Raw genomic sequence first — 113,737 nt, 5'->3', positions numbered from 1 at the left:
TCGCGTCCTTCACCCCGATGATGCGCTCGTGCTCGGCGAGCGTGATCATCGTGGCCGGCTCGATCGGGATGCCCGACCGCCCCGGGATGTCGTAGAGCAGCACGGGAAGGTCGGTGCTGTCGGCGACGGCCCGGAAGTGCGCGAGCAGCCCGGACTGTTGCGGTCGCGAGTAGTACGGCGTGACGACCAGCAGCCCGTGGGCGCCGGCCTTGGCCGCCTGCTCGGCCAGGTGGATGGTGTGGACCGTGTCGAAGGTGCCGACCCCGGCCACGATGTGGGCGCGATCGCCGACCGCATCGGCCACTGCGGCGATGAGCTCGGCCTTCTCGCCGTCGGTGGTCGTCGGCGACTCGCCACCGGTGCCGTTGATGACGAGGCCGTCGTTGGCCTGCTCGTCGACGAGATACGTCGCCAGCTCGACGGCCTTCTTCAGGTCGAGCGCCCCGGACACGTCGAACGGGCTGACCATGGCCGTGAGCACGCGCCCGAACGGGCGGCGCGACGTGTCTGTTTCCACGGGGCGAGAATACCCGCCCCGTCCGCCGATTACGGGAGTCAGCCTTCGCTGACCATCGGGCTGGAGGCGACCTCGGTGCCGTCGGGCAGCGCGGTGATCTCGAAGTCGGCGAAGGCGTTGGGCGCGATGCGCTTCAGCTCGCGCAGGCACGAGATCGCCAGGGCGCGGATCTCGACGTCGGCGTGCTCGGAGGCCCGCATGGCCACGAAGTGGCGCCAGGCCCGGTAGTTGCCGGTGACCACGATGCGGGTCTCGGTGGCGTTGGGCAGCAGGGCCCGCGCGGCCTGACGGGCCTGCTTGCGCCGCAGCGTCGCGTGCTCGACGTCGGCGAACTTCTTCTCGAGCCCTTCGAGCAGTTCGGTGTAGGCCGCGACCGCCGCCTCGGAGGCCGCCACGAACTTGGCGTGCAGCTCCGGGTCGTCGGCGATGACGTCGGGCTCGACCATCGCGGCGTCCTTCTCCGGGACGTAGCGCTGCGAGAGCTGGGAGTAGCTGAAGTGCCGGTGCCGGATCAGCTCGTGGGTGAGCGAGCGCGAGATGCCCGACAGGTAGAACGTGACCGAGCCGTGCTCGAGCACCGACAGGTGGCCGACCTCGAGGATGTGGTGCAGGTAGCCGGCATTCGTGGCGGTGGCCGGGTTCGGCTTCTTCCACGACTGGTAGCAGGCCCGGCCGGCGAACTCGGCGAGGGCCTCGCCGCCATCGGTGTCGGTCTCCCACGGCACGTCGGCCGGGGGCTCGAAGTGGGTCCAGGCGATGGCCTGCACCTTCAACGGGACGATGTCGGGCACGCGGGCTCCTGCAACGGTGACGAGCGGTTCGGTGGGTCAGAGCCTAACCGCCGGGGCCGGCACCCGAGGCCGCGGCGCGCTGCGACGGCACACCGTTGCGATGACGTCAAGGTGATGTCATAGTGATGTCATGCATCTCGACCAGCATCTCGTCCAGGTCCAGGACCAGCTCACCGCCGCCGCCGCGCTCGGTGACGACCGCACCAAGGACATCGCCGCCGCGCTGGCCACCGCGGCCACCCCGGCCGTCCGGCTCGCCGTGCTCGACGCGGTGTCCGCCGCCGCCGACGAGATCACCGCCGCCCTGCTGGACTACCCCGGCTCCCCCGCCGTCACCGTCCGTCTCGACGGCGACGAGATCCACATCGGGGTGCAGCCGATGGCTGCGACGGCCGAGGCACCGGGCGGCGAGGCGCGCCGAGACGACGACGCGAGCGCCAGAATCTCCCTGCGGCTCTCCGAAGCGCTCAAGACCGAGGTCGACGAGGCCGCCGCCCGCGACGGCGTCTCGGTCAACACCTGGTTGGTCCGGGCCGCGACGAACGCCCTGCACCCGGGTCCGTTCGGGGGGCTCGGGGCCGGCCTGTTCGGCAGTGGTGGCCCGTTCGGTCCCGGCGGCTTCGGCGGGCACAGCGGCCCCGGCAGCGGCCACAAGCGTGGCGAGCACGGCGGCCGGGTCACCGGCTGGATCAACGGCTGACCATCCCACGACCTCAGGAGAACTCATGAACGCCGGCGCCACCCACGCCTTCCCGCTCAGCGGGCCGATCAATCTCTCCGTCCGGCTCGGGCACGGCTCGGCCGTCGTCGTCGCCATGGACGATCTCGCCGAGGCCACCGTCGAGATAACGCCCCGCGAGGGCACGGCCGACCTCGCCGAGCGGATGACCGTCGAGATGTCCGGCCCCACGCTCACCGTGCACGCGCCGCGCCAGGGCGGCCTGGCCGACCTCATCGCGCCGTGGCGTCCGCAGGGCAAGGCCGGCGTCGACGTCGTCATCACCGTGCCGAGCGGCACCGCACTGAAGGCGGCGACCTTCACTGCGTCGGTGACGACCAAGGGACGGCTCGCGGGTGCCGACGTCGCCACCGGATCCGGGACCATCACGCTCGACGAGATCGACGGCGACCTGACCCTGCGCTACGGCAGCGCCGACAGCTCCACCGAGCGGGTCACCGGTTCGGTCGTCGTCCGCTCCGGCTCGGGCAACGCCCGCTTCGGCGAGGTGCTCGGCGATCTGGTGTCGGGCTGCGGCAACGGCCGCCTCGAGGTGGGCGAGGTGCGTGGCAACGTCAAGGCGCGGTCCGGGGCCGGCGAGGCCCACCTGGACGCCGTGCACGGCGACGTCGATCTCGCCAGCGGGTCGGGGCCGATGAGCATCGGCCTGCCGGCCGGCGTGCCGGTGAAGGTCGATGTCACGACCGGCTCGGGCACGGTGCGCTCGGAGCTGCCGATCGAGGAGCGGCCGTCGAGCAAGGCAGGGGCGATTACCGTCCGCGCGCGCACCGGCAGCGGCGACGTGCGCCTGTTCCGCGCCGCGACCGCCGCCTGATCACCCGACCGCCGCGGCGAGCGCCGGGGACAGGTCGCCGCGCGGCATGACCTCGATGCCCGACAACCCCTGCCACGCCGCGACGAGTTCGAGTTCCTCGGCCAGCTCGGCCGCGACACGGCCGGGATCGGCGCCCGGCTCGAGCCAGGCGCTCTGCACCCGCAGCACGCGCGCCTGCCGGTCGGACTTGAGGTCGACCCGCCCGACCAGCGATTCGTCGAGCAGGAACGGCAGCACGTAGTAGCCGAAGCGACGCTGCGCGGCCGGGGTGTAGATCTCGATGCGGTAGTGGAAGTCCCAGAGCCGCTCGGTGCGCTCGCGGAACCAGACCAGCGAGTCGAACGGCGAGAGCAGCGCGCGGGCGTGGACCCGGCGCGGGCGGCGCGCCTCGTGCCAGATGTAGGCCGGCGCGCGCCAGCCGTCGACCTCGACCGGCACGAGTTCGGCGGACTCGACGAGGTCGACGATCGCCGCCTTGGTCGCCGCGCTGGAGATGCGGAAGTAGTCGCGCAGGTCGGCCTCGGTGGCCACCCCCAATGCGCGCGCCGAGATGCGCACCAGATCGCGCTTCGCGTCGTCCTCGGACGGGGTGGGCACGGCCAGCACGCCGGTCGGTAGCACCCGCTCGGTGAGGTCGTAGTAGCGCTCGAAGTTCACCCGCTTCGAGGTCGTGACGACGCCCTTGTAGAACAGGTACTCGAGCGCGGTCTTTCCCTCGTGCCAGTTCCACATGTGGCCCGGTCGCGGCGCGGGCCGTGGGATGCCGGTGTCGCCAGCGACGATCGGGCCCTGCTGCTCGACGAGTTGCAGGACGTCGTCGAGCAGCGCCGGGTTGTCACGGGCGATGCGGCGGATGCCGTCCCAGGACTCGACGTGCACCCGATCCATCCGCCAGCGCAGCAGGGGCTGGAACTCGAGCGGCACGAGCGACGCGGCGTGGGCCCAGTACTCGAACATGATCGGACGCGTCGGGGCAGCGGTGTAGGCGGTGAGCCGGTCGAGCACCTTGTGCGGGTACGGACCGAGCCGGGCGAACACCGGTAGGTAGTGGCTGCGGGAGAAGACGTTCACCGAGTCGATCTGCAGCAGGGCCACGCGGTCGAGCACCCGCTTGATGTGCCTGGCGTCGATCCGGCCGGTAGGACGCGGCTCGGCGAAGCCCTGGGCCGCGAGCGCGATGCGGCGCGCGTGATCGGGGGTGAGCCGGGCTGGGGGCGGTCCGGGGTGCGCCATGCGCCGGACCCTAGTGAGCCGGTCCGACACCGGACCCATCACGGCATGTCATCATCGGGCGATGTTCGAGTCCATCATGCGGTCCATCGGCGAGACCGTCGGGCTCTGGCTCTACGTGATCGCGGGCGGCCTGGCCTTCGCCGAGGCGGCGATCCTGGTCGGCATGGTGCTGCCGGGCGAGACGGCCCTGCTCGTCGCCGGCGTGTTCTGCAACGCGAAGTACGGCAACCTCAACCTCGGCCTGATGATTGTGATTGCCGTGGTGTGCGCCATCGGCGGCGACTCGGTCGGCTACGAGTTCGGCAAGAAGTTCGGCCCGTCGCTGCGCCGCTCCCGGCTCGGGAACTGGGTCGGCGAGCACCGGTGGTCGGCCGTCGACGGGTTCATCCACCGCCACGGCGGCAAGGCGGTGCTGCTGGGCCGGATGACCGCTCTGATGCGCGCGTTGATGCCGTCCATGGCGGGGATGAGCGGCATGCGGTACCGCACCTTCCTGCTCTGGAACGCCGTCGGCGGCGTCGTGTGGGCGCCGGGCTGCGTGCTGCTGGGCTACGGGTTCGCCTCCGCGCTGGGCGTCGTCGGCGAGACGCTCACCTGGGCGCCGTTGGCGATCCTGGGCGTGATCATCGTCGTCGCCGTGGGGCTGCACGTGCGCAAGCGCCGGCGCGAGACGGCCGAGGGCGAGGCGTTCGCGGCCGAGGCGAACGTCGAGCCGACCATCGGCTGAACCGGGGAGTTGTCCCCGGCACGGCCGCGTCGCCGAGCGCGACAACGATCATTCTCCTAGGCTGCGCCGCATGACCGAACCCCCGCCGAACACCCCGCCGTCCGGCCCGCCCGTCGACCCGGACGAGCCGTTCCGGCCGCCGCGCCACGGCGCGGTCGAGAATCCGGAGCCTGCGGGCGAGGCGGCGCCGGGCGGGACCCCACCCGCGAGCGGTGGATTCTGGTCGCAGACCTTGCAGCCGGGTCCGCAGGGTGGGTACAGCGGGCCGCCCCAGTACGGGCAGCAACCCCAGTACGGGCAGCAGCCCGGCTACAGCCAGCAACCCCAGTACGGCCAGCAACCCCAGTACGGCCAGCAGTCGCCGTACGGCGCGGTCGCACCCGAGGGGTATCCGAACTTCTACGGCGCTCCCGGCGGCGGACGCCCGGCGCCGGCCGGATCGCTCGCCGAACGGCTCGGCTCGCGCACGCGGCGGCGTCCCGAGGCGCGCTTCGGCGTCTCGCTGGCCGGGGCCGGGGCGGTGCTCATCGTCTTCGGCGTGCTGCTGTGGTCGATCAGCTACCTCGGCGAGGGTCTGCACCTGGACCTCAACGGCCGCGGGCCGTCGACCCAGGGCGAGGGGCGGCGCTTCCTCGGCGCAGGGCTCTCGCTGGTGATGGCCGTCGGCGGCTATGCGCTCGCTGTGGCGCGGAAGCACGGCCCGCTGGCCACCGCCGGAGCCGTGCTCGGCGCGGTCGGCGTACCGCTGACGCTGGGCTTCCTCACCCTCGACATCGGCGGCACGTTCACCGGCAGCTTCCCGATCAACCTCGACGCCGTCTACCTCGTGTCGATCCTGCTCTGGCTGGCCGGCTACGTCGTCGTCCCGGGTATGCGCGGACGCGCGTTCCTGCTCGCCCTGGCCGCGGTCAACCTCTACACCTACGTCGCCTACAAGGCGGCCGGCGACTCGCTCGTGGCATCGGCGTCGGCGGCGTTCGACAACGGGACGCTGAGCCCGCGGGGCCCCAGCCCGGCGACCATCGGCGCGATCGGTCTGGTCTTCGGTCTCGTGTACTACCTGATCGCGTTCGCGCTCGACCGCAACGGCCGGGCCGGCGCCGCGATCGCGTTCGTCGTCGCCGGGTTCTTCCCGACCGTGGGAGGCATCGTCGCGCTGGCCGACAGCTTCGGCCAGGCCGGCACCGGGGTCGAACTCATCGTCCTCGGCACCCTGCTCGCGCTCTACGGCGGCGTGTACGGGCGGCGCTTCACCGCCTGGGCCTGGAGCCTGGGGTTCATCGTCGGCATCGTGCTCGTCGTCGCCAAGATCAGTCCGAACAACTTCGTCGCCGCCGGCATCGTGCTGATCGTGCTCGGCACGGTGGTGGCTGTCGCCGCCCAGCTGGTGTCGGGGTCGCTGAACGAGCGCCCGGAGATCGAGGAGACAGCAGCGGAGGCGCCTGCGCCGGCCCCGGCCGGGCGTCACTAGCCTGGCGCCATGGCCGATGTGAGTGTGCGCCCCGCCCGTCCCGACGACGCGGGCGAGATCGCCCGCATCCAGGTCGAGACCTGGCGCACGGCCTACGCCGACCTGCTGCCGCCGGTCGTCCTCGACGGCCTGTCGGCCGCCGCGGCCGAGCCGGTGTGGGCCTCGGCGATCACCGACGCGCCCTCCCCCCGTCATCACCTGCTGGTGGCGATGGAGGGCGAGTGGCTCGTCGGGTTCGTCGCCTTCGGCCCGACCGACGACCTCGAGGCCGACGATCCCGAGCCGGCCTCGACGGTCGCGGTCGCGCCGATGCTCGTCGAGCCCCGCTGGGGCCGGCGCGGGCACGGGTCCCGGCTCGCCGCCGCCACCGTCGACCACGCGCGGCAGGACGGCATGACCCGGGCGATCGCGTGGATCCCCGAGGGCGACGAGGTCACCCGCGAGTTCCTGCTCTCGACCGGCTGGGCCCCGGACGGCCTCGTCCGCGCCCTCGACACCGGCGCCGGCGAGCTGCGCGAGATCCGGCTGCACACCGAACTCGGCTGACCGGCCTTCGCTAGCGTGGGGGCGTGACGTTCGCCGGTATCCCCATCGCTGCCCTGGACTTCTACGAAGACCTCGAGGTCGACAACTCCAAGGCGTTCTGGACGGCGCACAAGGCGGTCTACGACGAGTCGGTCAAGGCGCCCCTCGAGGCGCTCGCGCTGGAGCTGGAGAAGCAGTTCGGCGCGTACAAGTTCTTCCGTCCCTACCGCGATGTGCGCTTCGCGAAGGACAAGACGCCGTACAAGACGCACCAGGGCATCTGGTTCGGCGAGTCGTCGGTGTACCTGCAGGTCTCGGCGGCCGGGCTGTTCCTCGCCGCCGGGTACTGGCACATGAGCTCGGAGCAGGTCGCGCGCTACCGCCGATCGGTCGCCGACGACGTCGCCGGGCCGCTGCTGGAGCGCGCCGTCGCCGCCCTGGCCCGCAAGAAGCTGCCGATCGGCGGCGAGCAGCTCTCCCGGGTGCCGGCCGGCTATGAGAAGGACCATCCGCGGGCCGACCTGCTGCGCCACAAGACGCTGACCACCTCGCGCGATCTCGGTGCGCCCGACTGGCTGACGACGCCCGGGGCGAAGCCGGAGATCGTCAAGGTGTGGAAGGGCATGCTCCCGCTGGCCACCTGGCTCGACGCGCACGTCGGCCGCGACTGAGATCGGCCGCGGGTGCCGCGGCTGGTCGACGAACCAGAGTGTGAAGCGTTGGACGCTGATGCAGCGTCTACCGCTCCCCGATCCGAAGGGCGCCCGCTGCGAGGAAGTCGCCGAGGTCGCGCCACAGGGCGATGCGCAGCGGCAGGGGCATGCCGTTGTTGGCGCCGGACGGGCCGGGCAGCACGAAGGCCGGAGTGCCGTCGACCGTCCAGGGCAGCTCGCCGTAGTCACGCGGGAGGCGTTGCCGCGTCGCCCGGGCGTAGGACGCCGCCGCGGTCTTGCTGACGAAGGCGACGGCCGGTGGCGCGGCGGCACGCAGGGTGCGGTGGAGGCCGGCGACGTCGAAGCGCGGTGGCTCCCCCGGCTCGGAGCGTTCGGTGCGCACGAGGTCGGTGAGGCCGATGCCGAAGTCGCGCAGCCGGTGTTCCTCGGCGGGCGTCAGACGCTCCGGGGTCAGACCGCTCTCGTGCAGCAGCAGCCAGAAGTTGTTGCCGGAGCCGGCGTAGTAGTGCTCGTGCTCGGCGCGGTGCCACGCCGCGATCGTGCCGACGATCACCACCCGCAGATCGGGGCCGAGAATGTCCTGCAGGCTCACAGGCCCAGGAGCGGTTCCAGCCCGACCGTGAGCCCGGGACGCTCGGCCACGCCCCGCACGGCGAGCAGCACACCGGGCATGAACGAGACGCGGTCGAGCGAGTCGTGCCGGATCGTCAGTGTCTCGCCCTCGGCGCCGAAGATGACCTCCTGGTGGGCGACCATCCCGGCGATCCGCAGCGCGTGCACGTGCACGCCACCGACGTCGGCGCCGCGGGCGCCGGCGCGCTCCTGGGTCGTGGCGTCGGGGCTCGCGCCGAGCCCGGCCTCGGCCCGCGCGGCCGAGATGAGCTCGGCCGTGCGCACTGCGGTGCCGCTCGGCGCATCGACCTTGTTCGGGTGGTGCAGCTCGATGACCTCGGCCGAGTCGTAGTACTTCGCGGCGAGTTGCGCGAACGTCATGGACAGCACGGCGCCGATGCCGAAGTTGGGCGCGATCAGCACGCCGACCGACGGGGCGTCGGCGAGCCAGCCGCGGATCGTGTCGAGCCGCTCGGCCGTGAAGCCGGTGGTGCCGACGACGGCGTGGATGCCCTGGTCGATGGCGAAGCGGAGGTTGTCCATGACGACGTCGGGGTGGGTGAAGTCGACGAGCACCTGCGAACCCGCGTCGGCCACGCTGAACAGCCAGTCACCGGCGTCGACCATCGCCACGAGCTCGAGGTCGTCGGCGGCGTCGACCGCCTTGCACACCTGCTCGCCCATGCGGCCGCGGGCGCCCAGCACCCCGACGCGGAGTGAGTCGGTCATCTTCAGCTCCTCACTACAGATGCGGGGTCAGACCGCGCCGTCGAAATCGTGGGCGCCGAACGGACCGACAACGGTGAGGCAGCGCGAGCGGCTCAACACGTCGGCCGCGACCGCGGCGACGTCGGCATCGGTGACGGCGTCGATGTTGGCCAGCACCTCGTCCAGGCCGATGACGTCGCCGTAGGCGATCTCGCTCTTGCCGATACGGGTCATCCGCGAGCCGGCGTCCTCGAGGCCGAGCACGATGCCGCCGCGCATCTGTCCCTTGCCCCGCTCGATCTCGGCCGGGGTCAGCGTGCCGGCGGCGACCGAGTCGAGTTCCTCGACCATCAAGGACAGCACCTCGTCGGCCTTGCCCGGCTGGCAGCCGGCGTAGACGCCGAACTGGCCCGCGTCGGCGAAGCCGCTGCTGAACGAGTAGACCGAGTAGGCCAGGCCGCGTTCCTCGCGCACCCGCTGGAACAGTCGCGAGCTCATGCCGCCACCGAGCGCCGACGACAGCACGCCCAACGCGTAACGGCGCGGGTCGTGGCGCGACATCCCGTGGCATCCCAGCACGAGGTTGGCCTGCTCGGTGTCGTCCTCGACGACGTGGACAGGCCGGTCGGGTGAGCCCGTCGTCGCTGCGCCGGTGGCCCCGGCCCGCGGCGGCAGCGTGGGCACTGCGGGGTCGAGCCGCGCCTCGAACGCGCGGCGCACCGTGCGGACGACCTCGGCGTGCTCGATGTTCCCGGCGACCGACACCACCATGGCGTCGGGGGTGTAGCGCCGCTTGTAGTAGCCGTGGATCTGACGGCGGGTCAGCGTGCGGATCGAGTCCTCGGTGCCGAGGATGGGACGACCCAGCGGCACCGAGCCGAACAGCGCGGTGGAGAACTCGTCGTGGACGAGGTCGCCCGGGTCGTCGTCGCGCATCGAGATCTCCTCGAGCACGACGCCGCGTTCGATGTCGACGTCCTGCGCGGTGATCGTGGCGTTGAGTACGACGTCGCTGATCATGTCGATGGCGAGGTCGAGATCGCGGTCGAGCACCGTGGCGTAGAAGCAGGTGTGCTCCTTCTCGGTGAAGGCGTTGAACTCGCCGCCCACGGTGTCCATGGCGCTCGCGATGTCGAGCGCCGAGCGCGTGGTCGTGCCCTTGAACAGCAGGTGCTCGAGGAAGTGGCTCGTGCCGGCGAGCGACACCGACTCGTCGCGCGAACCGACGGGCACCCAGACGCCGACACTCGCGCTACGCACGCCGGGCATCGCCTCGGTGATGATGCGCAGGCCGCCGGGCAGCACGGTACGGGTGATCACTCCCCCACCGCTCGCGCGGTCGAGGCGTCGCGTCGTGGCCCGCGAGACGGGACGGGCAGAACGCGAAGAGGTCATTCCGCGATCCTACGGACCCGCACGGGCACCCGGCGCCACCCGCAGCGGTTCAGCCGCCCACGCCGCAGAACGACCGCTCGCGCGGCGCGCGAACCACCGGGAAGTAGTGCGGCCGCAGCGTCAACAGGTAGCCGCCGGCGGCTACGACGAGGCCGCGCAGGAGGGGCAGCCGCAGCAACCACCCGGACAGCCCGAACAGCGGCGCGACCAACCAGGCCAGGAGCCCGCCGACGACGAACGCGGCGGCCAGATGACCCGCCCCGTGCGCACCGACGACGAGCCACGCGGTGACCGCGGCGACCACGGCGGTGACGACGATCCACAGATCCCAGAGCGGGTCGGTGCCGCGCAACTGCTCGACCGGTACGAGGCCGAGCGCGAGGAGCAGGACGAAGGCCAGGACGGCGACGATCCGGGACGACGGCCGCACCCGGCGCGGCCGGTCGTAGCAGCTGAGTTCGGACAACGGGTGCTCGCCGAGCATCGCGTCGGCGTCGGCGTAGAACCGCGCCGACGGGTAGCGCCCGGCGATGCGACGGCGCAACCCGGACGGCGCTCCGGGGTGCAGCCAGATCGCGTCGATGCGGGCATGCTCGGCCCGGACTCCTTGCGTGCCGGCCACGACGTCACCCCAGCACGACACGACCGCCCGGACGTAGCGCATGTGCCGGTTGCGGGCGGCGGCCTCGCGGGTGCCGTAGGCGTAGAAGCCGCACTCGCACGCGGCTTCGGGCACGCGGTGCGGGCCGCGCCGATGGTCGCCGGTCGGCGGCGAGCAGGTGGCGGTGTTCGTGCCGTCGTACCAGACGCCGCCGGAGTACAGCGGCAGCAGCAGCCCCGAGTCGTCGACCCGGAAGGTGCGCAGCCCGACGATCTCGCCGACGAGCGGCTCGGAGCCGGAGAACTCGCCCACGGCTCAACCGGCGGAGGGCGGCTGCGGGGTCGGCTCGGGCGCGGGCACGGGGCTCGGCTCGGGCACCGGTTCGGGTTGCGGAACGGGCATGGGCTCCGGCGACGGAACGGTAGCGCTCACCCCAGGCAGGACCTCGTAGCGCTGTTGGATCGGACCGATGTCACCCATGCGCGGACCCTTCCCTCGCCCTCGGGTCACCGTACGCCGAGGTACGCCGCTCCGCACACGATCACGGTGCGTCGACGGTCAGCGGGGCAGCCAGGCGTCGGGAGCCTCGTTCAGGCGCCGGACGTGGGCGGGCAACGAGCCGGACAGCACCTGAGCGAGGGTTGTCTCGTCGAGCACGCGCCGCAGGCTGGCCCGCACGGCGACCCACACGGACGGCAGGTGCTGCGCCACGCCGGCGTATTCGGTCTCGTGGGGCCGCAGCCCACGCACCTCGGCGAGCGGGCCGTCGACCGCGCGCAGCACCGAACCCAGCGTGATCTCGCGGGCCGGGCGGGCGAGCCCGTAGCCACCGTCGGCGCCGCGCTGCGAGCGCACCAGGCCGGCCCGGCGCAGCTCGCCGAGGATCGCCTCGACGAACTTGCGGGGCAGGTTCTGCTCGGTGACGATCGTGTCGATCTTGACGAGGTCGGGTTCGCGGGCGGCCAGACTCAGCAGCGCGCGCACCGCGTAGTCGGTCTTGGCCGAGATCTGCACGCCTCATCCTTGCAAACGCGGGCCCGGGCTGTTCGTCCGGCGCGCCGGTCAGACGGGAACGGCCAGGCTGGTGCTGTCGTGCACCGGCCGCAACCACACGGTGGCGCCCTCGCGCAGCGCCAGGGACTCGCTCTGCCCACGGGTGAGCTGCACCCACGTCTCACCGCCGGACAGTTCGACGCGCACCTCGAAACCGACCCGCTGCAGGCGGGTGACCTGCGCCGGCACCGCATCCGGCTCGGCCGTCCGGAGCACCTCGATGTCGTGCGGGCGCACCAGCCGGCCGCCGAGCCGGGTGACCGGGCCGAGGAACGACATCACGAAGTCGTTCGCCGGCTTGTCGTAGAGATCGTCCGGGCTGCCGACCTGCTCGATGCGCCCGTGGTTGATCACCACGATCTCGTCCGAGACCTCGAGCGCCTCTTCCTGGTCGTGGGTGACGAAGACCGTGGTCACGTGCACCTCGTCGTGCAGGCGGCGCAGCCAGTCGCGCAGCTCCTTGCGCACCTGGGCGTCGAGGGCGCCGAACGGCTCGTCGAGCAGCAGCACCTTGGGTTCGACCGCCAGCGCGCGGGCCAGCGCCATGCGCTGCCGCTGGCCGCCGGAGAGCTGGGCCGGCAGCCGGTCGGCGAACTGTTCGAGGTGGACGAGTTCGAGCAGTTCGTGCACGCGGCGCCGGATCTCCTCCTTCGGCCGCTTGCGGATCTCGAGCCCGAAGGCGACGTTGCGGAACACCGAGAGGTGCGAGAACGCGGCGTAGTGCTGGAACACGAACCCGACGTCGCGGTGCCGTGGCGGGAGGGTGGTCGCGTCCTCACCGTCGATCTCGACCGTGCCGGTGTCGGCCCTCTCCAGCCCGGCGATGATGCGCAGCAGGGTCGACTTGCCGCCGCCGCTCGGACCGAGCAGGGCGGTGAGGGCGCCGGTGCGCACGGACAGGTCGACGTCGTCGAGGGCGACGAAGTCGCCGAACCGCTTGCCGACGCCGCGGACTTCGATACTCACGAGATCTCCAGACTCACGCCGGTCGTCGCCGGCGGATGTAGGCGGACACGACGATGGCGGCCAGGGCGGCGAGCACGAGCACGAACGCGATCGCGTAGGCGGACTGCGTGTCCTGCTCCTGGTCGATGAGGTTGCCGATGCGCAGGGTGGCCGTCTCGGTCTCCCCCGCGACGTTGCCCGACACGACGAGCACGGCGCCGAACTCGCCGAGGCAGCGGGCGATGCTGAGCACGGTGCCGTAGGCGAGCGCCACCCGGATCGTGGGCAGCGTGATGCGCAAGAAGCGCTGCACCGAGTTGGCCCCGAGCGAGGACGCTGCCTGTTCCTGTTCGACCCCGGCCTGGTCGAGCACCGGGACGACCGCCCGGACGACCAGCGGCAGCGAGACGAAGACGGTCGCGAGCACCATGCCGGGCTTGGCGTTGATCACCTGCAGCGGGCTGCCGGCGAGCGAGCCACCGAACCAGCCGTTCGGGCCGTAGACGAGCACGAGTGCGAGCCCGACGACGATTGGCGACACGGCCACCGGCAGGTCGATGAAGGCGCTGAGCAGGCGCCGCCCGGGAAACCGGTAGCGGGCCAGCAGGATCGCCACGGCGACACCGAACACGACGTCGATCACCACCGCCGAGCCGGCGACCGCGGCCGTCACCTGGAACGCATGCACGGCGTCGGGTCGGGACAGCGCGCTGAGGAACTCGCCGAGCCCGGGTTGGAAGGTGCGGTAGGCGATCAGGGCCAGCGGCACCAGGACGAGGATGCCGACGTAGAGCACGGCGACGGTGCGCAGCACCGGTGCCGCCCGGGTCGAGTCCGGTCGACGGGCCGGACGCACGGCGGGCGCGGGGGCGATCGCGACGTCAGCCACGGCGGGCCACCCGGCGCTGGATGAGATCGAGCAGCCCGAGCACGAGCGCGCTCGCGAGCAGCAGCACCGTCGAGATCGCTGCGGCCTGCTGGGTCGCGATCCCGGGGTGGTCGGCGTCCTGCAGCTTGCCGTAGATCAGCACCGACGCCACCTCGGTACGGAACGGCAGGTTGCTCGAGATGAAGACCAACGAGCCGTACTCACCGAGCGCGCGGGCGAACGCAAGGGCCGCTCCGGAGGCCACGGCGGGCAGGATCTGGGGCAGCACGATACGGCGGAACACGACCGACGGCGCGGCTCCGAGCGAGGCGGCCGCCTGCTCGGCATCGCGGTCGAGATCGAGCAGCACCGGCTGCACCGTGCGCACCGTGAACGGCAGCGTGACGAACAGCAGCGTGACGAACAGCCCGACCCGGGTGCCGACCAGGTTCGGGGCCAGGGCGGTCTGGCCGCCGTAGACGGCGAGCATGACGACGCCGGCCACCACGGTCGGCAGCGCGAACGGGATGTCGATGACGAGTTCGAGCGCGCGGGATCCGGGGAACGGCTCGCGGACCAGCACCCAGGCGACGATCGTCCCCATGACCGCACCGACGATCGCGACGCCGACGGCGAGTGCGAGCGTCAGCTTCAGCGCCGCGGCGGTCTCGGGATCGGTGACGGCCGACCAGAACCCCGACCCGCCCCGTCCGAACGCCCGACCGACCACGGCGGCGAGCGGCAGCAGCACCAGCAGGCTGAGCCACAGCACGACCACGCCGAGCGCGGCGCCCGAGGCGGGGCGCAGCGGCTGGCCGGCGCGGGCGACGCCACGGCGGGCGCGGCGCGCAGATCTCGCCCCCGGCGCCGGCCCGTCATGGGTGTCGAGCGACAACGTCACCCGGACTTGCCGATCCTGGTGACGATGCCGTTGTCACCGAAGAACTTCTCGTTGACGACCTTCCACCCGCCGAGATCGGCGATGGTCACCAGCTCGGCCGGCTTCGGGAACGGGTTGCCCGGGTCGTTGGCGCCGGCGACGCTCGGGATCCTGGTGCCGCTCAGCACCGGGCGGTAGCCCTTCGCCGCGAAGATCTCCTGACCGGCCTCGCTCTCGACGAAGGACAGGAACTTCTTGGCCGCCGAGGACGCTGATTTCGTGACCGCGGCCGGATTCTCGATCAGGATCGTCTGCGCCGGGACGATGTAGTCAAGCGCCTTGCCCTTCTGGCGAGCGGCGATGGCCTCGTTCTCGTACGAGATCAGGACGTCGCCGGTACCCGACAGGAACTGGGTGGTGGCCGTGGCGCCGCTGGAGGCCCGGCTGGTGATGTTGGCGTAGAACTTCTTCAGGTACGCCGCGGCGTCGGCCTCGGAGCCGCCCTGGGCGAGCACGTGCGAGTACGCGGCCAGGATGTTCCACTTCGCCGAGCCGGACGACGCCGGATCGGGCGTCACGATCTTGATGCCGGGCTTGACCAGGTCGTCCCAACCGGTGATGTGCTTCGGATTGCCCTTGCGCACGGCGATGACGACGACCGAGTCGGACACCAGCCCCTTGGTCGGGCCGGTGTTCCAGTTCGCATCGACGATCTTGGGCACCAGCTTGGTCAGGTCGGGCTGCACCGAGAAACCGACGTAGTCGGCCTTCTGGCCGGCGAGGACGGCCTTGCTCTGCGCGCCGCTCGGTCCGTACGACCCCTTGATCGTGACGCCCTTGCCGTCCTTGGTCTCCGCGAACGCCTGGGCGAGGGCGTCGTAGGCCGGTTTGGGCACCGAGTAGGCGACGAGGCGGACCGTCTCGCTGCTCGAGTCGCCGGAGCACGCGGTGAGCCCCGCGACGGCGACTGCGGCGGTGGCCAGCAGGGCGGCGGCACGGCGAGGGCGCATGACAGACGGGGACATCGATTACCAGCTTTCCGGGGAGTGGGCTTTGCAACCCGAGTTCTCTACAGATCCGAGTATTCCTATGGAACGCATAGAGAATAGCAATCAGGCCGGCCGGGAGTCGCCCCCGCGACGACTACGTCACGTCTGAGGCGACGGGTTGCGGCAGATCGTCGGATTTGCGACGCAGGGTCTCGGGTGCGGCGGCCACGACGAGCACCGGCAGCGCGCAGACGACAGCGCAGACGGCGAAGCTGACGCCGTAGCCGGCTCCGTCGGCGATCCAGCCGGCGACGACCGGACCCAGCACCGCGCCGAGGTCACCCGACATCTGGAAGACCGCGACGACCGTGCCGCCCCGTCCCGCCACGACGTCGCCCATCACCGCGCCGGGCGCGACCGAGTCGGCCGCTCCGGCCGCGCCCAGCAGCACGGCCCCCAGCACGAGACCCGTCGCCACCGGAACGGCGGGCAGCACGACGAACCCGACCGCGCCGACCAGCAGCCCGACCACGATCACCGGCCGCCGTCCACGGGTGTCGGCGATCCTGCCCACCGGGAGCAGCAGCGCACCGCTGACGAGGCTCACGATCAGGAAGGCCGCGTACGCCCAGCCGGCACTGAGCTGCAGGCGGTCGGTGACGAATTGCGGGACGATCGACGCCCGGGCCCCGACGAGCGCGAAGTCGCCGGCGAACGAGGCCGCCAGCGCGGCGAGGTAGGCCCGGTTCCGCAGGGCGGTGGCAAGCCGGGTCGGTGCCGCTCGCACCGAACTGCGCGCGGCGAGTTCGCTGTGCCGCAGCGACCCGAGCCCGAGCGCGCCCGCCACCACGAGCGTGCCGGCGTAGAGGAAGAACGGGGCCCGCAGCGAGAACGTCGCCACCGTGCCCACCGCCGGTCCGGCGATCATGCCGATGAGGAACGCTCCGGCCCACACGCCCTGGGCCCGGCCGCGCAGGTGGTCGGGGGTCACCCGCACGAGCAGGCTGGCCGCGCTGACGCTGAACATGATCGACCCGACGCCACCGGCGCCGCGCAGCACCAGCAACTGCCAATAGCTCTGGGCCAGCCCGGCCAGCGCGCTCGAGACCGCGACGACCCCGATGCCGGTGGCGAGCAGCAGGCGCTCGCCGAAGCGGTTCACCAGACGCCCGACGAACGGGGCCATGAGCAGCCGCATCAGGGCGAAGGCGCTGACCACGGCGCCGGCCAGCGTCTTGTCGACGCCGAACTGGCGGGCGAACAGCGGCAGCGCCGGAGCCACCAGGCCGAAGCCGAGCGCGACCATGAAGGCCACCCCGACCAGTGCCCGCACCTCGGACGGCAGCCCGCGCAACATGCGCACGCGGACCTCCCTCTCGTCGTCGGCGGGCGCCGACCCGTCCAGCGTAAGCGCCGCCCCTCTGCGTGCCCTTCGGGGCATTGGCACGGCGGCCGGTTACCGATACACAACGCTCAGCACCGCTTCCTCAACCAGCCAGGAGCAACCATGCCCGCATATCTGGTCCCGTCCGGCACGCCGTGGATCGACCCGGCCGAGGTCACCACCTCGACGACCTTTGCGCTGTCGATCCCCGTCCGCAACGACGGCGACGAGGCGGCCGGCATGCACGACGTGGTGGTTCTCGACCTCACGGTGGACTACGCGCCGGACCACAAGAGCTATCACGTGACGGCCGTCGGCGCGGAACCGGGCCAGGAGTACTCGGGCACGGTGCACGTGGCCGGAGGCGAACTCGACGCGGGCACGTGGCACGTCTCGGCTCGCAACCAGCACGACTCGGGCTACAGCGAGCACCGCCTGACCTTCGAGGTCACCGAGTAGCCCTTCCGTCGTACAGGATCTCGGTGGGAGGAGCGGTTGGATGCCGAGGAGCAGCGGATGCTGGCTCGGCTCGAGGAATTACCGGGGCCCTCGTTCCTGGAGACCCACGACGAGGAGTACGTCGTGGATGAGATCGCGGCGGTGTTGCGATGGTCGCCACGCAGTGCCGGGACTCGGGTGACGACCATGGTCGATCTGGTGAAGCCGCGATCCGGCGACTCTCGACGCGATGAGCCGCGGTGAGTTGACGCTCGATCATGCGCGGGCGCTGTCCGACGCGGCGCTCCGGGGTCGACGATGCGATCGCAGCGGAGGTCGAGGCACGAGTGCTGCCCCGAGCGGGGCACGAAACGCCGGCGCAGTTCCGAGCCTGTGCCCACCGTGCCGTGGTCTCGTTGGACCGGTGGCCATCCGAACAGAAGCCCGACCGGCGCGGTGAGCGTCGTGCCTGCCCGCGCTACCGCATGGAGGGCATGGGTGAGCTCTGGACGCTGATGCCGGCCGCGGACGTCGCCCGGCTGATCAACACGGTCGGCCCGGTCCCGGCCGAGGTTGCCCGACGCTTGGCCGACGATCCGGCCAACACCTGGCGACGGCTGTTGACCGATCCGTCCGGGCAGGTGCTCGAGACCAGCCCGAACCACGAACTGCCCACCGCGATGGCCCGGTTCGTGAAGGACCGCGACACCACGTGCCGCTTCCCGGGCTGCCGGGCCGGCTGGTCGGCCCACCGCACCCCCGACGGCGTGACCCATTGGACCAGCCCGACCGGCCGACGGTTCGACAAGCCGCCTGACGAATTGCCGATCGACACCACCCTCATCGACCGCGACGTACCCGCCCCGTTCTGATTCGACCTCGGCGTCGGCCCGCATACCAGGGCGCGCCGACCCGTCAGCACCGCGGCGAACGCATCTGCCACCGACGTGATCGCACCGGCCGCGAAGGCGCTATGTCCGCTCGTTTGCGGCGAGAACGCGGGCCGCCAGATCGTGGAGCTCAAGGCGCCATGAGCGTCCAACTCTCCACGATCTGATTCGTCCACCAATTGGCCACCGGCCTAGTGCATCGTTCGAGGTCGCCATCCAGATCGGCAGCCGTATCGCTTGTTGATCAACGCGCCCGCAACAGGTCTGTGGACCTGCTCCCAGCGAGATGATCAAGGATGCACGGCATCCGCTCATCGGAGCCACTGACGTGGATGGGTCGCGCACCTAGCGCCAGTCCGTCCGGTCCGGGATGGCGGTCGCCGGTCGCCGTACGAATGTGGTTCCACCCCGCCCGCCCATCGGCATCTCCGGTTGCTGCGCGCTGTCGATCGGTGGCGCGCAGAACTTCGCGGCGTCGTCGTCGGCGGATCGGACGGGAGGGTGCTGGTCGATAGGGCGGTCGTGCGGAGCGACGACGCTTGATGATCAGCGCGGTAGGTGCGGAGGCGATGAGCACCACGGCAATGATCGCCGCCGGCTTGACGGAGAGTCCACGTGCGGACGCACGGACGTGCCGTCCGGGAGCGTCTCAGCCGGGTAGCTGCATCGGGTTCCTGCGGCCACGACTGCCACGCCGCCTCACCGTAGTTGGACGAGCCGGCTGGGTATTCGCAGCCCAGGTCGCCCGATGAGTGACCGACCAGCAGCATGACGACGTACATGCCTGCGATAACGAAGTACGAGACGGCCCCGGCGACGGTCAGCGAACGCCCGACGTCCCGGGTGGAAACCAAGTGAGCATCGGGACGACTCACCGCGCGAGTGGCGCACGACGCAGCATGCATGTGATCAGGTCGGGCAGGACGCGGGTGGCGTCCTGCCCGACCTGAGCTGTGTGGTGTGGATCAGCGGACGACGAGGCCGTCGGTGTTGCCGGCGGGGTCGAGGTAGAAGCCGACGAGCGTGCCGCGGTCGTTGAGGCCGTTGATCACGGTCATCATGGTGCTGTTCGGGGCATCGATCGTGGTCGCTTGGTGGTGTTCGCGCTTCGCGAAGCCGTGGGTGTTGCCGGCGGGATCGACGTAGGAGCCGACGATCTCGTCGTGGTCGTTGATGCCGAGGACCTGGGTGTTGGACGACTGGCGGATGACGATCGGGTAGGCGTGGTGGTGGCTGACGACGAACCCGTCGGTGGCGCCGTTGATGGTGGCGAAGCCGGTGATGTGGTTCTCGTCGTTGATGCCGGTCGCGGTCACGCTGGTCGCGCCGGGTACGCGGACGTTGTGGAACCGCCCGGTGTGGGTGTCGTAGGTGTAGCCGTGGGAGTTGCCCGCGGCGTCGACGTAGAAGCCGACGGCGATGCCGTGGGCGTTGATACCGAGCAGTTGGTTGACGGTCGGCGTCGCGCTGGTCGCCGGCGGCGTGTGCGGGTTCTGGACCGCCTGGAACTGGCCGTGGCGTTCGACGAAGCCGAAGTTGTTGCCGACGGCGTCGACCCAGAACCCGACGGTGGTGCCGTCGTCGTTGATGCCGACGACCTGCGTCTGGGTGGAGCCGGGGAAGTTCTCGGTGCGGTACTGGCCCTGTCCGTACGGGCGGCCGAGGCGGTAGCCCTTGTTCGGGTGGCCGGGCGCGCCGCTGCCGAAGTAGCCGACGATCACGCCGTGGTCGTTGATGCCGAGCAGCTGGTTGAAGGTGGGGTCGGCGGCGTCGTCGAGGGTGCGAAATGAGTGGCCGTGGGCGGTGATGGTCGCGGCGGACGGTGCGCTGCCGGTGCGGGCGGGCGCGGCGCCCGCCGGGGCGGCAAGGGCGCCGAAGGCCATTGCGGTTGTCGCGACGGCCGCGGTGAGACTGCTCAGCGCGAGGCGGCGGCGGCCCGGCCGGCCGCTTCCGGCCTCGCTGGGGCGGGTGGTCGTGGTGGTGGTGACGTCAGTCATCGGGAACTCCATCGGTGTGAGGCCGATCCGGTACCGGCCTGGACGGAGGATTAGAGAAGCAAGGATACTGGTGTGGTACCGATAACTTGCGCTTATGATGGCCGAATGTTGGACACGCTCGATCCCACCCGGCTGAGGGTCTTCCGCGAGGTCGCGAACCGCGGGTCGTTCACGGCCGCAGCGACACATCTGCGCATCAGCCAACCCGCGGTGTCGCAGCACATCGCGAAACTCGAACACGACACCGGGGTGAGCCTGATCGAGCGTTCGCCACGACGCATGCGACTCACCCCACCCGGGCGGGTCCTGCTCAGGCACGCCGACACCCTGCTGCAGCATCTGGACAGCGCGCGCCGTGAGCTGTCGGACCTCGGCGGCATCGACAGTGGTGAACTGCGGATCGCGACCTTCCCGAGTGCGGCCGCCACCATGGTGCCGCGGTTGGTCGGGCAGTTCCGGGCCGAGCTGCCGAACGTCACCGTGCAGCTGTGCGAGGCCGATCCACCGGTGTCGCTACCCCGCCTGAACAGCGGCGACTTCGACGCTGTGATCGCCTACGACTACCCGATGCTGTCCGTTGCCCGCGACCCTGGGCTGCACTGGCAGGTACTGGCCGAAGACCACATGGCCGTCGCGCTGCCCGCCGATGATCCCCTGGCTCGGGCCAGGTCCGTGTCGCTCGCCGACCTGGCCGAGCGCGACTTCGTCGCCCCGTACCAGTGCATCTGCCGCGACGCCATGACCGATGCCGCCCGGCGCGCACGCTTCTCGTTGCGGGTCGCCTCGGAGACGAACGACTATCTCGCCATGCTCGGGCTGGTCGGGTCGGGTGTGGGTGTCGCGGTCGTCCCGCGCCTGATCGCCCCCCTGACCCTGCCCGGCGTCGTGCTTCGCCCGCTGGCCGACCTGCACCTTCGGCGCACCATCGCGATCGTCACCCGGGTCGGCGCGTACGCCCCGCCGAGCCGGTCCGTGTTCCTGGACCTGGCGCCAGAGCTGATACCCGCGCTCGGCACCTCCGAACTCCCGCTGCAGACCGTCACGTGAATCGCTGAGCCGCCGAAAGCCGGCACCCTCCGAGCACCTGACAGGCGCCCGGCCACCTTGACAGGTGACTATTTAGTCACCTATCTTCAGGCCGTGGAGGACGACGACGCGATCTTCCGGGCGCTGGCCGACCCGACGCGACGCCACCTCCTCGACCAGCTCTTCCGGCGCGACGGCCGCACGCTCACCGAGCTGGAGCAGGACCTGGAGATGACCCGCTTCGGCGTCATGAAGCACCTCAAGGTGCTCGAGGACGCCGGGCTCGTCACCACACGCAAGGCCGGGCGGGAGAAGTTGCACTTCCTCAACCCGGTGCCGATCCGGCTCGTCCACGACCGCTGGATCGACAAGTTCACCGAGCGGCGGGTCTCCGCACTCGCCGATCTCAAACACAGCCTGGAAGACGAGTCCGAGGAGACGACATGAGTGCTGCACCGACGCAGGTGTACCGCGTCTGGATCAAGGCGACGCCCGAGCAGGTGTGGGTCGCGGTGACCGCTCCGGAGTGGACCGACCGCTACGGCTACGGCGGCCTGCCCGAGTACGGCGACCTGACGCCGGGCACCGAGTACGTGATCAATCCGAGCGAGTCGATGGTGGCGATGGGCGTCGAGGGCCCGATCATCGACGGCGAGATCCTCGAGGCCGATCCGCCGAAGCGCCTCGTGCAGACCTGGCGGATGCTGATGGACGACGGGCTCAGGGCCGAGGGCTTCACCCGGCTCAGCTACGACATCGAGCCGCAGGAGGGCGGGGTCACCCGCCTGACCGTCACCCACGACTGCACCCACGCGCCCGGGAACGCCGCGATGATCGCGGGCGAGGGCGAGGAGTCGGGCGCCGGCGGCGGCTGGGCCTGGGTCCTGTCCGACCTGAAGTCACTGCTCGAGACGGGGACGGCGCTCCGCGGGACCGCGTAGCGAACGTACGAGGGGGCCGGGACGCACATCGCGTCCCGGCCCCCTCGTCGTAGCTGTGGTGTTACTCGGCGGCGGCGTCCGCGGCCGGCGCGGCGTCGGCCGTCGCCGGCTCATCGACCAGCACCAGGCTGATCTTGCCGCGCGGGTCGATCTCGGCGATCTCGACCTGGATCTTGTCGCCGACGTTCACGACGTCCTCGACCTTGCCGACCCGCTTGCCGCGGCCCAGCTTCGAGATGTGCACGAGGCCGTCCTTGCCCGGGAGCAACGAGACGAACGCGCCGAAGGCGGCGGTCTTGACGACCGTGCCGAGGAAGCGCTCCCCCACCTTGGGCATCTGCGGGTTGGCGATCGCGTTGATCTGGTCGACCGCGGCCTGGGCGGACGGGCCGTCGGCGGCACCGACGTAGATCGTGCCGTCGTCCTCGATCGTGATCTGCGCGCCGGTCTCGTCCTGGATCGCGTTGATCATCGCGCCCTTGGGGCCGATGACCGCGCCGATCTTGTCGACCGGGATCTTCACGACGGTGACGCGCGGCGCGAACGGGCTCATCTCGTCGGGCTCGTCGATGGCCTCGGCCATGACGTCGAGGATGTGCAGGCGCGCGTCGCGGGCCTGCTTGAGCGCCGCGGCCAGCACCTCGGACGGGATGCCGTCGAGCTTCGTGTCGAGCTGCAGGGCCGTCACGAACTCCTTGGTGCCGGCGACCTTGAAGTCCATGTCGCCGAAGGCGTCCTCGGCCCCGAGGATGTCGGTCAGCGCCACGTACTCGGTCTTGCCGTCGACGGTGTCGGATACGAGACCCATCGCGATGCCGGCGACCGGCGCGCGCAGCGGCACACCGGCGTTGAGCAGGGCGAGGGTGGACGCGCAGACCGAACCCATCGAGGTCGAGCCGTTCGAGCTGAGCGCCTCGGACACCTGGCGGATCGCGTAGGGGAACTCGTCGCGGCCCGGGAGGACCGGGATGAGCGCCCGCTCGGCGAGCGCGCCGTGGCCGATCTCGCGGCGCTTCGGCGAGCCGACGCGACCGGTCTCACCGGTCGAGTACGGCGGGAAGTTGTAGTTGTGCATGTAGCGCTTGGTGCGGTTCGGGCTCAGCGTGTCGAGCTTCTGCTCGAGACCCAGCATGTTCAGCGTGGTGACGCCCAGGATCTGGGTCTCGCCGCGCTGGAACAGCGCCGAACCGTGCACCCGCGGGAGCACCTCGACCTCGGCCGAGAGCGTGCGGATGTCGGCCAGCCCGCGGCCGTCGATGCGCACCTTGTCGCGCAGGATGCGCTGGCGGATGAGCTTCTTGGTGACCGAGCGGTAGGCCGGGCTGATCTCGTTCTCGCGACCGCTGAAGGCATCGAGTTGGGACAGCTCTGCCTTCGCCTGCTCCTTGAGCTCGTCGAGCTTCGTCTCGCGCTCCTGCTTGTCGGCGATGGTGAGCGCCTCGGCCAGGGGGGCGGAGATGGCGGCCTCGACGGCGGCGTAGACGTCGTCCTGGTAGTCAAGGAAGACCGGGAACTCGACGGTCGGCTTGGCGGCCGACTTGGCGAGCTCGGACTGCGCGCGGCACAGCTCGGCGATGAACGGCTTCGCGGCCTCGAGGCCCTCGGCGACGACCTCCTCGGTCGGACGCGTCGCACCGCCCTCGATGAGCGCGATGACGCCCTCGGTGGCCTCGGCCTCGACCATCATGATCGCGACGTCGCCCGACTCGAGCGCACGGCCCGCGACCACCATGTCGAACGTCGCACGCTCGAGCTCGGTGTGTGTCGGGAAACCGACCCACTGGCCGTCGACGAGGGCGACGCGGGTGGCGCCGACCGGGCCGTTGAACGGCAGGCCGGAGATCTGCGTCGACGCGGACGCGGCGTTGATGGCCACGACGTCGTAGGCGTGGTCGGGGTTGAGCGCCATGACCGTGATGACGACCTGGACCTCGTTGCGCAGACCCTTGATGAAGGTCGGGCGCAGCGGGCGGTCGATCAGCCGGCAGGTGAGGATCGCGTCCTCGGACGGGCGGCCCTCGCGGCGGAAGAAGGAGCCGGGGATGCGACCCGCGGCGTACATGCGCTCCTCGACGTCGACCGTCAGCGGGAAGAAGTCGAAGCCCTCGCGGGGCTTCTTGCCGGCCGTGGTGGCCGACAGGAGCATGGTGTCCTCGTCCAGGTAGGCGGCGACGGAGCCGGCGGCCTGCTTGGCGAGACGGCCGGTCTCGAACCGGATGGTGCGCGTGCCGAAGCTGCCGTTGTCGATGACTGCTTCGGACTCGTAGACGCCACTCTCGGCGTCGGTGGTGGTCTCCGTCACGGAGTACCCCTCTCGTACATGCCGGCTATGCGCACATGCGACGTACGAGCTGTCCACCTCTTGACGGGTTGCCGGTCTTCGATCGAAGCGGACGGGTTGTCGCGATTGCGCTCCGGCCGCCACTACCGAGGACCGGCCTCTCGGCCAGGTCAGTAGTCGCAAGGACGCGCGTGTGTGCGTCCGGCTATGGATATTCGGTTGTGGCGGCGGTGTGCCGCCGAAAACAGGTCGGGGAGTGACTCGAGCGAGTCACTCCCCACGGTCGAGCTATCGGCGCAGGCCGAGACGCTCGATGATCGAGCGGTAACGGTTGATGTCCGTCTTGGCCAGGTAGTTCAGCAGGCGACGGCGCTGGCCGACCAGCAGCAGCAGCCCGCGGCGGCTGTGGTGGTCGTGCTTGTGCGCCTTCAGGTGCTCGGTGAGATCGCTGATGCGACGCGTCAGGAGCGCCACCTGCACCTCGGCCGACCCGGTGTCGCCCTCGGCGGAGCCGTACTCGGCGATGATCTGCTGCTTGACGTCCTGAGCGAGTGGCACAGACGACTCCTTCGTGTCGGTGCAGGCGCGCTCCACCGGTCTGGGTCACGGTGAAAGTTGGACGCGCGCTGCGCGTGGTGGTGCATGTGGACGCGCTCGTGAGCACGTACCTAGCTCCCAGGTTACCAGGGCCACACCGCAACCCCGACCGCACGGGCCCCGGCCTACCTAGACTTCGGCTCATGGCCCCCTTCGTCGTCACCCACGACACGTTGCTGTCACCCGAGCAGGCCTGGGCCCGCATCACCGACTGGCCCACCCACGCCCGCTTCGTCCCGCTCACCCGCATCGAGGTCACGACTCCCCCGCCGAACGGCGTCGGCACCCGCTTCACGGCCCGAACCGCCGTCGGGAAGTACGGTTTCGACGACATCATGGAGATCGTCGAGTGGACCGCCCCCGCCGACGGGCAGCCGGGGCGGTGCCGGCTGGAGAAGCGCGGCCGGGCCATCCGGGGGTGGGCCGAGCTGTCGGTCCAGGCGCACGGCGCCGGGTCGCGCGCGACCTGGCGGGAGGAGGCGAGCCCGGCCAAGCTGCCGAAGTTCGCCGAGCGCGCGTCGGCCGCCTCGGGCCGGCTGCTGTTCGGCCGGGTGCTGCGCAAACTGCTCGACGGCTAGGCCGGCACGACCGCTCGCGTCTGCTCCACGTCGAGGTCCATCTGGCGCACCAGAGCCTCGACGCTGTCGAACTTCTCCATGCCGCGCAGGCGCTGCACGAACTCGATGCCGATGTTCGCGCCGTACAGGTCGCCCGACCAGTCGAGAACGAACGCCTCGACCCGGCGCTGGCGCACCTCGAACGTCGGGTTCGTGCCGACGGAGATCGCCGCGACGCCGAGCGGCGGCCCGGCGGCGGTGCGGCCCCACTCGTCGAGCCGCACGACGCGCCCGGCGTAGACGCCGTCGGCCGGGACGGCCACCCAGTCGTCGGTGCGCAGGTTGGCCGTCGGGTAGCCGAGCTCGCGCCCGCGCTGGTCGCCGCGCTCGACGACGCCGTCGATGCGGTGGGGGCGGCCCAGCACGGCCGCCGCGGTGGTCATGTCGCCGGCCGTGACGCACGAACGGATGTAGGTGGCGCTCAGCGGGGTCTCGCCCTCGTGCACCAGCGGCACCCCGTGGGCGCTGAACCCGAACGTGCGCCCGAGGCGGCCCAGCAGAGCGACGTCGCCGGCCGCCTTGTGCCCGAAGCGGAAGTTATCGCCCACCACCACGGCCGAGGCGTGCAGGCGGTCGACGAGCGCGTGGTGGACGAACTCGTCCGGGGCCATGCGGGAGAACTCGAGCGTGAACGGCAGCGCGAGGAAGACGTCGATCCCGAGTTCTTCGGCCAGCTCGGCCCGCCGGACGATGCTGGTGAGCACGGGCGGGTGGGAGCCGGGCCGCACGACCTCGGACGGATGAGGTACGAACGTGATCAGGGCGCTCGGCACGCCCCGTTCGGACGCCATCTGCACGGCGTCGCCGATGATCGCGGCGTGACCGCGGTGGATGCCGTCGAACACGCCGATCGTGACGACGCAGTGGCCCCACCCGGTGGGGATCGCCTCGAGACCATGCCAGCGTTGCACGATCGCCGAGCCTAGTCGCGACCCTCGCCGCGCGCGGATGCGGTCAGCCGGCGGGGGTGAACACGAGCACCGGGCGGGACCGCCCGTCGCTCTCCTGCAGCAGGGCGACGGCGGTCCCGTCGGCGCCCACCGCGCCGTGCACGCCGGCGATGCCCAGCGGGGTCAGCGCGCGTCCGAAGGAGAGTTCGCGGGCCTCGTCCGGGTCGAGTTCGCGCACCGGCATCGCGGCCCGGATCGCGTCGGCGAGGGGCAGCCCGACCGGATCGTCCAGGGCGGCGAGCGCGTCGAGGGAACGGGCCTGCTCGAGCGTGAACGGACCGACCCGGCTGCGGCGCAGCGCGGTCAGGTGGCCGCCCACGCCGAGGGCGCGGCCGAGGTCGCGGGCCAGGGCGCGCACGTACGTGCCGGACGTGCACTCGACGACGACGTCGACGTCGAGCAGCTCGGGGGTCGGCCGGCGCAGCGCCAGCACCTCGAACCGGCTCACCGTGACCGGCCGGGCGGCCAGCTCTACCACCTCGCCGTCGCGGACCCGGTTGTACGAGCGCTGCCCGTCGACCTTGATCGCCGACACCGCACTCGGCACCTGCGCGATGTCACCGGTGAGCGGCACGACCGCCGCCCGGACCGCGGCCTCCACCACGTCGGCCGCCGAGGTCGTGCTGATGATCTCGCCCTCGGCGTCGTCGCTGACCGTCGCCTGCCCGAGCCGGATCGTGGCGGTGTAGGCCTTGTCGGCCAGGACGAGGTGGTGCAGCAGCCGGGTCGCGGCGCCGACGCCGAGGACGAGGACGCCGGTGGCCATCGGGTCGAGCGTGCCGGCGTGGCCGACCTTGCGGGTGCGGGCGAGACGGCGCATGCGGCCGACGACGTCGTGCGACGTCCACCCCTGCGGTTTGTCGACGATCACCAGACCGTCGCGAGCCGGGGGGCGGGGGTCGCGGACGCGCTCGGGTTTCGGCACGCGGGCCACCTTAGGTGGTGCCGGTGACGGCCCACGCGGTGCCGCGGGCGCGCAGCACCATGCCGACGAGACGCACGCCGATGAACGCGGTGAGCCCGGCCCACACTCCCCCGAGGCCCCAGTGCCAGTGCAGCGCGGCCAGGTTCAGCGGGGCGAAGGCGAACACCGCGGCGATCACGGTGATGGTGCGCAGGAAGCCGACGTCACCGGCACCGATCAGCACGCCGTCCAGCGCGAACACGACCCCGGCCGCCGGCATCATCGCGATGAACCAGGGCCACAGCACGTGGGCCTGCGCGACGACCGCGGGCGACGACGTGAACAGGCGCGGCACCGCGAACCAGCCGGCCGCGAGCAGCAGCGCGAACCCGAGGCCGGCGTAAAGGCCCCAGCGCGACACCTGCCAGGCCATCGAGCGGGCGCTGTCGGCGTCCGACGCCCCGAGCGCGGCGCCCACGAGGGACTGTGCGGCGATGGCGAACGAGTCGAGCAGCAACGCGGTGAACTCCCACAGCTGCAACCCGATCTGGTGGGCGCCGATCTGCGCCGTGCCCATCCGGGAGGCGACGCCCGCCGCGGTGATGAACGCGACCTGGAACGCGGCCGAGCGGACGATCAGATCGCGGGCCACGAGCGCCTGGGCCCGCATGATCGCGCGCTCCGGGCGCAGACCGACGCCGGTGCCGTGCAGGGCACGGACGAACAGCACGGCGCCGACTGCCTGGGCGGCGACGTTGGCGATCGCCGAGCCGTCCAGGCCGAGCCCGACGGGATAGACGAGCAGGGGCGACGCGACCGCCGAGAGCGCGTTGGCCGCCACCACGATCCGGACCGGCTCGCGGGTGCGCTGCACGCCGCGCATCCAGCCGTTGCCGGCCAGCACGAGCAGGACCCCGGGCATGCCGATGACGGCGATGCGGAACCAGCCCTCGGCTGCCCGCTGGGTGGGGCCGGCGCCGCCGGCGAGCAGGCTGGTCAGCGGGTGCGCGAACACCTCGCCCAACACCACCACCGCGAGCCCGATGCCGGCCGCCAGCCACGACGCCTGCACCCCCTCGTTGAGCGCGGCATCGGTGCGTCCGGCCCCGAACCAGCGGGCTGCCCGCGAGGTCGTGCCGTACTCGACGAAGGTGCCGACGATGGTGAGCAGTCCCATCAGCGCCGCGCCGATGCCGAGGCCGGCGAGCGGGCGCGGACCGAGGTGGCCGACGACGGCGGTGTCGACGAGCAGGTAGAGCGGCTCCGCCGCCAGCACCACGAACGCCGACGCCGCGAGGGCGAGCAGCCGCCGGGTCGGCGGTGCCGCGGTCAAGCCGAACCGACCGGGGCCACGTCGGTCGCGGTCCAGCGACCATTCGTCCGAACCACGGTGACCTCGTAGCGCCCGTCGATCACCACCAAAGGCTTCCCGCTCGAGTCGGGCTTGGATCCGGTGCCGGCGACGAGCAGCACGACGGTGTCCCCGCCGGCCCGCTCGACGGCGATGGCCGAGACCGAGGCCTGCACCCCGGGTTCGGCGGCGAGCTGGGCGAGGACCCGCTCGCGGCCGGCCTCGGCGGCGGTGAGCATCGCCTGGGTACCGGGCGGGAGGCCCGGGTTCGTGCCGACCTCGAGCTTGCTGATCAGGAACGTGCTGCCCTGCCGCTCGAGGGTGGCGGTGAGGGTGAGCGGAGACGTCGTCGTGCGGTCGTCCTCGATCACGGTCTCGGTGCCGAAGGCGAGCACCACGCCGCTGGACCCGTCGGCGGCCAGGTACCCGATGCCGGCCCTCAGCAGGTCGAAGTTCTGCACGGTGTGGTTGCGCCGGGCGGTGGCGGCGAGATCGCCGGTGAGCGCGGCCTGGTACGCGCGGCGGTAGTCGCCGGTCGTGACGCCGAGCCCGGCGCTCAGTGCGTCGTCGAGGTGGCGGTAGTCGTAGGACGTCACCGCGGTGAGGTCGGAGGTCGCCGCGGCGATGTAGGCGTTGGCCAGATCGGCGTCGCCGAGTTCGGCGTCGGTCGTGCTGCCGGCGGGTTGGGCGGTGCCCCCGGCCGGCGCGGCGCCCGTGCCGGTGCCGTCGACCAACAGCAGCACCAGGGCCGTCACCAGTCCGACGACGGTGACGCCGAACAGCGCGACCCGCACGAATCGGCGCCGGGCACGGCGTTCGGCCCGGCGCTCCGCCCGGCGGCGGGCGAGCCGGCTGTCACTCGGCTGCGGGTCGGTCACGACTCCGGGTCGTCGTCGTCCTCGACGACGCGGGGCTTGCGGTAGGGATCGGCCTCGCCGGCCGGCTTCGCCCCGCGTCGCACCGCTTCGACCTTGGCGTCCTCGGCGGCGGCCCGGGCCAGGAGGTCCTCGAGCGCCCGCGCGTTGTCGGGCAGCGCGTCGGGCACGAAGGTGAGCGACGGCGTGAACCGCACGCCGGTCTGGCGGCCGACCTCGCTGCGCAGCACGCCGCGCGCCGACTCGAGCGCGGCGGCCGAGGCGGCACGCTCCTCGTCGTCGCCGAGCACGGTGTAGAAGACCGTCGCGTCGTGCAGGTCGCCGGTGACGCGCACGTCGGTGATGGTGACCATGCCGAGTCGCGGATCCTTGATCTGCATCTCGATGGTGGTGGCCACGATCTGCTTGATGCGACCGGAGAGCCGTCGGGCCCGGGCGGCGTCAGCCATCACTGCTCCTCAGTTCGTCTAACTCAGATCCTCGTCGTCGAGCACGCGGGTGCGCGTCGACAGCACCTCGATCTCGGGTCGCCCCGCGATCAGTCGTTCACAGGCGTCGAGCCGCTCGACGACATGGGCGTGGTCGCCGGCCACGACCGACACCGCCAGCTCGGACCGCCGGTACACATCCTGGTCGCCGGTTTCGGCGGCCGACACCTCGAAGCGCCGCCGCAGCTCGGCCACGATCGGCCGGACGACGGCGCGCTTCTCCTTCAGCGAATGGACATCGCCGAGAAGCAGATCCGCGACAAGCACCCCGACAACCAACGCGGGAACCCCGTCTCATCCACGGCAGCGACGGCGGAGGCGGAGCCGTGGGGAGGTCGATTCGAGACCGTAGAAGGGCGAAGCCCAACGATGAATCGACCTCCCCGCGGCGCAGCCGGACTCAGCCGCGCGGCTTCTCCCGCATCTCGAAGGTCTCGATGACATCGTCGATCTTGATGTCGTTGAACGAGCCGAGCCCGATACCGCACTCGTACCCGTCACGGACCTCGGTCGCGTCGTCCTTGAAGCGACGCAGCGACTCGACCGTGAGGTTGTCCGCCACGACCGTGCCGTCGCGCACGAGACGCGCCTTGGTGTTGCGGCGGATGATCCCGGTGCGGACCAGCGAACCGGCGATGTTGCCGATGCGCGGCACGCGGAAGACCTCGCGAACCTCGGCGGTACCGAGCTGCACCTCTTCGTACTCGGGCTTGAGCATGCCCTTGAGTGCAGCCTCGATCTCCTCGATGGCCTGGTAGATCACCGAGTAGTACCGGACGTCGACGCCCTCGCGGTCGGCGGCCTCGCGGGCCTTGCCTTCCGGTCGGACGTTGAACCCGATGACCACGGCGTCGGACGCGACGGCCAGGTTGATGTCGTTCTCGGTGATCGCACCGACGCCGCGGCCGATGACGCGCAGCGAGACCTCGTCCTTGTCGTCGCCCATGTCGATGTTGAGCAGCGCGTCCTCGAGCGCCTCGACCGAGCCGGACACGTCGCCCTTGATGATGAGGTTGAGCTGGTCGACCTCACCGGCCGCGAGCGCCTTGTCGAGGTCGTCGAGCGAGACCCGACGCCGCGACGACGCCAGCTGCGCGTTGCGCTCGCGCGCCTCGCGCCGCTCGGCGATCTGGCGGGCGATGCGGTCCTCCTCGACGACGAGGAAGGAGTCACCGGCGCTGGGCACGGACTGCAGACCCAGCACCTGGACCGGGCGCGACGGGCCGGCGATGTCGACGGTGTCGCCGTTCTCGTCGAGCATGGCGCGGACGCGCCCGTAGGCGTCGCTGGCCACGACCGAGTCACCGACCCGCAGCGTGCCGCGCTGCACGAGCAGCGTGGCGACCGGACCGCGACCGCGGTCGAGCCGGGCCTCGATGACGATGCCCTGCGCGTCCTGCTCGGCGTTGGCCCGCAGGTCCAGCGCCGCGTCGGCGGTGAGCAGGATGCCCTCGAGCAGGTCGTCGATGTGCAGGTTCGACCGGGCCGAGACGTCGACGAAGAGCGTGTCGCCGCCGTACTCCTCGGCGACCAGCCCGTATTCGGTGAGCTGCTGGCGCACCTTGGACGGGTTGGCGTCCTCCTTGTCGATCTTGTTCACCGCGACCACGATCGGTGCACCGGCCGCCTGGGCATGGTTGAGCGCCTCGATCGTCTGCGGCATGACACCGTCGTCGGCCGCGACCACCAGCACCACGATGTCCGTGGTGGCGGCACCGCGCGCACGCATGGCGGTGAACGCCTCGTGACCCGGGGTGTCGATGAAGGTGATCGGACGGTCCTGGCCCTCGTGCTCGACGTGGACCTGGTAGGCACCGATGTGCTGGGTGATGCCGCCGGCCTCGTCCTTCATGACGTTGGTCTTGCGGATGGCGTCGAGCAGGCGCGTCTTTCCGTGGTCGACGTGACCCATGACGGTGACGACCGGCGGGCGAGCGGTCAGCTCCTCGTCCTCGCCCTCGTCCTCACCGAAGGTCAGGTCGAACGAGTCGAGCAGCTCGCGGTCCTCGTCCTCCGGGCTGACGACCTGGATCTGGTAGTTCAGCTCGGCGCCGAGGAGCTGCAGTGTCTCCTCGTTGACCGACTGCGTGGCGGTGACCATCTCGCCCAGGTGGAACAGGACGGTGACGAGCGCCGCCGGGTTGGCGTCGATCTTCTCGGCGAAGTCGGCGAGCGACGCGCCGCGGGGCAGGCGCAGCACGGAGCCGTTGCCCCGGGGAACCTGCACGCCGCCGAGCGAGGGAGCCGACATGTTGTCGAACTCTTGACGCCGCTGCTTCTTGCTCTTGCGCCCACGGGCCGGACCGCCGCCCTTGCGACCGAACGCACCCGCGGTGCTGGCACCACGACCACCACGGCCACCGCCACCCGGACGACCACCGGGGCCGCCGCGGTAGGGGCCGCCGCCGCCCGGACCACCGGGACCGCCACCGGGACCGCCGGGGCCGCCACCGGGACCGCCGCGGAAACCGCCGCCGCCACCGGGACGTCCGCCCGGACCACCGGGACGCGCACCGGGACCGCCGGGACGCGCACCCGGACCACCGGCGCCCGGACCACCACGCATGCCGCCGGGGCGCGCGGGCATCATGCCCGGGTTCGGCCGTGGCGGCATCATGCCGGGGTTGGGACGCGGGCCGCCGGGACGAGGCGGCATGCTGCCGGGCTGGCCCCGATCGGCCGGACGCGGCGCGGCCGGCCGGGCGGGCGGCGTGCCGCCGCCGACACCGAAGGGGTTGTTGCCGACGCGCGGACCCGGGCGCGGGCCGGCCGAACCGGCCGGACCGGCCGGGCGCGGAGCCGCGGGGACACCCGGCGCGGCCGGAGGTGCCGCCGAGGCGGCGGCCGCAGCCGGACGCTCGGGAGCGGCCGCAGCCGGCTCGGGAAGTGCCGCCGGAGCCGCCGGAGCGGGAGCCGCAGGCGGCTCGGTCGGCTGGGTGGGCTGGGCCGACGGCGCCGGGGTGGGCGTCTCGACGACCGGCGCCGCGGGGGCAGCCGCAGCGGGCGCCGCGGCAGCCTTCTTGGCCGGAGCCTTCTTCGCCGGGGTCGCCGGCGCGGCGTTGGGGTAGGCCTCGCGCAGCTTGCGCGCGGCCGGGGCCTCGACGGTCGAGGAGGCGGTCTTCACATACTCGCCGAGCTCGTTGAGCTTCTCGACGGCTTCCTTGCTGGGGATTCCGAGCTCTTTCGCGAGCGCGGATACGCGGATCTTGCCTGGCACGTGACTCCTTCTGAGGGGGCCGTGCGGGCAAACCGCTCGACCCGTTTAGGGGGTGGACCTACTCATCGCTGGCGCTTCATCGAGTGCCCATAGCTCTTCATCTCCTGCGGGGTTCCGCTGGTGCTGTCTTTCGGTGGAACTGCATTCTTCTCGATCTTGCCGTGATCAGCCTGTGCCCCGTGCTGCGACGTACTCGAGCACCCCGCTCGGATCGACGGGACCGGGCACCCTGAGTGCCCGCCCGAAGGCCCGACGACGCTGCGCGAGTTCGACGCACCCGGGATCGGCGTGCACCCAGGCACCCCGACCCGGGATCCGGCGACGCGGGTCGGGCACGACAGGCAAGGCAACGGGCCCGCCGCCGAGCGGTTCGCTCGAACTCCGGGCCCCAGAGGTACTGCGCGCGGGGGCTTGATGCGCTGCCTTGCCGATCGCGTCCGGCGCCACGACGACGCGGAGCAGATCGACAGCCGAAGCCCGCTGGCGACACCCGACGCACGTGCGAATCGGGCTTTGGGGCCCGGATCGTGATGTTTCGGATGCCGTCGACGCGCCGACGGCCACAGTGGACTCTACTCCCCGGGGGCCGGTGGAGCCGACTCGCCCACGGCCGGCGCGGGCGGGGCCGTCGTGGCGGAGGCGTCGCCGTCGGTCTCGGCGACGGTCTCGGCGTCGGTCTCGGCGTCACTGTGGATGTCGATGCGGTGGCCGGTCAGCCGGGCGGCGAGCCGGGCGTTCTGGCCCTCGCGCCCGATCGCGAGCGACAGCTGGAAGTCGGGGACGACCACGCGGACGGCCATGGTGGCGGGGTCGACCATCACGCTGGAGATCGCGTGGGCCGGCGACAGGGCGTTGCCGACAAAGGTCGCGGGATCCTCGGCCCAGTCGATGATGTCGATCTTCTCGCCGTGCAGCTCGGACACGACGTTGCGCACGCGCTGGCCCATCGGGCCGATGCAGGCGCCCTTGGCGTTGAGGCCGTCGACGGCGGTGCGCACCGCGATCTTGCTGCGGTGTCCGGCCTCGCGGGCGACCGCGACGATCTCGACGCTGCCGTCGGCGATCTCGGGCACCTCGAGCGCGAAGAGCTTCTTGACCAGGCTCGGGTGGGTGCGGCTGAGGGTGACCTGCGGGCCGCGCTGGCCACGGGCCACGCCGACGACGTAGGCCTTGATGCGGGTGCCGTGGGTGTACTGCTCGCCCGGGACCTGCTCGGACTGCGGCAGGATCGCCTCGATCTTGCCGATGTCGACGAGGACGAGGCCGCGCTGCGAGGCCTGGGCGTCGGCCTGGATGACGCCGGTGACGATGTCGCCCTCACGGCCGGAGTACTCACCGAAGGTCTGGTCGTGCTCGGCGTCGCGCAGGCGCTGCAGGATGACCTGCCGGGCGGTCATGGCCGCGACCCGGCCGAAGTCGGTGGGGGTGTCGTCGTACTCCTCGACGACGTCACCGTCGGGCCCGAGATCCTGGGCCCACACGACGATCTCGCCGCTCTTGCGGTCGACGACCACGCGGGCGTGCGGCATCGAATGCGGCGTGTGCTTGTAGGCGGTGAGCAGAGCCGTCTCGAGCGCCCCGATCAGGGTCTCGAAGGAGATCTCCTTCTCCCGCTCGATGCTGCGCAGCGCGGCGAGGTCGACCTGGAACATCGTCACTCCTCCCCTGAACGGTTGAACTCGATCTGCACCTTGCCGCGGCCGAGGTCGGACCAGGCCACGTGCTCCGGGCGTCCCTTGATCTCCAGGGTCACGCCCGCGTCGTCGGTTGTCACGACCCGTCCGGTTATCGTCCTGCCCTTCGACTGGACGGTGACGAGTCGACCGGCGGCCCGGCGCCAGTGGCGCGGCTCGCTCAGCGGGCGGTCGACCCCGGGTGAGGTGACCTCGAGGACGAACGATCCGGCCAGCAGGCCGGTGGCCTTCTCGTCGGTGTCGAGCGTCTCGGACACCAGGTGGCTGACGACGGCGACGGCGTCGAGATCGATGCCACCGTCGGCGTCGACGATCACGCGCACCAGACTGCGCCGGCCCGCCGCGGACACGGTGACGTCCTCGAGGTCGAGACCCGCCTCGGTGACGAGCGGGGCGAGGAGGTCGTGGAGGTAGTCACGGGCCTGCGCCGCTGACGCTCCGGCTGTCGCGGGCGGCATGGCTGCTCCTGTCTGGTTCCTTGCGTGCAGTTGTGACGGCGAGCGTATCGGCTCTGCCAAACTGGCAGCGACATGGCCGCCGACGAGGGAGACCCCGATGACAGGCCGGACCCTGCCGCGGCCGGGCCGGACACCCCGGGTGATAACGCCGAGGCGGCCGACGCCGCCGGCCCGGCGCATGCCGCTCCGGGCGGGCGGCACGCGGCCCCCGAGCCGGCGGACGAACCCGTCCCGGAACCGGCGGTCGAGCCGGCCCCGGAGCTCCCCGCGGCGGCTGCAGGCGGGACGTCGCGCCGCGGCGTGCTGCTCGGCGCCGCGGCGGTCGTGCTCGCCGGCGGCGGCGGGGTGGGGGCCGGCTTCCTGGAAAAGCGGCGGCGGGCCCCGATCCGTCCGCTGCCCCCGGCCGCGCTCACCGCCGCCGCTGACGACGAGCGGCAGTTGATCGCCGACCTGGACGCCACCACCGGCGGCTCGGCCGGGGTGCGGGTCGTCATCGCGCAGGCCCGGGCCGATCACGCCGCTCACCTGCGGGCGCTCGAGGCGCTGCTCGGTTCCTATCGGCAGCCGGTCACGCCGACGTCGTCGCCGTCCGGGCTCGGCACCGCCCGCACCGCGGCCCAGCTGCGGTCGGCCGAGACCCAGGCTGCGGTCGCGTCCGGTCGCCGGGCCGCGGCCGCCACCGGCTCGCTCGCGACCCTGTTCGCCAGCATCGCGGCCTGCGAATCGACCCACGCGGCGTTGCTGACGTGACCGGGCCGAGCGCCGCGGTCGTCGCGGCCTGGCAGGCGGCCCTGTCCGCCGAGCAGCAGGCCGTCTTCGGCTACGCCCTGCTCGGCCCGATCCTCGCCGCGAAGGACCGTGGCCGGGCGGAGACCGCGACCGGCGACCACGAGGCCACCCGCGACGCCACCTCGGCCGCCCTGCTCGCCGCCGGCCACTCCCCCGTGCCGCCCGCCGCCGACTACCCGGCGCTCTACCCGGTGCCCGACGCGGCGGCGGCCCGGCGCCTGGCCGTGCGTCTCGAGGACTCCTGCGCCGCGGCCTGGCGCTACCTGTACGAGCGGGCGGCGGCCGCGCCGGCTGGGAACGCGCTGCGCGGCGTCGCCCAGGACGCGCTGACCGCCAGCGCGGTGCGGGCCGCGCAGTGGCGCGCGCTCATCGACCCGTCGCGCGCGACGACGCCGTTTCCCGGCATCTGACCCGTGCGGACCCGCGGCGGCTAACGGGTCGGCAGGCCCCACTGGGTGAATTCGGTCCTGAGCCGGGAGGCGGCCCGGTTCCCGAGGGTCATCCGCACGAGGAACACGAAGTTGGCCCGCCACGCGTGGTGATGACCGCGGCTGGTGCCCGGACCGCTCACCACCTCTCGATCGGCACCGTCGACGTCGACGTCCGCGGTCACGATGTGGGCCAGCTCATGCAGGCACGACGTCTCGCACCGGCGGGCGTCGCGGCGGTCGTTCACGCCGATCTTCACCCGCCGCCGGTCCGAGTCGGCGGCACTGCCACCCGCCCCTCCGATCACCGCGACCGGTACGGCGTGCACCGCGAACGCGGCGGCGAACCAGTCCGCCTGCTGGACGGCGTGCAGGTAGGCCGCGCACTGCCGGATCGGGATCACGGCCTGATCGGTGCCGAGCAGGGCCCGACCGGTATCGCTCTGCGGCAGCGCGGCGGCGAACTCGGCGCCGTAGGCGGCCTCCTGGAGATTCAGGCCGGCCCCCCGTCAGCGTCCGGCCGGCACGGCCGACTCGTCGGCCGCCTGCTCGAACTGGGCCCGGTACAGGCGGGCGTAGGCGCCGTCGGCCGCGAGCAGCTCGGCGTGGTTGCCCTGCTCGACGATCCGGCCGGCCTCCATGACGAGGATCAGATCTGCGTCCCGGATCGTCGAGAGCCGGTGCGCGATGACGAAGCTCGTGCGGTTGGCCCGCAGCGCCGCCATGGCGTGCTGCACCAGCAGCTCGGTGCGGGTGTCCACGGCGCTCGTGGCCTCGTCCAGGATCAGCAACGACGGCTGGGCGATGAAGGCCCGGGCGATGGTGATGAGCTGCTTCTGGCCGGCGCTGAGGTTGCTGCTCTCCTCGTCGATGACGGTGTCGTAGCCGTGCGGCAGGCTCGGCACGAACCGGTCGACGTAGCTGGCCCGGGCGGCGTCGAGGATCTCCTCCTCCGACGCCCCGGGACGTCCGTAGGCGATGTTGTCGCGGATGGTCCCCCCGAACAGCCAGGTGTCCTGCAGCACCATGCCGATCTCCCCCCGGAGCTCGGCGCGGGCCATCGTCGCGATGTCGACGCCGTCGAGCGTGATGCGCCCGCCGTCGAGCTCGTAGAAGCGCATGATCAGGTTCACGAGGGTCGTCTTGCCCGCGCCGGTGGGCCCGACGATGGCGATCGTGTGGCCCGGGTCGGCGATCAGGGAGAGGTCCTCGATCAGCGGGGTGTCGGGCGCGTAGCGGAAGGAGATGTGTTCGAACTCGACCCGCCCGCGCAGGTGCGCCGGGCGTTGCGCGCCGACCGGGTCGGCCGACTGTTCCGGGGTGTCGAGCAGGTCGAACACCCGCTCGGCCGAGGCTACGCCCGACTGCAGCAGGTTGGCCATCGACGCCACCTGGGTCAGCGGCTGGGTGAACTGGCGCGAGTACTGGATGAACGCCTGGACGTCGCCCAGGCTCATCGTGCCCGACGCGACCCGCAGGCCGCCGACGACCGCCACCAGCACGTAGTTGATGTTGCCGAGGAACATCATCATCGGCATGATCAGGCCGGAGACGAACTGCGCCCGGAAGCTGGCCTGGAACAGCTTGTCGTTGTGCTCGGCGAACGCCGCCTCGACCTCGTGCTGCCGGCCGAAGACCTTCACCAGCTCGTGCCCGGTGAACGACTCCTCGATGTGCCCGTTGAGCGCGCCGGTGTGCCTCCACTGCGCGACGAACTGACCCTGCGAGCGCTTCGCGATCGCGCGCGTGACGAGGAAGGTCAGTGGGACGGTCACCAGCGCGATGATCGCGAGCACGGGCGAGATCAGCAGCATCATGGCGAGGACGGCGACCACGGTGAGCAGCGACGACAGCAGCTGGCTCATCGTCTGCTGCATCGTCTGCGCGATGTTGTCGATGTCGTTGGTGACGCGGCTCAGCACTTCGCCGCGCGGTTGGGCGTCGAAGTAGGGCAGCGGCAGCCGGTTCAGCTTGTCCTCGACCTCGGTGCGCATGCGCAGGATCGTCCGCTGCACGACGCCGTTGAGGACGTAGCCCTGCAGCCAGCCGAACACGCTGCCGATCACGTACACGACCACGGCGAACATCAGCACGGAGCCGAGCCGGGTGAAGTCGACGCCGTGGCCGGGCACCACGTGCATGCTCTGCAGCAGCCCGGCGTAGGTGTCCTCGCCGCGCGCCCGGGCCGCGTCGATCGCCTGCTGCCGGGTGATCCCCACAGGGATGCGGCGGCCGATGACCCCGGAGAAGATGATGTCGGTGGCCCGGCCGATGATGCGGGGGCCGAGCACGAACAGCGTCACGCTCGCGACGGCGAGCAGCCCGACGAGCGCGGTCGCCCAGCGCTCCGGCGCCAGCCGGTGCAGCAGGCGCTTCGCCGACGGGGCGAAGTTCAGCGACTTCTCCGCCGGCATGCCGGCCGTCATCCAGGGTGGTCCGCCACCCCGGCGCGCGGCTGTGCCGGCCGGGGGCAGCCGCTGCGGCACCGGCCCCTTGGTGAGATTCGGCTTCGACCCGTTCACCTCGCTCACGCCACCGACTCCTCGGCGCGGAGCTGGCTCTGCACGATCTCGGCGTAGGCCGGGCAGGTGTCGACGAGCTGGTCGTGGGTGCCCTCGCCGACGATCTCGCCGGCCTCCAGCACCACGATGCGGTCGGCGTCGATGATCGTCGAGACGCGCTGGGCCACGACGATCACCGCGGCGTCGCGGGTGATCGGCCGCAGCGCCGCGCGCAACCGGTAGTCGGTGCCGGAGTCGAGGGCGGAGAAGGCGTCGTCGAACAGGTAGATCTCGGGGCGGCGGACGAGCGCCCGGGCGATCGCGATGCGCTGGCGCTGGCCGCCGGAGAGGTTGGTGCCGCCCTGGGCCACCGGCGCAGCGAGCCCCTCGGGCATCGCCTCGACGAAGTCCCGGGCCTGCGCGACCTCGAGGGCGGTCCAGAGCTGTTCGTCGGTGGCGTCCGGGTCGCCGTGGCGCAGCGTGCTCGCGATGGTGCCGGAGAAGAGGTAGGCCCGCTGCGGGACGTAGCCGATTCGGCTCCACAGCAGGTCGGGGTCGAGCCGCCGCACGTCGACGCCGTCGACCAGCACGGACCCGGCGGTGACGTCGACCAGGCGCGGGATCAGGGTGAGCAGGGTCGTCTTGCCCGCGCCCGTGCTGCCGATGATCGCGGTCGTCTCGCCCCGGCGGGCGTGCAGCGTGATGCCCGACAGCACCGGCGCCGCCGCGCCCGGATACGTGAACCCGACCCCGCGCAGCTCGACGTCGCCGCGCAGACCGACCTCGGTGACCGGATCGAGCGGCGGCACCACCGACGACTCGGTGTCGAGCACCTCCTCGATCCGCTCGGCACAGACCGCCGCACGCGGGATCATCATGATCATGAAGGTGGCCATCATGACCGCCATCAGGATCTGGGCCAGGTAGTTGATGAACGCGGTCAGCGATCCGATCTGGGTCTGCCCGCCGTCGACCCGGGCCGCACCGAACCAGAGCACCGCGACGGTGGACAGGCTGAGCACCAGCTGGACCGTCGGGAACATGAGCGCCATCAGCCGCCCGGCCCGCAGCGAGGTGTCGGTGAGCGAGCGGTTCGCGGTGTCGAACCGCGCGCGCTCGACCGGCTCGCGGACGAACGCGCGCACCACCCGCACGCCGGTGATCTGCTCGCGCAGCACCCGGTTCACCTGGTCGATGCGGGTCTGCATCAGCCGGAACTGCGGCACCATGCGGCGCACGATGAGGGTGATGAGCACGGCCAGCAGCGGCACGCTGACGGCGAGCAGCCAGGACAGCCCGGCGTCCTCACGCAGGGCCATGATCACGCCGCCGACGGCCATGATGGGCGCGGCGACCATCATCGTGCTGGTCATGACGACGAGCATCTGCACCTGCTGCACGTCGTTCGTCGTGCGGGTGATCAGCGAAGGCGCGCCGAACTGATTGACCTCGCGGGCCGAGAAGCGCCCCACCCGACCGAAGAGCTCGGCCCGCAGGTCGCGACCGAAGCTCATGGCCGTGCGCGCCCCGAAGTACACGGCGACGACCGAGCAGAAGATCTGGACGAGGCTCACCGCCAGCATCCAGCCGCCGATGCGCAGGATGTAGCCGGAATCGCCCTGTGCCACACCGTTGTCGATGATGTCGGCGTTCAGGCTGGGCAGGTACAGCGACGCCATGGTGCCGACCAGCTGCAGCCCGACGACGGCGGACAGCCACCGCCGGTACGGGCGCAGATGATCACGCAGCAGACGCACGAGCATGCTGACACCGTAGCCATCCGGTGCGACGATTTTGGCGGCTCGTTGCTCGGCGATTCCTCAGCGCCAGGCGTCGACCACCGCGAGCAGATCGGCCAGCCGGTGGATGACCGCGTCGGGATCGCCCTGCACCGGCCCGCGCTGCTCGGCCGGGATGTCGCTGTGCGGGATGAGCACCGCCCGCATGCCGACCGACTTGGCCCCGTGGATGTCGTCGAACGGCCGATCGCCCACGAACACCGCCTCGGCCGGGTCGTCGACCTCGACGGCGGCGAGCGCGGCCCGGAACGCCTCGGGATGCGGCTTGGTCCACGGGATCTCGGAGCTGTACACCGCGCCGTCGATGTGGCCCAGCACGCCGTCCCGCTCGAAGATTCGCTCGTGCTGCTCGCGCGACCACAGCGTGTTCGACAGGACGCCGATGCGGATCTCGCGCTCGCGCAATGCCTCGAACAGCCCCGGCGCGTCGGGGTCGAGGTAGGTGTGCGGCTCCCACCAGTCGTGGAACGCGTCGAGCATCTGCGGGGTGTGCTGCACCCCGACCGTCGCGAACACCTCGGCGAGCGAGCCGCTGCGATGGCCGTCGTGCGTCCGCTTCCAGATCTCGTTCTCGGCGGCGGCCAGCCGGGCCGCGAGCTCGGCGTCGGCGACGGCGTGGATCCAGGCCTGCCGGGGTTCGATGGTGTGCCAGGGGGTGAGCGTGCCACCCCAGTCGAAGATGACGGTGCGGACGGGCATCAGAGCACGGTAGCCGAGCTCAGCCCGAGTGTCCGGTGATTTCCTGCAGCGGCTCGAGGCGATCGGCTCTGGGTGACATCCAGGGACGCGCCGGCCCGGCGATCGTCCGGCCCTCGCATCAGGTGATCGAGACCGTCGGCTCGCCCGAGGCCACGCCGGCGTCGCCCATCTTCTCGGCGAGACGCATGGCCTCCTCGATGAGGGTCTCGACGATCTGCGACTCGGGCACGGTCTTGATGACCTCGCCCTTGACGAAGATCTGGCCCTTGCCGTTGCCCGAGGCGACCCCGAGATCGGCCTCGCGGGCCTCCCCCGGGACGTTGACGACGCAGCCCATGACCGCGACGCGCAGTGGCACCTCGATGCCCTCGAGGCCGGCGGTCACCTTGTCGGCGAGGGTGTAGACGTCGACCTGGGCCCGCCCGCACGACGGGCAGGACACGATCTCGAGGCGGCGCTGGCGCAGGTTGAGCGACTCGAGGATCGACAGCCCGACCTTGACCTCCTCGACCGGCGGCGCCGAGAGCGAGACGCGGATGGTGTCGCCGATGCCGCGGCTGAGCAGCGCCCCGAACGCGACTGAGGACTTGATGGTGCCCTGGAAGGTCGGACCGGCCTCGGTGACGCCGAGGTGCAGGGGGTAGTCGCACTGCTCGGCGAGCTGCTCGTAGGCGCGCACCATGATCACCGGATCGTTGTGCTTGACCGAGATCTTGAAGTCGCGGAAGTCGTGCTCCTCGAACAGCGCCGCCTCGTTCAGCGCCGATTCGACGAGCGCCTCGGGGGTGGCCTTGCCGTACTTCGCGAGCAGCCGCTTGTCGAGCGAGCCGGCGTTGACGCCGATGCGCAGCGAGACGCCGGCGTCCTTCGCCGCCCGGGCGATCTCGCCGACCTTGTCGTCGAACGCCTTGATGTTGCCGGGGTTGACCCGCACCGCCGCGCACCCGGCGTCGATGGCGGCGAAGACGTACTTCGGCTGGAAGTGGATGTCGGCGATGACCGGGATCTGCGACTTGGCCGCGATGGCCGGCAGCGCGTCGGCGTCGTCCTGCGACGGCACGGCCACGCGCACGATGTCGCAGCCGGTGGCGGTCAGCTCGGCGATCTGCTGCAGCGTGGCGTTCACGTCGGAGGTCAGCGTCGTCGTCATCGACTGCACCGACACCGGCGCGTCGCCGCCGACGGCCACCGAGCCGACGTTGATGCGGCGCGACTTGCGGCGGGGGGCGAGAACGGGGGGCGGCGGGGCGGGCATGCCGAGGGAGACGCTCATACCTCGATTATCCGCCCAGGGGGTTAATCGGGTTCACGACGTCGGCGTAGAGGGTGAGCAACGTCAACACGATCAGCACCGAGGCCACCGCGTACATGACCGGCAGCATCTGCGCGGTGTCCACGAAGATCTGCTTGGTGGCGGGCGGCGCGGGCCTGCCGTCGGGGCCGACCCGGGCCGGTCCGCGCCGGACCCGCAGCCGGACGCGTCCCCGCTTGACCGCCTCGACGATCGCACCGGCGACGTGCCCGCCGTCGAGCGGCAGCAGGGGCAGCAGGTTGAACAGGAACAGCAGCAGGTTCACGCTCGCGAGCAACCCGACCAGAGTGGCCAGCTTGTCCTGCGCGGTGAGGCGCGGGCTGCGGGCGTAGTCGCCGGAGATGCGACCGATGCCGACGATGCCGACGGCGCCGTTGACGTCGCGCTTCTCGCTGCCGAACACCGTGCCGAACAGGTTCGAGATCTTGGCCGGGTAGCTGGCGAGCGCGTGCAGGCCCAGGCTGAGTTGATGGCCGATCTGGCCCGGCACGGCCGTGATCGGGAGCGGCTGCCAGTAGTGGTGGTTCACCGGCGACAGGCCGAGGAAGCCGGCGACCTTCGTCCTGGTGCCGTCACCGGTGTACTTGACGTTCTTCACCGGCGTGATCAGCACGGTCTTCTGCACGCCGCTGCGGTCGATCACCAGGGTGAGCTGCTTGCCGGCGGACGGCTCGATGACGGCGACCAGCTGCTGCCACGAGGTGACGGCGTTGCCGTTGACCGACAGGATGCGATCGCCCGGCAGCAGCTTGTTGTGCGCCGGCGCCTCGATCGGGTTGGCCGGGCAGAGGTCGGTGCTCGAGCGAGTCGGGTCGGCGCAGACGACCTTGGTCTCGACCGCGCTGATGCGGGTCGTCGGGTCGTCATGGACGGCACCGATGGTGGTGAGCAGCAGCACGGTGAGGACGAGGTAGATGAGCAGGTTCATCGACGGGCCGCCGAGCATGACGATCATCTTCTTGCCCGGGGTGAGCCGGTAGAACTCGCGCTCGCTGTCGGCCGGGTCGACCTCGGCGCGGCTGACGTTGCGGAAGTCCTCGACGGCGGTGGCGACGCGGCGGGGCCAGCGGGAGCGCTTGCCGTCGGCGCGCGGCGGCACCATGCCGATCATGCGGATGTAGCCGCCGAGCGGGATCGCCTTGAGGCCGTACTCGGTATCGCCGCGCTTGCGGGACCACACGGTCGGGCCGAAGCCGACCATGTACTGGGTGACCTTCACCCCGAACTTCTTGGCCGGCACCATGTGCCCGATCTCGTGCAGGGCGATCGAGAGCAGCAGGCCGAGGGCGAAGATGGCGACGCCGAGGGTGTACAGCAACCAGGGCGGCACGGAGGTCTCCTACTCGTCAGTGCGGCCGGCGGCCGCCACTCGCGCCCGGGCCCGCTCGCGGGCCCAGCCGTCCGCTTGTTCGACGTCTTCGACGGTACCCGGGTTCCCGACCCGGCCGTGGCGATCGCTCAGCCATTCGGAGAGCACATCGGCCACGGTGTCGACGATCTGAAGGAAATCGACCGTTCCGGCATGGAACGCCGCCACCAGCTCCTCGTTCGCGGCGTTGTAGACCGCGGGGGCGCAGCCGCCGGCGACACCAGCGGTCCGGGCCAGCGCGACGGCCCGGAACGCCTCGTCGTCGAGGGGTTCGAACGTCCAGGACCGGGCCGTCGTCCAGTCGATCGGGGCCGCGGCCGCGGGGACGCGATCGGGCCAGCCCAGCGCCAGCCCGATGGTGAGCCGCATGTCCGGCGGCGACGCCTGGGCGATGGTCGAGCCGTCGGTGAACTCGACCATCGAGTGGATCATCGACTGCGGGTGGACGACCACCCCGATCCGGTCGTAGGGCACGTCGAAGAGCAGGTGCGCCTCGATGACCTCGAGACCCTTGTTCACCAGGGTGGCCGAGTTGGTCGTGATGAGCTTGCCCATGTCCCAGGTGGGGTGGGCGAGCGCCTCGCGCGGTGTGACGTCGCGCAGCTCGTCGCGGGTGCGGCCGCGGAACGGGCCGCCGCTGGCGGTGAGCAGCAGCCGGCCGACCTCGGCCCGGGTGCCCGAGCGCAGGCACTGGGCGATGGCCGAGTGCTCGGAGTCGACGGGGTGCAGCTGGTCCGGCGCGGCGAGCTTCGTGACGAGCGGGCCGCCGGCGACGAGGGACTCCTTGTTGGCCAGCGCGACCACCCGGCCGGCCCCGAGCGCGGCGAGCGTGGCTCGCAATCCCTGGGCCCCGGCGACGGCGTTGAGCACCGTGTCGCAGCCCAGCGCGGCGAGCTCGCCGGCGGCGCCGGGTCCGACGTGCAGCGCGGGCGATGCGACGTCGGCGGGCCAGCGCTTCGCGAGCTCGGCCCGCAGCTCGTCGGCGGAGTCCTCGCGGCTGACGCCGACCGCCCGCACCCGCAGCCGGGCCGCCTGCTCGGCCAGCGCGGCGACATCGCTGCCACCCGCCGCCACCGCGACGATCCGGAAGCGGTCGGGCGCCTGCTCGGCGACGTCGATGGCCTGGGTGCCGATGGATCCGGTCGAGCCGAGCAGTACGACGTCCTTGCGCTCGGTCATACCCCGATCCTCCCAGCTCCGGTTGAGTGGCGAGTTACGCAGGTGAGTGGCGAGCAGGTATTCGCCACTCAGGCCGAGATATCGCCACTCAACCGGGGAGGGGGCGGCGGCGGCGGAGGGCGACGACCACCACGAACGGCCAGAACGCCTGGTCGAAGGTGAGCAGGCGCTCCGCGAGGCCGAGCGGTCCGCCGCTCTGGGTCAGCCCGACCCAGGCGAGCAGGGCCAGGGACACCCCGGCCGCGGCGAACGCCACGGCGGGGCGGCGCGGGCCGCCGGCGCCCCGCCGTGCCGCCGTGGCCGGCCAGATCGCGAGGACGACGAAGCCGAGCGTGGCGAACCCGATGTGCACCGCCGACGAGCCGGTGTGCGGCTGGGCGAAGGCCGCCACGGCCAGCGTGGCCAGCCCGCCGGTCGCGAGCACGGCCCGGCTCGCCGACGGCAGCGCCGCGAGCCCGGCCGCCGTGACGACGTGCGCGGCGCCGAGGCCGGCCAGGCCGGTGGTCATGATCCAGCGGTGCGCGAGTCCGGACCGGGCCAGCGCGCTGATGGTCTGCCGGATCGGGTCGTAGCCGGGCGGCTGGACCGCCTGCGCGACGACCCAGCCGCCGACGAGGAACACCATCGCCGAGGCGGATGAGATCAGGGCCCAGACCGGCGGGCGCCTCACCGCAGCCGCAGCGAGTCGCGGGTGAGGTCGGCCAGGGAGCGGTGCCCGGACAGTGCCAGGTTGAGATCGAGGTCGGCCAGCAGCGAGCGCAGCACGTGGGTGACGCCGTCCTGGCCGCCGAGGGCCAGGCCGTAGACCCAGGGCCGCCCGACGAGCACCGACTTCGCGCCGAGCGCGATCGCCTTGAGCACGTCGGCGCCGGTACGGATGCCCGAGTCGAACAGCACCTCGACCTGGTCGCCGACGGCGTCGACGATGCCGGGCAGCGCGTCGAGCGAGGCGATCGCACCGTCGACCTGGCGCCCGCCGTGGTTCGACACCACGATGCCGTCCATGCCGGCGTCGACGGCGTGCCGGGCGTCGTCGGGGTGCTGGATGCCCTTGAGCACGATCGGGCCGTCCCAGTGCGCGCGGAGGAACGCGAGGTTCTCCCAGGTGTGGTCGCCGCCGGTGAACTTCGGCAGCCACGCGCCGACGGCGGCCATCAGGTCCTCCTCCGGCGGCTTCGCGAGCTGCGCGCGGAACACCGGGTCGGTGAAGTAGGTGGCGAGTCCCTGGCCGCTGAGGAAGGGCAGGTAGGCGGCGTCGAGGTCGTGCGGGCGCCAGCCGAGCAGCCAGGTGTCGAGCGTGACGACGAGCGCGGAGAAGCCCGCGTTCTTCGCGCGCTCGAGGAAGCTGGCGCAGATCTCGTCGTCGTTCGGCCAATAGAGCTGGAACCAGCGGGTGCCGTCGCCGTTGGCCGCGGCGACGTCCTCCAGCGGGTGGCTGGAGACGGTGGACAGGATCATCGGCAGCCCGAGCGCGGCGGTGGCGCGGGCGACCGCCAGTTCGCCGTCCGGATGCATGATCCCCTGCACCCCGACCGGAGCGGTGAGCACCGGGGCGGGCAGCGCTGCGCCGAACAGCGAGGTCGACGCGTCCCGGTGGGTCGCGCCGGTGAGCATGCGCGGCACGATGCGCCACCGGTCGAACGCGTCCCGGTTGGCGCGGGCGGTGGCCCCGGAGCCGGCCGCCCCTGCGGTGTACCAGAACGGGCCGGGCTCGATCGATTCCTTCGCCAGCGCCTCGAGCGCAGTGGCGTCGGTGGTGAATGCGGGACGGCCGCCGCCCAGGCCCTGCAGGTAGATCTCGCTGGCGTATCCGGAGAGCGGCGTCGTCATGCCTGCATCCTGCCGCGTGCCGGTCCGGATATGGGGCCGGGCTGCAGGTCAGCCGAGGGTTCGGCGCACGATCAGGTGGTGGGCGAGCAGGACGGCGAGCCCGGGGATGAAGAAATACACGAGAAGGTCGTTCTGGACGATCGTGCCGATGATGCCGAGGACGACGACCACGGCCCCGATCACGGCGATGGCCGCCAGCCACGGGCGCCCCGTCCAGGCGGTGCGGTAGTCGTACCAGGTCTCGTGCACGCCGTCACGGTAGCCGGATCGGTCAGCCGAACAGGTCCCGCCCCCACCAGTCGCCCGGACCGGACAGCCCGGGCGGCACGGCGAACAGCGCGCTGCCGGTGTGCCGGATGTACTCGTTGAGCGCGTCGTGTCGAGCGAGCCGCCGCTGGATGGCGACGAACTGGCTCACCGGGTCGTTCTGGTAGGCGAGGAAGAACAGGCCGGCGTCGAGCAGCCCGGTCGAGGCGTCGATGCCGTCGGTGTAGGAGTAGCCGCGGCGCAACAGCTTGCGCCCGGCGTTCGTCGCCGGTGCGGCGAGCCGGATGTGCGCGGTCCGGTCGATCAGGGGCATGCCTGCCTTCGTCGCGGTGAGGTCGAGGGGGTCGAACTCGCGCCGTTCGCCGAGGGGGGCGCCGGTGCCCTTGGCCCGGCCGAGGACCCGCTCCTGCTCGGCGAGGGCGGCGGTGTCCCACGACTCGATCAGCATGCGGATGCGGCGGGCCACGAGGTAACTGCCGCCCCTGAGCCACGCTTGGTCGGTCTCGTCGCCGACCCACACGTGGCGGGCGAGGTCGTGCGGTTCCTCCGCCTTGATGTTGTTGGTGCCGTCCTTGAAGCCCATCAGGTTGCGTGGGGTGTCCTGCGCGGTGGACGTCGACGCGGTGCGGCCGAAACCGAGCTGCGACCAGCGCAGCACGGCGGTCCCGCGGGCGAGCCGGGCGAAGTTGCGCATCGTGTGGAACGCGACCTGCGGATCGTCGGCACAGGCCTGGACGCAGAGGTCGCCACCGCTGCGGGCCGGGTCGAGGGTGTCCCCGGGCAGGGCCGGGATCTCGGCGAGCGCGGCCGGGCGCCGAGACGCCAGACCGAAGCGGTCGTCGAACAGGGTGGGCCCGAAGCCGACGGTGATGGTCAGTTGGGCCGCGCCGAGCCCCTCGACCTCGCCGGTGTCGATCGGCGGCGCATCCGGCGCGGTCTCGACCGCGCCGACCGGACGCCCCTTGGTGAGTTGGGCCGCCGCGGCGGCCCAGGTGCCGAGCAGCCGGGCCAGCTCGTCGGCGCTGCCGGTCGTCACGTCGAACGCGGCGAAGGCGAGGTGCTCCTGCGCCGACGTCGCGATGCCGGCCTGGTGCGCGCCGTAGAACCCGACGACCGCGCCGGCCGGGGCCGGCCCTGGTTCGGTCGCCCGCGCCACCCCGAACCCGGCCCCGCCGGTCGCGACCGCGCCGGCCGTGCCGAGCGCCGCGGTGAGGAAGGTGCGTCGGCTGCTGCCGCTAGGCATCGGCGACCTTGCTCGCGACCCGGGAGAGGGGCTCCTGGACCGCCTTCACCGCGGCGGCGAGGGCCCGCTTGACGCCGGCATCGAGCTGGCCGTAGAGCAGGTAGCCCGAAGGGTTCGCGTCGGTGCGCAGCCGGGCGATCTCGCGGTCGAGCGCGTCGAACCCGGTGGTGATGGTCGTGGCGAGCGCCGGGTCGATGCGCTGCAGGGCCGGCCGAAGCCGGCTGAAGGCCTGCTGCGCGCCCTGCACGTTGTCGGCGACGTCCAGCATGTCGATGCGCGAGTAGCGCTCCTCCTCGCCGGTGATCTTGCTGGCCGCGACCTCGTCGAGCAGTTCCTGCGCGCCGTTGGCCAGCTCGGTCGGGGCGTAGGTCAGCGTCGCGGTCAACGCAGCGAGTCGCTGCGCGTCGGCGACCAGCCGGGTGCCGTACGCCCTCGTCCCGGCCAGGGTCTGCCGGGCGAACAGCGCCTTCTCGATGCGGTGGAAACCGCGCCACGACGCGGGCGGGACGTCGCCGTCGCGGGCGTCCAGATCGACGTCGATGCTGTCGGTGCCCACGACGAACGACTCGGCCACCGGCTCGATCCGCTCGTAGTACGGGCGAGCGGCGATGTAGGCGCGCTGGGCCGCGGCGAGGTCGGTGCCGCGCAGCGTCGCCGCGAGCCGCTCGGCGGCGGTGACGAGCGCCGCGGTCTGGGTGCGGACGTAGTCGGCGTAGCCGGTACCGGCCTGCGCGAGCAGCGCCGCGACGCCCGCGTCGGCCACCACGGTCGTCGTGCCGGTGACGCTCAGCGCGCGCCGCTCCGGGGTCGCTCCCGGGCAGTAGAGCGTGTAGGTGCCGGCGTCGAGCCGCATCGCGAACCGGCCGCTGAAGCCGGGCGGCAGGTTCTCCTTCTCGCCCAGGATCCGCTCGCCGTCCATCACCTCGACCTCGGTGACGGCGGTGGCATCGACGTTGCGGATCTTCACGGTGACCCCGCCGGCCCGCAGGCTCGTGGTGTCGGGCACGCACCCGTGGGCCGCGGTGACGGTCACGGTGACGACCCGACCGGCGATCGTCGTGCCGGTGACGGGAGCGGCGGCAGCGTCCGGCTCCGTGCGCCGGGTGATGCCGAGGGTGAGCAGTCCGGCGGCCAGGGCGATCGCGACACCGGCGGCGAGGGCGGCCCGGAGCTGCACCCGCGGCGACGTGCGCGCCGCCGGCGGCCAGGCCACGAAGAGCCCGACCGGCACGAGGTAGACCAGCCAGCCGACGAGCTCGACGAGCACCGGCCGCGGCTGCAGTCCGAGCATCCCGGTGAGCAGCGAGGACTGGACGCTGCCGGGCCGGACCAGCCAGGTGAGGTCGAAGGTGCCGGCCTGCCCCGCGTCGAGCCAGCCGGCCTCGTGCGCGGTGTGCAGGCAGTTGACGACCAGCCCGGACGCCACGACGACGAGCACCAGACCGGTCGCCCGGAAGAATTTGGACAGGTTCAGCCGCACGCCGCCGCGGTAGACGCCGTAGCCGAGACCGACCGCCACGGCGAGCCCGGCCACCGCACCGAGGCCGGCGGCCGAGCCGCTGCCCGGCTTCTGGAACGCGGCGAGCAGGAACACGACCGTCTCGAAGCCCTCCCGGATCACGGCGAGGAAGGCCATGAGCACGAGCGCGGCACCCGCCCGCGATCCCGCACCGGCGGCGAGCGCGCCGGCCGCCTGCCCCTCGAGCGATCCCTTGAGCTCGCGCGAATGGCGCCGCATCCAGATCACCATGTAGGTGACCATCACGACCGCGAGCGCCCCGACGACCGTCTCGAGCCCCTCCTGCTGCTTCTGCGGCAGCGAGCGTGAGTAGGCCTGCAGCGCGAGGCCGAGGCCGAGGCAGAGCAGCACCGCGGCGCCCACCCCGGCGAGCACCGCGCGGAGGAGGTCGCGGCGGCCCTGCTCGCGCAGGAACGCGGCGATAATGCCGACGATGAGCGCGGCCTCCAGGCCTTCGCGGAGGCCGATCACCAACGTGGGCACCATGCGGCGAGCTCCTGTCCCGGGGACGTCAGACAAGTTAGGTTAGGCAACCCTAACCCATGCTCTCAGCCGACTCAGCCCTCTCCCGCGGCGGCGCTACGGTGGCGGCGTGCAGATCGACCTGAACGCCGATCTCGGCGAGGGCTTCGGTGTCTGGCGCCTCGGCGACGACGAGGCCCTGCTCGACGTCGTCACCAGCGCCAACGTGGCCTGCGGATTCCACGCCGGCGACCCGCTCACCATGCGGCGGGTCTGCGCCGCCGCGGCCGAGCGGGGTGTCGCTGTCGGCGCCCAGGTGGGCTACCGCGACCTCGCCGGGTTCGGCCGGCGGCGCATCGACATCGCGCCGGACGAGCTGGCCGCGGAGGTCGTGTACCAGCTCGGCGCGCTGGAGGCGTGCGCCCGCGCCGCCGGGACGGCCGTCCGCTACGTCAAGCCGCACGGCGCTCTCTACAACACCGCGGCCGAAGACCCGGGCCAGGCCGAGGCGGTGGCCACGGCGGTCGCGGCGGTCGACCGGTCGCTACCGCTGCTCGGCCTACCCGAGTCGGCCCTGGCCGGGGCCGCCCACGCCGCCGGGCTGCCCTTCGTGCCCGAGGCCTTCGCCGACCGCGCCTACCTGCCCGACGGCCGCCTCGTCCCCCGCAGCGAGCCGGGCGCGGTGATCGAGGACCCGTACGAGGTCGTGGCCCGGGCCGCCGCGTTCGCGCTGCACCATCGGGTCACGGCGATCGACGGGTCGGTCATCACCGTCGGCGCGCGATCGCTGTGCGTGCACGGTGACACGACGGGGGCGGTGTACCTGGCGACCGAGATCCGGCGCACCCTGATCGACGCCGGCGCCACGCTCGCACCGTTCGCGAGATGAGCGGCGCTTGCGGGGCGAGCCGTCGGGGCGAGGATCGATGAGGGTGCTGCGCTACGGCGAGCGGGCGTGGCTGCTCGAGCCGGACGACCCGGCGACGGTGCTGTCGCTGGCCGCCGCTGCCGCCGAGCTCGGTTCGGTGGCCGAGGTCGTGCCGGCCGCGCGCACGGTACTCGCGGTGCTGGTCGACGAAGCCCGGCCCGACACGGTGGCGGCCGAGCTGCGGTCGTTGACACCGACGGCCTCGGCGAGGCGCAGCGGCGGCGATGTCGTCCTCGACGTGCACTACGACGGCGCCGACCTAACCGACACGGCGGCCGAGCTCGGCGTCGGCGTCGACGAACTCGTGCGGCTCCACTCGACGGCCGACTACGTCGTGGCCTTCTGCGGCTTCGCCCCCGGGTTCGCCTACCTGCGCGGCCTGGACGAACGCCTGCACGCGCCCCGCCTTCCCAGCCCGCGCACCCGCGTGCCGGCCGGCTCGGTCGGCATCGCCGGCGAATTCACCGGCGTCTACCCGCGCGAGTCTCCCGGCGGCTGGCGGCTGCTCGGCCGCACCGACGCCGCACTGTGGGACCTCGACCGCACGCCGCCGGCCCTGCTCACGCCCGGCACCCGGGTGCGGTTCCGGCCGGCGTGATCGAGGTCGTCGCCCCCGGACCGCTGGCCACGGTCCAGGATCTCGGCCGCCCCGGCCGGCTCGCGCTCGGCGTTCCCCGGTCGGGCGCCTTCGACCGGGCCGCGCTGCGCCTGGCCAACCGGCTCGTGGGCAACGACGACGGCGCCGCGGCCGTCGAGACGACGCTCGGCGGGCTCGCCGTCCGCTTCGTCGACGCCGCCACGATCGCACTCACCGGCGCGTTGTGTCCCGGCGCCCCGGGCTGGGGCACCGCGATCACGGTCGGGGCCGGGACGACGCTGCGGCTTGGCGCTCCCCGCCACGGACTGCGGAGCTACCTGGCCGTGCGCGGCGGCATCGCGCTCGACCCGGTGCTCGGCTCCCGCAGCACCGACACGCTGAGCGGTCTCGGGCCGGCCGCCCTGCGAGCCGGCGACATGGTGCCCGTCGGTTCGTCGGCCCCGGGCGAGGTCAGCGGGGCCCACGTCGGGGCCGCGCCGCCCGACCGGCGGCCGCTGGCGATCCGGTTCGGGCCGCGGGAGGACTGGTTCAGCGCCGCGGCGCGGCGGCACCTGCTCACGACGGTCTGGGCGGTGCGCAGCGACTGCGACCGCGTGGGCGTGCGTCTCGACGGGCCACCGCTGGTGCGGGACCGCGGCGGCGAGTTGCCGAGCGAGCCGGTGCTGCCCGGGGCCGTGCAGGTGCCGGCCGACGGGCGTCCGATCGTCTTCGGCCCGGACGCACCGGTGACCGGCGGCTATCCGGTGATCGCGGTGGTGCTCGACCTCGACCGGGTGGCGCAGCTGCGCCCCGGCGAGGCCGTCCGGTTCAGACCAGGATCGGGTTGAGGATCGCCCACATCAGGGCGGCCACCGCGGCGGCGGCCGGAATGGTCAGCACCCAGGCGAAGACGATGTTGCCGGCGACCCCCCAGCGGACCGCGGACAGCCGGCGGGTGGCGCCGACGCCCATGACCGAGGACGAGATGACGTGGGTCGTCGACACCGGCAGGCCGTACTGGGCGGTCGCGAGCATGACGCCGCTGGCGACGGTCTGCGCCGCGAACCCGCTCGCCGGGGTGAGCTGGAAGATGCGCCGGCCGAGGGTGCGCATGATGCGCCAACCACCGGAGTACGTGCCGGCCGCGATGGCACCGGCGGCGGCGAGGATGACCCACAGCGGGATGCCGTCCTTCGCGCCGAGGTGGCCCGACACGACGAGCGTGAGGGCGATGACGCCCATCGTCTTCTGGGCGTCCTGCGTGCCGTGGCCGAAGGACATCGTCGCGGCCGAGGCGATCTGGGCCCAGCGGAAACCGCGGTTGGCCCGGACGGCGTTGACCTTCCGGAAGATCCACAGCACGAGGAGCATGAAGAGGTAGCTCAGGGCGAAGCCGATGAGCGGCGACACGACCATCGGGATGACGACCTTGTCGACCACCCCGCTCCACTGCACGGCCTCGGACGGCGCGACGATCGCGGCCCCGACCAGCCCGCCGATGAGCGCGTGCGACGAGGACGACGGCAACCCGAAGTACCAGGTGCCGAGGTTCCAGACGATGGCGCCGACGAGCGCGGCGAGCACGACGACGAGCCCGGCCGGACCCCCCTCGGGCTTGTTGATGATGCCGCCGCCGATGGTCTTCGCGACCTTGGTCGAGATGAGCGCGCCGACGACGTTGAACACCGCCGCCATCGCCAGGGCGACGCGCGGGGTCAGGGCCTTGGTCGAGATCGACGTGGCGATGGCGTTGGCCGAGTCGTGGAAACCGTTGGTGAAATCGAAGCCGAGGGCGACGACGATGATCACCACCACGAGGGCAGTGGTACTCACGCCCTAGGACTCCTTGACCGCGATGGTCTCGACGGCGTGCGCGACGTGCTCGAGCGCGTCGGCGGCCTCCTCGAAGCCGTCGGCGACCTCGCGCAGCTTCACCATGGTCAGCGCGTCGTAGTCGCCGCTGAACAGCTTCGAGAGCAGCTTGCGATAGACGCGGTCGGCCTCGTTCTCGAGCCGGTTCACCTCGATCCAGTACGGCTCGAGGTCGCGCAGCGTCTTCAACCGCGACATCGCCTCGGCCGTCTCGTTGGCCGAGCGCTGCAGCAGCTGGATCTGCTCGATCATCAGCGCCGGGATCTTGCCGATGTCGGCCAGGACGATGAAGTCGGCCGCGGCCTCGACCGCGTCGATCACGTCGTCGAGGGCCGAGGCCAGCCGGTAGATGTCCTCGCGGTCGAACGGCGTCACGAAGCTCGTGTTGAGCTGGCGCATGATGCGGTGCGTCACCGCGTCACCCGCGTGTTCCCGCTCCCGGAGCTCCTTGGCGATCGCCTCCCGGTTCGCGTTGGGGTCGATCAGGCCCTCGAGTACGTCGACGGCGTCGGCGACATTTCGCCCCGCCTCGGTGAACATCGCGTAGAAGGCGTTGTCACGGGGGGTCAGTCGGAAAGCCACGGTGCTCCTCGCTGAGGTTTCTGCGGTCGCCCGAGCCTAGCCACACCCCGTTCGCCTTCCGGCAACGGACCGTTCACCCGAACACAATCGTCTTGTTGCCGAAGACCAGGGTGCGGTGCTCGACGTGTGCCCGCACGGCTCGCGCGAGCACGACCTTCTCCAGGTCGCGACCCTTGCGCACCAGGTCGTCGACCGAGTCGCGGTGGCTGACCGGGGTGACGTCCTGGGCGATGATCGGCCCCTCGTCGAGCTCGGCCGTGGCGTAGTGCGCCGTTGCGCCGACCAGCTTCACGCCCCGCTTCTGGGCCTGGTGATACGGCCGCGCGCCGACGAATGCGGGCAGGAACGAGTGGTGGATGTTGATGATGCGTGACGGGTAGGCGGCGAGGATGGCCGGCCCCAGGATCTGCATGTACCGGGCCATGACCACCAGCTCCGTGTCGTATCCGGCGAGCACCCGCATCACCTCGGCCTCCTGCGCGTCGCGCGCCCCCGGCGTCACGGGCAGGTGGTGGTAGGGCACCCGGTGGAAGGCGGCGAGGTCGGCGTGGTCGGCGTGATTGCTCAGCACGGCGACGATCTCGGCCGGCAGCTCCCCGGAGCGCCAGCGCGCGAGCAGGTCGGCCAGGCAGTGCGGCTGGGTCGAGGCCAGCACCGCCACCCGCGGCCGGTCGTCGGAGAGCCGGGCCGAGAACGTCATGCCGAAGCGGTCCGCCGTCGGGGCGAATGCCGAGGTCAGGCGCGCGACGTCCGGCTCGCCCACGACCTGGAACTCGACCCGCTGGAAGAAGATGCCCGACTCGGGGTCGATGTGCTGCTCGGCGTGCACGATGTTGCCCGACTGCGACAGGACGAAGTCGGCGACGGCGTGCACCAGACCGGGTTGGTCGGCGCACGAGATCAGCAGGACGGCGGTCGGCACGCAGGGCCCGCCCGCGGTCAGTGCTTGCGGATGCGGCGGATGATCAGCAACACGACCAGCCCGCCGGCGACGCCGAGGACGGCCTTGCCCTGGGGCGACCGGGCCTTCTCCTTCAGCGACTGCTTGCCCTGCTCGACGAGCCGCTTCGGGTTGCCGCGATACGCGAGCTGGTCGACCGCGCTCGCCAGCGCCGCACGCGACTTCTCGATGTCGCGCTGGATGTCGTCCGCACTGCGCTCGCCCGCCAACGCCGTCCCCTTCACCGCTCACCGAAGTCCGTTCGCCCGAGCCTAGGGCATCGTCGGTAGCCTCGGTCCTCGTGACCCGACTCTCGCCCGGCGACGCCGCACCCGACTTCACCCTCCCCGATGCCGACGGCAGGGACGTCGCGCTCGCCGACCTGCGCGGCAAGAAGGTGATCGTCTACTTCTACCCCGCCGCGATGACCCCCGGCTGCACCAAGCAGGCCTGCGACTTCCGCGACAGCCTCGACTCGCTGGCCGCCGCCGGCTACGCCGTGCTCGGCATCTCTCCCGACAAGCCGGAGAAGCTGGCCAAGTTCCGCGAGCGCGACGCGGTGACCTTCCCCCTGCTGTCCGACACCTCGCGCGAGACGCTGCAGGCCTACGGCGCGTTCGGCGAGAAGACGATGTACGGCAAGACCGTCACCGGCGTGATCCGCTCCACGTTCGTGATCGACGAGGAGGGCAGGATCGAGCTGGCGCAGTACAACGTCAAGGCCACCGGCCACGTCGCCAAGCTGCGCCGGGATCTCGGTCTCGATGCCTGACCCCGCCGACCGGCTCACCGCCCTGCGCGACGAGGAGCAGCAGCGCGCGGCCGCCCTGCGTGCCGAACTGGCCGACGTGCTCGAGTCGGCATCGTCGACGACCGGCGACGACGAGCACGACCCCGAGGGCGCGACGATCGGGCTCGAGCGGGCCCAGGCCCAAGCGCTGCTCGACTCGGCGACAGCCCAGCTCGAGGAGATCGACGGCGCGCTGGCCCGCGTCGCGGACGGCACCTACGGCACCTGCATCCGGTGCGGCCGCCCGATCGGGGCCGAGCGCCTCGACGCCCGCCCGGCCGCTCCGCTCTGCATCACCTGCGCCGCCACCCCACCCCGTTGAGTGGCGAGTCCGCTCGTTGAGTGGCGAGTAGGGCCGCGCCACTCAGCGCGCGAACTCGCCACTCAACGGAGGGGGGCGACGGGTCGTTAGGCTGGCGACTTCTGGGGCCGTAGCCCAACTGGCAGGAGGCACACGGTTTAGGTCCGTGACAGTGGGGGTTCGAATCCCCCCGGCCCTACATGATCGATCCGAACGGCGACGCCGACCTCGTCGTGCACGGCGACTGCGCGCGCGTGCTGCCGACGCTGCCCGACGCGTCGTTCCAGCTGATCTACATCGACCCGCCGTTCAACACCGGCCGGGTGCAGCAGCGCCGCACGATCCGCACCTTCCGCGACGCCGAGGGCGACCGCACCGGCTTCCAGGGGCAGCGGTACACGACGACCGAGGTGTCGCGGCACGGCTATCTCGACGTGCACGACGACTACCTCGGCATGCTCGAGCCGCTGCTGCTCGAGACCCGCCGCCTGCTGACGCCGAGCGGCACGTTCTACCTGCACATCGACTACCGGCAGGCCCACTCGGTGAAGCTGCTGCTCGACGACGTCTTCGGGCCGGACGCGTTTCTCAACGAGCTGATCTGGGCCTACGACTTCGGCGGGCGCGCCCGCGATCGGTGGCCGGCCAAGCACGACACGATCTTCGTCTACGTCCGGACGCCGGGCGCGCACTTCTTCGACCAGGACGCCGTCGAGCGGATCCCCTACCTCGCCCCCGGCCTCGTCGGCCCGGAGAAGGCGGCGCGGGGCAAGCTGCCGACCGACGTCTGGTGGCACACCATCGTCCCGACCAACGGCGCCGAGAAGACCGGCTATCCGAACCAGAAGCCCGAGGGCATCCTGCGCCGCGTGGTGCAGGCGTCGTCACGGCCCGGCGACCGGGTGCTCGACTTCTTCGCCGGCAGCGGCACCACCGGCGCGGTGGCGCGCGCCCTCGACCGTCGCTTCGTGCTGATCGACCGAAACCCCGACGCCGTCGAGGTCATGCGCCGGCGACTGCCCGGCGCGCAGTTCTCAGTTGCCGACTGATTCCTCGTCGTGGTGGTCCGAGTGCGGATCGTGCGCGACCGGCCCCATGCCCGGCACCGGCTGACCCTGCGGCGCGCAGCGCAGGTCGTGCCCGACCGACGACAGGCACTTGCCGTCGGACAGCCGCCACTTCCAGCCGTGCATCTGGCACGTCATCACGCCGTCGTCGATCGTGCCGAAGCGCGACAGGTCGGCCTTGAGGTGTGGGCAACGGCGCTGCATGTCCCAACCGTCGAGCGTGATCGTCTCCGACGCCTCGGCCGCGTTCTGCTCGGCGAACCAGCCCTCGGCGTAGTTCAGCCGCTCCTCGGACAGGCACTTGAAGAACACGTAGACGAACTCGTTGTACGGGCCGATGCGCTGCGCCGAGAACCGGCAGGACAGGAACAGCGAGTTGACCCAGTCGATCTCGTGCTCGGCGATCAGCTGCTCGAGGTAGGCCCGCCGGGTACGGAAGCGGTAGCGCACCTTCTCGTCGGCGTAGGCCCGCACCTCGCGGGCGACGAAGTCGATGAGGATGTCGACGTCGCCGCGCTCGGCGTCCTCGCAGGTGAAGCGCACGCCGCCGTCGATGCCGCCGGCGATGTGGTCGGCCTCGGCCAGCAGCGGCGCGAACCACTCGGTGATCTCGGCCAGGATGTCGATCTCGGGATGGGCCCACCCGGCCTTCGCCGCCTCGACCTCGGGCATCCGCCGCGTCTGCATCTCCCGCAGGTAGGCGGTCTTGGCCTCGTTCGAGGCGTAGATCGTCGCCGGGTCGTAAGGGTGCTCGACCGGGCAGCCCTCGGCGTCCAGGGTCGCCACCGAGCCGGGCAGCAGCAACCGGCCCTCGTCGTGCCCCTTCGATTCCAGGTAGTCGAGGTAGACGAGCTGGTCGGGGAAGATGTTCGACTCGTCGCCGAAGATGTCGTTGAAGCCCCACAGCTCCTCGTCGAGGAAGCAGGGCGGCCCGGCGGTCGGGAACACGAACTTGGCGCCCAGCTCGTCGATGTAGCGCAGCGTGCGGTCGAACTGGCGCTCGCGCTTCGTCAGCCCCAGCGCCTGCTTCGCCCGCGCCGGCAGCTCGTAGACCATCGGGAACCAGATCGCGCCGGAGAATTGGATGAGGTAACCGTCGACCGGGCCGAGCTCGCGGAACGCGTCGAGCTCGGACGGGCGCGCGTCGTTCTGGTTGAGCACCCGGTAGCGGCCGTCGGACAGCCACAGCGCCGAGTCGCCGATCGGGCCGTCCGTCGGCGAGGTGAGCGCCTGGATCATGATGTCGAGCCCGTCGAGTGACACGACGTCGCCCGAGCGGGGCGTGACGAACGAGGTGAACCCGCAGTCGCGCAGCGCGTCCTCGAGCTCGGACGTCGGGAACTCGGGCAGCAGCACGGTGGCCTTCTTCGACACGTGCTTCTTCAGGTGCTCGGGGTCGAAGTGGTCGCGGTGCAGGTGCGACACGAACAGGTAGTCGGCCTTGCCGAAGGTGTCCCAGTCGAGCTGGGAGTTGTCGGGGAACGGGAACCAGGATCCGAAGTACGCGGGGTTGACCCACGGGTCCGTCAGGACGGATCCGGCCGCCGTTTCGAGGTACACACTGGCGTGGCCGAGACCGGTGATGCGCATGCCCTCACGGTATCGGGAGGACGGGATGCCAGAATGAGGCAACCCCATCGCCGGTGACGACGGTGATCGCCAGACAGGAGCAAGTGGTGGCCCTCAACCGCAACAGCGAGCAGCCCGACCTCAGCCTGCCCGACGACTACAAGCACGACCACCCGGAGGAGCACCCGACCGACTGGGGCTGGCACGGCGAGTGGGGCCGCGCCGCGCGCGTGGCCGGCTGGGTCGTCGCGATCATCCTGGTGCTCATGATGCTGCCGTCGCACTACAACGGGCAGGGCACGCTCTTCCTCGGCCTCGTCGCCGGCGGCCTCGTCGTCGCGCTGCTGTGGGACCGCACCCGGCGCAAGAACGCCTGGCGGCAGTAGGTCAGCCGGCCGCCCTCGCGGCGGCCCGTTCCCGCTGCTTCTCGCGCTTCTCGACGAAGCGCGTCGCCTGCTCGTCCAGATCGGACAGGAAAGCGGAGAGCTCCTCGCGGGCCTGCTCCCCCACCGGACCGAAGTCCTCGCGGCTGAAGATCTTCCAGAAGCGCAACACCGGCGCGATGACGTCGTCGTGGTGCAGCCGCAGGTCGTAGATGCCGGCCTTGGCGATGGTCGCCGAGTTGCGCAGGAAGTTGGGCATGCCCTGGCCCGGCATCTGGAAGCCGACGACCTCGTCGCGGATCGCCTTCATAGTCGCGTCCGGCTCGATCTCGAGCGCCGCGGCCACGATGTTGCGGTAGAAGACCATGTGCAGGTTCTCGTCGGCGGCGACGCGGGTGAGCAGCTGCTCGGCCAGCGGGCAGCCGGTGGCGGCGCCGGTGTTGCGGTGCGAGACCCGGGTCGCGAGCTCCTGGAACGAGACGTAGGTGACGGCCTCGAGCGCGGTCTTGTCGCCGGAGTCGTAGCCGGCCGACATGTGCAGCATGCGCAGGTTCTCCAGCTCCACCGGGTCGACGCCGCGGGTGACCACGAGGTAGTCACGCAGGGCGATGCCGTGGCGGCCCTCCTCGGCGGTCCAGCGTCCGACCCACTCGCCCCAGGCGCCGTCGCGACCGAACCGGGTCGCGATCTCGCGGTGGTACGAGGGCAGGTTGTCCTCGGTGAGCAGGTTGGTGGTCATCGCCACCTGCGCCGCCGGGTCCAGCGGTGAATCCTCCGGCCGCCAGTCCTCGCCGCCGAGGAACGCGAAGTCGCGGCCCCGGCTCCACGGCACGTAGTCGTGCGGGTGCCACGTCTTGGCCACCTTCAGGTGACGTTCGAGGTTCTCGGCGACCACCGGTTCGAGCTCGTGCAGCAGTCGGGCGTTGACGCCCTCGGCGGTGTCGCGTGCTTCCAGTGCGGTCATGTCGTCCTCGCTTCCGGCCCCGGCGAACCTACGCCTACGTTAGCGTAGGTTCGCGCCCTGCGGTCGTCCCGTGGTCAAGCCTGCCCGGCGCGAGCCGGATCCTGACGTTCATCTCCCGTTCCCCGGCCAACCTGCAGAATTGGCGCATTCGACACCGGTCGTTCGCCGGGGCCGGCCTCTTGTGGTCCTAGCGTCGATCGCTGTGACGACACTACGTACTCGCTCTCGCGGCGCGAAGATCCTGGCCGGCCTCGCCGGCATTGCGACGGCGGCCTCGCTCGCCTCGACCCTGCCGGCCTCGGCCTCCCCCTCGGACCACCCGAGCCGGCCCGGCCACATCACCCTCACCGCCAGCGGCACGCCGGTCGGGGCGGTGAAACACGTCTGGTTGATCATTCTCGAGAACAAGTCCTACGACGCGACCTTCACCGGTCTCAACCAGAACAGCTACCTCTGGAAGACGCTGCCCTCGCAGGGCGCCCTGCTGACGAAGTACTACGGCACCGGCCACTTCTCGCTGGACAACTACACGTCGATGGTCAGCGGCCAGGGACCGGCGCCGGCCGACCAGAACGACTGCCCGGTGTACGCCGACCAGCAGGGTTCGGTCATCTCCGACACGGCCCGCCAGGACGGCCCCACCACCGACCGCGGCCAGTTCGCCGAGACCGGCGCCCCGTACGCCAACCCGGTGCCCGGCGGCGCCAACGAGGGGGCGCACGGCGGCACCGGCTGCGTCTACCCGGCGGCCGTGCCGACCCTGTTCAACCAGTTCGACGCCGCCGGCGTGAGCTGGAAGGGCTACGCGCAGGACCTCGGCAACCCGGACGCCACCGGCCCCGCGCACGCGGTGAACAAGTGCGGCGGCCCGGGCGACCCGAGCGGTGCCGGCGTGACTAATCCCGGCGGCGCCAACGCCACCGACCAGTACGTGCCCAAGCACTTCCCGTTCCCCTGGTTCGAGTCGCTGCTGAGCAACCCGGCCGACTGCTCCTCGTCCCAGATCGCCAACCTGGACAGCAACACGGGCGGGCTGGTGCACGACCTGCAGAGCGAGGCCACCACGCCGGCCTTCAGCTGGATCACCCCGAACAACTGCTCCGACGCCCACGACGCGGTCTGCGCCGGCAACAACCTCTCCGGCGCCTTCGACAACACGGGCAAGCCGGTCTACGCGCCGACCGGCAAGGCGGCCTACCAGCCCGAGGCCACCACGCCGACCAACTACACCGGCGGCCTGTACGCCTCGGATCTGTTCCTGAAGTACTACATCCCGCTGATCGAGCAGTCGGCCGCGTTCCGCGACGGCGGCCTGATCGACGTCACCTTCGACGAGGCCAACCCGCCCTTCGCGAACTCGAGTTTCAACGACGCGAACAACCCCGGCAGCACCGCCGGCGTGTCGACCCCGGCGACCGCCGCCGGCTACGCGCGGTCCGACGCCGCGGGCGAGAGCTTCGACACCCGCCACGGCCCGGTCAGCCGGGCGTTCGAGCCGACCGGCCCGAACACGCCGCTGCTGCAGGACGCGAACGGCAACCAGGTGTACCCCGGCCCCGGTGACAGTGCCTTCATCGATCGACCGGCCGCGCTGACGGGCGACCCGGTCAACGACCCGATGTATCTCCGGGGCGGCGGGAACCTGACGCCGGGTGCGCGCACCGACTCGGTCGGAGTCGGCGGCATCACCGGCACCAACACGATCATCGACCCGAACGTCACCGCCCCCGACGCCGGCCGATCGATCACCGGCACCGGCATCCCGGCCAACGCCTGCGTCGGCCCGGTGACCGACGCCGGCCCCCGCTTCGACACGGGGAGCACCTCCGCCCCGGTCAAGCCCGCGAGCAACCCGGCCGACAAGGCGTACGTCGGGTCCTTCCAGGTCGTCGACTGCACCACGAACAGCGCCGCCGCGTTGACCGGTGACGTGCCGAGCGTGACGCTCGCGGCCGAGACGTCCGCGACCGACCCGCTGTTCTCCTCGACGATCGAGACCCCGGGCGGCGGTGACACCGGCAGCGTCCTGATCAGCCCGCTGATCAAGCCCGGCACGGTGTCGTCGGTCAGCTACAACCACTACAGCTGGCTGCGCACGATGGAGGACCTGTTCCAGGTCGCGAAGGGCGACCAGCACGACGAGATCCCGGCCGGTGCCGGGTCGGTCTCCCGGGGCCTGGACGGGCGCGGGCACCTGGGCTTCGCCGCCCAGCCCGATCTGCGGACCTTCGGTCTGGACGTGTTCACCAACGTGCGCGGGCGCGGCCGCGGCGGGTTCGACGACGGCCGGTAGGCCGGAACAGCTCTGTGACATCTCGTTGTCGCGCTGGACAGCGCCCCGGCATCAGCTGCCTGGGCGCCGTCCTGCTCGCCTGCTTGCTGACCGCCTGCGGCACGTCACGCGGGGCGTCCCGCCCGTCCGAGCCGCCGCTGGGTTTCCGCAGCCCGCCGGCGTTCCTGCCCGGTTCCGCCGCGCCGGTCGACCGGGTCGTCACCGCCTCGGCCGCACATCCGCAGCTGGCCGTGCAGGGCGTCGGCGTCCGGGTCGCGCTGCCCGCCGGCGGCGTCCTGGCCACCGTCACGGGCCCGCACGTGCCCCCGTTCGTCGCACCGCCGCCGCCACAGGTGACCGCGACCTTCGACATCTCGCTCGCCCGGGCGACGGGTGACGTCCCCGTCCGCCTGGCCGACTTCACGATCCGCGACCAACTCGGCCGCCGCTTCCACCCGGGCCCGGTCGCGCACGAGCCGGCACCGCCCGGGGCGGTGCCGTCCGGCCGGACCGTCACGTTCCAGCTCACCGCCGCGATGCCCACCGGCGAGGGACGGCTCTACTGGTCGCCGAGCGGAGGCGCACCGATCGTCAGCTGGGACTTCGTCGTCGAGAACGACTGAGGGCCGCCACCCCTACGCGTCGAGCTCCTGCTGACCCCACGGCGACGCGTACTCGCCGGCCAGCAGATCGAGGAACGGCACCGCATCGAGCGCTTCCGGGCCGAGCACGCCGGCGCCGGTCCAGACGCCGGTGGCGATGAGCTCGAGGGCGACGACCGGGTTCACCGCGGTCTGCCAGACGACGGCCTGGGCGCCGTACTCGCGCATGGACCACTCGTTGTCCACCACGTGATAGAGGTAGGTCGAGCGCGGCCGGCCGTCCTTGCCGAGGCCGCGCACCCACAGCCCGGCACAGGTCTTCCCGGTCATCTTGTCGCCCAGCGTCGCGGGGTCGGGCAGGCAGGCCGCGACCACGTCGCGAGGGGCGACCTCGACGCCCCCGACCTTCACCTTCTCGGTCGAGTCGAGCCCGAGCAGGTGCAGCGTCATGAGCACGCCGATGAACTCGTCGCCGAGGCCGTACTTGAAGGTGACCCGCTTGGCGTCGACCCAGCGCGGCATCAGCAGCACTTCCTCGTGCTCGACGTTCACGCACTCGACCGGGCCGATGCCCTCGGGGAAGTCGAAGACCTCGGGCTCGCTGAACGGCGGGGTGGTGTACCAGCCGCGGTCCTTCTCGAAGATCACCGGCGGGTTCAGGCACTCCTCGATGGTCGTCCAGATGGAGAACGACGGCGCGAAGTCGTAGCCCGCGACCTCCAGGTTCGCCCCGTCACGAACGCCCAGCTCGTCGATCTCGCTGAACAGATGATCGGCCGCGTAGCGCGCGAACACGTCCGAGAGCCCGGGCTCGACCCCGATGCCGACGAGGGCCAGCTTGCCGCTCGCCTCCCACTCGGCCGCGAGTTCGAACTGCTCGTCCCCGAGTTTGAGCCCGGTCAACGCATGCGGCTCGGACGGATGCGGCTTGGACAGCGACATCGCCATGTCGAGGTAGTGGATGTTCGCCGCTAGCGCGGCCCGGAAGATCGGCATCGTGAAGCGCGGGTCGGTGGCCCCGAGCACGGCGTCGATCTGCTCGGCCTTGAGCAGCGCCTCGATGGCGGCCTGGTCCGATGCGTCGAGGCCGGCCGCGACGAAGCGCGGGTCGTCGACCGCGGCCACCGCGGCCTCGGCCCGCGCCGGGTCGTAGTCGGCCATCACGACATGGCTGGGGAAAGGGCGGCGGGCGAGGATGCGGGCAGCGGCGGAACCGACCCCGCCGGCTCCGAGAACGAGGATTCGCATCCGACGACTATACGAACTTGCGGAACGAATTCCATGGCCAACATCTGTTCACGCTGCGGAAACACTTGCATTGGCAGGGTGATGCTGCGATAAACGCACCAGACCCCACGGTTTCCCAGAGTCAGGGAGAGTTGATGACCGCCACGATCGACCCACCGCAGTCCCGCTCGGCCGATGACGGAGGGAAGGGCCTGAAGACCGGTGCACTCGGACTCGCGTCCAGCGTCGTCATCGGCGTGGCCTCCACGGCACCGGCCTACAGCCTCGCCGCCACGCTCGGCTACATCGTGGCCCTCGTCGGGCTGCAATCACCATCGATCGTGATCCTCGCGTTCGTCCCGATCCTGTTCGTCTCGATCGGCTACCAGCAGCTGAACAAGCGCGAACCCGACTGCGGGACGACCTTCACCTGGGCGACCAAGGCCTTCGGCCCCAAGTCGGGCTGGATGGGTGGCTGGGGCATCATCGCCGCCGACATCCTGGTCATGGCCTCGCTCGCTCAGGTGGCCGGCCAGTACGTCTTCCTGCTGTTCGGCAACCACACCATCGGTGACAACGCGGCGAGCGGCTGGGTGCTGCTCGTCGGGTTGATCTGGATGGCCCTGATGACCTACATCTGCTACCGCGGCATCGAGATCTCGGCCAACATCCAGAAGGCTCTGCTCTCACTCGAGGTGATCGTCCTGGTCATCTTCGCCGTCACCGCCCTGGTCAAGGTCTACGGCTCGAACGCACCGAGTACGGCGATCAAGCCGGCGCTCTCGTGGTTCAACCCGTTCCACATCGTCGACCTCAACACCTTCGCGCAGGGCATCATCCTGATGCTGTTCATCTACTGGGGGTGGGACAGCGCGGTGTCGGTGAACGAGGAGACCAAGGAGCGGGAGAAGACCCCCGGCCACGCGGCTGTCATCTCCACCGTCCTGCTGCTGGTCACGTACGTCATCGTCACCCTCGCCGCCCAGTCCTTCGCGGGTGTCGGCGTCAAGGGCATCGGACTCGGCAACCCCGACAACGCCACCGACATCCTCAGCGTCGTCGGCAACTCCGTCTTCGGCACGACCGGCTTCGGTGCGGTCATGGCCAAGCTGCTCATCCTTCTCGTACTCACCTCGGCAGCCGCGTCGACGCAGACCACGATCCTGCCGACGGCCCGCACCACCCTGTCGATGGCCGTCTACAAGTCGATCCCGAACACCTTCTCCAAGATCCACCCCAGGTACCTCACGCCGACCAGTTCGACAATCTGGATGGGCGCCATTTCGGCCCTGCTCTACCTGGCCATGAATTTCTACTCCGGCGGCGGCCTCATCGCCGACGCCGTGACCGCGATCGGCATGCTCATCGCGTTCTACTACGGGCTCACGGGCTTCGCCTGCGCCTGGTACTACCGGCGGGAACTGCAGGGCTTCAAGAACTTCATGCTGCGGGGCCTGATCCCGTTCCTGGGCGGCGTGATGCTCTTCGGCGGCCTGATCCTGACGATCGTGCAGGACTGGAAGCCGGTGAACAGCAACGTCATCTGGCGCTTCCCGTTCCCGCCGCACTGGACGATCGGCTGGGCCTTCATCCTCGGCATCGGATCGACGCTGCTCGGCGTGATCCTTATGTACGCCACGAAGCACCGGTACCGCGACTTCTTCGAGGGCCGCACGCTCAATCGCGACACCCCGGTGCTCGTCGTCGAGGACGAGGCGCTGCGCGTCGGGCTCAGCCTGCCCGATTCCGAGGAGGACCTCGTCGTCCCGGACGAGGAGACCCGACAGCGGCTCATCCGGGTCGAGGAGGAGCGCGGCAAGTTCATCAAGTAGCGTTTTCTGCGTGATATCAAGTTGATCGCGACGGATATCGTCGGTATCTTCGCCATCAACAACGAAATCAGTCAGTCGGTCGAGCGGAGGTTCCACTGTGCGCAGTCCCGGACCTCACCCGCTCGACGACGTCTCGCGCGCCATCATCGAGCAGCTGCAGGAGGACGGTCGCCGTCCGTACGCCACGATCGGCAAGGCCGTCGGGCTGTCGGAGGCGGCCGTCCGCCAGCGGGTGCAGAAGCTGGTCGACGGCGGCGTCATGCAGATCGTCGCCGTCACCGATCCCATGCAGATCGGCTTCGCCCGCCAGGCCATGATCTCGATCCAGGCCACGGGCGACGTCGAGGCGATCGCCGACAAGCTGGCCCAGATCGACGAGGTCGACTACATCGTCGTCACGGCCGGCTCGTTCGACCTGCTGGCCGAGGTCGTCGTCCGGGACGACGCCCACCTGCTGCGGCTCGTCAACGAGCGCATCCGCTCCATCGACGGCGTCGTGCGCACCGAGTCGTTCCTCTACCTCAAGCTCGTCAAGCAGACCTACAACTGGGGCGCCCGCTGAGGGCTCCCTGCCTGGAGAAGACACGATGACCACCACGCCAGTCCAGCCGTTCACGCACCGCCACGACACCGAGCAGCTGTCCGCCGACGCGCGCGAGCACCTGTGGATGCACTTCACCCGGATGTCGAGCTACAACGAGGCGCCGGTGCCGACCATCGTGCGCGGCGAGGGCGCCCGCATCTGGGATTCCAACGGGCGCGACTACATCGACGGCCTGGCCGGGCTGTTCGTGGTGCAGGCCGGGCACGGCCGCAAGGACCTCGCCGAGGCCGCCTACACGCAGGCCAGCGAGCTCGCGTTCTTCCCGCTGTGGTCCTACGCCCACCCGCCGGCGATCGCGCTGGCCGACCGCCTCGCCTCGCTCGCCCCCGGCGACCTCAACAAGGTCTTCTTCACCACCGGTGGCGGTGAGGCCGTCGAGACCGCGTGGAAGCTGGCCAAGCAGTACTACAAGCTCGTCGGCAAGCCGATGAAGCACAAGGTCATCAGCCGCTACGTCGCCTACCACGGCACCCCGCAGGGCGCGCTGTCGATCACCGGCATCCCGGACGCGAAGAAGTGGTTCGAGCCGCTCGTGCCCGGCGCGCACAAGGCGCCCAACACGAACTTCTATCGCGCCCCGGAGCACGGCGACGACCTCGAGGCGTTCGGCCGCTGGGCCGCCGACGAGATCGAGCGCGCGATCGAGATGGAGGGCCCGGACACCGTGGCCGCCGTCTTCGTCGAGCCGGTGCAGAACTCCGGCGGCTGCTTCCCGCCGCCGCCCGGTTACTTCCAGCGGCTGCGCGAGATCTGCGACAGGCACGACGTGCTCATGGTGTCCGACGAGGTCATCTGCGCGTTCGGTCGGCTCGGCACGATGTTCGGCTGCGAGAAGTACGGCTACGTCCCCGACATCATCACCTGCGCCAAGGGCCTGACCAGCGGCTACTCCCCCATCGGCGCCGCCATCATCAGCGACCGCATCGCCGAGCCGTTCTACCGCGGCGACGACTACTTCCCGCACGGCTACACCTTCGGCGGCCACCCGGTCTCGGCCGCGGTCGCGATGAAGAATCTCGACGTCTTCGAGGACGAGGGCATCCTGCAGAACGTCCTGGCCAACGAGGGTCTGTTCCGCTCGACGCTGGAGAAGCTGACCGACCTGCCGATCGTCGGTGACGTGCGCGGCGACGGGTACTTCTACGGGATCGAGCTGGTCAAGGACAAGGCCACCAAGGAGACGTTCGACGAGCACGAGTCCGAGCGGCTGCTGCGCGGCTTCCTGTCCCGCGCACTCTTCGACGCCGGCCTGTACTGCCGGGCCGACGACCGCGGCGACCCGGTGGTGCAGCTCGCGCCGCCGCTCATCATCGGGCCGTCGGAGTTCATCGAGATCGAGCAGATCCTGCGCGAGGTCCTGACCGAGGCCTGGACCCGCCTGTAGGCCGATCCGGGCGCCACTACGGTGGCGCCATGGGATCTGCGCGAGTGGCGGTGATCGGCGCCGGGATGTCCGGCGCGGCGTGCGCGGGCGTGTTGCGCGCGGCCGGTGTCGGCGTCGACCTCTACGAGCGCGGTCGCGCGCCCGGAGGTCGCCTCGCCGCGCCCACCCTGCACGGCCGCCGGGTCGACCTCGGGGCCGCCTACTTCACCGTGTCCGACGACGGCTTCGCCGACGTCGTGTCGCAGTGGTCGGCCGCCGGGCTCGCCCGCGAATGGACCGACACGCTCGGCGTGCTCAACGATGCCGCGCGCAGCTCGAGCAGCGGACCGATGCGCTGGGCCGCACCCGACGGGCTCCGCTCCCTCGTCCGGACGATGCTCGACGAGGTCACGGTCGGTCGTGAGGTCGTCTCGCTGGACGAACTCGACCACGACGTCGTGGTGCTCGCGATGCCCGACCCCCAGGCGCAGCGGCTGGCCGGCGACGCCGTCGACTGGGTCGGCTACGACCCCGTCGTCGCCGTCGCGGCCGGCTGGTCGCGGCGTGAGTGGGACTTCGACGCCGCCTTCGTCAACGACGACGACGACCTCGCCTTCGTCGCCGACGACGGATCGCGCCGGGGCGACGGCGCCCACGTGCTCGTCCTGCACACCACTCCGCAGCGCGCCCGGCAACACCTCGACAACCCCGACACCGCCGTCGTACCCGCCCTCGCCGCGCTGGCGCGGGTGGCCGGCGTCGACACGGCGCCGCAGTGGACCCACGCCCATCGCTGGACGTTCGCCAAGCCGGCCGCGACCCACGACGCGCCGTTCGAACTCACCGAGATCGGTGGGCGGCGCGTGGCCGTCTGCGGCGACTCGTGGTGCCCCGAGGGCTCGCCCCGGGTCGAGGCGGCCTGGCTGTCCGGGCACCGGCTCGGCCTGGCCCTGACCTCGGCGAACGGGACGGCCCACCTGGGGTGATGTCCGGGCCGCCTGACGACCCACGGCGGGACGGATCCGGCCGCCTGGGCCGGGCGGAGCAACCCGCACCCGGTCGAAGGCCCTCCCCCAGGTCCGGGCCCCGGCTCGGGCCGAACGACCGCGACCGGCCTCGGGAAGCCGTCAGGCCCCGAACGGGCTGTTCGGCTCTGGGGCCACCCGATCGCCGGGCCTAGCGTCGGCGGTGAGGGGGTGTGTCCGATGCGCGAGTATTCGGTACCGATTGCCTATGACGTGAAGCCGGGCGACAACATCACCCAGGACGTGTTCGACCACGCGCGAACCTGGCCGGACGGCGTCGGGCTGAGGCGGCTGGTCGACGGCCAGTGGGTCCCCGTCACCTGGCGTGAGTTCACCCACCAGGTGAGCGCGCTGGCTGCGGGACTGATCGGGGCCGGTGTCTCGCCGGGTGACCGCGTGGCCCTCATGTCCCGGACGCGCTTCGAGTGGACGCTCGTCGACTACGCGATCCTGTCCGCCGGCGGTATCACCGTCCCGATCTACCCGACGTCTTCGCTGGAACAGGTCGAGTGGATCCTCGGCGACTCCGGCGCCACCGCCGTCGTCGTCGAGACGGGCGCGCACGCCCGGATGGTGGCCCAGGCGCGGGTGAACCTGCCTGCGCTCGGACCCGCCTGGGTGATGGCGGACGGTGGACTCGCCGAGCTCGAACGTCTCGGCGCGGACGTCAGCCCCGACGAGGTCTCCCAGCGGCGGACGACCCGTGGTGCAGCTGACCTCGCCGAGATCGTGTACACGTCCGGCACGACCGGGCGCCCCAAGGGCTGCATGCTCACGCACGGCAACGTCGTCGCCAACGCCTACAACTGCATGCAGAACGACGGCTTCGAGAAGGTCTTCAACGAGAACCACTCGACCCTGCTGTTCCTCCCCCTGGCGCACAGCTACGCGCAGGTCATCCAGTACGGCGCGCTGCACTCCCGCACGGTGCTCGGGTTGGTCGACATGCAGGACGCGATCGCCCAGCTGCCCGCGTTCCAGCCCACGGCGGTGCTGTCGGTGCCCCGGCTGTGGGAGAAGGCCTACAACAGCGCCGAGCACAAGGCTGCCGCCGAGGGCCACGCCAAGATCTTCGCCGCGGCTGCGAGGACCGCCATCGACTACAGCCAGGCGCTGGACTCCGGTGGCCCCGGCATCCTCCTGCGCCTCAAGCACGCCCTCTTCGACCGTCTCGTCTACGCGAAGGTCCGGGCCGCGCTCGGCGGCCACGTGCAGTACGCGTGGAGCGCCGCCGCGCCGCTGGGGCCCCGCCTGGGTCACTTCTTCCGCGGCGCCGGCATCAACGTCCTCGAGGCCTACGGCCTGACCGAGACCAGCCCGGCGACGAACTCGAACACCCCGGACGCGCAGAAGATCGGCACAGTGGGACGACCCATCCCCGGTTGCACGATCCGCATCGCCCCCGACGGTGAGGTGCTCGTCAAAGGACACGTCGTGTTCCAGGGGTACTGGAACAACAAGTCCGCCACCGACGAGATGATCGACGAGGGCGGTTGGCTGCACACCGGAGACATCGGAGCCCTCGACGAGGACGGGTTCCTCGCGATCACCGGGCGCAAGAAGGATCTGATCATCACCTCCGCGGGCAAGAACGTGGCACCGGCGGTGCTCGAGGACCGACTCCGCAGCGACTGGCTGATCAGCCAGAGCCTGGTCGTCGGCGACAACCAGCCCTACATCGCCGCCCTCGTCACCCTCGACCCCGAGGCGTTCGACCAGTGGAAGACCGACCACCACAAGCCCGCTGAGCGCAGCGTGGCTGACCTGAGCGGCGACCCCGAGCTGATCAGCGACGTCCAGAAGGCCGTGGACGAGGCGAACAAGGCCGTCTCGCGACCGGAGTCGATCCGCAAGTTCCGCATTCTCGGCGACGACTTCACCGAGGACGGCGGCCAGCTGACGCCCACCCTCAAGGTGCGTCGCTACGCAGTGCTGCAGGAGTTCGCGGAGGAGATCGAATCCATCTACAGCAGCTGACGCGCCAGGCCGGGCTTGTCAAGGGCCATTGAGTTCTCCCCGGGCGGTCGTGGGGCCTGCTCGGTGTGCCGGTGAAATCGCTAGCGTCGAGCGTGTGCCCGGAGCGCCGGCCGCACGCCCGGGGGGAGGCGTCATGGGTGCGACGACCAGTGGGTCCACCGACACCACCGGCTACCCGACGCCGAAGCTCTCGGTCGCCCGGATGTTCTACGACCGGGTGGCCGCCACCCCGCACGCCGAGGCGTACCGGTATCCCACCGGCGACGGGTGGACCTCGATCACCTGGGCCCGCACCGCGGAGACCGTCAGGACGACGGCCGCTGGCCTGCTGGCGCTGGGCATCCAACCGGAGCAGCGCGTCGCCATCGCCTCGGCCACCCGCATCGAGTGGCTCTACGCCGACCTCGCGATCATGTGCGCCGGGGCCGCGACGACCGCCGTGTACCCCTCGACGGCGGCGGACGACGTCGCCTACATCCTCGCCGACAGCGACACCCGGGTCGTCTTCGCCGAGGACGACGTGCAGGTCGCCAAGCTGCGAGCCGAGCGCGACCGCCTGCCCGACCTGATCCGTGTGATCACCTTCGACGGTCAGCCCGACGGGGAGTGGGTGCTGAGTCTGGCCGACCTGCAGGCGCTCGGCGCCCGACACCTCGTCGAGAACCCGACCTCCGTCGACGAGGCCGTGGCGGCGATCCAGCCCGAGCAGCTGGCCACGCTGATCTACACGTCGGGGACGACCGGCCGGCCGAAGGGCGTCGAACTGCCGCACCGGTGCTGGACCTACCTCGGCGCCGGGGCCGAGGCAATCGGGATCCTGCGCCCGGACGACTTCCATTACCTGTGGCTGCCGCTGTCGCACTCGTTCGGCAAGATGCTCGCGGCGGTGCAGCTGCAGATCGGATTCGCCACGGCGGTCGACGGGCGGATCGACCGGATCGTCGACAACCTCGCGGTGCTCCGGCCGACCTTCATGGCGGGCCCGCCCCGGATCTTCGAGAAGGTGCACGCGAAGGTCGTGCAGACCGTCCAGGAAGAGGGTGGGGTCAAGCTGCAGCTGTTCACGTGGGCCTTCGGCGTCGGCGGTCAGGTGTCCCGGGCCCGGGTCGAGGGCAGGCGCCCGAGCCCGCTCAAGCGGGTCCAGTTCGCGCTGGCCGATCGGTTGGTGCTGTCGAAGGTGCGGGCCCGGCTGGGCGGCCGGATCCGGTTCCTGGTCTCGGGCAGCGCTCCGCTGTCGCCGGACATCGCTGCGTGGTTCCATGCCGCCGGGATGGTGGTGATCGAGGGCTACGCGCTGACCGAGACCGGCGGTGGGGCGTGCATCGGCAGCCCGGAGGCGCCGGTGTTCGGGGTCGTCGGTCCGCCGCTGGTCGGTTCGGAGATCAGGCTGGCGGCCGACGGAGAGATCCTGATCCGGGGCCCTCTCGTGATGCGCGGGTACCACAACCTGCCCGGCGTGACGGGCGAGGTGCTGGCCGCCGACGGCTGGCTGGCCACCGGTGACATCGGTGAGATCGACGATGCGGGCCGGCTCCGGGTCACCGACCGCAAGAAGGACCTGATCAAGACCTCCGGCGGGAAGTACATCTCGCCGCAGGCGATCGAGGTCATGTTCAAGGCGGTCTGCCCGCTCGCGAGCCAGATGCTGGTGCACGCCGACCGGCGCAACTACGCGACCGCGCTGATCACCCTGGACCCCGAGGCGCTGGCCCAATGGGGGCGGGCGCAGGGGCTGACGGCGGTCGACTACCCGTCACTCGCCGCGGACCCGGCCGTGCACGCCTACGTGCAGTCCAGCATCGACGAGCTCAACGCCCGGTTGAACCGCTGGGAGACGATCAAGGATTTCCGAATCCTCGACCACGACCTGTCCGTCGAGGACGGCGAGTTGACGCCGAGCATGAAGGTCAAGCGCAAGGCGATGGAGACGAAGTACGCATCGCTGCTCGACTCGATGTACGACGCTCGGTCGCGAGGCTGACCACGTGACCCGGAGCGAGGACCTGCGGCAGCGGATCGTGGACGTGGCCGCGGAGCTGTTCGCCGAGAACGGCTACGGCGGCACCAAGTTGACGATGGTGGCCGAGCGAGCCGGCGTGTCGGCGCGAACGGTACGTCGACTCACCGGCGCGCGCGAGCAGCTGTTCGCGTTGGTGATCGCCACCAAGCTGACGTCCGAAGCCGCCGATCGCGTCGCGTCCGCAGCGGCCGACCCCGAAGCGACCCCGCCCTTGGCCGTGCTCGTCGACGCGGCGGCCCAGATCTTCGCCGCGCCGGAGTTCGGCTACGGCGTCCTCGAGCTCGAGGCGCTGATCCGCGCCCACCGGGACGACGCCGTCCGCGCCCTGGAGTCGGCGCGGCTGGACAAGCGCTGCACAAACATGGCGACGGTCGTCGAACAGGCCCGCCGGTCCGGCGGCCTCGACGACGCGGTCGACGACGCCGCCCTCGTCCACCTCATGCTGGCCCTGTCCGTCGGCCTCGCAGTGGTGGCCCCGGTGTCCCGGCGGCCGCGGCGCACGGACTGGAATGCGTTGATGGCCCGGATCGGTGTGGCCGTCGCGCCGGCGAAGCTGCTCCTGGCGGCCCAGGACGAACCCCGCAAGCCGTGGCGGTTGCGCATCGACATATCGGACCGCCCGGGCGGCCAGGCCCTGCTCGTCCGGGCGCTGAGCACCGTGCACGCGTACGTGGTGGCGAGCGCTGTGCTCGCCGCCGGCGACGGCATCCGCACGATCGATCTGGCCGTGACCGTGCCGGAGAGGGTCACCGCGGAGACGGTGCTGGCGGCGGCCATGGCGGCGGGCGGCAACGGTCACATCACGGAGGGCTCCGTGGACGACGGCCTCGACATGCCGACGCGGGTGCTCGACGGCGCCGCCGAGCTGGTCACCAACCCGGGGTCGGCGCCACTGGCCGCGGCTGCCCTGGTGGAGGCGGACCGTTTCGAGGTGACGGACGCGATCGAGGGCGAGGACGACGCGGCCGGCGTCCTGCGGCTGCAGTGGACCCCGGACCGCCACGTGGTGCTCCACCGCGACTGGGCCCCGTTCGCCCGGGCGGAGCAGACCCGGGCATCGGCGCTGCTGCGCCTTGCCACGGCGATCGCCAGCAGCAATGGTGACGCCGACGCGCTCGGCTGGGTCGAGCCGATGACGGGCGACGGCACGGTGTGGATCCGGTTGGGCCGTCCCGAGGACGCCGACGCGGTCGCGGCCATGCACGAACGCTGCTCCGAACGGACCCGCTACCGGCGCTACCTCACCGGGGTCGGCGAGTGGCGCGACCTCAGCCTGCGCCGGCTCGCGGGCGGCCACCGGGGCGCCACCCTCGTCGTCATGAACGAGGACGGCTCGATCGTGGCACTGGGCAATGTCTTCCCCGACGGCCCCGGCGACGCGCACGCGGCCGAGCTCGCGGAGATCGTCGAGGACGCCTACCAAGGCCGCGGCATCGGTACCCGGTTGCTCCGCCACATGCTGGAGCTCGCCCAGCGGCTCGGCTTCCAGAAGGTGGTCGCAACCGTGCTGGCCGAGAACACGCAGATGCTGACGATGCTGGAGGAGACGGGGTTGAACTGGACCCGCGAGCTCGGCGACAGAGTGCTCACCCTGCAGGCGCCGTTGCCCGTGCCGGAGGCCGGGTTGCAGGCCCCGGGCCGCTCGCCGCGGCGCCGCTCGTGAGGTGGTGAGGCCCCGCGTCCCGTCCGTCGGCGCCGGCCTCTTCGCCCGATAGCGTGACCGCATGCCCACATACCTCACTGCCGCCGACGCCGCGCGGGCCCACCGCGCCCTCGACTCGCTCCACTCGCTGATCTACTTCGCACCCGAGGCCGAGGAGGAGCTGACCGGGGTCGGGCTGCGGCCGGGGCGGATGTGTTACTTCGCCAGCCGGTCGGCGCCGATGGGCCCGGTCTCGCCGGGGGTCGTGGCCGCGACCTTCTACAACTTCAACCCGGCGCTGATCCGGCGACACATCCCGCGGGCCTGGACGCTCGCCTCGGCCGAGGACGTCGTGGCCGCACGGTTCCGGGCCGTCGATCGCGCCTACCAGCGCCTGCTCGGCGACGAGACGGCGAACGGGGCCGCGGTCTTCGAGGCGGCCGAACTCACCCGCGTCGCGACCGAGGGCCTGCCGGTCGGGGGGCGCCCGCTGTTCGCGGCGCATGCCGACCTCGACTGGCCCGAGGCACCGCACCTGGCCCTGTGGCACGCGATCTCGCTGCTGCGCGAGTTCCGCGGCGACGGCCACGTCGTGGCCCTGCTGGCCGGCGGTCTGACCGGCCTCGAGGCCCTGGTGACCCATACCGCCACGGGGCGCGGCTTCACCGTCGAGGCGGCCAAGGCGACCCGCGGCTGGTCCGACGAGGAGTGGGCCGCGGCCGAGCAGGGCCTGCGCGCGCGCGGCCTGGTCAACTCCGAAGGCCTCACGCCCGCCGGCGTCGCCGTGCGCGACGCGATCGAGGCCGAGACCGACCGGCTGGCCCTGGAGCCGTGGCTGCGTCTCGGCGCCGACCGGCTCGCCCGCCTGATCGAGCTCGGCAAGGAACTCAGCCGGGCCGCCCTCGGCGCCGGGGCGTTCCCGACCGGGGTGTTCGCGACGAAGAAGTAGGTCAGTGCGCCACCCCGGCGCGCACGTGCTCGAAGATCAGGTTGGTCTCGGTCAGCGCGACGTCGGGGTCGCCGCTGAGGTTGACGACGACGAAGTCACGCAGGTTGTCGGTGCTGGTCGCCGCGATGTGCACGTGGAAGTCGTCGGCGCCGCCGAGGAAGAAGACGTTCAGCACCTCGGGCAGGTCGGCGATCTTGGCCATGAAGTCCGGGATGTGACCGCGCGCGTGCGACTGCAGCCGCACCGCGATCATGGCCTGGATGGGCCGCCCGAGCGCGGCCGGATCGATGTCGGCGTGGTAGCCGCGGATCACCCCCCGCTCGCGCAGCGCGCGGACCCGGCCGAGGCAGGTCGACGGGGCGATGCCGACCCGCTCGGCGAGGGCGTTGTTCGCGATCCGGGCGTCGTCGGCGAGGATGCGCAGCAGGCGCAGATCGGTGCCGTCCAGCTCGTCCCGAACATTGTTCGACGCCGGCGCGAACCGGGCCGGTTCCGGAGAATTTCTGCGGGCCACGCGCCGAGCCTACAGAATCTTGTGCGACCGGGTAGGCAGCGCGGCGCCGATCCTTCATTCTGAGGGTCGTATTCACGTCAGCGATTCGAGGAGATCAGCGATGAAGGTCGGCATCCCGCGCGAGGTCAAGAACAACGAGTTCCGGGTCGCGATCACCCCGGCCGGGGTCCACGAGCTCACCCGTCACGGCCACGAGGTCGTCATCGAGCGCGAGGCCGGCGTGGGTTCGGCGATCCAGGACGCCGACTTCGTCGCCGCCGGCGCGAAGATCCTCGACACGGCCGACGACGTATGGGGCAGCGCGGACATGGTGCTCAAGGTCAAGGAGCCCATCGCGGAGGAGTACCACCGCATGCGCAAGGACCAGGTGCTGTTCACCTACCTGCACCTCGCCGCCGACAAGGCCTGCACCGACGCGCTGCTCTCGGCCGGCACGACCGGCATCGCCTACGAGACCGTGCAGCTCGCGGACAACTCGCTGCCGCTGCTGGCCCCGATGTCCGAGGTCGCCGGCCGCCTCGCCCCGCAGGTCGGCTCCTACCACCTCATGCGCCAGGGCGGCGGCCGCGGCACCCTCATGGGCGGTGTGCCCGGTGTCTACGCCGCGAAGGTCGTCGTCATCGGCGCCGGCGTCTCGGGCCAGAACGCCGCGGCCATCGCGCTCGGCATGCAGGCCGAGGTGCTGCTGCTCGACAAGAATGTCGCCCGCCTGCGCCAGATGGACGCGATCTACCAGGGCCACTGCCAGACCGTCGCCTCCAACGCCTACGAGGTCGAGCGGGCCGTGCTCGACGCCGACCTGGTCATCGGTGCCGTGCTGATCCCGGGCGCGAAGGCGCCGACTCTGATCAGCAACGAGCTCGTCTCGCGGATGAAGCCGGGCTCGGTGCTCGTCGACATCTCGATCGACCAGGGCGGCTGCTTCGAGGACTCGCGCCCGACCACCCACGCCGAGCCGACCTACCAGGTGCACAACTCGGTCTTCTACTGCGTGGCCAACATGCCCGGCGCGGTGCCGCACACCTCGACCTACGCGCTGACCAACGTGACGCTCCCCTACGCCGTCGAGCTGGCCGACCGCGGCTGGCGCGACGCGTCGCGGCGTGACCCCGCGCTCGCGCTCGGCCTCAACACCCACGAGGGCCGGCTGACCAACGCCCCGGTCGCCGAGGCGCACGGCTACGAGTCCGTCGACCTCGCGGACGTCCTCGCCTGACCCAGCCCGTCACGTCTCGAAGGGTTGAGTGGCGAGTAACTCGAGTGGGTGGCGAGTAACTACTCGCCACCCGACCATGGACTCGCCACTCAACCGGAACGAGGAGCGGCGGACGTCGTCTGGGCCGAGCGTCCCGCAACCGCACGTTCGGAGGGATCGATGACCGACTACCGGCAGCTGTCGCTCTGGTTCGACCAGCTGCCCGGCTCGATCACGCCCCGCGCGGCCCTGACCGGGGATCTCGACGTCGACGTCGCGATCGTCGGGGCGGGGTACACCGGGCTCTGGACGGCGTACTACCTCCAGGCCCACGACCCGTCCCTGCGTATCGCCCTGGTCGAGAGCGAGATCGCCGGCTTCGGCGCGTCGGGCCGTAACGGCGGCTGGTGTTCCGCGTTGTTCCCGGTGAGCATCGCGACGCTCGCCGCCGAGGCGGGTCACGCTGCGGCGACCGCGCAGTACCTCGCGATGCGAGCATCCATCGACGAGGTCCTGCGGGTCGCTACCGCCGAGGGCATCGACGCCGACATCGCCCGCGGCGGCACGGTGGTGCTCGCCCGCTCTCCCGCCCAGTTGGCGCGCGCCCGGGCCGAGGCGGTCGAGTCCGACGAGTTCGGCCTGGACGTCACCCTGCTCGGCGCGGACGAGGCCCGGAAGCGGGTGAACGCCACCGACGTGCTCGGCGCGAGTTTCACGCCGCACTGCGCGGCGCTGCAGCCGGCCAAGCTGGTGCGCGGCCTGGCCGAGGTGGTCGAGGCCCGCGGCGCGTGGATCTTCGAACGCACCCCGGCGCTCCGCCTCGAACCGCACGCCGTGCGCACCGCGCACGGCACCGTCCGGGCCGCGACCGTCGTGCGGGCGACCGAGGGCTACACCGCCCGGCTGCGCGGCGCCCGGCGCGCGCTGGCGCCGGTGTACTCGCTGATCGTCGCCACCGAGCCACTGCCCGATTCGGTGTGGGACGAGATCGGGCTGCGCGAGCGCGAGACGTTCAGCGACCATCGCCACCTCATCGTCTACGGCCAGCGCAGTGCCGACGGCCGCTTGGTGTTCGGCGGGCGAGGGGCGCCGTACCACCTCGGCTCGCGCATCCGATCCGAGTACGACCGGGTACCGGCGGTCTTCGCCGCGCTCGAGGCAACCGTGCGCGAGCTGTTCCCCGTGCTCGCGACGACGCGGTTCACGCACCGCTGGGGCGGTCCGCTCGGCATCGCCCGCGACTGGCACGCGTCGGTCGGGCTCGACCGCGCGACCGGTCTCGCCCGGGCCGGCGGGTACGTCGGCGACGGCGTCTCGACGACCAACCTCGCCGGCCGCACCCTCGCCGACCTGATCACGGAAAGGTCAAGCGACTTGACCACCCTGCCCTGGGTCGGACACCGCTCGCGCAACTGGGAACCCGAGCCGCTGCGCTGGATCGGGGCCAACCTCGGCCTGCAGGCGATGACGTGGGCCGACCACGCCGAGAACCGTGGTGGCCGGCCCTCGCGCATGGCCGCGCTCGTGAACGCGATGATGGGTCGATGAGCGACCGAACTCGACTGAGCCGGCTGCGTGAGAAGGCGCGCACGGATCGCGCGTCGTTGGACGCGTTGCTCGACTCGACGCTGGTCGGTCACTTCGGACTCGTCGACGACGACGGGCGTCCCGTCGTCGTCCCGACCGCGATCGTGCGCGACGGCGACCGCGTGCTGCTGCACGGCTCGACCGGGTCGCGCTGGATGCGCCGGCTGGCCGACGGCGCCCCGACCTGCCTGACCGTCACCGCCCTGGACGGCTACGTCGTCGCGCGCTCGGCCTTCGAGTCGTCGCTGCACTACCGCAGCGCGGTGCTGTTCGGCTCGTGCACCCGCCTGCCCGACACCGAGGTCGAGGTCGCGCTCGACCGGGTCACCGAGCGGATGCTGCCCGGCCGCACCGCCGAGGTGCGGCGGCCGCAGCGCAAGGAACTCGAGGCGACGCTCGTGCTGGCGCTGCCGATCGCGGAGTGGTCGCTGAAGGTGTCGGACGGTTGGCCCGACGACGGCCCGGACGACGTCGCGGGTCCGGCCTGGGCCGGCGTCGTGCCGCTGGCGCACGTCGCCCGCGGGCCGATCGCGGCGCCCGATCTGCGCGCCGGCATCGCCTGCCCACCGTCGGTCACCGGGCTGACGTCGTCCGGCTGACGGCCGGGCCGGACTGCCTCCGGCGTCGGGACGAATGCCATCTGGTCGAGCGCCCGGTGCGGCCTCAGCGTGGACCGCATGAGCCGGACACTGAGCAAGCCGCGACGGGCGACACCGACGCCGACACCGACACCGAGCGGCGACCTGCACGAGGACTACCCGTGGGGCATCCGCCTCGTGGATCACCCGCCTCGCTTCACCTCACCGGAGTTCCGGGCGGCGAAGAACGCGGCCCAACACATCCTCGCCGAGGTGAGTGCGGACGACCTGCCGTACGGCCCCGGCCCGTGGGAGATGCACCACGGCGGCAGCCTGCACGTGAAGACCCCCGACGGATGGCGGCTGTTCCGGGCCCGGGTCGGCATCGAGTGGAGCCTGCAGTTCTGCGCCGAGCCGGGCAAGGTCGACCGGCTGCGCCGGGACGCGCAGGACCTCATGGCCGCGTTCCCGCTGACCGTGCCCGCGCTCGAGGCGTTCGGGTACGGCCGCGCCCGCACGCTGCTGGGCACGCCCATCACCGATGCCGCCGGCGTCGCCCGATGGACGGACAGCATCTTCAACGCGTGCGTGCCCCTCAGCCGGGACAACCACCAGGGGATCCTGCCGGGCGTACCCGGCGAGCACCACTACCCGTGGCCGGTGAAGGGGGCCGACTTCATCCGCTACGCGGACTTCCCACTGTGGATCACCCTGCCCGACGGCACGCACGGTGCGGTGACGCCGCTCCACCATCGGGGATCGGGTGACGGCCACCTGCGGCTGGTCTACGCGCGGCACGGCACGGTCGCCGGTCGCGCGCTCGCCGCGGCGCAGGCCGCCGACCGGATGGCGGTGATCGCCCCCAACAGCCGCCTGGCCCTGACCGCGTTCGCCGCTCAGATCGCGCCCGGCAGCCGCACCGCGTCGCAGCCGCTGCACGCCCGGACACCGGCGGGTCAGCGGGGGGCGGGCGCTCCGTAACGCAGGCCGTCCATCAGCAGGTCGACGAGACGCCCCGTGCGATCGGCCCAGCCGGGGGTGTCGGCGGCCATGCAGATGCCACCCATGGCCCGCAGCAGATCGGACGGGTCGACGTCGGATCGGATGGTCCCGGCGTCGACGGCGGCCGCGACGAGCGTGCCGATGGCGCCCTGGATGCGTTGGTGGCTCTGGGTGAACAGGTCGGAATCGGCGCCCAGGAAGGACTTGAGCGCCATCGCCATGCCCCGCTTGCGGGCGACATAGAGCGCGAACGCACGCATCCAGGCGGCGAGCGCGGCGTCGGGCGGGTTGTGGGCCAGCAGGTCGTCGACGCCGTCGCAGAGCATCTCGACCTCGTGGCGGTAAACGGCCTCGATCAGGACGTCGCGAGTGGGGAAGTGCCGGTAGAGCGTGCCGATGCCGACCTGGGCCCGGCGGGCGATCTCCTCGAGCGGGGCCTCGATGCCTCGCTCGTCGAACAGCTCGGCCGCGGCGGTGACGAGCAGCTCGCGGTTGCGCTTGGCGTCGGCGCGCTGGGCCCGCGGGGCAGCCGCAACCGCCTCGTCGTCCACCTGCTGCGCCGATCGCGACACGCCGTACCTCCAGGAACTCACTTGCAAACCGGAGGGTGCCTCCGTATCGTTGTTCCGGAGGGCCCTTCCGCTTACCGATGCTACTACGCGTTTCGAGGTCTAGCTCGTGACTGTCTCCACTCCACAACGTTCGCAAACAGGCCGGGTCTCGCGACGCACGGCCGCCCCCCGAGCCCGCCGGCAGAACCACGCGGGTCTCGTCCTCACCCTGATCCTCACCTGCCAGCTCATGGTCGTGCTCGACGCGACCATCGTGAACATCGCGCTGCAGGACATCAAGACCGCCCTGCACTTCTCCCCCGCCGGCCTGTCGTGGGTGGTCAACGCCTACACGCTCACCTTCGGCGGCCTGCTGCTGCTCGGTGCCCGCGCGGGTGACCTGCTCGGGCGCCGCCAGGTGTTCCTGGCCGGTATCGCGCTGTTCACCGTCGCCTCGTTCGCCGGCGGGTTCGCCCAGAACCCGGGCGAGCTGCTCGCGGCCCGCGCGGTTCAGGGCATCGGTGGCGCGCTCGCGTCGCCGTCGGCCCTGGCCCTGCTCATGACGATGTTCCCGTCGCCGCGTGAGCGCACCCGGGCCATCGGCCTCTACACCGCCGTCTCCATCGGCGGCAGCGCGCTCGGCCTCATCGCCGGCGGCATGCTGTCGGAGTGGGCGTCATGGCGCTGGGTGCTGTTCGTCAACGTCCCGATCGGCGCGGTCCTGCTGCTGCTCGCCCGCAGGGTGCTGCCCGAGACCGAGCGCCAGCACGGTCACTTCGACATCGCCGGCGCGATCACCTCGACGCTCGGCATGACCGCGCTCGTCTACGGCTTCGTCCACGCCGCCACCAGCGGCTGGTCCGACGCCGAGACGATCGGCTCGTTCGCCGTCGGCCTCGTGCTGCTCGCCGCGTTCGTCCGCACCGAACTGCACGCCGAGGCGCCGATCACGCCGCTACGGCTGTTCGCCGACCGCAACCGCTCGAGCTCGTACGTGGCCCGGCTGCTGCTCGTCGCCGGGATGATGGGGATGTTCTTCTTCCTCACCCAGTTCCTGCGCGGGGTGCTCGGCTACAGCGACCTCAAGACCGGGTTCGCGTTCGTCCCGCTGACGATGATGGTGTTCACCGCCTCGCAGCTGTCGGCCCGCTACCTCGTCGAGCTCGTCGGGGCGCACCGGCTGATGATCATCGGCATCTCGTTCTCGACGCTCGGCATGCTGTGGCTGACCCAGCTGGCCGAGGGCAGCGGCTACCTGTCGCTGGTCGGTCCGCTGCTGGTGTTCGGCCTGGGCAACGGGCTCGCGTTCGTGCCGCTGACCACCGCGGCCCTCGACGGCGTCGAGCCGCGGGACGCCGGGGCGGCGTCCGGACTCGTGAACGTCATGCAGCAGCTCGGCGGATCGCTCGGGCTCGCCGTCCTGGTCACCGTGTTCGGCACCGCGAGCAAGTCGGCCGCGGCGCACACCCCGGTCGGGCTCTCGCCCGCCGAAGCAGCGCGGCACGTTTACGTCGTCGCCGCCGACCGCTCCTTCTGGGCGGCGACGATCTTCCTGGCCGGGACGCTCCTGCTGGTGTCGTTCGCGATCCGCACCCGTCCGCGCCCGCCGGTCGTCGAGGTGGCGCCGGAGCCGGCGTTCGCCGAGTAGTCCCGTCAGGCCGGGACGTGCTGGCGCCGCAGCTCGACGGCCAGAGTGTCCAGGCTGTTGGTGATGCGGTCGGTCGCCTGGACCAGCGTGGTCGCCGTCGCGCGGCCGCCGACCCGGTCGGGGTCGGCGGTCAGTGCGGCGGCGAGCGCGTCCTGCCGCGGCCGCAGCTTCGGGGTCGGCTCGGGGGTCGCGCCATCGCGCACCGCGACCCGGATCGCCTCGAGCGCCTCACCGGCGGCGGCGAGGAACGCCTCGAGCTCGGGAACGCCGCCGCCCTCGCGCACCGGACGCCGGACGGCGTCGAGGGTCAGCGTGGCGTGCACGAAGCGGTGCGTGTGGGCCAGCACGGTCTGCCCGAGCTCCACCTGGGCCTGACCCCGCACCGGCTCGGCCCGGGCCCGGTCGATCGAGGCCTGGGCGTTGCTGCGGGCGAGCCGCGACGCCGCCCGGGCGCGGTCCAGCGACTCGCGGTCGGTAGCCGGATCGGCCACCGCGCGCAGGTAGTCGTGGTACGCGGCGAGCAGCGCGGCCAGCCGGGCCGGCACGAACTGCCGCTCCCAGGCCGGCAGGGCCAGCGCGGCGAGCACGGCCAGCCCGCCGCCGACGAGGGTCGCCAGCGCCCGGCTCGCGAACGTCTCCCCCGGCGGCACGCCCTGGATCGCCAGCAGGATCACGACGAGCCCCGACAGCCCGACCGCCGACAGCCCGACGTTGCCCGGCCCGGCGAAGCGCATCCCGAACGCGAACACGGCCACCAGGGCCACGTGCCACCAGTCGCCGCCGGGCACCCGATGCACGAGTTCGGTGGCGACGAGCAGCCCGACGATCGTGCCGACCGAGCGCAGGACCGAGCGCTGCAGGGTGGCCCCGAAGTCCGGCCGCAGGACGACCAGGATCGTCAGCGACACCCAGTAGCCGCGATCGAGACCCATCAGGCGGACGACGAGATCGGACGCGGCGACCAGCAGCGCGATCCGCACCCCGTGACGCAGCACGGCCGAGTCCGGTGTCAGGTTGGCCCGCAGGATCGCCACCGGGTCGCGCAGCAGCCGCGCGGTCGCGGTGCCCCGCTCCTCACCGCGGCGGCCCTCACTGGCGCCGGTGCGGGTGCTCTCGACCGCCGCCCGCAGCTGGCCCGAGAGCGCCCGCAGCCGGGCCGCCGTCGCCAGCCGGGTCGGCTCGCCCGGCGCCTCGGCGCTGTTCTCGAGCCGGGCTATCGCGTGCTTCACCGCGGCCCGGGCCTGCTCCAGCACCGCGTCGGCGACCGGTCGCGGGACGTCGAGGGCGGCCGCGATCTCGTCGAGCACGTCACCGGCCGAGCCGAGGGCCGCCCGCACGAGCCCGGCCAGGATCGGGTTGCGGTCGCGGGAGAGGCGCTCGGTCGCCGCGGTGACGACGACGATCTCGCGGCGGATCCGCTCGGCCTCGTCGAGCAGCACCCGGTAGGCCTCGACGCTCGGGCCGTGGTCGTGGCCCAGGCCGTACAGGGTCTGCCGCACGGCCGTGAGCGTGTCGGCGGCGGGCGGCCCGGCCACGGCGCCGCGCGGGCTCCGCGCCGCGCCGGCCAGCTCGCGGTACAGCTTGGCCAGCGCGGCCCGCTCGGGCTGGTGGCGGCGCAGCGGCCAGCCGGCCAGGGCCAGCACGGTCTGGATCGCGCCGCCGGCGAACACGAGCAGGGCCACGTGCAGCGCCACGGACGGCGGCTGCGGGGTGTGGCCGAGGATCAGCGCGGCGGCGACGCCGGCGATGCCGACCTGGGTGGCACTCGGACCAGCGGTGACGAGCAGCCCGGCGCCCAGGGCGAGGACGAGGAGCAGGAGCACCGACGCGGCGTCGCTGCGCGAGGCGACGACGGCCACGCCGCTGGTGATCGCGGCGGCGAGACCGGTGCCGAGCATGCGCAGCATCCGCAGCCGGTAGGGGCCGGGCCGGTCGGCGAAGCCGGTCTGCAGCGCGCCGATGGTCGTCGCGAGGCCGAGCGCGGCGCCGCCGGCGATCGTCCCCACGGCGAGGGGAATGGCAGTGCCGAGCGCGTTGCGGAAGGCGACGACCGGGTCGGACTGCGTGCGGTCGAGCTTGGTGGCGTCGCGCAGCAGGCGGGTGAGCGAGGCCGCCGGCCCGGTCAGGGTGCCGCCGCCAGCTGACCGCAGGCGCCGTCGATGTCCTGACCGCGGGTGTCGCGCACCGTGACCGAGACGCCGCGCACCTCGAGCCGCTCGACGAAGGCCCGCTCGACGTTCTTGGGCGAGGCGTCCCACTCGGAACCCGGCGTCGGGTTGAGCGGGATCAGGTTCACGTGGGCCAGGCGCGGCGCGAGCAGGTCGCCGAGCAGCTCGGCGCGCCACGCCTGGTCGTTGACGTCGCGGATCATGGCGTACTCGATCGAGTAGCGGCGTCCGGTCTTCGCGGCGTAGATGTCGGCCGCCTCGAGCACCTCGGCGACCTTCCAGCGGGTGTTCACCGGGACGAGGGTGTCGCGCAGCTCGTCGTCGGGTGCGTGCAGCGAGACGGCGAGGGTGACGCCGAGGTCGGCGTCGGCCAGCCGGGTGATCGCCGGGACGAGCCCCACCGAGGAGACGGTGATCGAGCGGCGCGACAGGCCGAAGCCGGCCGGCGCGGGCTCGATGAGCCGGTGCAGCGTGGCCAGCACCCGGTTGTAGTTGGCCAGCGGCTCGCCCATGCCCATGAAGACCACGTTGGAGAGCCGGCCGGGCCCGCCGCCGAGGTCACCGCGCGCCGCCGCCCGGGCCGCCGCGCGCACCTGCTCGACGATCTCGGCGGTGGACAGGTTGCGGGTGAGGCCTCCCTGGCCGGTGGCGCAGAACGGGCAGGCCATACCGCAGCCGGCCTGGCTGGAGATGCACACGGTCACGCGCTCGCGCGAGTCGCCGCGAGCCGGGTAGCGCATGAGCACGCTCTCGACGAGCGCGCCGTCGTGCAGCCGCCACAGGGTCTTGCGGGTCATGCCGTCGTCGGTGGTGGTGGAGCGCACCTCGGTGAGCAGTGTCGGCAGCAGTGCGGCCAGCTTTTCCCGCGCGGCGGCGGGCAGGTCGGTCATCGCGGCCGGGTCGTTCTCGAAGCGTGTGTAGTACTGCCGCGACAGCTGGTCGGCCCGGAACCCGGGCAGGCCCAGTTCGGTGACCGCGGCCCGGCGCGCGCCCGGATCGAGGTCGGCGAAGTGGGTCGGCGGCAGGCCGCGGCGGGGGGCGTCGAAGACGAGGGGTAGGGAGGACATCGCGCCCTCGATTGTCCCAGATCCGCGGCGCCGGGGTCGCCACGCTCAGGAGACGCCGGCGAGGAACCCTTCGATGAGCGCGGTCAGGGCCTCGGGCTGCTCGACTGTGCTGCTGTGCCCGGCGTCGGGGACGATCTCGAGCCGGGCGCCCGGGATCCGCTCGGCGATCCGCTTCGCCTTCGCGATCGGCGTCGGCACGTCGTCGGCCCCGACCACGACGAGGGTCGGCACGCTGATCCGGTCGATCTCGGCGTAGATCGGCAAGCGATCGGCCACGCCCAGCACTGCCTTGCGCATGCCGGCGCGGTCGCAGTTGGCGAGCCGCGAGTAGAACTCGGCGATCGTCGCCTGCCCGGCCGGATCCTGGCGGAACGTCGCGCCGAACATGAGCGGCGACACCTGGCTGCGCAGCACCGCCGGCATGCCCATCAGCCGGTACGCGGCTGCCAGCACCTTGTCCTCGATGCGCGACTTCGTCGGTTCGGGGTCGGCGCTGGTGTCGAGCAGGGTCAGCGACCGCAGCAGCCCGCCGTGCCGGGCGCCGAGCCGCTGCCCGACGAAGCCGCCCATCGACAGCCCGACGTAGTGCACCGGCGCTCCGCCGAGCGACTCGATCAGGGCGCGGGCGTCGTCGGCCAGGGTGTCCATGTCGTACCCGCTCGCGGCGGCCGGGGTCTGCCCCTGCCCCCGCCAGTCGAGCGTCACACAGCGGTACCGGTCGCGCAGGGCGGCCACCTGGTGGTGGAACATCCAGCCGCTGAACAGCAGGCCGTGCCCGAAGACGACAGTGGCGGCGTCGGGCCGGCCTTCGGGGACACCGGTGTCGTCGTAGTGGTAGGTGGCGCCGTTCAGCTGCGTGGTGGGCACGCGCACTCCTTCATCGGTCGGGCGGCGCCATGCCCGGGGGCAGCGCGCCGTGGTGCACGACGTGCAACCGCTGGGTCGGCCGGGTGAGGGCAACGTAGAGGTCGTTGAGGCCGCGGGGCGACTCGGCGACGATGCGAGCCGGTTCCACCAGGACCACGGTGTCGAACTCCAGCCCCTTGGCCGCGCCGACCGTCAGCACCGACACCGCCGACCCCAGCGCATCGGAGTTCACGCTGACGAGGCCGTCGGGCAGCGCGCCGCGCACCGTGGCGGCGACGTCCTCGTGCTCGGCCGCCGACGTGATGACGGCGACGGTGCCCTCGCCGGCCGCCTTCCACTCGTCGACGACGATGCCGGCCAGCTCGGCCGAGACGGCGGCGGGGCCGGCCGTGCGGGTCAACTGCGGTTCGTGGCGCCCGACCCGGGCCGACGCCGGCGCGCGCACCGACGAGCCGGCCGCGGCGAGCACGGCGGCGGCGAGGTCCATGACCTGCTCGGGCGTGCGGTAGTTGACCGTCAATTCGGCCTGGCGCCAGCGCTGCTCGACGTGCGGCGCGAGGACGTCGCCCCAGGCCCGCGCCCCGGCGGCCGAGCTGGTCTGGGCGACGTCGCCGACGACGGTGAACGACTTGCTCGGGCAGCGCCGCATCAGCAGCCGCCACGCCATCGGCGAGAGCTCCTGGGCCTCGTCGACCACGACGTGCCCGAACGACCAGCTACGGTCGGCGTTGGCCCGCTCGGCCACGCTGCCCAGCGATCCCTCGCCGAGGTAGCGCCCGGCGAGATCCTCGGCGGTGGCGAAGTCGGCGCCGCCGAATGTGTCCTGCACCTGCTTGGCGTACTCGACCTCGGCCCGCCGGTCGGCAGCCTCGCGTGCGGCGGCGACGTGGGTGGCACTGTCGTCCTCCCCCAGCAGTTCGGCCGCCTCGTCGAGCAGCGGCACGTCGGCCGGCGACCACGGGGCGGTGCGCTCGCGGCGCAGCAGGTCACGCTCGTTGCGGCGCAGGCGTCCGGCCGCCTCGGCGAGCCGCTGCGGGTTCGCGTAGAGGTCGCGCAGCAGTCGTTCGGGGCTGATCGGCGGCCAGCACAGGTTCAGCTCGCGGCGCACGTCCACCGACGCGTACAGCTCGGTCATCAGACCCGGACGGCTGTCGTCGTCGACGTCGACGCCCCGCACCTCGGCCAGCGCGCGGACCAGGTGGCGCAGCACGATCGAGACGAACGTCTGCCGCGCCTGGTTGTGCGGCTGGCGGCTGCGCCGGGCCTGCTCGCGGGCCTCGCGGACGAAGCGCGGCTGGAGCTGGATCGTCGTGCCCTCGACGTCGAGCGGGCGGCCGTGCGGCAGCAGCCGCTGGCGCCGCCTCACCGCCTCGGCGATGACGTCGGCCATCCGCAGATCGCCCTTGAGGGCCACGACCTCGGCCGCCTCGGTCGCGGTCGCGACGACCCCCGGGTAGAGCTCGCCCGGGGTCGACATCACCACCGCATCGGCCTCGCCCAGCGCCGGCAGGACCTGGTCGATGTAGCGCAGGAACACCCGGTTCGGGCCGACCAGCAGCACGCCGGAGCGGGCGATCCGCTCGCGGTTGGCGTAGAGCAGGAAGGCGGTGCGGTGCAGCGCGACCGCCGTCTTGCCGGTGCCCGGTCCGCCCTGCACGACGAGCACACCGGCGAGCGGGGCGCGGATCACCTCGTCCTGGTCGGCCTGGATCGTGGCCACGATGTCGCGCATGCGCGGGCTGCGGGCGGCGTCCAGGCTCGCGAACAGCGCACCCTCGCCGACGACCACGTGACCGCCGTCGACGCCGGCCGCCTCGAACCCGTCGAGGTCGAGGACCTCGTCCTGCACGCTCGTCACCCGGCGCGACTCGGTGGCGATCTGGCGCCGCCGCAGCACGCCGCCCGGTCGGGCCGCCGTCGCCTGGTAGAACGGTTCGGCCGCCGGCGCCCGCCAGTCGACGAGCAGTTCCTGGCGCGCCTCGTCCGACATCCCGATGCGCCCGACGTAGCGCCGGTGGCCGTCGGCGAGGTCGAGCCGGCCGAAGCAGAGCCGCTGCTCGACGTTCTGCAGGGTGCGCACCCGCTGGCCGTACAGGCGCATGAACGCGTCCCGCTCGGCCCGCGCGCCGGGCGTGCCGACGGTGCCGGCCCGCGCGGTGCTGTCGAGGGCCTGCTTGGCCCGGATCAGCAACTCGTCCAGCAACACATAGAGGCGTCCGACGTGCGCCTGCTCGACACCGATCTCGTGGGCGGCGATGCTCTCGGCGGACGGGTCGGGTACGGCGTCGGTGATGATCTGCTCCTCGTAGACGCTGCTCAGGTTAGCGGGACGCTGCCGTAGCTCGCCCGCAGCTCGTGTTTGCGCACCTTGCCCGAGGCGTTTCGGGGCAGCTCGGCCAGCACCACGATCGCGGTCGGCTTCTTGTACGAGGCGAGCCGATCCTTCGTCCAGGCCGTGAGGTCGTCGATCGTCGGCGGCGCCGCCGGGTCGGCCGGCACCACGAACGCGACCGGCGTCTCGCCCCACCGCTCGTGCTTGGCGCCGATCACCGCGACGTCGGCCACCGCCGGGCAGCCGGCGATCGCGTTCTCGACCTCGGCGCAGTAGATGTTCTCTCCGCCGGAGATGATCATGTCCTTCTTGCGGTCGACGACGTAGAGGAAGCCCTCCTCGTCGGCCCGCACCAGATCGCCCGAGTGGAACCACCCGCCGTCGAAGGCGTCGGCCGTTGCCTGCGGGTTGTTCCAGTAGCCGGCCATGAGCGACGGCCCGCGGTACACGATCTCGCCGACCTGCCCCGGCGCGACGTCGTTCATCTCGTCGTCGACGATGCGGGCGGCGATGGTCGGAACGGCCTTGCCGACCGAACCGATCTTGCGCACGGCGTCCTCGGCGGGCAGCGACGTCGTCACCGGCGACATCTCGGTCTGGCCGAACACCGAGATGATCTCGGCGTAGGGGAACACGCGCCCCATCGTCTCGAGCAGGCTGACCGTGGCCGGCGCCGCGCCCCAGGAGATGGTGCGCAGCGAGCGGCCGCGATCGGTGGCGGCGGGGTCGGCGCAGAGCACCTGCCACTGCGCCGGGACGAGGAACAGCGACGTGATGCCCTCGTGCTCGACGACGTCGAGCGTCGACAGCGCGTCGAACGGCGCCGTCGGCATGATGACCGAGGTCGCCCCGATCAGCAGCGCCGACAGCATGGACCCGATGCCCGCGATGTGGAACATCGGCACGTTGAGCAGGACGACCGCGTCGTCGCTGTGCACCGTGGAGGTGCGGATGCCCGTGATCGACTGCATGAGCAGGTTGAGGTGGGTGAGCATCGCGCCCTTGGGCAGCCCGGTGGTGCCCGAGGTGTACATGATCAGCGCGACGTCGTGCTCGCCGATCGCGACCTCGACGCGCTCGGCACCGGCCGCGGCGACGACCGCGTCGTAGGACTCGGCCTCGGCACCCCCGGCCGACGGGTCCGGTCCGGCCACGATGATGCGCGGACGGCCGGCGCCGGCCCGAACGGCCGCGGCACTCGCGGCCGCGGCGAGCGGCGCGAGCACTGTGTCGGTGACGATGACCGACGCGCCGCTGTCGGACAGGATGTAGCCCGCTTCCTCGGGCGCGAGCCGGAAGTTGACCGGCACCGCGATCGCCCCGGCCGCGTTCGCGGCGAGCACCGCCTCGATGAACTCGGGGCGGTTGGTCATGAGCACGACGACGCGGTCGCCCGGCGTGACGCCGCGTTCGTGCAGGCCGCGGGCGAAGCGACGCACGCGCTCGTCGAACCCGGCCCAGGTGGTGGTCGCACCCTCGAAGCGCAGGGCGACGCCGTCGGGGTCGGCGTGCGCGTGCCGGGCCACGTGGTCGACCCAGTGGGCGCCGCCGCAGGGCAGGTGGTGCGGTGACGTCGCGGTCGACATCGCGGTCCTCCCTGGCGGCCGGAATCGGGGGCCTGACCATCAAACACGACCCGCGCCGCCCGAGAGCCTGCGGCCCGTCGACGGTCGTCCACCCAACTTTTCTCGTCAGATCCGTCCGGGAAGATGGTTTTCCGCGGCATTTGTCGGTGTTAGCGCGCGGAGTTCCGGCGGGTACCCAGGCGGTGCGCAACTACCCACCCCGGATGCGCGTAACCGACCCAGGAGAACCCAATGCGTATCGGTGGCAGCCTGTTCCTCATCGCCCTCGGGCGATCCTGAAGTTCGCGGTCGCGACGGACAAGTCGCACGGCTTCGACATCGGCATGATCGGCGTGATCCTGATGATCGTCGGCGCCGTCGGCCTCGTGATCTCGATGTTCTTCGTGGCCAACGCGCGTCACACCACCACGCACGTCGTCGACCACCAGGCGGGCGCCCCGGTCGACCGGGTGTACTGACCTCCACCCGGCGCCACCCGGCGGAACCCCTGCCGCCCGTGACGCCGATGCACCACGGAGCGCGGCACCGTATCCCCTTGACGGTGCCGCGCTCCGCTGTTCGAACGAGGCTGTGCGGGACGGCGCGGTCCTGGCGACGGAATACCGTGGTCGGCGCCGGCGCTGCTCCTGACAGATCCTTGTCCGTCGCCCGGCCGAGAGGACGCACCGCCCGATGACCGCCACCCCCGACCTCGGCCCGCACATCGACTACGTGCCCGAGCGGGCCGCCCGCCAGGCCGAACTCCGCTCGTACGGACGGATGCTCAACCTGCTGCGGCGTCCGGTGGCCCAGCCCGCTGCGGGTCCGGCCACGCCGGCCGTCCTCGTCCCTGGCTTCATCTCCGGCGACATCTCCCTGACGATCCTGGCCCGGCACCTGCGCCGGCAGGGCCACCGCACCTTCAAGAGCGAGATCGGGGCCAACCTCGGCTGCACCGACGCGATGGTCGAGCGCCTGGTGACCCGGCTCGAGTTCGTGACCGCGGCCGAGGGCAGGCCGGTCGCGGTCGTCGGCCACAGCCGGGGCGGCATGATCGTCAAGCTGGCTGCGAGCCGGCGGCCCGACCTCGTGGCCGGTGTCGTGGTCATGAGCGCGCCGCTCACCGGCACCCTCAGCGTCGCCGCCCACGTGCGCAAGCAACTCGAACTGCTCTTCCGGCTCAACCGCCGCGGCCTGACCGGCGTGATCTCCGAGGACTGCGTCACCGGAGAGTGCGCGTCACGCATCGCCGCCGAGCTCGACGGCCCGTTTCCCGACCTCCCGTACACCTCGGTCTACACCCGCGGCGACGCGATCATCGACTGGCGCACCTGTCTCGACCCGGCGGCCGAGACGGTCGAGGTCGGCACTACGCACACCGGTATGGGCACAGATCCGGCCGTCCTGGTCATCGTCGCCGACCGGCTCGCGGCGCTGACCCCCGCGCGCTGACCCCGGCCGCCCCTCCCCCTCTCCGTTGAGTGGCGAGTTGAGCACGTCAGTGGGGCGTCGTTAAGCGCCACTCAGGGCCGGAACTCGCCACTCACCGTGAAGGGGCGGCGGACGTCAACCGACCGGGGCGAACGCCGACAGCACCAGGTACGCGACCGCCGCGCAGGGCAGCAGCGAGTCGAGGCGGTCCATGAGGCCGCCGTGCCCGGGCAGCAGCTTGCCCATGTCCTTGATCTTCAGGTCGCGCTTGATCATCGACTCGCCGAGGTCGCCGAGGGTGGCGGTGACGACAACGGCCAGGCCGAACAGCAGGCCCTTCCACCACGCCTCGTGGAACGTGAGGGTCAGGAAGGCGATGCCGGCCGCCGAGCAGGCGGCGACCGAGCCGGCGAATCCCTCCCACGTCTTGGCCTTCGACACGATCGGGGCCAGCGGGTGCCGGCCGAACAGCACGCCGGCCGCGTACCCGCCGGTGTCGCTGCACACGACGGTCGCCACGAACGCGACGACCCGGGCCGCGCCGTCGTCGGGGTGGGCCAGCAGGACCGCGAACCCGGCCAGGGTCGGCACGTACAGCACGGTGAACATCGAGGCGGCGACGTCACGGGTGTAGCCGTGCGCGCCGTCGGCAACCCGCCAGACGAGCAACCCGAGCACGGTGACGAGGACGGCCAGCACCAGCCCGCCGGGGCCGCGGGTCCACGCCGCGACCAGCACCGCGGCACCGCCGACCAGGATCGGGGTCAGCGAGGCCCGGATGCCCCCGGCCCGCAGGGCGTGGGTGAGCTCGTAGCAGGCGTACAGCACCGCGACGCCGACGAGGACGGCGAAGCTGGGCCGGTAGATGAACAGGCTGGCCAGCACGACCGCGCCCAAGCCGGCGCCCACCGCGATGGCGACCGGCAGGTTCCGGCCCGCCTTCGACGCCGGCACCGGTTCGGGGATGTCGTCGGGCCCGCCGGTCGGCTGCTCGGCCACCCAGGTGACCCCGGGCTGCGCGCCCGCGTGACGTTTCGGCCGGGTCGTCGAGATGGGTGCCTGGCCGGCCACGCGACGCGCCCGCGCCACGGCCGAGGGGGGCGACTCGGGCTCGGCCGGTCGCGGATCGTCGGAGGTCATCGAGCGGGTCTCAGACCTCGAGCAGTTCGGTTTCCTTGGCCTTGACGGCCTCGTCGATCGTCGCGGTGTAGCGCGCGGTGAGCTTGTCCAGCTCGACCTCGGCGCGATGGACGTCGTCCTCGCCCGACTCGCCGTCCTTCACGAGCTTGTCGAGCGCGTCCTTGGTGTGGCGGCGGACGGAGCGGACGGAGACCTTGGCGTCCTCGCCCTTGCCCTTCGCGACCTTCACGAGCTCGCGGCGACGCTCCTCGGTCAGCTGCGGGAACACGACGCGGATGATCTGGCCGTCATCGGTCGGGTTGACCCCGAGGTCGCTGTCGCGGATCGCCTTCTCGATGGCGCCGAGCTGGCTGCTGTCGTAGGGCTTGATGATCGCCATGCGGGCCTCGGGCACGTTGACCGTCGCCATCTGCGGGATCGGGGTCGGGGCCCCGTAGTAGTCGACGACGAGGCGGGCGAAGGCGCTCGCGTTGGCGCGCCCGGTGCGCAGGCCGCTGAGGTCGTCCCGAGCCACGTGGACGGCCTTCTCCATCTTCTCCTCGGCCTCGAAGAGGATCTCGTCGATCACCGGTCGTCCCTTTCCCTGTCGTTGCTGGCTGGCGTGGAGGCGGTCATGACGGCGCGACGCCGACGCCGACGCGGGTGCCGATGCGCTCGCCGCGCACCACCCGGGCGATGTTGCCCTCCGCCAGCTCGAACACCACGATCGGCATGTCGTTGTCGCGGCAGAGGCTGAACGCGGTGGCGTCGGCGACCTTCAGGCCGCGCTGCAGCACGTCGTCGTAGGTGATCTCGTCGAACCGGGTGGCGGTGGGCACCTCGCGCGGGTCGGCGTCGTAGACGCCGTCGACACCGCTCTTGCCCATCAGCAACGCGTCGCAGCCGATCTCCAGCGCGCGCTGGGCGCCGGCGGTGTCGGTGGAGAAGTACGGCATGCCGACGCCGGCGCCGAAGATGACGACGCGCCCCTTCTCGAGGTGCCGCTCGGCGCGCCGCGGGATGTAGGGCTCGGCCACCTGGCCCATGGTGATGGCGGTCTGCACCCGGGTCGGGACCCCCTCCTTCTCGAGGAAGTCCTGCAGCGCCAGGCAGTTCATGACCGTGCCGAGCATCGCCATGTAGTCGGCCCGGTCGCGGTCCATGCCGTGCTGCGAGAGTTCGGCGCCGCGGAAGAAGTTGCCGCCGCCGATGACGACCGCGATCTGCGTGCCGCTCGCGACGACCTCGGCGATCTGGGTGGCGATGGAGCGGACCACCTTCGGGTCGACGCCGATGCTGCCGCCACCGAAGATCTCGCCGGATAGCTTCAGCATCACCCGGCGAAAGGCGAGAGGGGCCACCTCGGAGTTGGTCATCGGCCTACCCTCGCTTCGCTCGGTACGGCCACCGAAGGACTTCTGTCTTCAGGGCTCGCTCCGCAAGCGTCGCTCATCGGCAGCCCCTCTCGTCGTCACGCTTCGAACGTCGACCCTAGCCGGACGGTCTCGGCCCGGTGTGGATCAGGTCGTGCATTCCTACCCGGAACGGGTCAGCCGACCTCGAAGTGCGCGAACTTCGTGATCGTGACGCCGGCCTCGTCGAGCAGCGCCTTGACCGACTTCTTGTTGTCGACCACGGACGACTGCTCGAGCAGGACGTTGTTCTTGTAGTACCCGGTGACACTGCCCTCGATGATCTTGGGCAGGGCCTGCTCGGGCTTGCCGTCCTCGCGGGCCTTGGCCTCGGCGACGCGCTTCTCGGTCTCGACGACCTCGGCCGGGACCTCCTCGCGGGTCAGGTAGGCCGGGCGCATGGCCGCGACCTGCATGGCCGCGGTGCGGGCGGCGGTCTCGTCGTCACCGTCGAACTGGACGAGGACGCCGACCTGCGGCGGGAGGTCCTTGGCCTTGCGGTGCAGGTAGGTCGCGACCTTCCCGTCGAGCTTGACCGCGCGGCGCAGCTCGAGCTTCTCGCCGATGACCACGCCGAGGGACTGGACGCTGTCGGCGACGGTCTTGCCGTCCTTCAGCGTCTCGCCCAGCAGCGACTCGACGTCGGTGGCCGAGGAGTTCGAGAAGTGGGCGACGATGTCGCCCGCGAGCGTCTGGAACTGCTCGTTCTTCGCGACGAAGTCGGTCTCGCTGGCGAGCTCGATCATCGCGCCCTCGGCCGCGGCGACGAGGCCGTTGGAGGCCTCGCGCTCGGCACCGCGCTTCTGCGCCTTCGCCTCGCCCTTGACCCGCAGGACCTCGAGCGCCTTGTCGAAGTCGCCGTCGGCCTCGTCGAGGGCCTTCTTGCACTCCATCATTCCGGCGCCGGTGGCGTCGCGGAGCCGCTTCACGTCAGCGGCGGTGAACTGTGCCATTTCATTGCTCCACAGAGTCGCTCGGTGGCCGGGTGGCCACCGGGTCGGGGATTCGGTTCGGGTGCGAGCGTCAGGCCGAGGGCGCGGCCGGGGCCTCGCCAGACGGCTTGAGCAGCTCGGCCTCCCACTCGGGCATCGGCTCGTCGGTGGCGACCTGACCGGTGGGGGCCGCGGCCGGCTCCGGCTTCTCGTCACGACCGGCGTTGGCGGCGGCGGCCGAACGGGCCATGAGGCCCTCGGCGACGGCGTCGGCCACGACCCGGGTCAGCAGGGCGGCGCTACGGATGGCGTCGTCGTTGCCGGGGATCTTGTAGTCGACCTCGTCGGGGTCGCAGTTGGTGTCGAGGATCGCGACGACCGGGATGTTGAGCTTGCGCGCCTCGCCGACGGCGATGTGCTCCTTCTTGGTGTCGACGACCCACACCGCGCTGGGCACCTTCGTCATCTCGCGGATGCCGCCGAGGGAGCGGTTGAGCTTCGTCATCTCACGGGTGAGGAGAAGCTGCTCCTTCTTGGTGGCGACGCCCTCCCAGCCGGCCTGCTCGCGGGCCTCGAGTTCCTTCATCCGCTGCAGCCGCTTGAACACGGTCTGGAAGTTGGTGAGCATGCCGCCGAGCCAACGCTGGTTGACGTAGGGCATGCCGACGCGGGTCGCCTGCTCGGCGATCGACTCCTGGGCCTGCTTCTTGGTGCCGACGAAGAGGACCGTGCCGCCGTGGGCGACGGTCTCCTTGATGAACTCGTACGCCTTGTCGACGTAGGTCAGCGTCTGGTGCAGGTCGATGATGTAGAGCCCGTTGCGCTCGGTGAGGATGAAGCGCTTCATCTTCGGGTTCCAGCGGCGGGTCTGATGGCCGAAGTGGACGCCCGACTCGAGCATCTCCTTCATGGTGACGACGGGCATGCCGACGTCCTCCTTGCAGTGTCGTGCGCGCGGATGTTGCACCGCACGCGGCCTCGGTTGTTGCGAACGGGTCAGGTGACCCGTCTGCCCTGGTGCCCGGTGTCGCGGTCAGGGGGCCGGACCGGGGTGAGCCGGGTCGGACCGAGGCTGGCCGCCTACCTTCTTCTTGCGTTCAGAAGGCGGGCACGCGAAGTCAGCCCGATTGCTCAGGCTGCGGGTCCGAGTCTAGCCCCTGCGGTGAGCTGCTCCGACCACCGGCAGCCGCCCTCAGGCCCCGGCGGCCGCGGGGTCGCGACGGGCCAGGGCGGCCGCCTCGGCCCGGCTGCGGACGCCGAGCTTGGCCAGGATGTTGCTGACGTGCACGCTGACCGTCTTCTCGCTGATGAACAGCTTGGCCGCGATCTGGCGGTTGGTGCGGCCGTCGACCAGCTCGGCCAGCACGTCCCGCTCGCGGTCGGTGAGCGCGGTGAGGCCCTTCCCGGCGCTGCTCGCCGCCCCGGGCTCGGCCTTGCGGCGCGGCCCGGCGGGCACCTGCAGGGCGGCGAGTTCGGCGAGCACCGGGCGCGCGCCCATCTGCTCGGCCGCGGCGCGGGCCAGGGCAGCGACCTCGGCGGCCTCGGCGGTGCGGCCCGAGGCCCGCAGCGCGGCGGCGTGCCGGGCCCGGGACCGGGTGGTCTGCACCTGCTCCCCGTAGTCGAACTCGGTGACGGCGTGCTCCCACGCGGCGACCAACTCGTCGGCGGGCGGGGCGTCGACCCCGGTGAGCCAACGCAGCCGGGCCCACTCGGCCTCGAGTCGGGCCACCCAGGCGCGCCCTTCGCGGCCCATCCGTCGCCCGGGCGGGAGCCCGCGCTCGGCGCTCGTCCGGCCGTCGTCGACGAGCCGGGCCCCGGCGGCGGCGAGCTCGGCGTGCTGCGCCTGCGGGGCGCTCGCCGCCGCGGCGGACAGCACGCCCAGGCCGAGGGCGGCGAGCTGGATGCGGGCGAGGAACCAGGGGTTGAGCCAGAGGGTCGTGAAGATCTCGACGAGCTCGTCGATCAGCGCCAGGGCGGCCTCGTGGTCGCCGCGCTGCTCGTGGATCTCGAGGGCGGCGAGCCCGGCGTACAGCGGGATGCGCCCCTCGCGGCGGAAGTGCGGGCGCAGGGCCGCGACCTGGTCGAGGACCGAGGTGTCGCCCCGGCCGGCCCGGACGAGCATGGCGGTCGAGCCGAGCACGCCGGCACCGATCGGGGTCGGCTGGTCGGCCGAGACGTCGAGGGTGGCGAGCGAGGCCGACCAGTCGCCGCGCAGGTACTGGGTCGTCGCGAGCATCGCCCGGGCCATCAGGCCGAAGTTCTCCCAGGTGCGGCCGGTCTCGACGGCCCGCCGCTGCGTGTCGCGGTAGGCCGCCTCGGCCTGCTCGAGGTCGCACTGCTCGTACCAGAGGGTGGCCAGGTTGTACATCGTGCGCAGCTCGGACGAGACGTCGCCCGAGGCCCGCGACTGCTCGGTGACCTCGCGCAGCAGGCGGGCCGCCTCGTCGGGGTCGCCGCTCCGGCGCTCGATCATGGCCAGGCTGGAGCGGGCATCGGTGTCGGCGGCCCGACTGCCGGTGCGGCCGGCGGCCTCGAGCGCCTCGCGGGCCGAGCGCAGGGCCTCGACGTCGCGGCCGAGGTACATCGCCACCCGGGCGTGCAGCGCCAGGGCCCGCGCCCGGAACGGGGTCGGCGGCTCGGCCGGGATGAGTGACACGGCCTCGGCGATCTGGCTGAACGCCTCGACCCCGATCTCGTTGCTGATGCTGGCCGTGACCAGGGCGACGAGCAGGGTGGCGCGGTCGAGGTCGGGCGCGTCGGCCGGCAGCTCGGCCAGGGCGGCGCTCGCCAGCTTGACCCCACGCAGCCCGTGCCCCGCGGCGTCGGCCGCCTCGACCGTGGCCAGCGTGAGGTGCGGGCGGTCGAGGCCGGGATCGGCGATGCGCGGCTGCAGCTCGAGCGCGGTCTCGAAGTGCTGCAGCGCCTCCTGCGGTGCGGCCAGGGCCATCGCCTCCTCCCCCGCCTCGATGCTGGCCGAGAACGCGGTGGCGAGGTCGTGCGAGGCCCGGGCGTGGCGGGCGAGCTCGGCCGGGCGCCGGGTCGGTGTGGCCGCGAGCGTGTCGGCGTACGCCGCGTGCAGGCGCACCCGCTCGCCCGGCAGCAGGTCGTCGTAGACCGCCTCGGCCAGCAGCGCGTGCCGGAAGGTGTAGCCGCGCCCACTGTCGGTGAGGTTCAGGACATGGCTGTCGATGGCCTCGCGCAGCGCGTCGTCGAGCCGACGGCCGGGCAGCTGGGCGACCGCCTCGAGCGTGGTGTGCGAGACGCGCCGCCCGGCCACCGCGGCGATGCGGACGACCTCGCGCGCCTCCTCGCCGAGCCGGTCGAGGCGCACGAGCAACAGGTCGGCCAGCTGCCAGGGCAGTTGCCGGGCATCGGTGCACTGCACGGTGGCGGCCAGCAGTTCCTCGGCGAAGAACGCGTTGCCGTCGGCCCGGGTGACGATGCCGTCGACATCGGCGGCGTCGAGCGGCTCCGGGTGGATGCCGCGGACCAGGCTGCGGATCGATTCCGGCTCGAGGCGGTCGAGGTAGAGGCGGCTCACCGACGGCAGCCGGGACCACTCGGCGAGCGTGCGCCGCAGCGGATGGCGCCGGTGGAGGTCGTCGCTGCGGTAGCTCGCGATGATGGCCAACCGTTCGCCGTCGAGGCGGGTGAAGAGGTAGCCGACGAGGTCGCGGGTGGCCTGGTCGGCCCAGTGCACGTCCTCGAGGAACAGCGCGACGGGCCGGTCGGCGGCGAGCGCCGCCAGGGCCCCGTGGACGGAGTCGAACAGCTCGCCGCGCTCGACCCGGTCATCGACGGCGGGCCCCTCGCCCGCCCCGCGCCGCGGCAGCAGCCGGGCCAGCGCCGGGAACGTGGTGAGCAGGCGGTCGACATCGTCGGGACGCTCGGCCGCGAGGCGGGTGAACGCCTCGCTGAACGGCAGGTATGGAGGTGGGGTGTCGCCGAGGTCGACGCAGTGGCCGACGAGGCAGAGCAGCCCGGAGTCGACGGCCCGGCCCATCAGTTCGGACAGCAGGCGGGTCTTCCCGACCCCGGCGTCGCCCCCGAGCACCAGGGCGGCGGCGGTGCCGGCGCGCGCCGCCGCGACGACCTCGACGAGGTCGGCGAGTTCATCGGATCGACCGACGAGCGGGGCGGAGGTGCGGGCCACGGACCTATCTTCGCCTGGACCGCCGACAACGTTTCGGGCGGCGGGTCCGGCGCACTCGATCAGGTCGAGACACCAGGCCGCCGCGGTGTCGTCGACGGCGCCGGTCGGTGCAGCCACGGGCGGTCTCCTCGATCGGGTGAGCGGTCTGCTCCTGGGCACGATGCGCGTCTGAGGTGGGGGCCGGCATCGGGAGAATGTCGTATTCGGCGGCTCCGCGCCGGCGGCCCTGTGGACGGCGCGTCGTCATCCACAGGCGCGCACTCGACCGCCCGGCCCGCCGGCCGCCGCGCGACGCTGGCGCGATGAGCCGAACGGTCCTCGCCCTGCTGCTGGCGGCCGGGGTGCTGGCGCCGGTCGCCCACGCGCCGGCCCGCGCGCCGCGGGTGGGGGCGCCCGCGCTCGTTCCGGCGAGCTCCGCCGTCCTGACGTACGTCGCTCCGCTCACCGGTCCGCTGCGGGTGCTCCGACCGTTCGATCCGCCGGCCACGCCCTACGGGCCGGGTCACCGGGGGGTCGATCTGGCCGCGGCCGTCGGGGCGGCGGTGCGCAGCGCCGGGCCGGGTGTCGTGACCTTCGCCGGCTCGGTCGCGGGGCGCGGCGTGCTCGTGGTCGTCCACCCCGACGGCATCCGCACCGAGTACGAGCCGGTCGATGCACTCGTCCCGGTCGGCGCGAGTGTGCGCGGCGGCCAGGTCGTCGGCCGCATCTCCGGCGGGCACCGCGGCTGCGCGCCGCAGTCGTGCCTGCACTGGGGCGCACGCCGCGGGCCGGTCTACCTGGACCCGCTCACCCTGCTGCGGCCGCTCGCCCCGGTGCGCCTGCTCCCTTGGCCGCGTCCGGGCTGAGCCGGGTGTCAGGCGCGGGGGTGGGCCTGCTGGTAGGTGCGGCGCAGCCGCTCGACCGACACGTGGGTGTAGATCTGCGTGGTCGCCAGGTTGGCATGCCCCAGCACCTCCTGCACCGTGCGCAGGTCGGCGCCGCCCTCGAGCAGGTGCGTCGCCGCGCTGTGCCGCAGCCCGTGCGGGCCGAGATCGGGCGCGCCGGGAACCGCGGCCGCCCGCCGGTGCACGATGCGCCGCACGGCTCGCGGATCGAGGCGCGCGCCGCGGGCGCCGAGCAGCAGGGCCGGACCGCTGCCCTCGACGGCGAGCGCCGGCCGCCCCCGCTCGAGCCAGTCGCCGAGCGCGTCGTCGGCCGGTCGGCCGTACGGCACGGTGCGCTCCTTGTTCCCTTTGCCGAGCACCCGGAGCACACGCCGCCGGCGGTCGACGTCGTCGACATCGAGCCCGACGAGTTCGGACACGCGGATGCCGGCGGCGTACAGCAATTCCACGACGAGGCGGTCGCGCAGCATCACCGGCTCGGCCGACTCGGAGTCGTCGGCCGCCATGAGCGCCTCGGCCTCGTCGGCCCGCAGCACCGACGGCAGCGTGCGGTGCGCCTTGGGGCTGGCCAGCAGCTGACCCGGGTCGTCGGGCACCAGGCCGGAGATGTGCGCCCAGGCCGAGAACGTGCGCAGCGCGGCCGACCGTCGAGCCATGGTGGCCCGCGACGCCCCGCGGCTGCGCTGCACCCCGAGCCAGCTCCGCAACGTGGCGAGATCCATGTCGGCCACGGTGCGACCGCCGAGACGGGCCAGGTGGTCGAGGAAGCCGACGAGATCGCCCAGGTAGGCCCGCACGGTGTGCGCCGAGCGGTTGCGTTCGAGGGTCAGGTGCCGCTCGAAGGCGGTGGCGGCGGCGGCCAGTTGTTCGGGCAGGCCGGCCCGCAGCGCGACGTGGTCGACGCGCTCGGCGGATCCGGCCCTGGCTGCCATCCGATGACCGTCCGCGATGGCCGACCTCGGGTCAAGGCGACGCGCGGGACGCGGGTCGGCCGGAGCCGATCCACGGCGGACCGCGGCCAGGCCTGGTCGGGGTGGGGTTCGACCGGACCCGGCCACGGCGACCGGGACGTCGGCACGCAGGCCGACGAATCACCCCTCCTCCTGGGAACGCCACCGACCGGCTGGGGTGTCTTCTCAGTGTCATCAAAGGTCTCGGACGCAGCCAGGGACTCAGGTCCCGGGGCGTGATCATTTCGACCCCACTCCCGCGCGCCGCGACCCGCGCGGCACCGCCCGGGCGATCCGGAACCGGCCGTCGTCGCCCTCGACCAGGCCGGCGAGTTGCAGCGCCGGCAGCGACCGGATCACGTCGAGGGTGCTCACCCCGCTCGACACGGCGAGCTCGTCGCAGCTGACCGCTCGGCCGGCGCGGAAGCCGTCGAACACGCTGCGACTCACGTCGTCGAGCAGGTCGAGGCGGGCGCGGAGGTCGTCGGCCGACACCTCGTGGGCGGGGTCGCCGATCGGGACATCGCTCGACGAGCCGATCAGCGCCAGCACGTCGGCGACGCCGGTGATCAGGCGCGCCGGCTGCACGTCGGCGTTGATCAGGGCGTGACACCCGGCCGACACCGGCGAGGTCACCGGGCCCGGCACCGCCATCAGCGGCCGCTGGATCCGGCGGCAGTGCCCGGCGGTGTTCGACGCCCCCGAGCGCAGCGACGCCTCGACGACGACCGTGCCGGTGGCGAGCGTGGCGATCAGGCGGTTTCGGGTCAGGAAGCGGCGGCGCTGCGGGGTCGAGCCCGGCGGGCTCTCGGACACGACCAGCCCGGTCGCGGCCGCCCGCTCGTACAGCCCCGCGTGCGACGGCGGGTAGGGCGAGTCGAGGCCACCGGCCGAGATCAGCACGGTCGTCCCCCCGGCCGCCAGGGCACCGCGGTGGGCTGCGGCGTCGATGCCGTAGGCCCCGCCGGACACCACGGCGAATCCGCGGCGGGTCAGCCCGTGCGCGAGGTCCATCGCGACCTGTTCGCCGTAACGGGTGGCCGAGCGGGCGCCGACGATGCCCACCGACCGGACCCCGAGTGAGGCGAGGTCGGCCGGCCCGGTGACCCACAGCGCGAGCGGCGGGATGGGCTCGCCCGACGGGGACTGCGTCTTCTGGCCGTGCTCCCACTCGTGGAGCCGTTCGAGCGCAGCCTGCTCGAGGGCGGACATCGCGAAATGCGGCCACTCGTCGGACTCGGGCACCACGAGGCGCAGACCGTGCCGGGCGGCGGCCTCCAGATCGGCCTCCGGGTCGGCGGTGAGTCGCCGACCCGCGGTGGCCTGCGCGACCTCGTCGACGACCCGCTCGGCCCGGATCATCCGCACCGCCTCGACCGGCCCGACGTCGCGGACCAGCTTCCAGAGCGGCACGCACGCCGGCTCGGCCACCCGGTTCAGGAACGCCCGCGCGAGCAGGATGTCGTCGCTCACGCCGCCCACGACTGCACCCGCCCCGTCCGGAAGAAGATGGCCTCGGAGACGTCGGCCGGGCTGGGCGAGAGCCGGTCGCCGAGGTCGGCGATGGTCCAGGCCAACCGCAGTACGCGGTCGAAGCCGCGGGCGCTGAGCACGCCGCGCTCCAGGCAGGTCTCGGCCTCGGCGAGCACCCGGTGCGGCGGCAGCCACTCCGAGGAGCGCAGCACCGACCCCGGCACCGCCGCGTTCACCGACCACCGGGTACCCCGCAGCCGCTCGGCCGAGCGGGCCCGCGCGGCGGCGACCCGCTCGGCGACCTCGCGCGAGCTCTCGCGAGGACCGAAGCCGTCGAACAGCTCGGCGTGCGCGACCGGCTCGACCTGTACCCGCAGATCGATGCGGTCGAGCAGCGGGCCGGACAGTCGCTGCTCGTGTCGCCTCTTCGCCTGCGGCGCGCACGTGCAGTCGGCCGAGCGCCGACCGCAGCCGCACGGATTGGCGGCGAGGACCAGCTGGAACCGGCTCGGGTAGCGGACCGCCCCGCCGCCGCGGAGCAGCACGATGTGCCCGCCCTCGAGCGGCTGCCGCAGCGCGTCGAGGGCCTGCGAGCTGAACAGCGGCGCCTCGTCCAGGAACAGCACGCCGTGGTGGGCCAGGCTGATCGCGCCCGGGCTGGCCAGCCCGGAGCCGCCGCCGACGAGCGCCGCCATGGACGCGGTGTGGTGCGGGGCCTGGAACGGCGGGCGGGTCACCAGCCCGGCGCGGCCCGCCAGCTGACCGGCGATCGAGTGCACCGCGGTGACCTCGAGGGAGGCGTCGTCGTCGAGCGGCGGCAGCAGGCCGGGCAGTCTCTCCGCGAGCATCGTCTTGCCGGCGCCGGGCGTGCCGACGAGGTACAGGTGGTGGCCGCCGGCGGCCGCGATCTCGAGGGCGCGCTTCGCGATCGCCTGCCCGGCCACATCGGACAGATCGGCGCCGGCGGAGGGCGGCTCGTCGACGGGTGGCTCGGCCGCGACCGGCTCGAGGGCCGGCCCCTCGCCGGTCAGCCAGGCCACGACCTCGGCGAGGTGATCGGCCGTGCGCACGTCGACCTCGCGGACCAGGGCCGCCTCTTCGGCATTCGGCCGCGCGACCACCACCCGGCGGGCACCGGCGCGCACCGCGGCGACCACGGACGGCAGGACCCCGCGAACCGGACGCAACCGCCCGTCGAGGCCGAGCTCGGCGATCCACACCGCGTCGGCGACCGCCGCCGCCCGCACGTGCCCCGCGGCCGCCAGCACGGCAATGCTGATCGCGAGATCGAACCGCGACCCGACCTTGCGCACGTCCGCCGGCAGCAACGCGACGGTGATCTTGCGATTCGGCCACTCGAGTCCGGAGTTGGTCATCGCGGCCCGCATCCGGTCGCGCGACTCGACGACCGACGAATCCGCCCGGCCGGTGAACGAGAGCCCGGGCAGGCCGGCCGAGATGTCGCACTCGACCTCGACGACCTGGCCGTCGATGCCGGTGAGCGCGACCGCCCGGGTCTTCGCCAACCCCATCAGAACGCCCCGCGCAGGTGCGCGACATCCGGCGCGCCGGACGGACGTCGCACCACCGTCACGACGTCGAAGCGGATCGAGTCCCAGAACCAGTCCGGCGTGCGGTTCTCCTCGATCCAGCGCAGCGCCAAGCGACGGATGCGGGCGGCCTTGGCCGCCCCGATCGCCTCGGCGGGGTCACCGTAGGCCCGCGACGACCGGGTCTTGACCTCGACGAACACGAGGGACCCGCCGTCGCGCGCGACGATGTCCAACTCGCCGTCACGACAGCGCCAGTTCCGGGCCACGAGCGTCAGACCGGCCGCCCTCAACCGGTCGGCCGCGACCTGTTCCCCGAACCGTCCGACCGCATCCTTGACTCGCATGAGGCCACCGTGCCGGACCGTCCCGGCCCGGCGCCGGGGTCGACGAGGTCCTGTGGACAACGTCGGCGGCGGGGATTGGCGCACCCTCGACGAGTGCGGCGTCAGTCCGGCCCGTCGCCGTACTCGGCGCTCGGCCCGACCTGACGCAGCGGCCGGCGCCGGGCGGGCGTGCCGTGCCGCACCGCCCGCGCCTTCCCGCCGGGCAGCGCCAGCAGCGCCCGGACCCGTTCGGCGACGTCGTCCGCGACGGTCAGCGACACCCGCCCGGCAACCGGTTGCGCCTCGACCGCGCCCGGGCACCGCTCGCCCGCCACCGACCGAGCCGCCGGCGGCGCCAACCCGGCGGCCCGCTCCGCCACCGCGAGGCGTGCGAGGAGGTGCCGGACGGTCGCCGGGGTCAGACCGGACCGGTCGGCGATGATCGCGTCAGCGGTTCCGGCGGCCCGATCGGTCACCACCGCGAGCCAGGTCAGCAGGTCGGTCCGGGTGCCCTGCAGGAACGTCGCGTTCAGGACGGAGAACTGCCGCCGGCAGCCTCGGCACCGCCAGATCCGCCGGGCCGACCGGGCGCCGGTGGAGGTGGTCCGACCGACACCGTCGACCGGGGTGAGCAACCAGGCGCCGTCGCGGGCGGCGCAGTGCGGGCAGTCCGCGGGAACGCCGCCCGGCCAGCGCAGGCGTTCGAGGAATCGGTAGGCGTCGGCCTCGTCGGCCAGGGTGGTCGGCACCCGGCGGTCAGCTGCCGAAGCCGCCCTTGTCCGGCAGGGACAGGTCGGGCTTGTCGAGCTCCTCGATGTTGACGTCCTTGAACGTCACCACCCGCACCGTCTTCACGAATCGGGCCGGGCGGTACATGTCCCACACCCAGGCGTCGCGCATCGTCAGCTCGAAGTACACCTCGCCGTCGGTGTTCTGCGGGCGCAGGTCGACGTCGTTGGTGAGGTAGAACCGGCGCTCGGTCTCCACGACGTAGCTGAACTGGGCCGCGATGTCCTTGTACTCGCGGTAGAGCTGGAGCTCCATGTCGGTCTCGTAGTTCTCGAGATCCTCGGCACTCACGACCTGCCCCCTCCGCGCCCGTCCCGGGCGATCATGCGATCTCGGCGTCGCTGTCGGCATATGAGCCGGGCCCGCCGGCCGCCCAGCCATTCTCCCCCACCGCCGCCAGTCCCCGCGCGCGCAGGGCCCGCCGGACGTTGACGTAGCGGCGCCGGTGCTGCGGGCACGGCCCCCATTCGGCAAGGGCGGCCGAGTGGCTCGCGGTGATGTAGCCCTTGTGCCGGTCGAACTCGTACTGCGGCCAGTCGTCGTGCATGCGGGCCATGATCGAATCCCGGGTCACCTTGGCCAGGATGGACGCGGCCGCGATGCAGGCCACCGTGGCGTCGCCCTTCCACACCGCGGTCGACGGGATGCCGAGGCCGGGCACCGGGAAGCCGTCGGTGAGCGCGTAGTCCGGCGCCGGGCGCAGGGTGCCCAGAGCGCGGCGCATGCCGGCCAGGTTGGCCACGTGCAGCCCGTAGGCGTCGATCTCGCTCGCCGGGATGATGATCACCGAGTGGGCCAGTGCCCGCGCGAGGACCTCGCCGTAGAGGCGCTCCCGCGTGGCCGCGGTGAGCACCTTCGAGTCGTCGAGCCCGTCGATCCGCCCGCGGCGACCCGGCGGCAGGATGCAGGCCGCGACGACGAGCGGTCCGGCGCAGGCGCCCCGCCCGGCCTCGTCCGCCCCGGCCACGGCCTCGAAGCCGGCCCGGGCCAGCGCGGACTCGTAACCGCCGAGCGGACCGTCGCGGCGCACGACCAGTCGCGGGGGTCGGAACGTCAACCCGCTGGGACGTTGGGTGGTGGCCATGGCCGGGCCGACGTTACTCGCGGCTAGCGCCGTCGGCGGCGCCGCCGCACCAGGAACAGGGGCACGACGGTGGCCAGCGAGAGCGCGCCGGGCACGGCGGCCGCGCCGGCCCCCATGGCACTGCTGTCGAAGGTCGTCGGCGTGCCGAGCGTGCTCCAGCGCGACGGCGGCCAGGCGATCACGAACGCCTTGCCGATGACGTCGCCGACCGGGACGGTGCTCGCCGTCGGGTCGCAATTGGCGTCGTTGACGGTGCCCTCGGGACCGCCGGGCGTGCAGTGGAAGCGCGAGTCGGCCGAGTCGGTGCGGTGATCGCCCATGACCCAGAGCCGCCCCTTCGGGACGGTCACCGGGCCGAACGCCACCTGGTTGGCCGACTCGGTGGCGGGGGCGTAGACGTAGGGCTCGGTCAGAGTGCGGTACGGCCCGCTCGGACCGTGGGTGCTGATCATGACGTGGCCCGCGGCGTCACCCTTGACCGTCTGGCCGCCGACGGCGATGACCCGCTTGACGAGAACCTGGCCGTCGGGCGGGACGAAGCCGACGAGCTGGCCGAAGCCGCGGATCGTCCGGGTGATGGGGTTGCTCGGCGGGGTGCTGGCCGGTTCGGAGTCCCAGCCGGTCGGCGCGTGGAACACCACGATGTCGCCCGGGTTGGGATCGCCGATGTCGTAGGCCGGCTTGTTCACCAGGATGCGGTCGCCGTGGCAGCCGGTGCAGCCGTGCAGCGTCTTCTCCATCGAGTCCGACGGGATGTAGAACGGCTGGACGACGAAGGTCTTGACGATGATCGCGATGCCGATGGCCAGCGCGACGAGGGCCGGGAGTTCCCACCAGGGCGCCTTGCGGTGCTTCTTCTCGTGCTTGAGGCGGCGGCGCCGAGCCAGACGGGTCTCGCGCTCACCCTCGACGGGTGCAGCGGGCGCTCCCGGCGCAGCGTCCGCCGGCGTGGGGGCCGGCGGCATCGGCGCAGCGGCCTCCGGCTGGGCCGGGCCGGACACGGGCTCGCCGTGTCCCGCCCCTTCTTCGCTCATATACCTGGGTCAGCCCCGGGTCAGCGCGCGACGGTCTCGCGCTTCTCCTTGATCTTGGCCTTCTTGCCGCGCAGGTCACGCAGGTAGTACAGCTTCGCGCGCCGGACGTCGCCGCGGGTCATGACCTCGATCTTCTCGATGACCGGGGTGTGCACCGGGAAGGTGCGCTCGACGCCGACGCCGAAGCTCACCTTGCGGACGGTGAAGGTCTCGCGGACGCCGCCGCCCTGGCGGCGGATGACCGCGCCCTGGAAGACCTGGATGCGGGACCGGCTGCCCTCGATGACCCGCACGTGAACCTTCAGCGTGTCGCCGGGGCGGAAGTCGGGGACGTCAGTGCGCAGCGAGGCGGCATCGATCGTGTCGAGGGTGTTCATGTCGCAGCTTCGCTCTCGATCTGTGTCTAGTCGGTCGTGTGGTTCCGGCGGCGTCGTGCTCACGTGTCCGCCCGGTGGCTGCCGCGCGCGCAAACCTGACGCGCAGCGGGCAACCCCACGATGATGCCACAGGCGGGGGGCCGATCCGAAACCGGAGGCCGACTGCTCAGCCGATCCGTGGGGTCGTCACGCCGGTGGAGGGGCGTCGAGCAGGTCGGGGCGGCGGGCCGCGGTGCGCTCGCGACTGCGCTCGGAACGCCAGGCGGCGATGGCCGCGTGGTGCCCGGAGAGCAGGACGTCCGGGACGTCCAGGCCGCGCCAGGACGCCGGCTTCGTGTACGACGGCGCTTCGAGCAGTCCGTCGGGCCCGGCGGCGAAGGAGTCGTCGACCGCCGACAGCGTGTTGCCCAGCACCCCGGGCAGCAGGCGCGACACCGCCTCGGCGATGACGAGCACGGCCACTTCCCCCCCGGACAGCACGTAGTCGCCGAGCGAGATCTCCTCGACCTCCATGCGGGTGGAGGCGTACTCGACGACCCGGGCGTCGATGCCCTCGTAACGGCCGCAGGCGAACAGCAGCCAGGGCTCGGCGGCGAGGCGGGCCGCCGTCGCCTGGGTGAAGGGGCGCCCGGCCGGAGTGGGGACGATCAGCCGTGGCTGCGGCACCGACTCCGGCGGCGCGATCTCGTCCAGCGCCCGGCCCCACGGCTCGGGCAGCATCACCATGCCCGGGCCGCCGCCGTACGGGGTGTCGTCGACGGTGCGGTGGACGTCGTCGGTCCACCGGCGCAGGTCGTGGATGCCGACCTCGACCTGACCGCGGGCGATGGCGCGTCCGAGCAACGCCTGGTGCAGCGGGGCCAGGTAGTCGGGGAAGATCGTGACGACGTCGAGCCGGAGGTCCCGACTCATATTTCGAAGAGCCCCTCGGGCGGATCGATCACGACCACGCCGCCGGGCACGTCGACGGTCAGCACGATGGCCTCGACGAACGGCACCAGTCGCTCGGCGCCGTCGATGTCGAGGACGAGGTAGTCGGCCCCGGCGATGTCGATGACGTCGCGGACCGGGCCGAGCGTGGCGCCGTCGACGCCGCGAGCGGTGAGCCCGACGAGGTCGGAGATGTAGAACTCGTCCGGATCGTCGATCTCCGGACGTTCCGAGGCGGCGATGACCAGCCGCACACCGCGCAGGGCCTCGGCGGCAGCCCGGTCGTCGACACCGGCGAAGTGCAGCACCATCTTGGGGCCGCTCAGGTTGAGGGCCTCGACGGTGAGCGGGCCGCGCTCGGCGGGCTCGGTGTCGAGCACCGAACCCACCGCGAAGCGCTCGTCGGGCTCGTCGGTGAACGGCTGCACGAAGACGTCACCGCGGACCCCGCGGGCCGGGCCGATTCGCCCGACCGTCACGGAGTCCGACGGTGCGCTTCCCACGATGCTGCGTTCGGTGCCGGCTCGCGCGGTCAGTGGCGGTCGACGTCGACGACGTCGACGCGGATGCCCTTGCCCCCGACGCCGTTCATGACCTGGCGCAGCGCCTTGGCGGTGCGCCCGTTGCGGCCGATGACGCGCCCGAGGTCCTCCGGGTGGACCCGGATCTCCAGACGCTGACCGCGACGGTTGTCGATCATGTCGACCCGGACGTCGTCCGGGTGGTCGACGATGCCGCGGACCAGGTGCTCGAGGGCCTCCTCGAGCATGTCAGCTGCCCGCCGACTCATCCGCCGCGGCCGGCTCGGCGGCCTTCGCGTCGTCGGCCGGGGCCTCGGCCTTCTCGGCCTTCGGCTCGGCCTTGGCGGTCTTCTTCTTCGGCGTGGTCGCCTCGGCGCTCGAATCGCCCGAGACCTCGGCCAGCGCGGCGTTGAACAGCGCCTGCTTGTCGGGCTTCTCGGCCGCGACCTTCATCGGCTCCGGGGCCGGCAGGCCCTTGAACTTCTGCCAGTCGCCGGTGACCTTGAGGATCGCGGCGACGGCCTCGGTCGGCTGGGCGCCGACGCCGAGCCAGTAGGCGGCACGCTCGCCGTCGACGCGGATGACCGACGGGTCGTTCTTGGGGTGGTACTCGCCGATCGTCTCGATCGAGCGGCCGTCGCGACGGGTGCGCGAGTCGGCGACGACGATTCGGTAGTGCGGCTCACGCATCTTTCCCAGACGCATCAGCTTGATCTTGGTGGCCACGGTGGTGGGTGCTCCAGACTTGGGACAGGGGTTGGGCGTACGGCTCCGGGTGGGGTACACCGGTTCCGGACGCCCGGATGGACTGGCCGACGCGCGGTGAGAGGGTCCGCACCCCAGCCGGTACTCAACGGGCCATTCTGCCAGATGTCCGCGCATGCCCCGTCCGCCGAGGGTGCTGGCCCTACACTGCGACCCGTGCCAGCAGCCCGACCCCGCGGATGACCGTGTCGCCGCCCGAACCGCGGCCGACCCTCGAGGTGGTCGCCGCGCGCGCCGGCGTATCCCGCGCGACCGCGAGCCGGGTGCTGCGCGGGGCGGCCAACGTCAGCCCCCGGGCCCGTGACGCCGTGCTCGCCGCAGCCGCCGAGCTCTCCTACTCGGTCAATCACGCCGCCCGCTCGCTGGTCACGCGACGCAGCGACTCGATCGCCTTCCTGGTGGCCGAGAACGAGGACCGCATGTTCCACGACCCGTACTTCCTCGGCGTACTGCGCGGGGCGCAGGGCGAGGCGGCCCGCTGCGGCGTGCAGCTGGTGTTCGCCATCGCGGCGACGGCGGCCGAGCGTCGCCAGTTCGTGCAGTTCGTCGGCAGCGGGCACGTCGACGGTGTGCTGCTGGTGTCGCTGCACGGCGACGACTCGCTGGCCCGCGACCTCGAGGGGCTCGGCGTGCCGACGGTGCTCAACGGGCGCCCCTTCGCGGCCGAGACCGATCTGTTCAGCGTCGACTCGGACAACGTCGGCGGCGCCCGCATCGCCACCGCACGCCTCATCGACCGCGGCTGCCGCGCGATCGCCACGATCACCGGCCCGCTCGACATGTCGGCCGGCCGGGACCGCCTCGCCGGCTTCCGCGCCGCCCTCGGGTCGGCCGGGCTCGATCCGGACGGGCCACCCCTCGCCGAGGGCGACTTCACCCTGGACGGCGGGGCCGCGGCGATGGAGATGCTGCTGCGCGAGCACCCCGAACTCGACGCGGTCTTCGTGGCCTCGGACCTGATGGCGCTCGGCGCTCTGCGCACGCTCGCCGAGCACGGCCGCCGGGTGCCCGAGGACGTCGCGGTCATCGGCTTCGACGACGTGCGCGAGGCCCAGTTGGCCGCGCCCGCACTGAGCACCGTGCGCCAGCCGCTCGACGAGCTCGGGCGCACGATGACCCGGGTCCTGCTGGCCCGCACCGGCGCCGTCGACGCGGGGCCCGGACCCCGCCAGCGCACCGTGCTCGCCACCGAACTGGTGCTGCGCCAGACCGCCTGAGCGAACATAACGATCCGGTCACACCGGCGTCGCCACGCCGCCACCTCTTGACTTTCGCCGGATCGCGAACAAAATCTGTGCCAGCACGTGAGAGCGCTCTCACGACCGCACCGTCCACGTTACCTGTCCCACGTCGCCGTCCACTCACTCCGCCTTTGGGGGAACTCATGCGCACCACCGTCACCCGGACCATCCGGGCCGCCGCCGCCGGGGCGATCGCCGCCTCGGTGCTGGCCGCCTGCTCGTCCAGCGGCTCGACCGGCAACTCCTCACCGGCGGCCGACAGCAAGGCCGGCCCGTGCGGCACGACCGCGAAGACCACGCTCACCGTCGGCCTGTTCGGCACCTTCGGCTACAAGGAGAACGGGCTCTACACCGCGTTCCAGAAGGCCTGCCCGAACATCACCATCAAGGAGGACGACGTCGAGCAGTCGGCCGACTACTGGACCAAGCTCAAGACCCACCTCGCGTCGGGCACCGGCCTCGACGACGTCCAGGGCATCGAGATCGGGTTCGTCGCCGACGTCGTTGCGAACCACAGCAAGCAGTTCGTGAACTTCGCGAAGCTGTCCGACTCCGCCACCCTGAAGTCGTCGTTCTACGACTGGAAGTGGCAGCAGGCCTCCAGCGCCGACGGCACCGACACGGTCGGCCTCGGCACCGACGCCGGCCCCGAGGCGATCTGCTACCGCCCCGACCTGCTGGCGAAGGCCGGCCTGCCCGCCGACCCGGCGACGCTCGCGACGAAATGGAAGACCTGGGAGGACTTCATCGCGTTCGGCAAGCAGTACCAGGCGGCCGCCGGCAAGCAGGCCGGTTCGCACTTCGTCGACAGCGCGGCCAGCATCTTCTCCACCGCGGTCTACCAGGGCACCGAGGCCTACGCCGACGCCCAGGGCAAGGCCGACGTCGCCAACAGCGACGGCGTGAAGACGGCCTGGAAGTACGCCACCGACGCCGCGACCGCCGGCATCACCGCCAAGCTGCAGCAGTTCAGCGACCCGTGGAACAAGGCGTTCTCCTCCGGTTCGTTCGCCGCCCTCGCCTGCCCGACCTGGATGATGGGCTACATCCAGGGCCAGGCCGGCCCGGCCGGTTCGGGCCACTGGAACATCGCGCCGGTGCTGCCCGGTGGCGCCACCAACTGGGGCGGGTCGTGGCTCGGCGTGCCGACCGCGAGCAA

The 113,737-nt window shown here is 72.0% G+C and carries 113 protein-coding genes and 1 tRNA gene (2 of these 114 running past the window's edge); 43 read left to right on the top strand and 71 right to left on the bottom strand.

Annotation, left to right across the window (positions count from 1 at the left end; translation table 11 throughout):
* Both dapA and thyX read right to left on the bottom strand, forming a co-directional pair.
* Positions 1-517, bottom strand: partial view of a 4-hydroxy-tetrahydrodipicolinate synthase gene (dapA, locus tag VGN18_RS02420; RefSeq protein ID WP_327538034.1) — the 5' portion only. It extends 377 nt beyond the left edge of the window; only the first 517 of its 894 coding nucleotides appear in the window; its start codon is at positions 515-517; its stop codon lies off the left edge, out of view.
* Between the two features lie 38 nt (positions 518-555).
* Positions 556-1,308: an FAD-dependent thymidylate synthase gene (thyX, locus tag VGN18_RS02415; protein ID WP_327538033.1), complete on the bottom strand. Its 753-nt coding sequence runs from the start codon at positions 1,306-1,308 to the stop codon at positions 556-558.
* Positions 1,309-1,438: 130 nt separating this feature from the next.
* Here thyX and VGN18_RS02410 point away from each other — a divergent pair, with 130 nt between their 5' ends.
* Both VGN18_RS02410 and VGN18_RS02405 read left to right on the top strand, forming a co-directional pair.
* Positions 1,439-2,008: a toxin-antitoxin system HicB family antitoxin gene (locus VGN18_RS02410; RefSeq protein WP_327538032.1), complete on the top strand. Its 570-nt coding sequence runs from the start codon at positions 1,439-1,441 to the stop codon at positions 2,006-2,008.
* Positions 2,009-2,033: 25 nt separating this feature from the next.
* Positions 2,034-2,861 (top strand): DUF4097 family beta strand repeat-containing protein, encoded by an 828-nt coding sequence (locus VGN18_RS02405; protein WP_327538031.1) that lies wholly within the window; start codon positions 2,034-2,036, stop codon positions 2,859-2,861.
* Here the strand turns inward: VGN18_RS02405 and VGN18_RS02400 are convergent, their stop codons facing one another.
* A complete protein-coding gene (locus VGN18_RS02400; RefSeq protein WP_327538030.1) occupies positions 2,862-4,094 on the bottom strand; it encodes a winged helix-turn-helix domain-containing protein in 1,233 nt (410 codons plus the stop codon).
* Between the two features lie 61 nt (positions 4,095-4,155).
* Here VGN18_RS02400 and VGN18_RS02395 point away from each other — a divergent pair, with 61 nt between their 5' ends.
* The 4 genes from VGN18_RS02395 to VGN18_RS02380 all read left to right on the top strand — a co-directional run bounded on the left by VGN18_RS02395 (position 4,156) and on the right by VGN18_RS02380 (position 7,488).
* The gene (locus tag VGN18_RS02395) at positions 4,156-4,821 is read left to right on the top strand and encodes a DedA family protein (RefSeq protein ID WP_327538029.1); all 666 of its coding nucleotides are present in this window, start codon (positions 4,156-4,158) and stop codon (positions 4,819-4,821) included.
* Positions 4,822-4,891: 70 nt separating this feature from the next.
* Complete coding sequence (locus VGN18_RS02390; protein ID WP_327538028.1) at positions 4,892-6,292, top strand: hypothetical protein; 1,401 nt, start codon at positions 4,892-4,894, stop codon at positions 6,290-6,292.
* A gap of 9 nt (positions 6,293-6,301) precedes the next feature.
* Complete coding sequence (locus tag VGN18_RS02385) at positions 6,302-6,838, top strand: GNAT family N-acetyltransferase (RefSeq protein WP_327538027.1); 537 nt, start codon at positions 6,302-6,304, stop codon at positions 6,836-6,838.
* Between the two features lie 23 nt (positions 6,839-6,861).
* The gene (locus tag VGN18_RS02380) at positions 6,862-7,488 is read left to right on the top strand and encodes a DUF2461 domain-containing protein (RefSeq protein WP_327538026.1); all 627 of its coding nucleotides are present in this window, start codon (positions 6,862-6,864) and stop codon (positions 7,486-7,488) included.
* Positions 7,489-7,555: 67 nt separating this feature from the next.
* Here the strand turns inward: VGN18_RS02380 and VGN18_RS02375 are convergent, their stop codons facing one another.
* The 10 genes from VGN18_RS02375 to VGN18_RS02330 all read right to left on the bottom strand — a co-directional run bounded on the left by VGN18_RS02375 (position 7,556) and on the right by VGN18_RS02330 (position 16,899).
* Complete coding sequence (locus VGN18_RS02375; protein ID WP_327538025.1) at positions 7,556-8,083, bottom strand: mismatch-specific DNA-glycosylase; 528 nt, start codon at positions 8,081-8,083, stop codon at positions 7,556-7,558.
* The gene (dapB, locus tag VGN18_RS02370; RefSeq protein WP_327538024.1) at positions 8,080-8,832 is read right to left on the bottom strand and encodes a 4-hydroxy-tetrahydrodipicolinate reductase; all 753 of its coding nucleotides are present in this window, start codon (positions 8,830-8,832) and stop codon (positions 8,080-8,082) included. Before dapB ends, VGN18_RS02375 begins: the two co-directional genes overlap by 4 nt.
* Before the next feature lie 27 nt (positions 8,833-8,859).
* Complete coding sequence (locus tag VGN18_RS02365) at positions 8,860-10,206, bottom strand: pitrilysin family protein (RefSeq protein ID WP_327538023.1); 1,347 nt, start codon at positions 10,204-10,206, stop codon at positions 8,860-8,862.
* Positions 10,207-10,255: 49 nt separating this feature from the next.
* The gene (locus tag VGN18_RS02360) at positions 10,256-11,119 is read right to left on the bottom strand and encodes a hypothetical protein (RefSeq protein WP_327538022.1); all 864 of its coding nucleotides are present in this window, start codon (positions 11,117-11,119) and stop codon (positions 10,256-10,258) included.
* Positions 11,120-11,365: 246 nt separating this feature from the next.
* The gene (locus tag VGN18_RS02355; RefSeq protein ID WP_327538021.1) at positions 11,366-11,821 is read right to left on the bottom strand and encodes an Rrf2 family transcriptional regulator; all 456 of its coding nucleotides are present in this window, start codon (positions 11,819-11,821) and stop codon (positions 11,366-11,368) included.
* Positions 11,822-11,869: 48 nt separating this feature from the next.
* The gene (locus tag VGN18_RS02350) at positions 11,870-12,826 is read right to left on the bottom strand and encodes a sulfate ABC transporter ATP-binding protein (protein WP_327538020.1); all 957 of its coding nucleotides are present in this window, start codon (positions 12,824-12,826) and stop codon (positions 11,870-11,872) included.
* 13 nt (positions 12,827-12,839) lie between these two features.
* Positions 12,840-13,694: a sulfate ABC transporter permease subunit gene (locus VGN18_RS02345; protein ID WP_327538019.1), complete on the bottom strand. Its 855-nt coding sequence runs from the start codon at positions 13,692-13,694 to the stop codon at positions 12,840-12,842.
* The gene (gene cysT / locus VGN18_RS02340; RefSeq protein WP_327538018.1) at positions 13,687-14,574 is read right to left on the bottom strand and encodes a sulfate ABC transporter permease subunit CysT; all 888 of its coding nucleotides are present in this window, start codon (positions 14,572-14,574) and stop codon (positions 13,687-13,689) included. The genes VGN18_RS02345 and cysT overlap by 8 nt, the downstream gene beginning before the upstream one ends.
* Complete coding sequence (locus VGN18_RS02335; RefSeq protein ID WP_327538017.1) at positions 14,571-15,563, bottom strand: sulfate ABC transporter substrate-binding protein; 993 nt, start codon at positions 15,561-15,563, stop codon at positions 14,571-14,573. Before VGN18_RS02335 ends, cysT begins: the two co-directional genes overlap by 4 nt.
* 133 nt (positions 15,564-15,696) lie before the next feature.
* On the bottom strand, positions 15,697-16,899 hold the full coding sequence (locus VGN18_RS02330) for an MFS transporter (RefSeq protein ID WP_327538037.1): 1,203 nt from the start codon (positions 16,897-16,899) through the stop codon (positions 15,697-15,699).
* Between the two features lie 150 nt (positions 16,900-17,049).
* Between VGN18_RS02330 and VGN18_RS02325 the strand changes: the two genes are divergently transcribed.
* The 3 genes from VGN18_RS02325 (at position 17,050) to VGN18_RS02315 (ending at position 18,236) form a co-directional block, all read left to right on the top strand.
* Complete coding sequence (locus VGN18_RS02325) at positions 17,050-17,385, top strand: hypothetical protein (protein WP_327538016.1); 336 nt, start codon at positions 17,050-17,052, stop codon at positions 17,383-17,385.
* Positions 17,386-17,421: 36 nt separating this feature from the next.
* A complete protein-coding gene (locus VGN18_RS02320) occupies positions 17,422-17,628 on the top strand; it encodes a hypothetical protein (protein WP_327538015.1) in 207 nt (68 codons plus the stop codon).
* Positions 17,629-17,858: 230 nt separating this feature from the next.
* Positions 17,859-18,236 carry a hypothetical protein gene (locus tag VGN18_RS02315; RefSeq protein WP_327538014.1) on the top strand — a complete coding sequence of 126 codons (378 nt, stop codon included), beginning with the start codon at positions 17,859-17,861 and terminating at the stop codon, positions 18,234-18,236.
* 983 nt (positions 18,237-19,219) lie between these two features.
* On the opposite strand, the gene VGN18_RS02310 is transcribed toward VGN18_RS02315, so the two are convergent.
* The gene (locus VGN18_RS02310) at positions 19,220-20,251 is read right to left on the bottom strand and encodes a hypothetical protein (RefSeq protein WP_327538013.1); all 1,032 of its coding nucleotides are present in this window, start codon (positions 20,249-20,251) and stop codon (positions 19,220-19,222) included.
* Between the two features lie 105 nt (positions 20,252-20,356).
* Here VGN18_RS02310 and VGN18_RS02305 point away from each other — a divergent pair, with 105 nt between their 5' ends.
* From VGN18_RS02305 to VGN18_RS02295, 3 genes are all read left to right on the top strand, one after another.
* Positions 20,357-21,298, top strand: a complete 942-nt coding sequence (locus VGN18_RS02305) for a LysR family transcriptional regulator (protein ID WP_327538012.1) — start codon at positions 20,357-20,359, stop codon at positions 21,296-21,298.
* A 93-nt stretch (positions 21,299-21,391) separates the two neighbouring features.
* Complete coding sequence (locus VGN18_RS02300; protein WP_327538011.1) at positions 21,392-21,724, top strand: metalloregulator ArsR/SmtB family transcription factor; 333 nt, start codon at positions 21,392-21,394, stop codon at positions 21,722-21,724.
* Positions 21,721-22,218, top strand: a complete 498-nt coding sequence (locus VGN18_RS02295; RefSeq protein WP_327538010.1) for an SRPBCC domain-containing protein — start codon at positions 21,721-21,723, stop codon at positions 22,216-22,218. The genes VGN18_RS02300 and VGN18_RS02295 overlap by 4 nt, the downstream gene beginning before the upstream one ends.
* A 61-nt stretch (positions 22,219-22,279) precedes the next feature.
* Here VGN18_RS02295 and VGN18_RS02290 read toward each other — a convergent pair whose 3' ends face one another.
* Positions 22,280-24,520: a polyribonucleotide nucleotidyltransferase gene (locus VGN18_RS02290; protein WP_327538009.1), complete on the bottom strand. Its 2,241-nt coding sequence runs from the start codon at positions 24,518-24,520 to the stop codon at positions 22,280-22,282.
* A 267-nt stretch (positions 24,521-24,787) separates the two neighbouring features.
* The gene (gene rpsO, locus VGN18_RS02285) at positions 24,788-25,057 is read right to left on the bottom strand and encodes a 30S ribosomal protein S15 (protein ID WP_327538008.1); all 270 of its coding nucleotides are present in this window, start codon (positions 25,055-25,057) and stop codon (positions 24,788-24,790) included.
* 182 nt (positions 25,058-25,239) lie between these two features.
* Between rpsO and VGN18_RS02280 the strand changes: the two genes are divergently transcribed.
* Positions 25,240-25,674, top strand: a complete 435-nt coding sequence (locus tag VGN18_RS02280) for an SRPBCC family protein (RefSeq protein ID WP_327538007.1) — start codon at positions 25,240-25,242, stop codon at positions 25,672-25,674.
* On the opposite strand, the gene VGN18_RS02275 is transcribed toward VGN18_RS02280, so the two are convergent.
* The 10 genes from VGN18_RS02275 to rimP form a co-directional block, all read right to left on the bottom strand.
* Complete coding sequence (locus tag VGN18_RS02275; RefSeq protein ID WP_327538006.1) at positions 25,671-26,624, bottom strand: bifunctional riboflavin kinase/FAD synthetase; 954 nt, start codon at positions 26,622-26,624, stop codon at positions 25,671-25,673. The genes VGN18_RS02280 and VGN18_RS02275 overlap by 4 nt on opposite strands.
* A 43-nt stretch (positions 26,625-26,667) precedes the next feature.
* Entirely contained in the window at positions 26,668-27,588 is a 921-nt protein-coding gene (truB, locus tag VGN18_RS02270) for a tRNA pseudouridine(55) synthase TruB (protein WP_327538005.1), read from the bottom strand.
* A 10-nt stretch (positions 27,589-27,598) separates the two neighbouring features.
* Entirely contained in the window at positions 27,599-28,900 is a 1,302-nt protein-coding gene (locus VGN18_RS02265; protein WP_327538004.1) for an MATE family efflux transporter, read from the bottom strand.
* Entirely contained in the window at positions 28,897-29,796 is a 900-nt protein-coding gene (locus VGN18_RS02260) for a hypothetical protein (protein WP_327538003.1), read from the bottom strand. The genes VGN18_RS02265 and VGN18_RS02260 overlap by 4 nt, the downstream gene beginning before the upstream one ends.
* Positions 29,793-30,242, bottom strand: a complete 450-nt coding sequence (gene rbfA, locus VGN18_RS02255; RefSeq protein WP_327538002.1) for a 30S ribosome-binding factor RbfA — start codon at positions 30,240-30,242, stop codon at positions 29,793-29,795. Before rbfA ends, VGN18_RS02260 begins: the two co-directional genes overlap by 4 nt.
* A gap of 18 nt (positions 30,243-30,260) precedes the next feature.
* Positions 30,261-30,560, bottom strand: coding sequence for a DUF503 domain-containing protein (locus VGN18_RS02250; protein WP_349259809.1), 300 nt, complete (start codon positions 30,558-30,560; stop codon positions 30,261-30,263).
* 121 nt (positions 30,561-30,681) lie between these two features.
* Positions 30,682-33,498, bottom strand: a complete 2,817-nt coding sequence (gene infB / locus VGN18_RS02245) for a translation initiation factor IF-2 (protein WP_327538000.1) — start codon at positions 33,496-33,498, stop codon at positions 30,682-30,684.
* 165 nt (positions 33,499-33,663) lie between these two features.
* Complete coding sequence (locus VGN18_RS21050) at positions 33,664-34,062, bottom strand: YlxR family protein (RefSeq protein ID WP_349259808.1); 399 nt, start codon at positions 34,060-34,062, stop codon at positions 33,664-33,666.
* An 8-nt stretch (positions 34,063-34,070) separates the two neighbouring features.
* Positions 34,071-35,150, bottom strand: coding sequence for a transcription termination factor NusA (gene nusA / locus VGN18_RS02240; protein WP_327537999.1), 1,080 nt, complete (start codon positions 35,148-35,150; stop codon positions 34,071-34,073).
* Between the two features lie 2 nt (positions 35,151-35,152).
* On the bottom strand, positions 35,153-35,650 hold the full coding sequence (gene rimP / locus VGN18_RS02235) for a ribosome maturation factor RimP (protein WP_327537998.1): 498 nt from the start codon (positions 35,648-35,650) through the stop codon (positions 35,153-35,155).
* Positions 35,651-35,722: 72 nt separating this feature from the next.
* On the opposite strand from rimP, the gene VGN18_RS02230 reads away from it, so the two are divergent.
* Complete coding sequence (locus VGN18_RS02230; protein WP_327537997.1) at positions 35,723-36,400, top strand: hypothetical protein; 678 nt, start codon at positions 35,723-35,725, stop codon at positions 36,398-36,400.
* The gene (locus VGN18_RS02225) at positions 36,397-36,849 is read left to right on the top strand and encodes a DUF4439 domain-containing protein (RefSeq protein WP_327537996.1); all 453 of its coding nucleotides are present in this window, start codon (positions 36,397-36,399) and stop codon (positions 36,847-36,849) included. The genes VGN18_RS02230 and VGN18_RS02225 overlap by 4 nt, the downstream gene beginning before the upstream one ends.
* Before the next feature lie 20 nt (positions 36,850-36,869).
* On the opposite strand, the gene VGN18_RS02220 is transcribed toward VGN18_RS02225, so the two are convergent.
* The 12 genes from VGN18_RS02220 to efeO form a co-directional block, all read right to left on the bottom strand.
* On the bottom strand, positions 36,870-37,271 hold the full coding sequence (locus tag VGN18_RS02220) for a hypothetical protein (RefSeq protein ID WP_327537995.1): 402 nt from the start codon (positions 37,269-37,271) through the stop codon (positions 36,870-36,872).
* 105 nt (positions 37,272-37,376) lie between these two features.
* Entirely contained in the window at positions 37,377-39,398 is a 2,022-nt protein-coding gene (locus tag VGN18_RS02215) for an ABC transporter ATP-binding protein (RefSeq protein WP_327537994.1), read from the bottom strand.
* Complete coding sequence (locus tag VGN18_RS02210) at positions 39,395-41,131, bottom strand: ABC transporter ATP-binding protein (protein ID WP_327537993.1); 1,737 nt, start codon at positions 41,129-41,131, stop codon at positions 39,395-39,397. Before VGN18_RS02210 ends, VGN18_RS02215 begins: the two co-directional genes overlap by 4 nt.
* Positions 41,132-41,188: 57 nt before the next feature.
* Positions 41,189-41,866, bottom strand: coding sequence for an HAD family hydrolase (locus tag VGN18_RS02205; RefSeq protein ID WP_327537992.1), 678 nt, complete (start codon positions 41,864-41,866; stop codon positions 41,189-41,191).
* A gap of 118 nt (positions 41,867-41,984) precedes the next feature.
* Entirely contained in the window at positions 41,985-43,139 is a 1,155-nt protein-coding gene (ispG, locus tag VGN18_RS02200; RefSeq protein WP_327537991.1) for a flavodoxin-dependent (E)-4-hydroxy-3-methylbut-2-enyl-diphosphate synthase, read from the bottom strand.
* Between the two features lie 7 nt (positions 43,140-43,146).
* Complete coding sequence (locus VGN18_RS02195; protein WP_327537990.1) at positions 43,147-44,508, bottom strand: site-2 protease family protein; 1,362 nt, start codon at positions 44,506-44,508, stop codon at positions 43,147-43,149.
* A gap of 9 nt (positions 44,509-44,517) precedes the next feature.
* The gene (gene dxr, locus VGN18_RS02190) at positions 44,518-45,726 is read right to left on the bottom strand and encodes a 1-deoxy-D-xylulose-5-phosphate reductoisomerase (RefSeq protein ID WP_327537989.1); all 1,209 of its coding nucleotides are present in this window, start codon (positions 45,724-45,726) and stop codon (positions 44,518-44,520) included.
* An 88-nt stretch (positions 45,727-45,814) separates the two neighbouring features.
* The gene (locus VGN18_RS02185; RefSeq protein WP_327537988.1) at positions 45,815-46,396 is read right to left on the bottom strand and encodes a DUF998 domain-containing protein; all 582 of its coding nucleotides are present in this window, start codon (positions 46,394-46,396) and stop codon (positions 45,815-45,817) included.
* Positions 46,393-47,556 (bottom strand): lactate 2-monooxygenase, encoded by a 1,164-nt coding sequence (locus tag VGN18_RS02180; RefSeq protein ID WP_327537987.1) that lies wholly within the window; start codon positions 47,554-47,556, stop codon positions 46,393-46,395. Before VGN18_RS02180 ends, VGN18_RS02185 begins: the two co-directional genes overlap by 4 nt.
* 48 nt (positions 47,557-47,604) lie before the next feature.
* The gene (locus VGN18_RS02175) at positions 47,605-47,805 is read right to left on the bottom strand and encodes a hypothetical protein (RefSeq protein ID WP_327537986.1); all 201 of its coding nucleotides are present in this window, start codon (positions 47,803-47,805) and stop codon (positions 47,605-47,607) included.
* Between the two features lie 22 nt (positions 47,806-47,827).
* Positions 47,828-49,066: an iron uptake transporter deferrochelatase/peroxidase subunit gene (gene efeB / locus VGN18_RS02170; protein ID WP_327537985.1), complete on the bottom strand. Its 1,239-nt coding sequence runs from the start codon at positions 49,064-49,066 to the stop codon at positions 47,828-47,830.
* Complete coding sequence (efeO, locus tag VGN18_RS02165) at positions 49,059-51,071, bottom strand: iron uptake system protein EfeO (RefSeq protein ID WP_327537984.1); 2,013 nt, start codon at positions 51,069-51,071, stop codon at positions 49,059-49,061. The genes efeB and efeO overlap by 8 nt, the downstream gene beginning before the upstream one ends.
* Before the next feature lie 106 nt (positions 51,072-51,177).
* Here efeO and VGN18_RS02160 point away from each other — a divergent pair, with 106 nt between their 5' ends.
* Genes VGN18_RS02160 through VGN18_RS02150 form a run of 3 tightly spaced genes read left to right on the top strand, consistent with a single transcriptional unit; the run spans position 51,178 to position 53,400 of the window.
* On the top strand, positions 51,178-51,936 hold the full coding sequence (locus VGN18_RS02160) for a 5-oxoprolinase subunit PxpA (protein WP_327537983.1): 759 nt from the start codon (positions 51,178-51,180) through the stop codon (positions 51,934-51,936).
* 37 nt (positions 51,937-51,973) lie between these two features.
* Complete coding sequence (locus VGN18_RS02155; protein ID WP_327537982.1) at positions 51,974-52,573, top strand: allophanate hydrolase subunit 1; 600 nt, start codon at positions 51,974-51,976, stop codon at positions 52,571-52,573.
* The gene (locus VGN18_RS02150) at positions 52,504-53,400 is read left to right on the top strand and encodes a biotin-dependent carboxyltransferase family protein (protein ID WP_414655005.1); all 897 of its coding nucleotides are present in this window, start codon (positions 52,504-52,506) and stop codon (positions 53,398-53,400) included. Before VGN18_RS02155 ends, VGN18_RS02150 begins: the two co-directional genes overlap by 70 nt.
* Here VGN18_RS02150 and VGN18_RS02145 read toward each other — a convergent pair.
* From VGN18_RS02145 to VGN18_RS02130, 4 genes are all read right to left on the bottom strand, one after another.
* Positions 53,381-54,385 (bottom strand): inorganic phosphate transporter, encoded by a 1,005-nt coding sequence (locus VGN18_RS02145; RefSeq protein WP_327537980.1) that lies wholly within the window; start codon positions 54,383-54,385, stop codon positions 53,381-53,383. The genes VGN18_RS02150 and VGN18_RS02145 overlap by 20 nt on opposite strands.
* 3 nt (positions 54,386-54,388) lie before the next feature.
* Positions 54,389-55,006 carry a DUF47 domain-containing protein gene (locus VGN18_RS02140; protein WP_327537979.1) on the bottom strand — a complete coding sequence of 206 codons (618 nt, stop codon included), beginning with the start codon at positions 55,004-55,006 and terminating at the stop codon, positions 54,389-54,391.
* Between the two features lie 73 nt (positions 55,007-55,079).
* On the bottom strand, positions 55,080-55,928 hold the full coding sequence (gene purU, locus VGN18_RS02135; RefSeq protein ID WP_327537978.1) for a formyltetrahydrofolate deformylase: 849 nt from the start codon (positions 55,926-55,928) through the stop codon (positions 55,080-55,082).
* Between the two features lie 17 nt (positions 55,929-55,945).
* A complete protein-coding gene (locus tag VGN18_RS02130; RefSeq protein WP_327537977.1) occupies positions 55,946-56,176 on the bottom strand; it encodes a DUF3618 domain-containing protein in 231 nt (76 codons plus the stop codon).
* A 71-nt stretch (positions 56,177-56,247) separates the two neighbouring features.
* On the opposite strand from VGN18_RS02130, the gene bcp reads away from it, so the two are divergent.
* The 4 genes from bcp (at position 56,248) to VGN18_RS02110 (ending at position 58,086) form a co-directional block, all read left to right on the top strand.
* Positions 56,248-56,718, top strand: coding sequence for a thioredoxin-dependent thiol peroxidase (gene bcp / locus VGN18_RS02125; RefSeq protein ID WP_327537976.1), 471 nt, complete (start codon positions 56,248-56,250; stop codon positions 56,716-56,718).
* Positions 56,711-57,058 (top strand): TraR/DksA family transcriptional regulator, encoded by a 348-nt coding sequence (locus VGN18_RS02120; RefSeq protein WP_327537975.1) that lies wholly within the window; start codon positions 56,711-56,713, stop codon positions 57,056-57,058. The genes bcp and VGN18_RS02120 overlap by 8 nt, the downstream gene beginning before the upstream one ends.
* A 103-nt stretch (positions 57,059-57,161) precedes the next feature.
* A tRNA-Leu gene (locus tag VGN18_RS02115) sits at positions 57,162-57,236 on the top strand.
* A 1-nt stretch (position 57,237) separates the two neighbouring features.
* The gene (locus VGN18_RS02110) at positions 57,238-58,086 is read left to right on the top strand and encodes a site-specific DNA-methyltransferase (RefSeq protein WP_327537974.1); all 849 of its coding nucleotides are present in this window, start codon (positions 57,238-57,240) and stop codon (positions 58,084-58,086) included.
* Here the strand turns inward: VGN18_RS02110 and VGN18_RS02105 are convergent.
* Positions 58,072-59,694, bottom strand: coding sequence for a Rieske 2Fe-2S domain-containing protein (locus tag VGN18_RS02105; protein ID WP_327537973.1), 1,623 nt, complete (start codon positions 59,692-59,694; stop codon positions 58,072-58,074). The genes VGN18_RS02110 and VGN18_RS02105 overlap by 15 nt on opposite strands.
* Positions 59,695-59,780: 86 nt before the next feature.
* Here VGN18_RS02105 and VGN18_RS02100 point away from each other — a divergent pair, with 86 nt between their 5' ends.
* A complete protein-coding gene (locus VGN18_RS02100; RefSeq protein WP_327537972.1) occupies positions 59,781-60,059 on the top strand; it encodes a DUF2631 domain-containing protein in 279 nt (92 codons plus the stop codon).
* Between the two features lies 1 nt (position 60,060).
* On the opposite strand, the gene VGN18_RS02095 is transcribed toward VGN18_RS02100, so the two are convergent.
* Positions 60,061-61,020, bottom strand: a complete 960-nt coding sequence (locus tag VGN18_RS02095; protein ID WP_327537971.1) for an acyl-ACP desaturase — start codon at positions 61,018-61,020, stop codon at positions 60,061-60,063.
* A gap of 202 nt (positions 61,021-61,222) precedes the next feature.
* On the opposite strand from VGN18_RS02095, the gene VGN18_RS02090 reads away from it, so the two are divergent.
* Both VGN18_RS02090 and VGN18_RS02085 read left to right on the top strand, forming a co-directional pair.
* Positions 61,223-63,313, top strand: a complete 2,091-nt coding sequence (locus tag VGN18_RS02090) for an alkaline phosphatase family protein (protein ID WP_327537970.1) — start codon at positions 61,223-61,225, stop codon at positions 63,311-63,313.
* An 83-nt stretch (positions 63,314-63,396) separates the two neighbouring features.
* The gene (locus VGN18_RS02085) at positions 63,397-63,915 is read left to right on the top strand and encodes a hypothetical protein (RefSeq protein WP_327537969.1); all 519 of its coding nucleotides are present in this window, start codon (positions 63,397-63,399) and stop codon (positions 63,913-63,915) included.
* Between the two features lie 12 nt (positions 63,916-63,927).
* Here VGN18_RS02085 and VGN18_RS02080 read toward each other — a convergent pair whose 3' ends face one another.
* Positions 63,928-65,142, bottom strand: coding sequence for a saccharopine dehydrogenase family protein (locus VGN18_RS02080; RefSeq protein ID WP_327537968.1), 1,215 nt, complete (start codon positions 65,140-65,142; stop codon positions 63,928-63,930).
* Between the two features lie 134 nt (positions 65,143-65,276).
* Here VGN18_RS02080 and VGN18_RS02075 point away from each other — a divergent pair, with 134 nt between their 5' ends.
* The 8 genes from VGN18_RS02075 to VGN18_RS02040 all read left to right on the top strand — a co-directional run bounded on the left by VGN18_RS02075 (position 65,277) and on the right by VGN18_RS02040 (position 76,533).
* Positions 65,277-66,953, top strand: coding sequence for an APC family permease (locus VGN18_RS02075; RefSeq protein ID WP_327537967.1), 1,677 nt, complete (start codon positions 65,277-65,279; stop codon positions 66,951-66,953).
* 97 nt (positions 66,954-67,050) lie between these two features.
* Positions 67,051-67,515 (top strand): Lrp/AsnC family transcriptional regulator, encoded by a 465-nt coding sequence (locus VGN18_RS02070; RefSeq protein ID WP_327537966.1) that lies wholly within the window; start codon positions 67,051-67,053, stop codon positions 67,513-67,515.
* 25 nt (positions 67,516-67,540) lie between these two features.
* The gene (locus tag VGN18_RS02065; RefSeq protein ID WP_327537965.1) at positions 67,541-68,941 is read left to right on the top strand and encodes an aspartate aminotransferase family protein; all 1,401 of its coding nucleotides are present in this window, start codon (positions 67,541-67,543) and stop codon (positions 68,939-68,941) included.
* A gap of 29 nt (positions 68,942-68,970) precedes the next feature.
* Positions 68,971-69,906: an NAD(P)/FAD-dependent oxidoreductase gene (locus VGN18_RS02060; protein ID WP_327537964.1), complete on the top strand. Its 936-nt coding sequence runs from the start codon at positions 68,971-68,973 to the stop codon at positions 69,904-69,906.
* A 219-nt stretch (positions 69,907-70,125) separates the two neighbouring features.
* Positions 70,126-71,922: a long-chain fatty acid--CoA ligase gene (locus VGN18_RS02055; protein WP_327537963.1), complete on the top strand. Its 1,797-nt coding sequence runs from the start codon at positions 70,126-70,128 to the stop codon at positions 71,920-71,922.
* A gap of 133 nt (positions 71,923-72,055) precedes the next feature.
* Positions 72,056-73,903, top strand: coding sequence for a long-chain fatty acid--CoA ligase (locus VGN18_RS02050; protein ID WP_327537962.1), 1,848 nt, complete (start codon positions 72,056-72,058; stop codon positions 73,901-73,903).
* A gap of 4 nt (positions 73,904-73,907) precedes the next feature.
* Entirely contained in the window at positions 73,908-75,605 is a 1,698-nt protein-coding gene (locus VGN18_RS02045; RefSeq protein WP_327537961.1) for a GNAT family N-acetyltransferase, read from the top strand.
* Between the two features lie 61 nt (positions 75,606-75,666).
* The gene (locus VGN18_RS02040) at positions 75,667-76,533 is read left to right on the top strand and encodes an SCO6745 family protein (RefSeq protein WP_327537960.1); all 867 of its coding nucleotides are present in this window, start codon (positions 75,667-75,669) and stop codon (positions 76,531-76,533) included.
* Position 76,534: 1 nt separating this feature from the next.
* Here the strand turns inward: VGN18_RS02040 and VGN18_RS02035 are convergent, their stop codons facing one another.
* Entirely contained in the window at positions 76,535-77,047 is a 513-nt protein-coding gene (locus VGN18_RS02035) for an Lrp/AsnC family transcriptional regulator (protein WP_327537959.1), read from the bottom strand.
* Positions 77,048-77,147: 100 nt separating this feature from the next.
* Between VGN18_RS02035 and ald the strand changes: the two genes are divergently transcribed.
* The 4 genes from ald to VGN18_RS02015 all read left to right on the top strand — a co-directional run bounded on the left by ald (position 77,148) and on the right by VGN18_RS02015 (position 81,388).
* On the top strand, positions 77,148-78,263 hold the full coding sequence (gene ald / locus VGN18_RS02030; protein WP_327537958.1) for an alanine dehydrogenase: 1,116 nt from the start codon (positions 77,148-77,150) through the stop codon (positions 78,261-78,263).
* Between the two features lie 159 nt (positions 78,264-78,422).
* Positions 78,423-79,790 (top strand): FAD-dependent oxidoreductase, encoded by a 1,368-nt coding sequence (locus tag VGN18_RS02025; RefSeq protein WP_327537957.1) that lies wholly within the window; start codon positions 78,423-78,425, stop codon positions 79,788-79,790.
* The gene (locus tag VGN18_RS02020; protein WP_327537956.1) at positions 79,787-80,428 is read left to right on the top strand and encodes a pyridoxamine 5'-phosphate oxidase family protein; all 642 of its coding nucleotides are present in this window, start codon (positions 79,787-79,789) and stop codon (positions 80,426-80,428) included. Before VGN18_RS02025 ends, VGN18_RS02020 begins: the two co-directional genes overlap by 4 nt.
* 78 nt (positions 80,429-80,506) lie before the next feature.
* Positions 80,507-81,388, top strand: coding sequence for a DUF6424 family protein (locus VGN18_RS02015; RefSeq protein WP_327537955.1), 882 nt, complete (start codon positions 80,507-80,509; stop codon positions 81,386-81,388).
* Here VGN18_RS02015 and VGN18_RS02010 read toward each other — a convergent pair.
* On the bottom strand, positions 81,364-82,002 hold the full coding sequence (locus VGN18_RS02010) for a TetR/AcrR family transcriptional regulator (protein WP_327537954.1): 639 nt from the start codon (positions 82,000-82,002) through the stop codon (positions 81,364-81,366). The genes VGN18_RS02015 and VGN18_RS02010 overlap by 25 nt on opposite strands.
* Before the next feature lie 85 nt (positions 82,003-82,087).
* On the opposite strand from VGN18_RS02010, the gene VGN18_RS02005 reads away from it, so the two are divergent.
* Positions 82,088-83,608: an MFS transporter gene (locus VGN18_RS02005; protein WP_327537953.1), complete on the top strand. Its 1,521-nt coding sequence runs from the start codon at positions 82,088-82,090 to the stop codon at positions 83,606-83,608.
* A 5-nt stretch (positions 83,609-83,613) separates the two neighbouring features.
* On the opposite strand, the gene VGN18_RS02000 is transcribed toward VGN18_RS02005, so the two are convergent.
* The 5 genes from VGN18_RS02000 to VGN18_RS01980 all read right to left on the bottom strand — a co-directional run bounded on the left by VGN18_RS02000 (position 83,614) and on the right by VGN18_RS01980 (position 91,628).
* Positions 83,614-85,614, bottom strand: coding sequence for an FUSC family protein (locus VGN18_RS02000; protein WP_327537952.1), 2,001 nt, complete (start codon positions 85,612-85,614; stop codon positions 83,614-83,616).
* Between the two features lie 116 nt (positions 85,615-85,730).
* Positions 85,731-86,843, bottom strand: a complete 1,113-nt coding sequence (gene rlmN, locus VGN18_RS01995) for a 23S rRNA (adenine(2503)-C(2))-methyltransferase RlmN (protein WP_327537951.1) — start codon at positions 86,841-86,843, stop codon at positions 85,731-85,733.
* A gap of 45 nt (positions 86,844-86,888) precedes the next feature.
* Positions 86,889-87,710 carry an alpha/beta fold hydrolase gene (locus VGN18_RS01990; protein WP_327537950.1) on the bottom strand — a complete coding sequence of 274 codons (822 nt, stop codon included), beginning with the start codon at positions 87,708-87,710 and terminating at the stop codon, positions 86,889-86,891.
* 10 nt (positions 87,711-87,720) lie between these two features.
* Positions 87,721-89,916, bottom strand: coding sequence for a HelD family protein (locus VGN18_RS01985; protein ID WP_327537949.1), 2,196 nt, complete (start codon positions 89,914-89,916; stop codon positions 87,721-87,723).
* Between the two features lie 110 nt (positions 89,917-90,026).
* Complete coding sequence (locus VGN18_RS01980) at positions 90,027-91,628, bottom strand: long-chain-fatty-acid--CoA ligase (protein ID WP_327537948.1); 1,602 nt, start codon at positions 91,626-91,628, stop codon at positions 90,027-90,029.
* 323 nt (positions 91,629-91,951) lie between these two features.
* Here VGN18_RS01980 and VGN18_RS01975 point away from each other — a divergent pair, with 323 nt between their 5' ends.
* The gene (locus tag VGN18_RS01975) at positions 91,952-92,086 is read left to right on the top strand and encodes a hypothetical protein (protein ID WP_327537947.1); all 135 of its coding nucleotides are present in this window, start codon (positions 91,952-91,954) and stop codon (positions 92,084-92,086) included.
* A gap of 214 nt (positions 92,087-92,300) precedes the next feature.
* On the top strand, positions 92,301-93,059 hold the full coding sequence (locus VGN18_RS01970; RefSeq protein WP_327537946.1) for a lipase family alpha/beta hydrolase: 759 nt from the start codon (positions 92,301-92,303) through the stop codon (positions 93,057-93,059).
* 114 nt (positions 93,060-93,173) lie between these two features.
* Here the strand turns inward: VGN18_RS01970 and VGN18_RS01965 are convergent, their stop codons facing one another.
* The 6 genes from VGN18_RS01965 to VGN18_RS01940 form a co-directional block, all read right to left on the bottom strand.
* Positions 93,174-94,178, bottom strand: a complete 1,005-nt coding sequence (locus VGN18_RS01965) for a phosphatidate cytidylyltransferase (RefSeq protein ID WP_327537945.1) — start codon at positions 94,176-94,178, stop codon at positions 93,174-93,176.
* A 10-nt stretch (positions 94,179-94,188) separates the two neighbouring features.
* Positions 94,189-94,746 carry a ribosome recycling factor gene (frr, locus tag VGN18_RS01960; protein WP_327537944.1) on the bottom strand — a complete coding sequence of 186 codons (558 nt, stop codon included), beginning with the start codon at positions 94,744-94,746 and terminating at the stop codon, positions 94,189-94,191.
* A 43-nt stretch (positions 94,747-94,789) separates the two neighbouring features.
* Positions 94,790-95,533: a UMP kinase gene (gene pyrH, locus VGN18_RS01955; RefSeq protein ID WP_327537943.1), complete on the bottom strand. Its 744-nt coding sequence runs from the start codon at positions 95,531-95,533 to the stop codon at positions 94,790-94,792.
* 173 nt (positions 95,534-95,706) lie between these two features.
* Positions 95,707-96,522 (bottom strand): translation elongation factor Ts, encoded by an 816-nt coding sequence (gene tsf / locus VGN18_RS01950; protein ID WP_327537942.1) that lies wholly within the window; start codon positions 96,520-96,522, stop codon positions 95,707-95,709.
* 70 nt (positions 96,523-96,592) lie between these two features.
* Positions 96,593-97,426 carry a 30S ribosomal protein S2 gene (gene rpsB / locus VGN18_RS01945; protein ID WP_327537941.1) on the bottom strand — a complete coding sequence of 278 codons (834 nt, stop codon included), beginning with the start codon at positions 97,424-97,426 and terminating at the stop codon, positions 96,593-96,595.
* 267 nt (positions 97,427-97,693) lie between these two features.
* On the bottom strand, positions 97,694-100,771 hold the full coding sequence (locus VGN18_RS01940; protein WP_327537940.1) for an ATP-binding protein: 3,078 nt from the start codon (positions 100,769-100,771) through the stop codon (positions 97,694-97,696).
* A gap of 185 nt (positions 100,772-100,956) precedes the next feature.
* Between VGN18_RS01940 and VGN18_RS01935 the strand changes: the two genes are divergently transcribed.
* Positions 100,957-101,499, top strand: coding sequence for a M23 family metallopeptidase (locus VGN18_RS01935; protein ID WP_327537939.1), 543 nt, complete (start codon positions 100,957-100,959; stop codon positions 101,497-101,499).
* An 8-nt stretch (positions 101,500-101,507) separates the two neighbouring features.
* On the opposite strand, the gene VGN18_RS01930 is transcribed toward VGN18_RS01935, so the two are convergent.
* The 13 genes from VGN18_RS01930 to rpsP all read right to left on the bottom strand — a co-directional run bounded on the left by VGN18_RS01930 (position 101,508) and on the right by rpsP (position 111,298).
* Complete coding sequence (locus VGN18_RS01930; RefSeq protein ID WP_414655006.1) at positions 101,508-102,413, bottom strand: tyrosine recombinase XerC; 906 nt, start codon at positions 102,411-102,413, stop codon at positions 101,508-101,510.
* A gap of 315 nt (positions 102,414-102,728) precedes the next feature.
* Positions 102,729-103,961 (bottom strand): DNA-processing protein DprA, encoded by a 1,233-nt coding sequence (gene dprA, locus VGN18_RS01925; RefSeq protein WP_327537937.1) that lies wholly within the window; start codon positions 103,959-103,961, stop codon positions 102,729-102,731.
* Complete coding sequence (locus tag VGN18_RS01920) at positions 103,958-105,493, bottom strand: YifB family Mg chelatase-like AAA ATPase (RefSeq protein ID WP_327537936.1); 1,536 nt, start codon at positions 105,491-105,493, stop codon at positions 103,958-103,960. The genes dprA and VGN18_RS01920 overlap by 4 nt, the downstream gene beginning before the upstream one ends.
* Entirely contained in the window at positions 105,493-105,858 is a 366-nt protein-coding gene (locus VGN18_RS01915) for a YraN family protein (RefSeq protein WP_327537935.1), read from the bottom strand. Before VGN18_RS01915 ends, VGN18_RS01920 begins: the two co-directional genes overlap by 1 nt.
* A 101-nt stretch (positions 105,859-105,959) precedes the next feature.
* The gene (locus tag VGN18_RS01910; protein WP_327537934.1) at positions 105,960-106,586 is read right to left on the bottom strand and encodes a transposase; all 627 of its coding nucleotides are present in this window, start codon (positions 106,584-106,586) and stop codon (positions 105,960-105,962) included.
* Between the two features lie 7 nt (positions 106,587-106,593).
* On the bottom strand, positions 106,594-106,917 hold the full coding sequence (locus VGN18_RS01905; protein WP_327537933.1) for a DUF2469 domain-containing protein: 324 nt from the start codon (positions 106,915-106,917) through the stop codon (positions 106,594-106,596).
* 31 nt (positions 106,918-106,948) lie between these two features.
* Positions 106,949-107,710, bottom strand: a complete 762-nt coding sequence (locus VGN18_RS01900; RefSeq protein WP_327537932.1) for a ribonuclease HII — start codon at positions 107,708-107,710, stop codon at positions 106,949-106,951.
* A 23-nt stretch (positions 107,711-107,733) separates the two neighbouring features.
* Positions 107,734-108,711 (bottom strand): signal peptidase I, encoded by a 978-nt coding sequence (gene lepB, locus VGN18_RS01895; protein WP_327537931.1) that lies wholly within the window; start codon positions 108,709-108,711, stop codon positions 107,734-107,736.
* A 53-nt stretch (positions 108,712-108,764) separates the two neighbouring features.
* On the bottom strand, positions 108,765-109,121 hold the full coding sequence (gene rplS, locus VGN18_RS01890) for a 50S ribosomal protein L19 (RefSeq protein ID WP_327537930.1): 357 nt from the start codon (positions 109,119-109,121) through the stop codon (positions 108,765-108,767).
* Between the two features lie 186 nt (positions 109,122-109,307).
* The gene (gene trmD, locus VGN18_RS01885) at positions 109,308-110,033 is read right to left on the bottom strand and encodes a tRNA (guanosine(37)-N1)-methyltransferase TrmD (protein WP_327537929.1); all 726 of its coding nucleotides are present in this window, start codon (positions 110,031-110,033) and stop codon (positions 109,308-109,310) included.
* Entirely contained in the window at positions 110,030-110,530 is a 501-nt protein-coding gene (gene rimM, locus VGN18_RS01880) for a ribosome maturation factor RimM (protein WP_327537928.1), read from the bottom strand. The genes trmD and rimM overlap by 4 nt, the downstream gene beginning before the upstream one ends.
* A 53-nt stretch (positions 110,531-110,583) precedes the next feature.
* Entirely contained in the window at positions 110,584-110,820 is a 237-nt protein-coding gene (locus VGN18_RS01875; protein ID WP_327537927.1) for an RNA-binding protein, read from the bottom strand.
* Between the two features lies 1 nt (position 110,821).
* The gene (gene rpsP / locus VGN18_RS01870) at positions 110,822-111,298 is read right to left on the bottom strand and encodes a 30S ribosomal protein S16 (RefSeq protein WP_327537926.1); all 477 of its coding nucleotides are present in this window, start codon (positions 111,296-111,298) and stop codon (positions 110,822-110,824) included.
* A gap of 218 nt (positions 111,299-111,516) precedes the next feature.
* Here rpsP and VGN18_RS01865 point away from each other — a divergent pair, with 218 nt between their 5' ends.
* Both VGN18_RS01865 and VGN18_RS01860 read left to right on the top strand, forming a co-directional pair.
* The gene (locus tag VGN18_RS01865) at positions 111,517-112,554 is read left to right on the top strand and encodes a LacI family DNA-binding transcriptional regulator (protein ID WP_327537925.1); all 1,038 of its coding nucleotides are present in this window, start codon (positions 111,517-111,519) and stop codon (positions 112,552-112,554) included.
* A 167-nt stretch (positions 112,555-112,721) separates the two neighbouring features.
* Positions 112,722-113,737, top strand: partial view of an ABC transporter substrate-binding protein gene (locus tag VGN18_RS01860; protein ID WP_327537924.1) — the 5' portion only. 343 nt of this gene lie beyond the right edge of the window; 1,016 of the gene's 1,359 nt are visible here — the first part of the coding sequence; it begins with the start codon at positions 112,722-112,724; its stop codon lies beyond the right edge, outside the window.

The organism is Jatrophihabitans sp. (genome assembly GCF_036000465.1).
Taxonomy (GTDB): domain Bacteria; phylum Actinomycetota; class Actinomycetes; order Mycobacteriales; family Jatrophihabitantaceae; genus Jatrophihabitans.
Note: the sequence above shows the minus strand (reverse complement) of the source record. Positions and strands in the feature narration are given on the sequence as shown.

What these genes read in the sequence shown, in the direction of transcription:
- VGN18_RS02410 (WP_327538032.1), top strand. Translation starts at nt 1,439, where the DNA reads ATGCATCTCGACCAGCATCTCGTCCAGGTCCAGGACCAGCTCACCGCC.
- VGN18_RS02405 (WP_327538031.1), top strand. Translation starts at nt 2,034, where the DNA reads ATGAACGCCGGCGCCACCCACGCCTTCCCGCTCAGCGGGCCGATCAAT.
- VGN18_RS02400 (WP_327538030.1), bottom strand. Translation starts at nt 4,094, where the DNA reads ATGGCGCACCCCGGACCGCCCCCAGCCCGGCTCACCCCCGATCACGCG.
- VGN18_RS02395 (WP_327538029.1), top strand. Translation starts at nt 4,156, where the DNA reads ATGTTCGAGTCCATCATGCGGTCCATCGGCGAGACCGTCGGGCTCTGG.
- VGN18_RS02390 (WP_327538028.1), top strand. Translation starts at nt 4,892, where the DNA reads ATGACCGAACCCCCGCCGAACACCCCGCCGTCCGGCCCGCCCGTCGAC.
- VGN18_RS02385 (WP_327538027.1), top strand. Translation starts at nt 6,302, where the DNA reads ATGGCCGATGTGAGTGTGCGCCCCGCCCGTCCCGACGACGCGGGCGAG.
- dapB (WP_327538024.1), bottom strand. Translation starts at nt 8,832, where the DNA reads ATGACCGACTCACTCCGCGTCGGGGTGCTGGGCGCCCGCGGCCGCATG.
- VGN18_RS02365 (WP_327538023.1), bottom strand. Translation starts at nt 10,206, where the DNA reads ATGACCTCTTCGCGTTCTGCCCGTCCCGTCTCGCGGGCCACGACGCGA.
- VGN18_RS02335 (WP_327538017.1), bottom strand. Translation starts at nt 15,563, where the DNA reads ATGCGCCCTCGCCGTGCCGCCGCCCTGCTGGCCACCGCCGCAGTCGCC.
- VGN18_RS02330 (WP_327538037.1), bottom strand. Translation starts at nt 16,899, where the DNA reads ATGTTGCGCGGGCTGCCGTCCGAGGTGCGGGCACTGGTCGGGGTGGCC.
- VGN18_RS02325 (WP_327538016.1), top strand. Translation starts at nt 17,050, where the DNA reads ATGCCCGCATATCTGGTCCCGTCCGGCACGCCGTGGATCGACCCGGCC.
- VGN18_RS02315 (WP_327538014.1), top strand. Translation starts at nt 17,859, where the DNA reads ATGGGTGAGCTCTGGACGCTGATGCCGGCCGCGGACGTCGCCCGGCTG.
- VGN18_RS02310 (WP_327538013.1), bottom strand. Translation starts at nt 20,251, where the DNA reads ATGACTGACGTCACCACCACCACGACCACCCGCCCCAGCGAGGCCGGA.
- VGN18_RS02305 (WP_327538012.1), top strand. Translation starts at nt 20,357, where the DNA reads ATGTTGGACACGCTCGATCCCACCCGGCTGAGGGTCTTCCGCGAGGTC.
- VGN18_RS02295 (WP_327538010.1), top strand. Translation starts at nt 21,721, where the DNA reads ATGAGTGCTGCACCGACGCAGGTGTACCGCGTCTGGATCAAGGCGACG.
- VGN18_RS02280 (WP_327538007.1), top strand. Translation starts at nt 25,240, where the DNA reads ATGGCCCCCTTCGTCGTCACCCACGACACGTTGCTGTCACCCGAGCAG.
- rbfA (WP_327538002.1), bottom strand. Translation starts at nt 30,242, where the DNA reads ATGGCTGACGCCGCCCGGGCCCGACGGCTCTCCGGTCGCATCAAGCAG.
- nusA (WP_327537999.1), bottom strand. Translation starts at nt 35,150, where the DNA reads ATGTTCCAGGTCGACCTCGCCGCGCTGCGCAGCATCGAGCGGGAGAAG.
- rimP (WP_327537998.1), bottom strand. Translation starts at nt 35,650, where the DNA reads ATGCCGCCCGCGACAGCCGGAGCGTCAGCGGCGCAGGCCCGTGACTAC.
- VGN18_RS02230 (WP_327537997.1), top strand. Translation starts at nt 35,723, where the DNA reads ATGGCCGCCGACGAGGGAGACCCCGATGACAGGCCGGACCCTGCCGCG.
- VGN18_RS02210 (WP_327537993.1), bottom strand. Translation starts at nt 41,131, where the DNA reads ATGCTCGTGCGTCTGCTGCGTGATCATCTGCGCCCGTACCGGCGGTGG.
- VGN18_RS02205 (WP_327537992.1), bottom strand. Translation starts at nt 41,866, where the DNA reads ATGCCCGTCCGCACCGTCATCTTCGACTGGGGTGGCACGCTCACCCCC.
- ispG (WP_327537991.1), bottom strand. Translation starts at nt 43,139, where the DNA reads ATGAGCGTCTCCCTCGGCATGCCCGCCCCGCCGCCCCCCGTTCTCGCC.
- dxr (WP_327537989.1), bottom strand. Translation starts at nt 45,726, where the DNA reads ATGACCGAGCGCAAGGACGTCGTACTGCTCGGCTCGACCGGATCCATC.
- VGN18_RS02180 (WP_327537987.1), bottom strand. Translation starts at nt 47,556, where the DNA reads ATGACGACGCCGCTCTCCGGATACGCCAGCGAGATCTACCTGCAGGGC.
- efeB (WP_327537985.1), bottom strand. Translation starts at nt 49,066, where the DNA reads ATGCCTAGCGGCAGCAGCCGACGCACCTTCCTCACCGCGGCGCTCGGC.
- efeO (WP_327537984.1), bottom strand. Translation starts at nt 51,071, where the DNA reads ATGGTGCCCACGTTGGTGATCGGCCTCCGCGAAGGCCTGGAGGCCGCG.
- VGN18_RS02155 (WP_327537982.1), top strand. Translation starts at nt 51,974, where the DNA reads ATGAGGGTGCTGCGCTACGGCGAGCGGGCGTGGCTGCTCGAGCCGGAC.
- VGN18_RS02120 (WP_327537975.1), top strand. Translation starts at nt 56,711, where the DNA reads ATGCCTGACCCCGCCGACCGGCTCACCGCCCTGCGCGACGAGGAGCAG.
- VGN18_RS02110 (WP_327537974.1), top strand. Translation starts at nt 57,238, where the DNA reads ATGATCGATCCGAACGGCGACGCCGACCTCGTCGTGCACGGCGACTGC.
- VGN18_RS02105 (WP_327537973.1), bottom strand. Translation starts at nt 59,694, where the DNA reads ATGCGCATCACCGGTCTCGGCCACGCCAGTGTGTACCTCGAAACGGCG.
- VGN18_RS02095 (WP_327537971.1), bottom strand. Translation starts at nt 61,020, where the DNA reads ATGACCGCACTGGAAGCACGCGACACCGCCGAGGGCGTCAACGCCCGA.
- VGN18_RS02080 (WP_327537968.1), bottom strand. Translation starts at nt 65,142, where the DNA reads ATGCGAATCCTCGTTCTCGGAGCCGGCGGGGTCGGTTCCGCCGCTGCC.
- VGN18_RS02075 (WP_327537967.1), top strand. Translation starts at nt 65,277, where the DNA reads ATGACCGCCACGATCGACCCACCGCAGTCCCGCTCGGCCGATGACGGA.
- VGN18_RS02065 (WP_327537965.1), top strand. Translation starts at nt 67,541, where the DNA reads ATGACCACCACGCCAGTCCAGCCGTTCACGCACCGCCACGACACCGAG.
- VGN18_RS02060 (WP_327537964.1), top strand. Translation starts at nt 68,971, where the DNA reads ATGGGATCTGCGCGAGTGGCGGTGATCGGCGCCGGGATGTCCGGCGCG.
- VGN18_RS02055 (WP_327537963.1), top strand. Translation starts at nt 70,126, where the DNA reads ATGCGCGAGTATTCGGTACCGATTGCCTATGACGTGAAGCCGGGCGAC.
- VGN18_RS02050 (WP_327537962.1), top strand. Translation starts at nt 72,056, where the DNA reads ATGGGTGCGACGACCAGTGGGTCCACCGACACCACCGGCTACCCGACG.
- VGN18_RS02040 (WP_327537960.1), top strand. Translation starts at nt 75,667, where the DNA reads ATGCCCACATACCTCACTGCCGCCGACGCCGCGCGGGCCCACCGCGCC.
- ald (WP_327537958.1), top strand. Translation starts at nt 77,148, where the DNA reads ATGAAGGTCGGCATCCCGCGCGAGGTCAAGAACAACGAGTTCCGGGTC.
- VGN18_RS02025 (WP_327537957.1), top strand. Translation starts at nt 78,423, where the DNA reads ATGACCGACTACCGGCAGCTGTCGCTCTGGTTCGACCAGCTGCCCGGC.
- VGN18_RS02020 (WP_327537956.1), top strand. Translation starts at nt 79,787, where the DNA reads ATGAGCGACCGAACTCGACTGAGCCGGCTGCGTGAGAAGGCGCGCACG.
- VGN18_RS02015 (WP_327537955.1), top strand. Translation starts at nt 80,507, where the DNA reads ATGAGCCGGACACTGAGCAAGCCGCGACGGGCGACACCGACGCCGACA.
- rlmN (WP_327537951.1), bottom strand. Translation starts at nt 86,843, where the DNA reads ATGTCCTCCCTACCCCTCGTCTTCGACGCCCCCCGCCGCGGCCTGCCG.
- VGN18_RS01980 (WP_327537948.1), bottom strand. Translation starts at nt 91,628, where the DNA reads ATGTCGACCGCGACGTCACCGCACCACCTGCCCTGCGGCGGCGCCCAC.
- VGN18_RS01975 (WP_327537947.1), top strand. Translation starts at nt 91,952, where the DNA reads ATGATCGGCGTGATCCTGATGATCGTCGGCGCCGTCGGCCTCGTGATC.
- VGN18_RS01970 (WP_327537946.1), top strand. Translation starts at nt 92,301, where the DNA reads ATGACCGCCACCCCCGACCTCGGCCCGCACATCGACTACGTGCCCGAG.
- VGN18_RS01965 (WP_327537945.1), bottom strand. Translation starts at nt 94,178, where the DNA reads ATGACCTCCGACGATCCGCGACCGGCCGAGCCCGAGTCGCCCCCCTCG.
- pyrH (WP_327537943.1), bottom strand. Translation starts at nt 95,533, where the DNA reads ATGACCAACTCCGAGGTGGCCCCTCTCGCCTTTCGCCGGGTGATGCTG.
- tsf (WP_327537942.1), bottom strand. Translation starts at nt 96,522, where the DNA reads ATGGCACAGTTCACCGCCGCTGACGTGAAGCGGCTCCGCGACGCCACC.
- rpsB (WP_327537941.1), bottom strand. Translation starts at nt 97,426, where the DNA reads ATGCCCGTCGTCACCATGAAGGAGATGCTCGAGTCGGGCGTCCACTTC.
- VGN18_RS01935 (WP_327537939.1), top strand. Translation starts at nt 100,957, where the DNA reads ATGAGCCGAACGGTCCTCGCCCTGCTGCTGGCGGCCGGGGTGCTGGCG.
- VGN18_RS01920 (WP_327537936.1), bottom strand. Translation starts at nt 105,493, where the DNA reads ATGGGGTTGGCGAAGACCCGGGCGGTCGCGCTCACCGGCATCGACGGC.
- VGN18_RS01915 (WP_327537935.1), bottom strand. Translation starts at nt 105,858, where the DNA reads ATGCGAGTCAAGGATGCGGTCGGACGGTTCGGGGAACAGGTCGCGGCC.
- VGN18_RS01900 (WP_327537932.1), bottom strand. Translation starts at nt 107,710, where the DNA reads ATGGCCACCACCCAACGTCCCAGCGGGTTGACGTTCCGACCCCCGCGA.
- rplS (WP_327537930.1), bottom strand. Translation starts at nt 109,121, where the DNA reads ATGAACACCCTCGACACGATCGATGCCGCCTCGCTGCGCACTGACGTC.
- trmD (WP_327537929.1), bottom strand. Translation starts at nt 110,033, where the DNA reads ATGAGTCGGGACCTCCGGCTCGACGTCGTCACGATCTTCCCCGACTAC.
- VGN18_RS01875 (WP_327537927.1), bottom strand. Translation starts at nt 110,820, where the DNA reads ATGCTCGAGGAGGCCCTCGAGCACCTGGTCCGCGGCATCGTCGACCAC.
- VGN18_RS01865 (WP_327537925.1), top strand. Translation starts at nt 111,517, where the DNA reads ATGACCGTGTCGCCGCCCGAACCGCGGCCGACCCTCGAGGTGGTCGCC.